General features: G+C 73.4%; 81 protein-coding genes, 1 rRNA gene and 1 pseudogene (1 of these 83 running past the window's edge). 20 read left to right on the top strand and 63 right to left on the bottom strand.

Annotated elements, in window-relative coordinates:
* On the bottom strand, nt 1-269 hold the 5' portion of the coding sequence (locus tag AB0J08_RS10520; RefSeq protein ID WP_360630143.1) for an ABC transporter ATP-binding protein. It extends 565 nt beyond the left edge of the window; 269 of the gene's 834 nt are visible here — the first part of the coding sequence; its start codon is at nt 267-269; its stop codon lies beyond the left edge, outside the window.
* 399 nt (nt 270-668) lie between these two features.
* On the opposite strand from AB0J08_RS10520, the gene AB0J08_RS10515 reads away from it, so the two are divergent.
* Both AB0J08_RS10515 and AB0J08_RS10510 read left to right on the top strand, forming a co-directional pair.
* Nucleotides 669-2,324: a sensor histidine kinase gene (locus tag AB0J08_RS10515; RefSeq protein WP_360630140.1), complete on the top strand. Its 1,656-nt coding sequence runs from the start codon at nt 669-671 to the stop codon at nt 2,322-2,324.
* Nucleotides 2,321-3,010, top strand: a complete 690-nt coding sequence (locus AB0J08_RS10510; RefSeq protein ID WP_360630137.1) for a response regulator — start codon at nt 2,321-2,323, stop codon at nt 3,008-3,010. The genes AB0J08_RS10515 and AB0J08_RS10510 overlap by 4 nt, the downstream gene beginning before the upstream one ends.
* A gap of 111 nt (nt 3,011-3,121) precedes the next feature.
* Here the strand turns inward: AB0J08_RS10510 and AB0J08_RS10505 are convergent, their stop codons facing one another.
* From AB0J08_RS10505 to AB0J08_RS10480, 6 genes are all read right to left on the bottom strand, one after another.
* The gene (locus AB0J08_RS10505; protein WP_360630134.1) at nt 3,122-4,789 is read right to left on the bottom strand and encodes a cation acetate symporter; all 1,668 of its coding nucleotides are present in this window, start codon (nt 4,787-4,789) and stop codon (nt 3,122-3,124) included.
* On the bottom strand, nt 4,786-5,133 hold the full coding sequence (locus tag AB0J08_RS10500; protein ID WP_360630131.1) for a DUF485 domain-containing protein: 348 nt from the start codon (nt 5,131-5,133) through the stop codon (nt 4,786-4,788). Before AB0J08_RS10500 ends, AB0J08_RS10505 begins: the two co-directional genes overlap by 4 nt.
* A gap of 328 nt (nt 5,134-5,461) precedes the next feature.
* Nucleotides 5,462-6,193 (bottom strand): response regulator transcription factor, encoded by a 732-nt coding sequence (locus tag AB0J08_RS10495; RefSeq protein WP_360630128.1) that lies wholly within the window; start codon nt 6,191-6,193, stop codon nt 5,462-5,464.
* On the bottom strand, nt 6,190-7,350 hold the full coding sequence (locus AB0J08_RS10490) for a histidine kinase (protein WP_360630125.1): 1,161 nt from the start codon (nt 7,348-7,350) through the stop codon (nt 6,190-6,192). Before AB0J08_RS10490 ends, AB0J08_RS10495 begins: the two co-directional genes overlap by 4 nt.
* 41 nt (nt 7,351-7,391) lie before the next feature.
* On the bottom strand, nt 7,392-7,877 hold the full coding sequence (locus AB0J08_RS10485) for a DUF1453 domain-containing protein (protein WP_360630122.1): 486 nt from the start codon (nt 7,875-7,877) through the stop codon (nt 7,392-7,394).
* A gap of 153 nt (nt 7,878-8,030) precedes the next feature.
* Nucleotides 8,031-10,142, bottom strand: coding sequence for a DNA topoisomerase IV subunit B (locus tag AB0J08_RS10480; RefSeq protein WP_360630119.1), 2,112 nt, complete (start codon nt 10,140-10,142; stop codon nt 8,031-8,033).
* A 539-nt stretch (nt 10,143-10,681) separates the two neighbouring features.
* Between AB0J08_RS10480 and AB0J08_RS10475 the strand changes: the two genes are divergently transcribed.
* On the top strand, nt 10,682-10,915 hold the full coding sequence (locus AB0J08_RS10475; RefSeq protein ID WP_360630116.1) for a hypothetical protein: 234 nt from the start codon (nt 10,682-10,684) through the stop codon (nt 10,913-10,915).
* A gap of 234 nt (nt 10,916-11,149) precedes the next feature.
* Here AB0J08_RS10475 and AB0J08_RS10470 read toward each other — a convergent pair whose 3' ends face one another.
* From AB0J08_RS10470 to AB0J08_RS10440, 7 genes and pseudogenes are all read right to left on the bottom strand, one after another.
* Nucleotides 11,150-11,980, bottom strand: a complete 831-nt coding sequence (locus AB0J08_RS10470; protein ID WP_360630113.1) for a serine protease — start codon at nt 11,978-11,980, stop codon at nt 11,150-11,152.
* 325 nt (nt 11,981-12,305) lie between these two features.
* Nucleotides 12,306-13,949, bottom strand: a complete 1,644-nt coding sequence (locus AB0J08_RS10465; RefSeq protein ID WP_360630110.1) for an RNA polymerase sigma factor — start codon at nt 13,947-13,949, stop codon at nt 12,306-12,308.
* Nucleotides 13,950-14,587: 638 nt separating this feature from the next.
* Nucleotides 14,588-15,466, bottom strand: coding sequence for a FadR/GntR family transcriptional regulator (locus tag AB0J08_RS10460; protein ID WP_360630107.1), 879 nt, complete (start codon nt 15,464-15,466; stop codon nt 14,588-14,590).
* A 274-nt stretch (nt 15,467-15,740) separates the two neighbouring features.
* Nucleotides 15,741-16,646 (bottom strand): hypothetical protein, encoded by a 906-nt coding sequence (locus tag AB0J08_RS10455; RefSeq protein WP_360630104.1) that lies wholly within the window; start codon nt 16,644-16,646, stop codon nt 15,741-15,743.
* A gap of 3 nt (nt 16,647-16,649) precedes the next feature.
* Complete coding sequence (locus AB0J08_RS10450) at nt 16,650-18,281, bottom strand: ATP-binding cassette domain-containing protein (protein WP_360630101.1); 1,632 nt, start codon at nt 18,279-18,281, stop codon at nt 16,650-16,652.
* A 364-nt stretch (nt 18,282-18,645) separates the two neighbouring features.
* A pseudogene (locus AB0J08_RS10445) lies at nt 18,646-19,404 on the bottom strand (NUDIX domain-containing protein); the annotation flags it as partial.
* Nucleotides 19,405-19,536: 132 nt separating this feature from the next.
* On the bottom strand, nt 19,537-21,699 hold the full coding sequence (locus AB0J08_RS10440) for a glycogen debranching N-terminal domain-containing protein (protein WP_360630098.1): 2,163 nt from the start codon (nt 21,697-21,699) through the stop codon (nt 19,537-19,539).
* 765 nt (nt 21,700-22,464) lie between these two features.
* Between AB0J08_RS10440 and AB0J08_RS10435 the strand changes: the two genes are divergently transcribed.
* On the top strand, nt 22,465-23,778 hold the full coding sequence (locus AB0J08_RS10435) for an alpha/beta fold hydrolase (RefSeq protein WP_360630095.1): 1,314 nt from the start codon (nt 22,465-22,467) through the stop codon (nt 23,776-23,778).
* A gap of 118 nt (nt 23,779-23,896) precedes the next feature.
* Here AB0J08_RS10435 and AB0J08_RS10430 read toward each other — a convergent pair whose 3' ends face one another.
* Nucleotides 23,897-25,456, bottom strand: coding sequence for a DUF4192 family protein (locus AB0J08_RS10430; RefSeq protein WP_360630092.1), 1,560 nt, complete (start codon nt 25,454-25,456; stop codon nt 23,897-23,899).
* A 228-nt stretch (nt 25,457-25,684) separates the two neighbouring features.
* Between AB0J08_RS10430 and AB0J08_RS10425 the strand changes: the two genes are divergently transcribed.
* On the top strand, nt 25,685-27,904 hold the full coding sequence (locus AB0J08_RS10425; protein ID WP_360630089.1) for a DEAD/DEAH box helicase: 2,220 nt from the start codon (nt 25,685-25,687) through the stop codon (nt 27,902-27,904).
* Nucleotides 27,905-28,389: 485 nt separating this feature from the next.
* A complete protein-coding gene (locus AB0J08_RS10420) occupies nt 28,390-28,989 on the top strand; it encodes a hypothetical protein (protein WP_360630224.1) in 600 nt (199 codons plus the stop codon).
* Nucleotides 28,990-29,149: 160 nt separating this feature from the next.
* On the opposite strand, the gene AB0J08_RS10415 is transcribed toward AB0J08_RS10420, so the two are convergent.
* The 3 genes from AB0J08_RS10415 to AB0J08_RS10405 all read right to left on the bottom strand — a co-directional run bounded on the left by AB0J08_RS10415 (nt 29,150) and on the right by AB0J08_RS10405 (nt 31,673).
* Nucleotides 29,150-29,800, bottom strand: a complete 651-nt coding sequence (locus tag AB0J08_RS10415; RefSeq protein WP_360630086.1) for a hypothetical protein — start codon at nt 29,798-29,800, stop codon at nt 29,150-29,152.
* Nucleotides 29,801-29,934: 134 nt separating this feature from the next.
* Nucleotides 29,935-30,645, bottom strand: a complete 711-nt coding sequence (locus AB0J08_RS10410; protein ID WP_360630083.1) for a ribonuclease HII — start codon at nt 30,643-30,645, stop codon at nt 29,935-29,937.
* Nucleotides 30,646-30,848: 203 nt separating this feature from the next.
* Entirely contained in the window at nt 30,849-31,673 is an 825-nt protein-coding gene (locus tag AB0J08_RS10405) for a TetR/AcrR family transcriptional regulator (protein ID WP_360630080.1), read from the bottom strand.
* Between the two features lie 238 nt (nt 31,674-31,911).
* Here AB0J08_RS10405 and AB0J08_RS10400 point away from each other — a divergent pair, with 238 nt between their 5' ends.
* Entirely contained in the window at nt 31,912-33,393 is a 1,482-nt protein-coding gene (locus AB0J08_RS10400; RefSeq protein WP_360630221.1) for an MFS transporter, read from the top strand.
* Between the two features lie 217 nt (nt 33,394-33,610).
* On the opposite strand, the gene AB0J08_RS10395 is transcribed toward AB0J08_RS10400, so the two are convergent.
* From AB0J08_RS10395 to nrdR, 15 genes are all read right to left on the bottom strand, one after another.
* On the bottom strand, nt 33,611-35,290 hold the full coding sequence (locus AB0J08_RS10395; RefSeq protein ID WP_360630077.1) for a DUF4153 domain-containing protein: 1,680 nt from the start codon (nt 35,288-35,290) through the stop codon (nt 33,611-33,613).
* A gap of 207 nt (nt 35,291-35,497) precedes the next feature.
* A complete protein-coding gene (locus AB0J08_RS10390) occupies nt 35,498-38,668 on the bottom strand; it encodes an Ig-like domain-containing protein (protein ID WP_360630074.1) in 3,171 nt (1,056 codons plus the stop codon).
* Between the two features lie 97 nt (nt 38,669-38,765).
* Nucleotides 38,766-39,791, bottom strand: a complete 1,026-nt coding sequence (locus AB0J08_RS10385) for a carbohydrate ABC transporter permease (protein ID WP_360630071.1) — start codon at nt 39,789-39,791, stop codon at nt 38,766-38,768.
* Complete coding sequence (locus tag AB0J08_RS10380; RefSeq protein WP_360630068.1) at nt 39,788-40,795, bottom strand: sugar ABC transporter permease; 1,008 nt, start codon at nt 40,793-40,795, stop codon at nt 39,788-39,790. The genes AB0J08_RS10385 and AB0J08_RS10380 overlap by 4 nt, the downstream gene beginning before the upstream one ends.
* 102 nt (nt 40,796-40,897) lie before the next feature.
* A complete protein-coding gene (locus AB0J08_RS10375) occupies nt 40,898-42,280 on the bottom strand; it encodes an ABC transporter substrate-binding protein (protein WP_360630065.1) in 1,383 nt (460 codons plus the stop codon).
* 270 nt (nt 42,281-42,550) lie between these two features.
* Complete coding sequence (locus tag AB0J08_RS10370; RefSeq protein ID WP_360630062.1) at nt 42,551-43,756, bottom strand: cytochrome P450; 1,206 nt, start codon at nt 43,754-43,756, stop codon at nt 42,551-42,553.
* Nucleotides 43,757-43,826: 70 nt separating this feature from the next.
* Complete coding sequence (locus AB0J08_RS10365; protein ID WP_360630059.1) at nt 43,827-45,071, bottom strand: cytochrome P450; 1,245 nt, start codon at nt 45,069-45,071, stop codon at nt 43,827-43,829.
* On the bottom strand, nt 45,068-45,769 hold the full coding sequence (locus AB0J08_RS10360; RefSeq protein WP_360630218.1) for an ATP/GTP-binding protein: 702 nt from the start codon (nt 45,767-45,769) through the stop codon (nt 45,068-45,070). The genes AB0J08_RS10365 and AB0J08_RS10360 overlap by 4 nt, the downstream gene beginning before the upstream one ends.
* Nucleotides 45,770-45,854: 85 nt before the next feature.
* Complete coding sequence (locus AB0J08_RS10355; RefSeq protein ID WP_360630056.1) at nt 45,855-46,223, bottom strand: DUF742 domain-containing protein; 369 nt, start codon at nt 46,221-46,223, stop codon at nt 45,855-45,857.
* Entirely contained in the window at nt 46,220-46,672 is a 453-nt protein-coding gene (locus AB0J08_RS10350; protein ID WP_360630053.1) for a roadblock/LC7 domain-containing protein, read from the bottom strand. The genes AB0J08_RS10355 and AB0J08_RS10350 overlap by 4 nt, the downstream gene beginning before the upstream one ends.
* A complete protein-coding gene (locus AB0J08_RS10345; RefSeq protein ID WP_360630050.1) occupies nt 46,672-48,348 on the bottom strand; it encodes an ATP-binding protein in 1,677 nt (558 codons plus the stop codon). Before AB0J08_RS10345 ends, AB0J08_RS10350 begins: the two co-directional genes overlap by 1 nt.
* A 229-nt stretch (nt 48,349-48,577) precedes the next feature.
* Nucleotides 48,578-49,141: a Clp protease N-terminal domain-containing protein gene (locus tag AB0J08_RS10340; RefSeq protein WP_360630047.1), complete on the bottom strand. Its 564-nt coding sequence runs from the start codon at nt 49,139-49,141 to the stop codon at nt 48,578-48,580.
* A 3-nt stretch (nt 49,142-49,144) separates the two neighbouring features.
* Nucleotides 49,145-49,390, bottom strand: coding sequence for an RNA polymerase subunit sigma-70 (locus tag AB0J08_RS10335; RefSeq protein WP_360630044.1), 246 nt, complete (start codon nt 49,388-49,390; stop codon nt 49,145-49,147).
* Between the two features lie 180 nt (nt 49,391-49,570).
* Nucleotides 49,571-52,468, bottom strand: coding sequence for a vitamin B12-dependent ribonucleotide reductase (locus AB0J08_RS10330; RefSeq protein WP_360630041.1), 2,898 nt, complete (start codon nt 52,466-52,468; stop codon nt 49,571-49,573).
* A gap of 238 nt (nt 52,469-52,706) precedes the next feature.
* Nucleotides 52,707-53,204, bottom strand: a complete 498-nt coding sequence (gene nrdR, locus AB0J08_RS10325; RefSeq protein ID WP_360630038.1) for a transcriptional regulator NrdR — start codon at nt 53,202-53,204, stop codon at nt 52,707-52,709.
* A gap of 562 nt (nt 53,205-53,766) precedes the next feature.
* Here nrdR and lexA point away from each other — a divergent pair.
* The gene (gene lexA, locus AB0J08_RS10320) at nt 53,767-54,429 is read left to right on the top strand and encodes a transcriptional repressor LexA (RefSeq protein ID WP_224281048.1); all 663 of its coding nucleotides are present in this window, start codon (nt 53,767-53,769) and stop codon (nt 54,427-54,429) included.
* 93 nt (nt 54,430-54,522) lie between these two features.
* Here the strand turns inward: lexA and AB0J08_RS10315 are convergent, their stop codons facing one another.
* From AB0J08_RS10315 to AB0J08_RS10295, 5 genes are all read right to left on the bottom strand, one after another.
* Entirely contained in the window at nt 54,523-56,643 is a 2,121-nt protein-coding gene (locus AB0J08_RS10315; RefSeq protein ID WP_360630035.1) for an ATP-dependent DNA helicase, read from the bottom strand.
* Between the two features lie 12 nt (nt 56,644-56,655).
* Nucleotides 56,656-58,479 (bottom strand): IucA/IucC family siderophore biosynthesis protein, encoded by a 1,824-nt coding sequence (locus AB0J08_RS10310; protein ID WP_360630032.1) that lies wholly within the window; start codon nt 58,477-58,479, stop codon nt 56,656-56,658.
* Nucleotides 58,457-59,914 (bottom strand): SidA/IucD/PvdA family monooxygenase, encoded by a 1,458-nt coding sequence (locus AB0J08_RS10305; RefSeq protein ID WP_360630029.1) that lies wholly within the window; start codon nt 59,912-59,914, stop codon nt 58,457-58,459. Before AB0J08_RS10305 ends, AB0J08_RS10310 begins: the two co-directional genes overlap by 23 nt.
* Nucleotides 59,915-59,994: 80 nt before the next feature.
* A complete protein-coding gene (locus AB0J08_RS10300; RefSeq protein ID WP_360630026.1) occupies nt 59,995-60,633 on the bottom strand; it encodes a GNAT family N-acetyltransferase in 639 nt (212 codons plus the stop codon).
* Nucleotides 60,630-62,459, bottom strand: coding sequence for an IucA/IucC family protein (locus AB0J08_RS10295; protein ID WP_360630215.1), 1,830 nt, complete (start codon nt 62,457-62,459; stop codon nt 60,630-60,632). The genes AB0J08_RS10300 and AB0J08_RS10295 overlap by 4 nt, the downstream gene beginning before the upstream one ends.
* 369 nt (nt 62,460-62,828) lie before the next feature.
* Here AB0J08_RS10295 and AB0J08_RS10290 point away from each other — a divergent pair, with 369 nt between their 5' ends.
* Both AB0J08_RS10290 and AB0J08_RS10285 read left to right on the top strand, forming a co-directional pair.
* Entirely contained in the window at nt 62,829-64,010 is a 1,182-nt protein-coding gene (locus tag AB0J08_RS10290; RefSeq protein WP_360630023.1) for a hypothetical protein, read from the top strand.
* 38 nt (nt 64,011-64,048) lie between these two features.
* Nucleotides 64,049-65,209, top strand: coding sequence for a hypothetical protein (locus AB0J08_RS10285; RefSeq protein WP_360630020.1), 1,161 nt, complete (start codon nt 64,049-64,051; stop codon nt 65,207-65,209).
* Between the two features lie 81 nt (nt 65,210-65,290).
* Here the strand turns inward: AB0J08_RS10285 and hflX are convergent, their stop codons facing one another.
* The 5 genes from hflX to miaA all read right to left on the bottom strand — a co-directional run bounded on the left by hflX (nt 65,291) and on the right by miaA (nt 72,203).
* Nucleotides 65,291-66,799, bottom strand: coding sequence for a GTPase HflX (hflX, locus tag AB0J08_RS10280; protein WP_360630017.1), 1,509 nt, complete (start codon nt 66,797-66,799; stop codon nt 65,291-65,293).
* A gap of 149 nt (nt 66,800-66,948) precedes the next feature.
* Nucleotides 66,949-69,315, bottom strand: coding sequence for an HD domain-containing protein (locus AB0J08_RS10275; RefSeq protein WP_360630014.1), 2,367 nt, complete (start codon nt 69,313-69,315; stop codon nt 66,949-66,951).
* A gap of 159 nt (nt 69,316-69,474) precedes the next feature.
* Nucleotides 69,475-70,386, bottom strand: a complete 912-nt coding sequence (dapF, locus tag AB0J08_RS10270) for a diaminopimelate epimerase (protein WP_360630011.1) — start codon at nt 70,384-70,386, stop codon at nt 69,475-69,477.
* A 98-nt stretch (nt 70,387-70,484) separates the two neighbouring features.
* Complete coding sequence (locus AB0J08_RS10265) at nt 70,485-71,009, bottom strand: hypothetical protein (protein WP_360630008.1); 525 nt, start codon at nt 71,007-71,009, stop codon at nt 70,485-70,487.
* 243 nt (nt 71,010-71,252) lie between these two features.
* Nucleotides 71,253-72,203, bottom strand: a complete 951-nt coding sequence (miaA, locus tag AB0J08_RS10260; protein ID WP_360630005.1) for a tRNA (adenosine(37)-N6)-dimethylallyltransferase MiaA — start codon at nt 72,201-72,203, stop codon at nt 71,253-71,255.
* Nucleotides 72,204-72,372: 169 nt separating this feature from the next.
* On the opposite strand from miaA, the gene AB0J08_RS10255 reads away from it, so the two are divergent.
* Nucleotides 72,373-72,621, top strand: coding sequence for an antitoxin (locus AB0J08_RS10255; RefSeq protein ID WP_360630002.1), 249 nt, complete (start codon nt 72,373-72,375; stop codon nt 72,619-72,621).
* Nucleotides 72,622-72,713: 92 nt separating this feature from the next.
* Here the strand turns inward: AB0J08_RS10255 and AB0J08_RS10250 are convergent, their stop codons facing one another.
* Complete coding sequence (locus AB0J08_RS10250) at nt 72,714-73,412, bottom strand: class III extradiol dioxygenase subunit B-like domain-containing protein (protein ID WP_360629999.1); 699 nt, start codon at nt 73,410-73,412, stop codon at nt 72,714-72,716.
* Nucleotides 73,413-73,508: 96 nt separating this feature from the next.
* On the bottom strand, nt 73,509-75,041 hold the full coding sequence (gene miaB / locus AB0J08_RS10245; protein ID WP_360629996.1) for a tRNA (N6-isopentenyl adenosine(37)-C2)-methylthiotransferase MiaB: 1,533 nt from the start codon (nt 75,039-75,041) through the stop codon (nt 73,509-73,511).
* A gap of 149 nt (nt 75,042-75,190) precedes the next feature.
* On the opposite strand from miaB, the gene AB0J08_RS10240 reads away from it, so the two are divergent.
* Entirely contained in the window at nt 75,191-76,210 is a 1,020-nt protein-coding gene (locus tag AB0J08_RS10240) for a TAXI family TRAP transporter solute-binding subunit (RefSeq protein WP_360629993.1), read from the top strand.
* A 105-nt stretch (nt 76,211-76,315) separates the two neighbouring features.
* Here the strand turns inward: AB0J08_RS10240 and AB0J08_RS10235 are convergent, their stop codons facing one another.
* Nucleotides 76,316-77,752, bottom strand: a complete 1,437-nt coding sequence (locus tag AB0J08_RS10235) for a HAMP domain-containing sensor histidine kinase (protein WP_360629990.1) — start codon at nt 77,750-77,752, stop codon at nt 76,316-76,318.
* Between the two features lie 6 nt (nt 77,753-77,758).
* Nucleotides 77,759-78,526 (bottom strand): response regulator transcription factor, encoded by a 768-nt coding sequence (locus tag AB0J08_RS10230; RefSeq protein WP_360629987.1) that lies wholly within the window; start codon nt 78,524-78,526, stop codon nt 77,759-77,761.
* Between the two features lie 383 nt (nt 78,527-78,909).
* Here AB0J08_RS10230 and AB0J08_RS10225 point away from each other — a divergent pair, with 383 nt between their 5' ends.
* From AB0J08_RS10225 to AB0J08_RS10205, 5 genes are all read left to right on the top strand, one after another.
* Nucleotides 78,910-79,683 (top strand): amino acid ABC transporter ATP-binding protein, encoded by a 774-nt coding sequence (locus AB0J08_RS10225; protein WP_360629984.1) that lies wholly within the window; start codon nt 78,910-78,912, stop codon nt 79,681-79,683.
* A gap of 125 nt (nt 79,684-79,808) precedes the next feature.
* On the top strand, nt 79,809-80,714 hold the full coding sequence (locus tag AB0J08_RS10220; protein WP_360629981.1) for a glutamate ABC transporter substrate-binding protein: 906 nt from the start codon (nt 79,809-79,811) through the stop codon (nt 80,712-80,714).
* 58 nt (nt 80,715-80,772) lie between these two features.
* Nucleotides 80,773-81,423, top strand: coding sequence for an amino acid ABC transporter permease (locus tag AB0J08_RS10215; protein ID WP_360629978.1), 651 nt, complete (start codon nt 80,773-80,775; stop codon nt 81,421-81,423).
* Between the two features lie 73 nt (nt 81,424-81,496).
* The gene (locus AB0J08_RS10210) at nt 81,497-82,348 is read left to right on the top strand and encodes an amino acid ABC transporter permease (protein WP_360629975.1); all 852 of its coding nucleotides are present in this window, start codon (nt 81,497-81,499) and stop codon (nt 82,346-82,348) included.
* A 146-nt stretch (nt 82,349-82,494) separates the two neighbouring features.
* Nucleotides 82,495-84,282, top strand: coding sequence for an FAD-dependent monooxygenase (locus AB0J08_RS10205; protein WP_360629972.1), 1,788 nt, complete (start codon nt 82,495-82,497; stop codon nt 84,280-84,282).
* On the opposite strand, the gene rny is transcribed toward AB0J08_RS10205, so the two are convergent.
* The 6 genes from rny to AB0J08_RS10175 form a co-directional block, all read right to left on the bottom strand.
* The gene (gene rny / locus AB0J08_RS10200; RefSeq protein ID WP_360629968.1) at nt 84,263-85,717 is read right to left on the bottom strand and encodes a ribonuclease Y; all 1,455 of its coding nucleotides are present in this window, start codon (nt 85,715-85,717) and stop codon (nt 84,263-84,265) included. The genes AB0J08_RS10205 and rny overlap by 20 nt on opposite strands.
* A gap of 186 nt (nt 85,718-85,903) precedes the next feature.
* On the bottom strand, nt 85,904-86,902 hold the full coding sequence (locus AB0J08_RS10195) for a regulatory protein RecX (protein ID WP_360629965.1): 999 nt from the start codon (nt 86,900-86,902) through the stop codon (nt 85,904-85,906).
* A gap of 4 nt (nt 86,903-86,906) precedes the next feature.
* Nucleotides 86,907-88,025 (bottom strand): recombinase RecA, encoded by a 1,119-nt coding sequence (gene recA, locus AB0J08_RS10190; RefSeq protein ID WP_360629962.1) that lies wholly within the window; start codon nt 88,023-88,025, stop codon nt 86,907-86,909.
* A gap of 220 nt (nt 88,026-88,245) precedes the next feature.
* Nucleotides 88,246-89,484 (bottom strand): AI-2E family transporter, encoded by a 1,239-nt coding sequence (locus AB0J08_RS10185; protein ID WP_360630212.1) that lies wholly within the window; start codon nt 89,482-89,484, stop codon nt 88,246-88,248.
* 196 nt (nt 89,485-89,680) lie between these two features.
* A complete protein-coding gene (locus AB0J08_RS10180) occupies nt 89,681-89,875 on the bottom strand; it encodes a DUF3046 domain-containing protein (protein ID WP_360629959.1) in 195 nt (64 codons plus the stop codon).
* Nucleotides 89,876-90,076: 201 nt separating this feature from the next.
* Nucleotides 90,077-91,612, bottom strand: coding sequence for a S8 family serine peptidase (locus AB0J08_RS10175; RefSeq protein WP_360629956.1), 1,536 nt, complete (start codon nt 91,610-91,612; stop codon nt 90,077-90,079).
* 261 nt (nt 91,613-91,873) lie between these two features.
* Between AB0J08_RS10175 and AB0J08_RS10170 the strand changes: the two genes are divergently transcribed.
* Complete coding sequence (locus tag AB0J08_RS10170; protein ID WP_360629953.1) at nt 91,874-96,634, top strand: ATP-dependent helicase; 4,761 nt, start codon at nt 91,874-91,876, stop codon at nt 96,632-96,634.
* A 514-nt stretch (nt 96,635-97,148) separates the two neighbouring features.
* Here AB0J08_RS10170 and AB0J08_RS10165 read toward each other — a convergent pair.
* From AB0J08_RS10165 to AB0J08_RS10130, 8 genes are all read right to left on the bottom strand, one after another.
* On the bottom strand, nt 97,149-97,517 hold the full coding sequence (locus tag AB0J08_RS10165) for a helix-turn-helix transcriptional regulator (RefSeq protein WP_329489809.1): 369 nt from the start codon (nt 97,515-97,517) through the stop codon (nt 97,149-97,151).
* 412 nt (nt 97,518-97,929) lie between these two features.
* Nucleotides 97,930-98,430, bottom strand: coding sequence for a CinA family protein (locus tag AB0J08_RS10160; RefSeq protein ID WP_360629950.1), 501 nt, complete (start codon nt 98,428-98,430; stop codon nt 97,930-97,932).
* 14 nt (nt 98,431-98,444) lie between these two features.
* On the bottom strand, nt 98,445-99,083 hold the full coding sequence (pgsA, locus tag AB0J08_RS10155; protein ID WP_360629947.1) for a CDP-diacylglycerol--glycerol-3-phosphate 3-phosphatidyltransferase: 639 nt from the start codon (nt 99,081-99,083) through the stop codon (nt 98,445-98,447).
* The gene (gene rimO / locus AB0J08_RS10150; protein ID WP_360629944.1) at nt 99,080-100,552 is read right to left on the bottom strand and encodes a 30S ribosomal protein S12 methylthiotransferase RimO; all 1,473 of its coding nucleotides are present in this window, start codon (nt 100,550-100,552) and stop codon (nt 99,080-99,082) included. Before rimO ends, pgsA begins: the two co-directional genes overlap by 4 nt.
* 96 nt (nt 100,553-100,648) lie before the next feature.
* Nucleotides 100,649-101,512, bottom strand: a complete 864-nt coding sequence (locus AB0J08_RS10145) for a RodZ domain-containing protein (protein WP_360629941.1) — start codon at nt 101,510-101,512, stop codon at nt 100,649-100,651.
* A 277-nt stretch (nt 101,513-101,789) separates the two neighbouring features.
* Nucleotides 101,790-104,492, bottom strand: coding sequence for a DNA translocase FtsK (locus AB0J08_RS10140; protein WP_360629938.1), 2,703 nt, complete (start codon nt 104,490-104,492; stop codon nt 101,790-101,792).
* A gap of 122 nt (nt 104,493-104,614) precedes the next feature.
* Nucleotides 104,615-105,250: a response regulator gene (locus tag AB0J08_RS10135; RefSeq protein WP_360629935.1), complete on the bottom strand. Its 636-nt coding sequence runs from the start codon at nt 105,248-105,250 to the stop codon at nt 104,615-104,617.
* A 394-nt stretch (nt 105,251-105,644) separates the two neighbouring features.
* Complete coding sequence (locus tag AB0J08_RS10130) at nt 105,645-110,177, bottom strand: HAMP domain-containing protein (protein WP_360630209.1); 4,533 nt, start codon at nt 110,175-110,177, stop codon at nt 105,645-105,647.
* 541 nt (nt 110,178-110,718) lie between these two features.
* On the opposite strand from AB0J08_RS10130, the gene AB0J08_RS10125 reads away from it, so the two are divergent.
* Together AB0J08_RS10125 and AB0J08_RS10120 are read left to right on the top strand one after the other, a co-directional pair.
* A complete protein-coding gene (locus AB0J08_RS10125) occupies nt 110,719-113,280 on the top strand; it encodes a SpoIIE family protein phosphatase (protein WP_360629932.1) in 2,562 nt (853 codons plus the stop codon).
* 354 nt (nt 113,281-113,634) lie between these two features.
* Entirely contained in the window at nt 113,635-114,198 is a 564-nt protein-coding gene (locus AB0J08_RS10120) for an acetate uptake transporter (RefSeq protein ID WP_360629929.1), read from the top strand.
* A 111-nt stretch (nt 114,199-114,309) separates the two neighbouring features.
* Here the strand turns inward: AB0J08_RS10120 and AB0J08_RS10115 are convergent, their stop codons facing one another.
* Complete coding sequence (locus AB0J08_RS10115) at nt 114,310-115,179, bottom strand: phosphatase PAP2 family protein (RefSeq protein ID WP_360629926.1); 870 nt, start codon at nt 115,177-115,179, stop codon at nt 114,310-114,312.
* A gap of 77 nt (nt 115,180-115,256) precedes the next feature.
* Nucleotides 115,257-115,343 (bottom strand): 5S ribosomal RNA (rrf, locus tag AB0J08_RS10110); the annotation flags it as partial.

Raw genomic sequence — 115,343 nt, 5'->3', positions numbered from 1 at the left:
ACCTGCGGGTCGATCCCGTCGACCGGCTCGCCGTACACCCGGACCTCGCCCTCGGTGGGCTCCTCCAGACCGCTGACCAGCGTCAGCGTGGTGGACTTCCCGCAGCCCGTGGGCCCGACGACGGCGACGAACTCGCCCTCCGCGACGGTCAGGTCGAGGTCGCGGACGGCGGTGTGCAGGGCGCCGGACGGGGTGCGGAAGCGCTTGGTGGCGCCGGTCAACTCGATCGCCGGGGCCGGCGCCGGCCCGGTCGCCGGGGTTGTGCTCATGAGACCTCCCGGGTTTCGTCTGTGCTTGCCCCGGGAGGCTAGGAGCGGCGGGGGCGGCGGCGGGAGGCTTCTCGGCGAACTGCGGGTTCTCCGCGTTGAGGGGTGTTCTGCTCGTTTTGCTTCCGCTACAACAGCGGGGGCACGGCTGACAGAAACACCTCGGAAACATAGGGTGTGCCGACCACTGCCCCGCCACCCCGTCCGATTCCACCCGAGCCGACCCGATCCCCGACCCCCGCCCTGGTCCCCGACCCCTTCATCGTCCACTTCATCGTCCAGCCCGACCCCTGCGCCGCCCGGCCGGTCCCCGCCCGTGCCCGTCGGCCCCGGCCGGCAGTACCGGCCGGCAGCCCCACCCGTCGGCCCCGGCCGGTCGGCCGCTCCCGAGAGGAGGCCCGGATGAAGCACCCCCACTGGCCCCGCCGGGTCTTCGCCCAGCTGCTGCTGAGCCAGACCGTGGTGACCGTCGGCGTCACCGTCGTCACCGCCGGCCTGTTCCTGGCACCGGTCAGCTCCGAGCTGGACCACGACGCGATGCAGCGCGCGCTGTCCATCGCCCAGGCCACCGCCAGCGACGAGGTGATCGCCCGGGCCGCCGACGCCCGCGACACCGCCACCGCGCAGCGCAACGCCGAGCAGATCCGGACGGCCACCGGCGCCAGCTTCGTCGTGGTCACCGACCTGGACGGCATCCGGCTCTCGCACACCGATCCGGGCCGGATCGGCCAGCGGGTCTCCACCGACCCCGAACCGGCCCTCAGCGGGCGCAGCGTCACCGCCATCCAGGAGGGCACTCTCGGCCGCACCGCGCGCGGCAAGGTGCCGCTGCGGGTCGCCGGCGGACGGATCGTCGGCGAGGTCTCGGTGGGCATCAGCGACGACTCGATCCGGCGGCGGCTGTTGAAGATGCTCACCGGCATCCTGCTCTGTGCGGGCGCCGGCCTGACCGCGGGCACCGTCGCCACGCTGGTGCTGGCCCGCCGGCTGAAGCGTCGCACCCACAACATCGCGCTGGCCGACATCTCGGCGCTGCTGGTGGAGCGGGAGGCGATGCTGCACGGAATCCGCGAAGGCATGGTGGCCCTGGACGAACGGGGCCGGATCCGGCTGGCCAACGACGAGGCGGTGCGGCTGCTCGGCCTGCCCGAGGAGTGCGCCGGCCGGCCGATCGACGAGGTGCTGCCGCCGGGCCGGCTGGCCGACGTACTGGCCGGGCGGATCACCGGCACCGACCTGCCGGCCGTCCGGGACGACCGGGTGTTGGTGGTGAACCGGATGGCGACGGCCGAGGGCGGCGCGGTGGTGACCCTGCGCGACCGCACCGAGCTGGAGTCCCTGGTCCGCGAACTCGACACCACCCGCAGCCTCACCGAGGCCCTGCGGGCCCAGGACCACGAGCACGCCAACCGGCTGCACACCCTGCTCGGGCTGTTGGAGCTCGGGCGGCACGAGCAGGCGGTGGCGTTCATCTCCGAACAGTCGGGTTCGCACGCGGCGGTCGCGGCCCGGATCGCCGAGCAGGTACAGGACCCGCATGTCGCGGCGCTCCTGGCCGGCAAGGCCGCGGTGGCCGGCGAGCGCGGCGTCCGGCTGGCGGTCGCCCCGGCGGCGCACCTGCCGGACGCGGTGGTGGACGCCCGCACGCTGGTCACCGTGCTCGGCAACCTGATCGACAACGCCGTCGACGCGGTGGCCCCGGGCGGCGGCCAGGTGGCGGTGACCCTGGCGGCGGCCGGTTCGACCCTGCTGGTCGAGGTCGCGGACAGCGGCCCGGGCGTGCCGGCGGGCCTGCGCGCGCAGGTCTTCGAGGAGGGGTGGACCAGCAAGGAGGCGCCCGCGCACCGGCCGCGCGGGCTGGGGCTGGCGATGGTGCGGCGGCTGGTCGAACGGACCGGCGGCCGGATCGTGCTGGACACCGGGCCGCTCGGCGGTGCCCGGTTCACCGTCGAGCTGCCCGAAGCGCTGCACGGGGACGCCCAGGCCGCGCCCGAGCCGCCCGCCCCGGCTCCGCCCATCGCCGCACCGCCCGCCGCACCACTCGTGGAGGCCTCATGATCGACGTACTCGTGGTGGACGACGACTTCCGGGTCGCCGACGTGCACGCCGCGTACGTGGCCAAGGTGCCCGGCTTCCGGGTCACCGGCACCGCGCACTCGGCCGGCGAGGCGCTGGCGGCGCTGGAGCGTCGCCCGGTGGACCTCCTGCTGCTCGACCAGCACCTGCCGGACGAGACCGGACTCGCCCTGGTGCGGCGCCTGCGCGAACGGCAGGTGGCCTGCGACGTGATGATGGTGACGGCCGCCCGGGACGTCTCCACGGTGCACGCCGCGATGCAGCACGGCGCCCTGCAGTACCTGGTCAAGCCGTTCACCTTCGCGGGGCTGCGGGAGAAGCTGGTCGCGTACGCGCAGCTGCGCCACGCGCTGGCCGGACCGGCCGCCCGCGAGGCCGGCCAGGACGAGGTGGACCGGCTCTTCGCCACCCTGCGCAGCACGGCGGCCCCGGCCCTCGCCCTGCCCAAGGGCCACTCGGCGCCCACCACCGACCTGGTGCTCGGGGTGCTGCGCCGTGCCGGACGGCCGCTCTCCGCCCAGGAGGTGGCGGACGCCACCGGGCTGAGCCGCTCCACCGCGCAGCGCTACCTCAAGCAGCTGGAGCGGGACAGCCGGCTGCGGCTCACCCTCCGGTACGGCGACACCGGTCGGCCCGAACACCGCTACGTCCTGGCCGTGCGGGCCTGAGGGCGGCCCCGGCCGGCGCCGGAACCTCCGGCGGCCGGGCCGGGCGGACGTGGCGGAACCCCGGCGGGTCCCAGGCCCGTCGGGGTTCCGTCTGCGGCGCGGGGCCGCGGCTCAGGCCGCGCCGGCGCCGGTGAGGGAGCGCACCTCCAGCTCGGCGTAGCGGTCCGGGTCGGCCTGCTCGGGCGAGGTGAGGGTGCCGATCCAGCCGGCCAGGAAGCCCAGCGGGATGGAGATGATGCCCGGGTTCTCCAGCGGGAACCAGTGGAAGTCCATCCCCGGGAAGAGCGCCACCTTGCTGCCGGAGACCACCGGCGAGAACGTCACCAGCAGAATCGCCGGAATCAGCCCGCCGTACACCGAGCAGACCGCGCCGCGCGCGGTGAACCGCCGCCAGAACAGCGTGTAGAGCAGCACCGGCAGATTGGCCGAGGCGGCGACGGCGAAGGCCAGGCCGACCAGGAAGGCGACGTTCAGCTGCTGGGCGAAGAGACTGAGCGCGATCGCGAGCGTCCCGATCCCCACCGCCGCGATCCGCGCGACGCCGACCTCCTGGCGCTCGGAGGCCTCCCGTCGGGCCCGCCGGGAGGCCGGGACACCGCCCCGACGGCGCGGGCGGCCCCGCCAGGCGCCCGCCCAGATGTCGTGGGCGAAGGCGGCCGAGGAGGCGAGCGTCAGCCCGGCCACCACGGCAAGGATGGTGGCGAAGGCGATCGCCGAGATCAGCGCGAACAGCACCACCCCGCCGGTGCTGCCGTTGCCGCCGCCGAGGACGAGGGCCAGCAGCGGCACGGCGGTGTTGCCGGCCGCGTTGGCGTGCCGGACCTCGGCCGAGCCGACCAGCGCGGTGGCACCCAGGCCGAGCGCGATGGCCATCAGGTAGAAGCCGCCGACCAGCCCGATCGCCCACATCGTGGAGCGGCGGGCGGCGCGCGCGGTGGGCACGGTGTAGAAGCGGGAGAGGATGTGCGGCAGCCCTGCCGTGCCCAGCACCAGCGCGAGACCGAGGCTGAAGAAGTCCAGCCGACTGGTGAAGCTCGCCCCGTACTTGAGCCCCGGCTCCAGGTACCGCTGCCCGGCGCCGCTGTGCTGGGCGGCCTGCCGCATCAGCTCGGCGACGTCCCCGTGGAAGCGGACCATCAGCAGCACGGTGAGCAGCACCGAGCCCGCGATCAGCAGGAAGGCCTTGACGATCTGGATCCAGGTGGTGGCCCGCATTCCGCCGACCGTGACATAGACGATCATCAGACCACCCACCGCCACAATGGTCCAGGTCCGGGCCTGGCCGCTGCTGGTGCCCAGCAGCAGGGCGACCAGGCTGCCCGCGCCGACCATCTGGGCGACCAGGTAGAGCAGGGTGACGACGACGCTGGCGCCGCCGGCCGCCGCCCGGACCTTGCGCCGCCGCAGCCGCAGCGCCAGCACGTCGGCGAGGGTGTACCGGCCGGCGTTGCGGACCAGCTCGGCGACCAGCATCAGCACCACCAGCCAGGCGACCAGGAAGCCGATGCTGTAGAGCACGCCGTCGTAGCCGTACAGCGCGATCAGCCCGGCGACACCGAGGAAGGAGGCGGCGGAGAGGTAGTCGCCGGAGAGCGCGAAGCCGTTCTGCAACGGGGTGAAGTCACGGCCGCCGGCGTAGAAGTCCTCGGCGGCGCTGCCCCGGCGGCCCACCCAGAGGGTGATGCCCAGGGTGACCAGGACGATGACGGCGAAGAGCACGATGGCCAGGTCGTGGTGGTCGCCGGCGGGGGCGACGGGAGGCGGGGTGGCGGTCCTCATCGCAGCTGGTCCTGGGTGTCCCAGCGGAGGCCCAGCGCGGCCCGGTCCCGCTTGGTCCGGGCGTTGCGGGCGTAGAGCCAGGTGAGCACGAAGGTCGAGACGAACTGCAGCAGGCCCAGCACCCAGGCCACGTTGACCGGGCCCGCGACCGGGCTGCGCATCACCCCCGGCGCGGCGGCCTGGGCAGCGACGTACAGCAGGTACCAGCCGAGGAACGCCCCGCTGACGGGGAGGACGAAGGCCCGGTAGCTGCGCTTGATCTCCTGGAACGCCTCGCTGCCCTGGACGGCGCGGTACACCTCGCTGCTGGTGTCGACGGCCGGCGGGGCCCCGACCGACGGCATGGGCACCGACTGGACAGGCATCGGCTGGACCGGCGCCGGTGGCGCGGGCACCGGCGGGAGCGGCCGGGCCGGCGGCTCGACCTCCGTCCGGGCCGACGGCGGCGGCGGGGGCGCGGGCCGCCCGGGTTGGGGGGCCGCGGCGGGAGCGGCCCACCAGTCGAATCCCTGCCCCTGTCCGGGTCTGCTCGTCTGCTGCTGTGGCACTGCTGCTCCTGAACCGGCGGGGCTCTGACGGAACCCATGATGGAGGCCCGCGGAGCCCGCCAACTCCCATTGCAGATACGTTCACTCGATGAGGTGATCGATCATCAGACAGACGCTCATCCCACTACTGCTGCGTACCGGTGATCCCGTGGCGGAAGGCGTACGCGACCGCCTGGGCCCGGTCCCGCACCGCGGTTTTGGCGAACAGATTGTTGATGTGCGTCTTCACGGTGGCCGGGCTGACGAACAGCCGCCGGGCGATCTCGGTGTTGGAGAGCCCCTCCGCGATCAGGGCCAGTACCTCGGCCTCGCGGGCGGTCAGCCCGTCCGGCAGCTCCCCCGACCCACCCGCTCCGGGCCCGGTCGCACCCGGCCGGCCCGTGCCGCCGGGGGCCGCGCCCGGCGGGCCGGCCTGCGCCGCACCGTCCGCCAGCCGCTCCAGCAGGCGCAGTTGCACCTGCGGCGAGAGCCCGGCCGCACCCGAGCGGACGTCCGCGACGGCCCGGGCGATCTCCTCGCCGCCCGCGTCCTTGGTGAGGTAGCCCCGCGCCCCGGCCCGCAGCGCGGGGAAGAGCGAGTCGTCGTCGGCGTAGGTGGTGAGCACGACCACCTCGGTCTCCGGGTACGCCGCCCGGATCCGGCGGGTGGCCTCGACGCCGTCGCAGCGCGGCATCCGCAGGTCCATCAGGACGACGTCCGGGCGGTGCCGCTCGACCAGCGCGACGGCCTCCTCACCGTCGGCGGCGGCACCGACCACCTCGATGCCGGGCAGCAGGCCGAGCAGCATCACGATGCCCTCGCGCACCACCGTCTGGTCGTCCGCCACCAGCACCCTGGTCGGACTCGCCCCGTTCACGCCGGCACCCGCAGCAGCACGCGCCACCCTCCTTCGTCCGGACCCGCCAGCAGGGTGCCGCCGAGCAGTTCCGCGCGTTCGCGCATCCCCAGCAGACCGTACCCGCTGCCGGTGGCGGCCAGCCCGCCCGCCGGCTCACCACGGCCCGGGCGGGCGTTGCGCACCTCCAGCTCCACCACGTCGGGCAGGTAGCGCAGTTCGAGCGTGCAGCGCGCGCCGGGGGCGTGTTTGCGCACGTTGGTCAGTGCCTCCTGCGCTGTGCGCCGTACCGCGAGCCCCGCCTCGGCAGGGAGCGGACGCGGCGTCCCGGTGACGGAGAGCACCGCCCGCTCACGCCCGGTCAGCTCCACCAGGAACTCGCCGACCGGGGTGAACTCCCCGCGCAGGGCGGAGAGCGCCTGCCGGGTCTCGCCCAGACCGTCCAGCGCCATCCGCCGCGCGGCCACCACCCGTTCGCGGACCTGCTCCCGGTCGGTGCCCGCGTCCAGCATCAGCCGGGCCGCCTCCAGGTGGACGAGTTGCGCGGACAGGCTGTGCGCCAGGACGTCGTGGATCTCCCGGGCGATCCTGGCCCGTTCGGCGAGCGCCGCGCTCTCCGCCTCGGCGGCCCGCGCGGCCCGCTCCTGGGTCAGCAGCAACCGGGCGGTGCCACGTGCCTCGGTGTCCAGTCGCAGCAGGTAACCGAGCAGGGCGAGCCCGCCGACCGTGGCCGCGATCGCCAGCCGGCTCTCCCAGCTGGCCGCCGTGTAGCAGCCGAAGGCGGCCGCCGCCGTGGCCAGCGCGGGCACGGCCGGCAGCCGGACCAGCGCGGTCACCGCCAGCCCGCCCCAGACGAAGTCGGCCAGCATGTACGCCCGCCCCCACTCGGCGAGCCACGCGCCGCAGATCAGGGCGGCAGCGAGGAGGAGGGCGGGCCGCAGCAGCTGCGCCCGGCTGACCCGCAGGAAGGCCGCCGCCGACAGGACCGCCGCGGCCAGCCCGGCGGCCGCCGCCACCAGGCCCCAGCCGGCGTACCCGCCGCGCGAGTACGTCCCCCAGCCCACGGTGACGAGCAGCACCGTCCGGCCGATCAGCGTCAGGGCCCGCCGGGCCGGGCTCTCCGCGTCCCGCTCCAGTCCCTCGCGGGACGGCCAGCTGGTCCAGCTCGACCCGGACACGGGCGTCCCCCTCCTCGGTGTGGTCACGTACGGCCGGCCGCTCAGCCGGCCACGCCGGCGCGGTAAGGGCTCTCCAGGCTTCGTGCCCTCCAGTTCACCACGGCGGTCCGGACCACCAGCAGCGCGGCGAGGCCGAGCATGAGCCCGCTGCCGCTCTGGCGGACGTGCAGCGCCGCACCGAGGCCGTACAGGCCGATCCGGACGGCGATCATGCCGGCCCAGGCCGCCGCGGTCGCCCGGGTGCCCCGGGTCCAGAGCGCGCCGTCCGCGCCGCGCCAGATCCGGACGGTCCAGCCCCAGACGCAGCCCATCGCCAGTACCACCAGCAGCGAGGTGGCGGTCAGCCCGATCGAGAGCGCCCGGTGGGCCCCGTCGACCAGGCCCGGATCACGCAGCGCGAGCACGGCGAGGATCAGCGGCAGCACCCAGAACCGGCGCTCGGTGTCGAGTCGCTGCGGGCGCAGTTGGCGGCGCAGCACCAGGGCGACCACCGCGATGATCACGAGGATGTTGACGAGGCCGGTCATCGGACTCTCCGTCCCGACGGGGGTTCTGCTGACCTCACCGACGCTACGGATCCGGCGCCGCCCGGTGATCGGCGCCGGGGTGGACCGGGGGTGGAGCGGCACGGCGCGGGCCCTCCACCCGAGGGTGGAGGGCCCGGCGGCGCAGCGGTGTGCTCAGGCGTCGATGCGGGAACGGTCCAGGGTGGCCGCCGAGTCGACGATGAACTCCTTGCGGGGGGCGACGTCGTTGCCCATCAGCAGGTCGAAGATCTTCTCGGCCTGCTCCAGGTCGCCCAGGTTGATCCGGCGCAGCGTGCGGTGGCGCGGGTCCATGGTGGTCTCGGCCAGCTGGTCGGCGTCCATCTCGCCGAGGCCCTTGTAGCGCTGGACCGGGTCCTTCCAGCGCATGCCCTTGCGCTGGAACTCCAGCAGGGTGGAGCGCAGCTCGGCGTCGGAGTAGGTGTAGTGGTACTTCTCCTGGCCGCGCTTGGGGCTGGTGAGCTCGATCCGGTGCAGCGGCGGCACGGCAGCGAAGACCCGGCCCTGCTCGACCATGGGCCGCATGTACCGCTGAAAGAGCGTCAGCAGCAGGCACCGGATGTGCGAGCCGTCGACGTCGGCGTCGGCCATGAAGATGACCCGGCCGTAGCGGGCCTGGTCGATGTCGAAGGTGCGGCCCGAACCGGCCCCTATCACCTGGATGATCGCGGCGCACTCGGTGTTCTTGAGCATGTCGCTCACGGACGCCTTCTGCACGTTGAGGATCTTGCCGCGGATCGGCAGCAGCGCCTGGAACTCGGAGTTGCGGGCCAGCTTGGCGGTGCCGAGGGCGGAGTCCCCCTCGACGATGAAGAGTTCGCTGCGCTCGACGTCGTCGCTGCGGCAGTCGGCCAGCTTGGCCGGCAGCGAGCTGGTCTCCAGCGCGGTCTTCCGGCGCTGGGCCTCCTTGTGCTGGCGGGCGGCGACCCGGGTGCGGGCGGCTGCGACGACCTTGTCCAGGACAGCCCTGGCCTGGACCTTCTCGTCCTTCTTGGCGGAGGTCAGGAAGGCCTTGAGCTCCTTGGCGACCACCGCGGCGACGATCCGGTTGGCGGCCGAGGTGCCCAGCACCTCCTTGGTCTGGCCCTCGAACTGCGGCTCCGCGAGCCGGACGGTGACCACGGCGGTGAGGCCCTCCGTGGCGTCGTCCTTGGTGATGTCGTCCTCGGCGACGCGCAGGACCTTGGCGGCGCGCAGCGCCTCGTTGACGGTCTTGGCGAGCGAGCGCTCGAAGCCGGTGACGTGGGTGCCGCCCTTGGGGGTGGCGATGATGTTGACGAAGGAGCGCAGGGTGGTGTCGTAGCCGGCGCCCCAGCGCAGCGCGATGTCCACCCCGAGGGTGCGGGTGACCTCGGTGGGCGTCATGTGGCCGACCTCGTCCAGGACGGGGACGGTCTCCTTGAAGGTGCCCTCGCCGTGCAGCCGCAGGACGTCGCAGACCGGCTTGTCCGGCGCGAGGAACTCGCAGAACTCGGCGATGCCGCCGTCGTAGCGGAACGTCGACTCCTCGACCCCGTCGCTCTCGGTCAGCCGCTCGTCACGGACGACGATGGTCAGGCCGGGGACGAGGAAGGCGGTCTGCCGGGCCCGGTTGTGCAGGTGCTCCAGGGAGAGCCGGGCGTCCTTGAGGAAGATCTGCCGGTCGGCCCAGTAGCGGATCCGGGTGCCGGTGCGGGTCTTCGGCACCTTGCGGGTCTTGGTCAGACCGTTGGCGGGCTCGAAGGGGGAGTCCGGGCCTCCCTCGGTGAAGATGCCGGGGGTGCCCCGGCGGAAGCTGATCGCATGGGTGTGGCCGCTGCGGTCGACCTCCACGTCCAGCCGGGCCGAGAGGGCGTTGACGACGGACGCGCCGACGCCGTGCAGACCGCCGGAGGCCGCGTAGGAGCCGCCGCCGAACTTGCCACCGGCGTGCAGCTTGGTCATCACGACCTCGACACCGGAGAGCCCGGTCTTGGGCTCGACGTCCACCGGGATGCCACGGCCGTTGTCGCGCACCTCCACCGAGGAGTCGTCGTGCAGGACGACGTCGATGCGGTCGCAGTAGCCGCCGAGGGCCTCGTCGACCGAGTTGTCGATGATCTCCCAGAGGCAGTGCATCAGGCCCCGGCTGTCGGTGGAGCCGATGTACATGCCGGGGCGCTTGCGGACCGCCTCCAGGCCCTCCAGGACGAGCAGGTGCCGAGCGGTGTAGTTGGAGCCGTCGTCCCCGGCCAGCAGTGCGGACGGCACGGTCGTTTCGGCACTCACGCGGCACTCTCCTCGGTGAAGTTCTGTCTCATCGGTCACATCCGGGCACGAGCCGGAACGTCCGCCAGTGCAGCACACCGCACCGACAGCCGTTGCCACCGCGTGTGCAGGTCGCTCCGCTGGGTGCGCAGCACGGCGAGCCGGTCCCGCGCAGCTTGTACGCGCTGCGCGAACAAGTACCGCGCCGGATTCCGCGCACGGGAGCGCCATCTCCTCCCGGTACCAGCGGTCCTGGCGGATCGTGGGACCGGGCGCAGGCTCCGGAACTGCCGTTATGCAGGCTACCGGGGCCCAGGACGGGGCTTATGCTCCAACCCAGCAGAGGATTATGCTACGCGGACCTCGCACCCCGTCCCGATCGGGCGTTCGAGCGACAGGCGGATCCTGGGATTCGGTACGCATGAACCACCGGCCCCCGGGGCACGTCCTCATCAACACAGCAGAATCCTCAAAGAAGAAAAGCCACGAGCGGGAACGTTTTCGGCCTGGTTGGATGTTGACCCTGGTACGACAGCTCGTCGAGCTAGAGAAGAGGCGACGTGACTACTGTTCTGACCCCTGCGAGCCCGCTCACCGCGGCTGACCGCTGCGACCGCTGCGGCGCCCAGGCCTACCTGCGCGTCGTACTCGCCAGCGGCGGAGAGCTGCTCTTCTGCGCCCACCACGGCCGGAAGTTCGAGCCCGAGCTCAAGAAGATCGCCGTGGAGATACAGGACGAGAGCGGCCGGCTCAGCAACACCACCAACGCCGCAGCCGCGGACGAAGAGCGCTGATACCGGGCGCCACAGCAGCAGCAGGCCACGAGCTGTGTCCGGCCGCGCACCGCGCGCGACCGGTGAGCCGGGCGACAGGTCCCCCTCGGGGGGCCGGTCGCCCGGCTCTGCTGTTTCGGCCGCGATCGCCGTGACCGCCGCGTCCGGGCCGGACCGGTCCGCACCGCCACCGCCCGGTCCGGCCCGACGCGCTGCCGCCGGCGGGCGACACCGCGTCAGAACGTGACCACCCGACTACAGGACGGAGCGTACCGCGCCGGAGACCGCGCCGATGCGGGTGTAGACGCCCGGGTGGGCCGCCTCCGCGCAGCCCGTCCCCCAGGAGACCAGTCCGGCGAGGCGACCGCCGACGACCAGCGGCCCGCCGCTGTCCCCCTGGCAGGCGTCCTTCCCGCCCTTCTCCTCACCGGCGCAGACCATGCCGCGGGCGTCGAAGCGCCCGTCCGATCCCCCCGGGTAGGCCTGCGCACAGGTCTGGTCCGGGGTGATCGACACATCGACGCCACGGAGCGTGGGCGAGTAGTTGCCCGTGCCCGAGGTGTCCCCCCAGCCGTAGACCTGCGCCCGGTTGCCCGCGAGGTACGGTTCGGTCTCCCCCTGGCCGACCAGGTCGATCACGGGCCGGACGCCCTGGGACTCGGTGAGGGTGAGCACCGCCACGTCGTTCATGTTGGCGGCGAAGGCGTAGTCGGGGTGGATCCAGACCGCCTGGACGGGCACCTCACGCCCGGCCGAGCCGCGCAGGTCATCCCTGCCGACCACGACCTTCAGCCCCGGCCGCTCCACCCGCTGACCCTTGGACTCGTCGTAGAAGCAGTGTGCGGCCGTCACCACCTTGGTCGGGGTGACGAGCGCGCCGCCGCAGAACTGCCCCGAGCGGCCGTTGCCGAACTGCTGGCGGCTGGCGACCGCCACCATCCACGGGTGGTCGGCGGTGCTCGCACCGACGCCGCCGATGATCCGCCGCTGGGCCTGGGCCGGTGCGGCCGCCGGGCCGAACGCGACCAGCGTCGCCGGCAGCGCCGCGAGCAGGCCCAGGACGGCGGCCCGGTGGCGGAGGCGCACCGGCCGGGTGGTGATGGGCGCTCGTCCGGGTGGCGAGGCGACAGTTGGCAGGTCCGCGCGATCCGGGTTGGGCAGCACCGTGTCTCCAGTTGGCTCGGCAGCAGGCAACCGGCACAGCGTAGGTGATCGACTACGGTCTGCGACCGCTTCCCGCCGCACTGCCACCCGGACGAGCGACAACCGCCACCCGGACGCTGACGCGCCGACCGCCGAGCGGCCGGCCGAACACGTGAGAAGGCCCGGAGCACGGGGCTCCGGGCCTTCTCACGATGCGGATCGCCGGACCGACCGGATCAGATCCGGCACAGGTCCCGCTGGTCGCGGATCAGTCCAGGTAGTCGCGCAGCACCTGGGAGCGCGACGGGTGGCGCAGCTTCGACATGGTCTTGGACTCGATCTGGCGGATGCGCTCACGGGTGACCCCGTACACCTTGCCGATCTCGTCCAGCGTCTTCGGCTGACCGTCCGTCAGGCCGAAGCGCATCGAGACGACGCCGGCCTCACGCTCGGACAGGGTGTCCAGCACCGAGTGCAGCTGCTCCTGGAGCAGGGTGAAGGAGACCGCGTCGGCCGGCACGACCGCCTCGGAGTCCTCGATCAGGTCACCGAACTCGCTGTCGCCGTCCTCACCCAGCGGGGTGTGCAGCGAGATGGGCTCGCGGCCGTACTTCTGGACCTCGATGACCTTCTCCGGGGTCATGTCGAGTTCCTTGGCCAGCTCCTCCGGGGTGGGCTCGCGGCCCAGGTCCTGGAGCATCTGACGCTGGACGCGGGCCAGCTTGTTGATGACCTCGACCATGTGCACCGGGATACGGATGGTGCGGGCCTGGTCGGCCATCGCGCGGGTGATCGCCTGACGGATCCACCACGTGGCGTACGTGGAGAACTTGTAGCCCTTGGTGTAGTCGAACTTCTCGACCGCACGGATCAGACCGAGGTTGCCCTCCTGGATCAGGTCCAGGAAGAGCATGCCGCGGCCGGTGTAGCGCTTGGCCAGCGAGACGACCAGGCGGAGGTTGGCCTCCAGCAGGTGGTTCTTGGCGCGGCGGCCGTCCTCGGCGATGATCTCCAGCTCGCGCTTGAGCTTCGGAGCCAGCTTGTCGGCGGCCGAGAGCTTGTCCTCGGCGAACAGACCGGCCTCGATGCGCTTGGCGAGCTCGACCTCCTGCTCGGCGTTGAGCAGCGGGACCTTGCCGATCTGCTTCAGGTAGTCCTTGACCGGGTCGGCGGTCGCGCCGGCGACGGCGACCTGCTGGGCCGGAGCGTCGTCCTCGTCGTCGTCGGAGAGGACGAACCCCTGCGACTCCTCCTCGGGCTCCGCCTCCTCGGCCGCCTTGTCGCCGGGCAGCGCGGCATCCTCGAGCAGCTCGTCCTCGCCGCCGAGCTCCTCGTCGCCCTTGCCCGTCTTGCTGGCGGCGGTCTTCTTGGCGGCGGTCTTCTTGGCCGGGGCGGCGGTCTTCTTGGCGGCCGCCTTCTTCGCCGGGGCGGCCTTCTTCGCCGCAGGCGCCTTCGCCTCGGCGGAGAGCGTGCCCGTCCCCTCGGTGGTGATCTCGGCGGACACCGTGCCGAGCGGGGCAGCGGCAGCCGCGACCGCCGGAGCGGAGATGGTGGCACCGGGCGCGATGCGCACGGGGGGCTTGGTCGGGGCCGCCGGAGCGGCCGGGTTCCGGGTGGTGACCGCCTTGGTGGCAGTGCGCTTGGTGGGGCTCTTGGCAGCGACGCTCTTGCGCTTGGCACCGGCCGGCTCGGCCGCGCTGACCATAAGGTCCACCCCCTCCTCAATCAGAACCTGGTTGAGGCTGCGCATGACGTTCTTCCACTTGGTGACCGGGATCTGGTCCGCCTCGAACGCCTGGCGCACGTCGTCACCGGCGATCTGCCCCTGGGCCTTGCCCCGCTCGATGAGCGCCAGCAGAGCCGCGGACTCGGCGATCTCGGGGGGAAGCGAACGGGATGTGCTGGCCGACACGAACAACCTCTCGGACGATGAGTGGACTCGAACCCGTACCGGCCGCCCGAGCGGGCGGGGAAGGAAATCGCGCATCGGACGCGCGGTGTCGATTCCGACCGACTCGGGCTTGAGGACTGGGTTTGCAGGACGGCAGCAGCGCCGCAGACCAACACAGCATTCTGACATGTTGGGGTATTCCGGAGCTGCTTCCGCTCAGGACACATCGCTGCTACTCGTCAAGTGTTACGCATGGCCTTCGTGTCGCGGGTCACACCACTCGGCGGCCGCGGCCCGGGGCCGGCTTCCATCATCCCTCACTCGCGGGAAAGCTCTTGGCATGGGCCGGACATTGTCGGGGCGTGGCCTCCGTGGCGTGACGATCCGGAAAGTCACGGCGGGTCGGCGGCGGGGCTGCGGAGGTCGGGGGCGGCCGGTGGTCGGGGCGGCCGGCAGTCAGGGCAGGGCGGCCGGGAGCGGTCGGGCGGCCGGTGGCCGGTGGCCGGTGGCCGGTGGCCGGTGGCCGGTGGCCGGGCTCGCGGCTGCCCGCTCGCGGGACGGCGGGGCCCGGCGGGCGCGAAGAAGCCCTCCGGCCGCGCCGTGCGGTGCAGCCGGAGGGCCGGGTGATTCGCGGGCCGCTCGGTCGCCGGGTGGGCGACTCAGTGCTCCCGAGGGGCGGGGACGGACGGCTCGATCTCGGGGTGAACGGTGAGCAGCGCCCGCACGGCGGCCTCTCCGGCGGTGCCGTCTCCCGTGCCGAGGGCGTCCACCAGCCGGGCGTGCAGGCTGACCGAGGCCTCCGAGGGCCGCTCGCAGGCGGTGGACGGGCCACCGGACACCTGCAGCGCGCAGGAGACGATCCCGGAGAGGTGCTCCAGCATCCGGTTCCCCGCCATCTGCAGGATCAGGGCGTGCAGCTCGGCATCGGCCCGCGAGAAGGTGGAGAGGTCGGCCTGGGCGGAGGCGTGGCCCATGATCTCGATCAGCTCGACCAGCCGCTGCTGGACGTCCTCCCGGCCGTGGCCAGCGGCGAGCCGGGCGGCCAGCGGCTCGATCGCCCAGCGGAGCTCGAACAGCTCCCGGCGCTGCTCGTCGCGCTGGGGGCCGAAGGCCCGCCACTCGATGATGTCCGGGTCGAGCAGGTTCCAGTCGCCGACCGGGCGGACCCGGGTGCCGACGTTCGGCCGGGCGCTGACCAGGCCCTTGGCCTCCAGCACCCGCAGCGACTCGCGGACGACGGTGCGGGAGACCTCGAAACGCTGGCCGATCTCCTCCGGGACGAGCGGGCGGTCGGCGCCGAGGTCGCCCGAGACGATCATCTGACCGAGCTGCTGCACGAGCTGGCCGTGCAGGCCTCGGCCGCGACTGCTGGTGGTCTTGCGGCCGACCCGGGCCAGATCCGACTCGGCGCCCTCCCAGCGGGGCGCCGGCGGGGTCGGCCGGTCGGCGTACGAGAAGCGGTCCAGATCGCCGGCGCCGGGGGTGGCACCTTCGGCGGAACGGGCGGGGGTCATGGTGGGGTGCGCAAGGGTACTCACAGGTCCTTTGTCGGCGATCGGCGGGCGCAGCTTGAGAATTCTCGTGAAAAGCACACGAAAGGGTGATCGACCGTGACTGGATAATTGACTTCTTATCAGGAAGAACCGCACATTGCGGCCACTGCTGGTCGATCTTGGCAGACCGTCAGCGAAGGCCCGGGGCTCACAAGGGCCTTCCCGGGGGCCTTCCGGCCTTCGACGAGTCTCTCGAGGGCCTCCCGCGGGAGCCCCGCCGGCGTGCGCCGAGGGCGGCTCCGGGCACCCGTCCGTGGCCTCAGAGCGCCCGGCGCCGGGCCTGAACCAGCAGGGAGGCGAGCAGCAGTACGAACACGGGCGCCGTCACCGCCGCCAGCAGCGCGGGGTCGGTCAGCGCCGAACCGCTCTCCGCAACCCGGCGGTCCCCGCCGTACACCCATCCGTACGCCCACTCGACGCCGGACTGGAACGGCAGCAACTCCGTCGCGCGAGCCGGCCAGGCCGTACCCGTCTGCCGCAGCAGCAGCGCCACTCCGGACTCCAGCAGCGGCGGCAGCGCGCAGAGCAGCAGCACCCCGGCGGCGGCACTGCGGGTCAGCGAGGCCGTCAGCACCCCGGTCCAGCCCGCCACGACCACCAGCAGGACGAAGGCCAGCAGGGCGGCCGGCGCCCCGTGACCGACCACGAGCGCCGCCGGGGAGAACACCCCCGGCAGGTCGGCGAGCCCGGTGAGACCGGCCGAGGACAGCGCCTCGGACACCTGACCCGACAGGGCGGCCGGATCCGACCAGGCGGCCGCCTCCACGCCGTCCGGGAGCGCGAAGTGCACGGCCACCGTGTCGACCAGCAGGGTGGCCAGCGCCGACAGCCCGGCCACCGGGCCGATCACCACCAGCTTGGCGAGCAGCAGCCGCACCCGGCGCGGGTACGACACCTGCGAGGCGGCCAGCCCCGGGTGCCGCACCTCGTGGCCGTAGGAGAGCGCGCCCAGCACGCCGGCGCCGAGCGCCGCGAACGGCAGCGGGATCAGCGGCACGGTCGCCGTCAGCAGCCGCACTCCCGCCGGCCCGGCCAGCGGGCCGACGGGAGTCTGGGCAGCCAGCACCGCGGCCACCACGGCGTCGCAGAGCAGCACGGCGGCGAGGAGCAGCCAGGTGGAGCGGAGGCCGCGCAGCCGGCGCAGCTCGTAGGCCAGTACACGCACGGTTCACTCGCTCCGGTGGTCGGGGACAGCGGGAGTGGCAGGGGTTGCAGGGGTGGCCGTCGGAGCCGAGCGGGCGGGCGGCGCACCGGCGGCCGTCGCCGGGTCCAGCCGGCCGAGGCGGACGGTGTCAGCGGTCAGCAGGTCACCGGCGGCCGCCTCCTCGTGCCGGGCACGGGGCTCGGGGGCCGGGCCGCCGCCGGACCGGACGAGTCCGCGCAGGCCGTCCCGGAACAGGCGGTCCACGGCGACGGTCGGAGAGGTGTCCGCGGACTCGAGGTCCCCGCCGGTGGCGGTGGCCTCGGTGCCGCCGGTGGTCCCGGCGGCTTCCGGTTCGGGCCGGCGGGACGAATTGGGCTGCCGGGCCGGGCGGGGCGCGTTGGGCTGCCGGGGTGCTGGCCGGGCGGCGCGGGCCGTGACCGCCGACAGCGCCGTCGCGGCGGCGACGGTGCCGGCACCCGTGACGGACGAGGAAGGCAGCGCGAGAACCGGCAGAGCGCCCGCGCCCGGTGCGGCCGCGGCCGGCCGGGGCTCCGCCGCCGGCTCGGCCTCCGGTGCACCCGTCGCCGGCTCCGAGCCCGCCGAGCCGGCGACCCTCTCCGGCTGCGGCTTCGGCTTCGGCTTCGGCTTCACGGAACCGGCCGGGCGGGGCTCGGCCACCCGAGCGGACATGGGGCCGGCCGGGCGGGGTTCGCCCGGCGTCGACGTGACGTGGAACTGCCCCGAACGCCCCGAGGCCGTGGGCAGGGTGGCTCGGGGCGCGGGCTGCTCGACCACCCGGTCGGCGAGCTCGTGCAGCAGGATGCCGTGGCGGTAGGCGAGTTCACCGATCTCGGTGCGGTCGATCCCCGACACCGCCAGGCCGGCCCCGCCGTCGCGGCGCACCGCCGCGCCCTGGCCCGACAACAGGTCGGCCAGCCGGGCCATCTGCGGCCCGCGCACGGCGACCTCCGGGCTGAGCCGGGTACGGCAGAACTCCGCCACCGGTTGATCGGCCACCAGGCGGCCCTGGTCGAGCGTGATCACCCGGTCCGCGAGCAGGGCGGCCTCCTGCGGCGTACGGGTGGTCACCAGGACGGTTCCGCCCGCGACCCCGAACGAGCGCAGGAAGGAGTGGAACCACTCCACGTTGCGCGGTGACAGCCCCTCGGTGGGTGCGTCGAGGATCAGGGTGCCCGGGTCCCCGAGCAGTGCCGCGGCGAGGGCCAGCCGCCGGTGCATGCCGGGCGAGAAGGTGCGCAGCCGCTGCCCGGCCACGGCGGCCAGCCGGGTCTGCTCCAGCAGTTCGTCGGCCCGGCGGGCGGGGACTCCGGCGGCCGCCGCCAGCATCCTGAGATGGCCGACAGCCTTTCGACCGGGGTGCCCCGCGATCGCTCCACCGGCTCCACCGGCGCCGGGCAGCAGAACGCCGACCTCGCGCTCCGGGCGCCGGAGCCGACGGTAGGTGCGGCCGTCGAAGAGCGTGACGCCCTGGCCGCGTTCGAGCTCGAGCATCAGCCGCAGCGCGGTGGACTTGCCCGCCTCCTCGGGGCCCAACAGGACCGTCACCGCGCCCGGGCGGGCGTCGAAGGTCAGGTCGAGCACCGCCGGCGGACCGCCCCTGCGGTAGACCTTGGTCAGTCCGGTGATCTGGATCATCGCTGGCTGCTCCCGTGCCCTCGGCCGACCTGGTCTGCGCGGCGCGGACCGTGCCCGCACGGCCCCGCGCCAGCACATTAGGGGGCCGGAGCGGCGATTCCGGGCATTGCGGAAGCGGCGCGGGCCCACCGCCCGCGCACCTCACCCGATCAGGGGACAATCCGATCCTGCGACGGAGCCACGGGGGGCCGATCGGGCGCGGGACTTCGGGCACCGGGGGGTTCCGGTGCCGGGGGTGCCGATGCCGGGGGTGCCGATGCCGGGCGCTCAGGTGCCGGGCGCTCAGGCACCGGGAGTTCGGCACACGGGCGCGGACCCGCTGCTCCCGGCGCGGGACGGGCGGTGGCCGGGCGGGCGCGGCGTCTCAGGACTCCGGGCGCAGCATCGGCGGGTTGAGCACGGTGGCCCCGCCGGGGGTGAACAGCTGTGCCGGACGGCCGCCCTGGCGGGTGGTCGTGCCGCCGGAGGGCAGCAGGAATCCGGGCGTGCCGGTGACCTTGCGGTGGAAGTTCCTCGGGTCGAGCACCACGCCCCACACCGCCTCGTAGACCCGGCGCAACTCACCGACGGTGAACTCGGTGGGGCAGAAGGCCGTCGCCAGCGAGGAGTATTCGATCTTGGAGCGGGCGCGCTCGACGCCGTCGGCCAGGATCAGCCCGTGGTCGAAGGCGAGCGGGACGCCGTCGACCGGGCTCTGCCCGAGCAGTTCGGCGACCGGGGCCCAGCGGGCACCGCTGGCGTCGCCACCGGCCCGGGGGGTCGGCAGGTCCGGTGCCAGGACGAGGTAGGCCACGCTGACCACCCGCATCCGGGGATCACGCTGCGGGTGACCGTAGGTCGCGAGCTGCTCCAGGTGCGCGCCGGCCGTACCGGAACTCGCCGCGTCGTGCCCCGGAGCGGAGTAGGCGCGCAGGCCGGTCTCCTCGGCCAGCTCCCGGGAGGCCGCCTCGGCCAGGCCCTCGTCCGGACGGACGAAGCCGCCGGGCAGGGCCCAGTAGCCCTGGAAGGGAGGCTCGCCCCGCCGGACCAGCAGGGCGCACAGCGCGTGGTCCCGCACCGTCAGCACCACCAGGTCAACCGTGACAGCGAACGGGGGGAAGGCCGACGGGTCATAACGCGACATGGCGACGATCATAGTCGTCTCTCTGACGATAAGCACAGGCCCGCGCACCAAGCGTGCCGTGACCGTACGCGGCCCGAAGGCCGGTCGGGCAGAGCGGGCGGCCCCGCCCGACCGGGGCACGGTTCGGGCACCTCAGCGGGCGACCAGCTGGAGCTCCGCGGACGCCTCCTCGACCATCGCGACGCCGATCCGGCTCACCCGCACCGAGAACGGTTCGCCCGCGACCCGCAGCCCGGTCAGCTGCAGTTCCCCGAGCGGCGCCGTACTGGCCGGCCGGACCAGCACCCGCCCGCCCGGGACATCGGGGCGGACCCCGGCGAGAGCGAACACCGCGTGCACGGCTCCGGCCGCCGAGACCGCTGCCGGGTGGCAGGCGGCCGGGTGCGGCACAGGCGGGCAACCGGGGGCGCGCTGCTCCCCCGCGTACATCTCGGGCAGTCGGCCCTCGAAGTGGGCGGCCGCGCCGAGCAGGCCCTCCAACAGCGCACCGGCCTCGTTCTCGTGGCCGGCCTCGGCCAGCCCGGCGATCGCCAGGGCGGTCTCATGGACGCGCACCGCCCCGCTGCGGTGGCCCAGCGGATTGAACCGGGGCGACTTGGCGCTGAGCGTTCGCAGCCCCCAGCCGCTGTCCAGCTCGGGCGCGGCCAGGCGCTGGGCGAGCAACCTGGTCTGTTCGCGGTCGAGCAGGCTCTCGTGCCGGCCGCCGTCGGCGCAGAGACCCGGGTCGAGGAGGTGGACGAAGGAGGAGGCGACGGCGGGCAGCGGCTGGCCGCCCGGCACGAGGCCCGCCGCCGGGCGCCCGCCGGAGAGGTCGTCGATCCAGAACCGCTCGCGGAAGCGCCCCCGCAGCGCGGCCGCCCAGCCGCGCCACTCGTCGGCGCCGGGGCGGCCGAAGGCCTCCAACAGCTCGGCGCCGTGCAGTGCGGCCCGGTGCGCCTGGGCCTGGACCTCGGCCCGGGCCGCCACCGGATGGGCGGCGCGCTCCTCCACCGGACGGCTCAGGTCGGTGACGAAGCCGTCGACCAGGCCCTCCCGGAGCGCCCCGAGCGCGCGCTCGGCGGCCGGCAGCAGCTCGGCGACCTCGTGCCGGGGCAGGCCCCAGCGCCAGGCCTCGGCCAGCACCGTGACGAACAGCAGCGTCGCCTCGGTGGCCGTGCAGGTGGGCGGCAGCTCCGGGCCGCCGTGCCGCAGCGCCCCGGGCAGCAGCCCCTCGGGGTGACGGCCGGGCTGACCGGGCGCCTGCCGGCCCGGGCCGCCCTGGCCGGCGGCCCGCCCGAGCTGCTGACGGCGGGCCAGCGCGCGCAGGGTGCCAGCCGCCAGTCGGGTGCCCAGCGGGAGCGTCAGGCGGGCCGCCCAGAGCGCGTCCGCCGGGGCGAGACCGAAGCGCCAGGGCGCCCCGGAGGCCGGGTAGAGGTCGGTCGGGCGGTCCGGGTCGGCGAACAGCAGACCGCCGAGGGCGTCCAGCGCGCGCGGCACCAGCAGCTCGACCCGGTGGTCGTCGCTGCGGACCTCCGGCTCCGCCCAGGGCAGCGGCACTCCGGTGCCCCGGCCACCCGGCGGCCGCGGGCCGGGGGCGGTGCTCTCCAGCTCGGTGCGCAGCTCGACCGACCAGCGGGCGCCGGGCTGCACCTCCAGGTCCCAGCGCAGCACGCCGGCACCGGCCAGGACGGCGTGCGGCGACGGCTTGGCGCTGACGACGGCACTGTGGGTGGGACCGGCCCAGCGCAGCCCGGCGGACTGCACCTGTCCGGGCAGGTCCGGAGGCCGGTGTCCGGCGGCGATCTCGGCGACCGGGCCGAGGTCGGTGCCGAGGGCGATCTCCAGCGGCAGCCGGGCGGGCCGGCTGCCGGTGTTCCGGACGGTGACGGTCTCGACCCCGTCGGCGTGGCGCAGGCGCTCGACGGTGAGCGCCGGATCGGGATCGAGGTCGCCGGGGATCCGTACAGCGCCGAGGAAGCGGGCCTGCGCCGCTGTGGTCAGGGTGCCCTGGAGCGGCAGTGGCTCCATGCCGCCGATCCGCAGCTCCATCCGGGCCAGTACCCGGACGCCGGATCGGTAGAAGCCGTGGAGGCCGTGACCGCGCAGCTGCCCGTCCGGCCCGGAGGCGGCCATGGCGGGGGCGTTGACGCAGAGCACCGCGTGGTGGACGGCGGCGGGCTGCGGGCGCGGCGGCACCGTCGACCGGGCCGGGCCGCCGGGCACGCCCGCGGGTACCTGGTCGGGGCGGCCGACCGGTCTCGGCGCACCGACCACGCTCTCGGCCGGCATGGCCTGTGGTGGCCTTATGGCGGTCACCGGACTCTCCTCCCCTCGGCGGTCCGGTGGCCGGTGGGGCCGGTGGGCCGCGAGCATGCTCGATCGCGTGCTGATGATGTCTGGCCGGTGGGGGTTCCCGCCGGCGTTTCTGCCGTGTCTGGCCGTACCCGTCCCCGGGCCGTGCCATGCGACGCCCGGTGCCGCTGAGGCACCGCGCCGCCTGCTCCGGGCGCTCCGTGGCGCCCGGCGCTTCGTCATGACCCTCGTTCGGTCGCGCCGGTGACGCCGTGTCCCGATCGGCGCCCCGAACCCGCCGTCGACGGGTGCGAGGCGGCCGCAGCCCGTCCGCCGCCCGTCGGCCGGGCGGTGCGCCGGTCGTCTCGCCGTCCGGTCTCCCGGCCGCCGCCGTGCCGCGGCTCGGGTCTCGGCGCGCCAGGGCGCCGTCCGCCTCCGGGAGCCCGGTGCCCGTCCGGGCACAGTGCCCCCGGGGTGAACGCCGCCGACCGGCCACAGGTAACGCTCGATCTGTCGCTTCGGCCTGCCGCGCCGGAGTACCGGGCAGTCGTGCCGCCGCCACCGCCGGGCAGGCGGTGCTCCGGGCCGGTGGTGCTCCGGGCCGAACCGCGTGTGGCGCGGCCGTCGTACAGCCTCGCGCGGCTCCTCGGGCGGACGGTCGTGAACGGCAACCGTCGAACCCGTGTCCGACCGCCGCCAGGATACGGTGCGGGGGTTGCGGCGCCCGCACCGGCAACACCGTGAGCGGCGACGTGACCGCTGTGAACCAGACACATACCGAGGAGTTGCATGTCCACCGCCAGCCGGCTGCCCGGGATTGTCACGACCGACCACGTCTTCCGCCTGCCTCTCGACCACACCGCCTCCCAGGGCGAACAGATCGAGGTGTACGCCCGCGAGGTGGTGGCCGCGCGCCGTGAGAAGGACGACCTGCCCTGGCTGCTCTTCCTCCAGGGCGGGCCGGGCGGCAAGGCGAGTCGCCCGCTCGGCCGGGACGGCTGGCTGGAGCGCGCCCTCGACGACTACCGGGTGCTCCTGCTCGACCAGCGCGGCACCGGGCGGTCCACGCCCGCGACCCGGCAGACCCTCGCCCGGCGCGGCGGCGCCCGGGAACAGGCGGACTACCTGGCGTACTTCCGCGCGGACTCGATCGTGCGCGACGCCGAGCTGATCCGCCGCCGGCTGCTCGGCGAGGACAGGCGCTGGAGCGTGCTCGGACAGAGCTTCGGTGGCTTCTGCCTCCTCACCTACCTCTCGATCGCGCCCGAGGGGCTGCACGAGGCCTTCATCACCGGTGGCCTCGCGGGTCTGCGCAGCTCGGCCGACGATGTCTACCGGGCGGCCTACCCCCGGGTCGTCCGCAAGAACGAGGAGCACTACGCCCGCTTCCCGCAGGGCGTCGAGGCCGTCCGGCGGATCGCCGCTCACCTGGCGGAATCGCCCGCGACCCTGCCCGGCGGCGGACTGCTCACCGTCCAGGCGTTCCAGGCCCTGGGCCTGATGCTCGGCGGCGGCAGCGGCTCCTACAGCCTGCACTACCTCCTGGAGGAGGCCTGGGTGGAGGGCCCCGACGGGCCCGAGCTGTCCGACACCTTCCTGGCCGGTGTCCAGGCGAAGGTCTCCTTCGCCGAAGGGCCGCTGTACGCCGTACTGCACGAGCCGATCTACGGCCAGCAGTCGGTGGACCGGGCGGGCACCGCCTGGTCGGCCGAGCGCGTCCGCCGGGAGTTCCCCGAGTTCGACGCACGGGCGGCGTTGGAGTCCGGGGCTCCGGTGCTGTTCACCGGAGAGATGATCTACCCCTGGATGTTCGACACCGACCCGGCACTTCGCCCGCTGAAGGAGACGGCGGAGCTGCTCGCCGCCCGCACCGACTGGTCCGACCTGTACGACCCGGCCCGGCTGGCCGCCAACTCGGTGCCCGTGGTGGCGGCGGTCTACCACGACGACATGTACGTCGACACCGCCGACTCGCTGGAGACCGCCCGGGCGGTTCGCGGTCTGCGGACGTGGGTCACCAACGAGTGGGAGCACGACGGTCTTCGGGTGAGCGGTGGCAAGGTGCTCGACCGCCTGATCGCGATGGCGCGCGGCGAGGCGTAGCAGGTTCCGGCCGCCGGCTCGGTACGGCGGCGCGACCGGCGCCGGTCGGCCCGGACGGCCCGGACGACCCGGGCCGACCCGCGGACGGCCGAGCCGGGGGCCCGGGCCGCCGGGGCCGTCACTGCGCATACCGGGACCGGCCCGCCGAACCACGGGCGCCGCGACACCGGCTGCGCCCGTCCGCCGCGGCCTCCGCCGACGCCCAGGGCGAGGCCCGACCCAGCCGCAGCCTCCGGGCGGAGCGCACCCGGGCGGACGGACGGCCCGCGCCGCGGTCGGACGTCCGCAGCGGCGGCCCACCGCTCGGGCCGTCGTCGGACCGACCGGACTCGCCGGACTTCGGCCTGGCCCCGGCCGGGCGATCGGGGATCCGCCCGGCGGTACCGGCCGCGTCCGCTGCGGCCGCCGGGCCGGCGACGTCCGAGACGGTCGGAGCATCGGCCTCGGCCGCCCCCTTCCGGGCCCGTCGGCGGCGCGGCTTGGCCGGCGTCGGGCCCGACGGCCCCTCCGGCGCATGCTCCGGGTCACTGCCCGGGCTCCTCTCCGGGGTGCCGTCGGGGCTGTCCGCCGGCTCTCCCCGCGCCTCGCCGGAGCGACGGCTGCGCTCGGCCGCCACGCTCGCCAGCAACTCCTCCGGCGAGAGCCCACCGTTCAGCGACTCGTAGAGCAGCTGGGCCAGCAGGTAGGAGGGGGCGAGCCGGAGCGTGTGGGCCAGCACGACACGCGCCGTCGCGGTGTCCCCCGCGACCCAGGACGCCCAGGCCAGCAGGGTGAGCGGCGGCGGGGCACAACCGGTGTAGGGCGGCACGCAGCGCCTGGCCAGGAAGCGCCAGAGTCGCTGGGTGGGCGCGAGCTCCTCGGGCCGGACGTATTCGGCGGCCTGGTCCCGGATCCGCCGGTCCTGGAGGGCGATGAGCAACCGCGCCGCCCGGTGCTCGTCGAGCGCGCGCGAGCCGGCCATGAACTCGGCCACGGCCTGGTCGAGCAGCGCACTGCCCTGCTCCCGGGAGAGCGCGGGCGCATGCCCGGCTCGCTCGTCGGCCACGGCCCGCGCCAGCGCCAGGCGCTGCGCATCCGCACCGGGCGGGCCGATCGGAGCCAGCCCCGCAACGAGCGCCTTGCGACTCCCCCGTGGCGCGAGGCCGGCGAACGTGGCCGCCGCGGCCACCGGGCCCGGGCCCGGGCTGTGCCGGACCGGGTGGCCGGCCGGGTCGCAGCACCCCTCCCGGCGGCAGAGGAAGGACCACCAGCGGCCGGACGAGACGCAGAGCGACTCCTTCACCGCCACTCCCCTGGCCTCGAAAGCCGCCCGTAGCTCCTCCGCGAGCGGTCCGAGCCGGTCGAGCACCGGCGGGCCGTGCTCCCGGTCGGGATCCTGACAGAGGTAGAGCAGGACCTGGACCGGTCGGCGGTCCCGCCGCTCGGAGAGGCCGACGAGCAGCGAGGCCGTCTCGCCGGCGGCCGCCGGCCACTGCTGCGGCGACTCGGGGATGTCCAGTCGGATCACCCCGCCCTGGTGGAGATCCGGGCCCTGGAGCCCGACGGCGACGATGCTGTCGTCGGGGAAGAAGCCCAGCAGGTAGGGCAGCAGCTCGGCCATGTCGGCCGGGCCCCGCATGGTGACCGGCCGCCCGGTGGAGGCCGGGCCGAAGGGGGGTGCGATGCGTTCGTTGTTCATGACCGGAAGACTGCCGCAATTCGCGGGCGGCCCCGGAATTTCCCTTTTCCCTGTGGATAAAGCCCGCCTGTGGATAAAACGTCCCTCGTTCGGGGCATTCGGAGCCACTCTTCCGGGGGACATTCGGCCGCCGTTCAGCGGAAGAGCCGATGAAATGCACCCCCGAGCCACCCGCTCATGACCACCGCCGTTCGCCCTTTGTCGGCGGCTCGGGGTTACATGGACGGCATGCAGCAGCCGCAGAACCACACCACCGCGACGGCCGGCACCGGCAGCGCGACAGCCGCCGACCGCGCCGAGGTCCGGGCGCGGGCCGAGGCCGTCCTGCGCGAACTCGCCGGGCCCGCCGCCACCCTCCGCGACGACCAGTGGACGGCCATCGAGGCCCTGGTGGTCGACCACCGCCGGGCCCTCGTGGTGCAGCGCACCGGCTGGGGCAAGTCGGCCGTCTACTTCATCGCCACCGCCCTGCTGCGGGCCCGCGGCGCCGGTCCGACGGTGATCGTCTCCCCGCTGCTCGCCCTGATGCGAAACCAGGTCGAGTCGGCCGCCCGGGCCGGCATCAACGCCCGCACCATCAACTCGGCCAACACCGACGAGTGGGACGCGATCCAGGCCGAGGTCGCGGCGGGTGCGGTGGACATCCTGCTGGTCAGCCCCGAGCGGTTGAACAACCCCGACTTCCGCGACCAGGTGCTCCCCAAGCTGGCCGCCTCCACCGGCCTGCTGGTGGTGGACGAGGCCCACTGCATCTCCGACTGGGGCCACGACTTCCGCCCCGACTACCGCCGGCTGCGCACCATGCTCGCCGACCTCTCCCCGGGTGTCCCGGTACTGGCCACTACCGCCACGGCCAACGCCCGGGTCACCGCCGACGTCGCCGAGCAGCTCGGCACCGGCTCCACCGACGAACACGCCCTCGTGCTGCGCGGCCCGCTGGACCGCAAGAGCCTCACCCTCGGGGTGCTCCCCCTGCCCGACCCGGCGCACCGGCTGGCCTGGCTGGCCGACCACCTCGACCGGCTGCCCGGCTCCGGCATCGTCTACACCCTGACCGTCGCCGCCGCCGACGAGGTGACGGCCTTCCTGCGCGAGCGGGGCTTCCCGGTGGCCTCGTACTCCGGGCGCACCGAGGACGCCGAGCGCCGTACCGCCGAGGCGGACCTGCTGGCCAACCGGGTCAAGGCCCTCGTCGCCACCTCCGCCCTCGGCATGGGCTTCGACAAGCCCGACCTCGGCTTCGTGGTGCACCTGGGCTCGCCCAGTTCGCCGATCGCCTACTACCAGCAGGTCGGCCGGGCGGGCCGCGGCGTCGACCGGGCCGAGGTGCTGCTGCTGCCCGGTCGCGAGGACGAGGCGATCTGGCGGTACTTCGCCTCACTGGCCTTCCCGCCCGAGGAGCAGGTCCGCCGCACCATCGACGCCCTCGCCGAGGCGGGCCGGCCGCTCTCCACCGCCGCGCTGGAGCCCCGGGTGGACCTTCGCCGCGCCCGGTTGGAGACCATGCTCAAGGTCCTCGACGTGGACGGCGCGGTGCGGCGGGTCAAGGGCGGCTGGACGGCCACCGGGCAGAGCTGGGCCTACGACACCGCCCGGTACGCCAAGGTCGCCGCCTCACGCGAGGCCGAGCAGGCGGCGATGCGCGCGTACGCGGCGGCGACCGGCTGCCGGATGGAGTTCCTGCGGCGGCAGCTGGACGACGAGCAGGCCGAGCCGTGCGGCCGCTGTGACAACTGCGCCGGGCCGCTGCACACTCCGGAGATCTCCACCGCGGCGCTGGACGCGGCGCGGGCCGCCCTCGGCCGGCCCGGCGTCGGCTTCGAGCCGCGCCGGCTCTGGCCGACCGGCATGGACGCGTTGGGCGTGCCGCTCAAGGGCCGCATCCCGGCGGGCGAGCAGGCCGAGACCGGGCGGGCCCTCGGCCGGCTCTCCGACATCGGCTGGGGCAACCGGCTGCGGACGCTGCTGGCCGACCAGGCACCCGACGTGCCCGTGCCCGGCGAGGCGGTGGACGCCCTGGTGACGGTCCTGAGCGACTGGGCGCGCGGCCCCGGCGGCTGGGCCGGGCCCGCGACGACCGAGGGCGTCCGGCTCGACCGGCCGGTGGGTGTGGTGACCATGGCCTCGTCGACCAGGCCGCAGCTGGTCGGCAGCCTCGGTGCCCGGATCGCCGAGATCGGCCGGCTGCCCCTGCTCGGCCGGATCGAGTACGCGGCCGGCCGGCCGCCGCACGGCGCGCGCAGCAACAGTGCCCAGCGGCTGCACGCGCTGGCGGGCGCGCTCACCCTGCCGCCGGACGTCGCGGCCGCGGTCGCCGCGGCCGGCGGCCCGGTGCTGCTGGTGGACGACCTGGTCGACTCCGGCTGGACGGTCACCGTCGCGGCCCGGCTACTGCGCAAGGCCGGGGCGAGCGCCGTCCTGCCGCTGGTGCTGGCCGTGCAGGGCTGAGACGGGGGCCGGGACGAGCAAGGAGGAGGCGACGGGGCCGCGACATCGGGCGGACGGCGGCGGAGCGGGAGGTTCCAGGACCGATGTGCACCCGAATGGAGTAATGCCGGCGCGGACCGGAAGATCCACGGGCGCCAGCGGCACCGATCGGGGAAAGAGAGGGGTGACCTTGCGAAAAGTACTCCGCACCGGCCTTCGGGCGCGCTGGATCACGGCCCGACACGCCCTGAGTGGCGCTCGCACCGCCGTGGAATATATCCGGCAGAACGTTGGCTTTCGGGCGGCGTTCATCATTTCATCGTTGCCGCTCCACCCCATCTGCCCTGAGAATTGGACCGTACCCGGAACCCGGTCCGCTGGACCAGGCCTTCGGCGTACACACGTACCCGCGCGCCCGTGGGTCGGGAAGGAGGATCGTGATCAACGGTATCGGCCGAGGTCAGCATCCCCTCGTCCGGAGTTCGGCGCCCAGACGGGTATGCGACCTGGAGACGTGGGCTGCCTCGGGGATCCCGTTGCTGCACGACCCGCGCGAGTTCGTCCTGGAGCTGCACCAACGCCACCTGCCGCAGCCCGGCACGGTCGTGATCGCCGTGCTGGACGCGTCGCACAGGCTGAACGCCTCGGCCTCCTTCGCCCCCCGGCCGCGCCACACCGATGGCTGGCAGCACCGCAACGCGCTCCTGACGCACCTGCGCCAGGTCACCCCGCACGACCTGCGCCGGGCCATCCCGAACCGGACGGCCGTGCTCCTGCGGTGCCGGGAGGGCGCGGCGGGCTGGACGGCACAGGACGGTGCCTGGATGTGGGCACTGCAGGACGCGGCCGCCCTGCACGGACTGCGCTGCGGTTCGTACATCACGCTGGCCCCGGCGGGCTGGCAGATCCTCGGGGACGGCCGGAACGGCCGCACCCCGCACGCGGGTTCATGGGCCGACGGGCCGGTCCACACCGTGACCGAACTGCCGCCTCGCTCCGCGCTGGACGGTACGCGCGGACAGCGCCCCCTGCGCCAGGCCGAGCGCCAGTGGGCCCCCGCGCGGGTCGCGGCGATCGAACCGGGCCGGCGCACCGGCACCGCCTGAGGCGAGCACCCGGGACCTCGGGCCGCTGTCGCGAGGCAGCGGGCGGCGGGACGGCGGGCGGCGGAGTCGCAGACTGCGGGCGGCAAGGGGGGCGCCAAGGCGGGGGCGGCATGGGTCGGGCCCGGCACCAGGTGGCGCCGGGCCCGGAGGTCGACAGGTGTCAGACGGTCGCCGGACGGCCGGCCGGTGCACCGGCGGCCTCGGCGGCGGGGCCGGCGTTTCCGCAGACCACCAGGAGTTCGGCCGCCCGGCCGCGCGCCTCGGCGAACGCCGCGGCGGCACGGTCGGCCGTGCCGCCGTTGACGACCAGCACGACCACCTCGCGACGGGCCGGGCGGGTCAGCGCGGCGTCCGCGTAGAACACGTCACCGCCTTCGGCGAGTTGCGCCCAGTAGCGCTCCTCGCCGAAGGAGAGTTCGTGCCGCTGCCAGGGGTGCGGCTCGCCGACTGTGAGTACCAGGACGGCGCCCGGGTTGCGGCCGGAGTCCAGCAGCCGGTCGACCGCCTCGTCGGCGCGCTCCACCGCCTGTGCGGCGGTGGCGGCGAGGTGTTGGACCGCGATCTGCGGTGCGGCGGGCTCCGGGCGGCGCGGACCGGGCTTGGGGATCCCGGCCGGCCGGGGCTTCGGCCCCGGGCGCTCGGCACCCGGTGGCGCCGGCCGCGGAGGTGCGGGGCGTTGACCCGGCACCGGGGCCGGGGCGGCGGTGAGGGTCGACGGTGCGGCAGAGGTCGCGCTGCCGGAGGCAGGCGTACGGGGGGCTTGTGCGTCCGACTCGCGGGGGAAGGGAACGCCGGGGCCCGGGAGGCTCACGTGAATCTCCGGCTCCTCGGGGAAGACAGGCATACCCGGATATCTATCAAATGCCGGTCGAGCGCGCACGGGCGCCCCACCCATTGGGCACCCCGAACCTTCCGCCCCCACCCGGAGGACCGGCCGACGAAACGTCAGAAACCGAGCGTCAACTGCTCGTCGGCGGGTCCCGCCGCGCCCGGTCCGCCGGCACCGACCACGACCCGGGTCCGCTTCAGGTGGCGCCACTTGGGCAGCCCGTCCAGGTAGGCCCAGGAGAGCCGGTGCTGCTCGGTCGGGCCGAACTCCTCCAAGGCGGTGCGGTGCACCGGGGACGGGTAGCCGGCGTTGTCGGCGAAGCCGTACTCGGGGCACGCCTCGCCCAGTTCGGCCATCAGGCCGTCACGGTGCACCTTGGCGAGCACCGAGGCCGCCGACACGCAGATGCAGGACTGATCGCCCTTGATGACCGTGCGCACCCGCCATGGGCCGCCCAGGTAGTCGTGCTTGCCGTCCAGGATCACCGCGTCGGGCTCCACCGGCAGCGCCTCCAGGGCGCGCACGGCGGCCAGTCGCAGCGCCGCGGTCATCCCCAGCTCGTCGCACTCCAGTGCCGAGGCGTGACCGAGCGCGTACGCGGTGACCCAGTCGGCGAGGACCGGGGCGAGCGCCTCCCGGCGCAGCTCGGTGAGCAGCTTGGAGTCGGTCAGGCCCTCCGGCGGCTTGCGCAGTCCGGTGACGGCCGCACCCACGGTGACCGGGCCGGCCCAGGCACCGCGCCCGACCTCGTCGAGACCGACAACGATCTTGGCGCCGGCCCGGCGCAGCGAGCGCTCGACGGAGTGCGTCGGCGGGACGATGGGCATCGCGGAGTCCTTCGGCTGGGGCAACCTCCAGCCTAAGCCCCACCCGGAACCGCCCCCGACCACCCCGCACCCGGCCACCACGACCCGCTGCACCGCGACCGCCGACCACCGGCCACCGCCCCCGACCACCCCGGCCCCTCCCCCGCGCCCGCAGGGCCTCAGCGCCGCCGGGCCTCAGCGCCGCAGGGCCGCAGAAGCACGCGTCAGGTGCGGATCAGCGGCAGCAGGACCTCGTCCACCAGCTCGACCGCGAACTCGGACCCGATCTGCCGGCCGCAGACCTTGACCCGGTACATCAGCATCGCGGGCGCCACGTCGGCGACCAGCGGGGTGACCGCGCCGGGCCGGACATCGCCGCGCTCGGCTCCCCGCCGCAGGATCTCCAGGATGGTGGCCTTGGTCGGCTCGATCACCCGCTGGACGATGAATCCCTTGAACAGCTCGGCCTGCTCGTGATCCAGCTCGGCCATCAGTGCCTGCATGGCACCGCCCGACCGGGAGTTCATCGCCTCGGTGAAACCCTGGATGAGCAGCAGCAATTCATTGCGGGCGGACCCGAGGTCGGGGGCGTCGGAGGGCCGTGGCAGAGTGGAGTCCAGGGCGTCGACGACGAGTTCGACCTTGGACGCCCAGCGCCGGTACAGCGCGGCCTTCCCGGTCCGCGCCGCCCCGGCGATGCCTTCCATCGTCAGCCGTGCGAATCCGCCGGAGGTGAGCTGGTCGAGCGCGGCCGCGAAGATCGCCTGTTCCAGCTCCTTGCCCCGGCGGCGCATCGGTCGGGACAGGACCTCGGCGGCCGCCTTCACCGGGCAGAACGACGCCGGCCCGGGCATCGGGGCGACAGCCTTCGGCGCCGGAGCGGGCACGGGCGGGCGGCCCGCCGCCCGCTCCTCCACCGGCCTCGTGAGCTGCTCGTCCGCCCGGTCCCCGGCCCGGCCGTTCGTCCGCTCGGTCAGCTGCTCGGTCAGCTGCTCCGTCGGGCGCTCGACCGCCCGACCCCCCGACCGGTTCGCTGCCTGGCGTCGCACCAACTGATCCATCATCACCAACCTTAGAGAACGCTTGCGTTCACAATCTTGTCCAGGATATCGTCCAGATTAGTGAACGATCCCGTTCCTTCATAGCCTGCGGGACGCCGCAGGGCCGCACCGGACCTCGGGTCCACAGCATACGAAGCAGTAGCCAGCAGGGGGCACTAACTTGGCTATCTCCGACACGCTCAGCAAGAACTCTCCACCGCAAGGCAGCCAGGGCAGGAACAAGAGCATCACCCTGACCGTCATCGCCGCCACGCAGCTGATGGTCGTCCTCGACGCCACCATCGTGAACATCGCGCTGCCGCAGATCAGGGACGCGCTGAACTTCTCCACCACCAACCTGTCGTGGGTGATCAACGCCTACACGCTGACCTTCGGTGGCTTGCTGCTGCTCGGCGGCCGCGCGGGCGACATCCTCGGCCGTCGCCGGGTGTTCATCGCCGGCACGCTGCTGTTCGGGCTGGCCTCGCTGCTCGGCGGCTTCGCGCAGGACGGCGGCATGCTGCTGGCCGCCCGCGCGCTCCAGGGCATCGGCGGGGCGATATGCTCGCCCACCGCTTTCGCCCTGATCGCCACCAACTTCGACGAGGGCCCCGAACGCAACAAGGCCTTCGGCGTCTTCTCGGCGGTGGCCGGCTCGGGTGCGGCCATCGGCCTGCTGGCCGGTGGCGTGCTCACCGAGTACCTCGACTGGCGCTGGGTCTTCTTCGTCAACGTGCCGATCGCGGTCCTGATCGCGATCGCCGCACCGCGCTACATCGCCGAGTCGGAGCGCCGCGAGGGCCGTTTCGACCTGCCCGGCGCGCTCACCTCCACGCTGGGCCTGGTCGGCCTGGTCTACGGGTTCATCCGGGCCGCCTCGGACGGCTGGACGGACAGCGTGACGCTCGGCTCGTTCGCGGCCGGCGTGCTGCTGATGGCCGCGTTCCTGGTGATCGAGAACCGCACCGCGCAGCCGATCACCCCGCTGCACCTGTTCGCCAACCGCAACCGCACCGGCGGCCTGGTGATGATGCTCTGCCTGGCCGCGGCCATGTTCGGCATCTTCTTCTACATCACGCTCTTCGTGCAGGGGCCGCTCGGCTACAGCCCGTTGAAGGCCGGCGTCGCCTTCCTGCCGATCAGCGTGTCGATCATCATCGCCGCACAGGTCGCCTCCACCCTCCAGGCCAAGTACGGCCCGAAGCCGTTCATGGCCGGAGGTGCGCTGTTCGTCACCATCGGGCTCACCTGGCTGACCCAGATGGACGCGGACAGCGGCTACCTCGACGGGGTGCTCGGCCCCACGGTGGTGTTCGGCTTCGGCATGGGTCTGACCTTCGTCCCGGTCATGCTGCTCGCGGTCGCGGGCGTCGCCGGCGAGGACACCGGTGCGGCTTCCGGCCTGCTCAACTCGATGCAGCAGATCGGTGGTTCCCTCGGTCTGTCGATCCTCACCACGGTGTTCGCGCACTACGCGACCGCGGAGGCCAAGCTCCAGCTGCCCGGCTTCATGGCCACGGCCACGCCGGAGCAGAAGGCGGCGCTCCTGGAGAAGAAGGAGTTCCCCAAGGGCACCGCAGCGGCCAACGAGGTGCTCGCCCAGGGCATTTCGCACGGATTCATCGTGGGTGCGGTGCTCGCCGGGCTCGCCCTGGTGGTCGCGGTCGTCGTCATCAAGGCCAAGGCGGACGACCTGCCGTCGAACAGCGCCGGCGTAGCGATGCACTGACGCGGTACAGGTCGGGGCGGCCCGGGACGGCGGAGACCGACCCCGCCCCGACCGCGGAACGCGTGAGGGCCGGCCGGGAGCAGCGAGCTCCCGGCCGGCCCTCATCCGTCTGGGCACATCAGTGCACTTCACAGCAGATCACGGCGGATCACGGCGGATCGCCGCCGGTCGCCCAGGTCGGCCTGGATCAGAGCCAACCGACTCATGGCCCACCGACTCAGGGCCGCTCGATGCTGCCACCCTTCCAGAGCCCCGCCCGGTCACAGGCGTTGCCCTCCGACGACACCGCGTCCACCAGCGGACGCTCGGCGAAGATGCTCCGCGCCCGGGAGCCGGCGAGGCTGGCCGCGTACCAGGGCTTGGGCTCGCCGGCGGCGTCGATCCGCATCAGCTCCAGCGCGCAGGTCCGGTAGTCCTTCGGCAGGCGGTCCAGGGCCGGGACGGCGTCGAGCGAGAGGTCCCGGACGTTGCGCAGGTCGATCTGGTGGGTCCGCTCGTAGCGGGCCACGTTCTGTTCGGCGACGATCGCGTCCGGGCCCATCAGCCCGTACACCGCGGCGGTCAGCATGCCGCTGAGCACCACGGCACGCGGGAGCCACCCGGCCGAGCGGACCAGCCCGGCCGTGATCACCAGCAGGAACACGACGCCCAGCCAGACCTCGACCACCAGCACCCAGAGCCGGAGCCTGGTCAGCCCGGAGGCGTCGACGTAGAACCACATCCGGCCGAGGGCCGACGCGACCACCACGAGGGTGAGCAGGCAGAGCACGCCAAGCAGGACGCGGGCCAGCCTGCGGTCGCCCTCGGTGCCGCGCGGCGCCCAGCGCTTGGCCACGCCGACCACGACCAGGGTCAGGACGGTGACGGCCGTCAGCTGCCAGAAGCCCTGCCGGGCGTACTCGGAGCGGCTCATCCCGGTGTTGCGGATGATGGCGTCCCGGCCGCCGAGCACCACCACGGCCTGGACCACCGCGAAGGCGCCGAACATCAGGTTGAGCGCGACCAGCGGCAGCGCCCACTCCAGCCGGCCGCGCTCGCGGCCCGGCCGGATCACCGTACGGTCCCAGCGGCGCGGGCCCGCCGCGATGTGGGCGAAGCCCAGTGCGACGACCGTTCCGAGGACGAACAGCACGGCGCGCAGCGGGAACTCACCGAGGTCCAGGCTGGGGATGAGCCCCTCCAGGACGTCGGCCATGGCGGCGTCGGCGCTGGCGAACAGCGAGCCGAAGACGGCCAGCAGCACCCCGGCCACCACGACCGCCTTGAGGACCGGAGCCACCCGGCCGCGGCCGGGCGGACCGAGGACGCGCAGAGCGGCGCCGGCCCAGCGCAGGCCGGGCACGAACTGCCAGAGGATCCCCGGCAGGGCGAGCAGCACGCCCGCCCAACGGCGTCCGCCGTGCAGCGCGAGCGAGGCCAGGCCCAGCGCGCAGAGCGTCGAGAGCATCGTCGGCCAGCCGGCGTCGGAGAGCGCCGGGACGGTGAGCAGCGCGAGCGCGAGCACGCTCCAGAGCACCGTCCAGCCGCGCACCCGGCGACCGGCCGAACGGGCGGCCAGACCGGCGCCGACCGCGGCGGCCGCGCCGCAGATCAGCAGGTTGACGCCGAGTCCGCGGTTCAGCAGCCAGGAGACCAGGAGGCCGGTCACCAGCGCGGCCGCGAGCGTCCGTGGCGTGGCCGGGGCCTTGGGTCCGGGGTCGCTGGGGCGCAGCCACGCGAAGGGCTGCGGGCCCGGCTGGCCCGGCGCGCGGTAGGGGTTCGGGCCCTGGGCCGCTCCCGGTCCGGGCCGACCGGGAGCGGCCGGTCCGGGCTGCTGCCTCCCCTGGTCTCCGGGAGCGCCGTACGGGTCGGATCCGGACGGTCCGCCGGCCGGGGCGGGTGTGGAGTGGCCGGACATGGGTTCCCCCTCGAATGGTCTGCGGGCATGCGGAAGCCGCCCTTGGTGCAGTCCGCCGACAGGCGCCGGGGCGCCGCGACTGACGCCGACTGTAGACCATTCTGAACAAGTTCAAAAACATCGGGGCGCCCCTGTCACAGGGCTGTGACAGAGGCACCCCGGGGCCGGCCACCACCGTGGGGGCCAGGACCTCGACGGCCCGGGACCTCAGTAGGAGCCGTAGAGCGAGTACAGCAGCGTGTCCTTCACCGCCGGCCCGAAAGCCGCGGGCCAGGTGCCGAACGGCACCACCGCGTTGCTGTAGGCGCCCGAGCCGGTCGGGCCGGTCGAGTAGTTCATGTTGTTCACCGAGGCCCCGGTGCCGTTGCTGTTGTAGACCAGCCAGTACGCGGTGCCGGCGCTCAGCGTGAGGTCGGCCGGCAGCGTGTTCCAGGCGTTGGCGGTCAGCGTGCCGCTGCCGGTCGCCGCGACCAGCGCGCCCGGCGCGCCGCCCTCGTCGGTGTAGACGGCCAGCTGGTACCGGTTGTTCGGCGCCGCGCTGACCGGTCCGACGTGCACGCTCAGCGCGGTGAGCGGCACCGGCGACGACCCGGTCGTGATCCGGCTGCCGTTGAGGTGGTTCGAGTCGGTGTCGTCGATCAGCGAACCCACCACCGTGTTGCCGAGCGTCCTCGGCGCCGCTCCCCCGGTGGTGAAGGAGATCGCGTACGGGCTCGCCAGCGCGTTGCCGGAGGTGTCCCGCACGCCCTGGACGCTCGCGGTGTAGCCGGTGGTCAGCGCCAGGGGGGCGCTCGGCGTGAAGACCACGCCGTTGGCGGCGTCGTCGTACGCCACCGAGCCCGCGACGGCGGCGCCGCCGGCGGTGCGCAGGGTCACGGCCGAGGCGGTCACGCTCGCCCGGTCCAGCGGCTCGCCGAACGAGAAGCGCACCGCCGTACCCGGCGTCACCCCGGTGGCGCCGCCGGCCGGACTGCTCCCGGTCACGGCCGGCGGGGTGGTGTCGCGCCCGTACGAGGCGGTGTAGGAGCCCACCGCGCCGTCGAAGAACGCGTACGCCACGCCCTTGACCGTCTCGATCCGGTACGGAACGGCCCGGCCGCCCGAGGTGATGCCGGTCAGCGTGCCGGAGGCGGCGGAGACGGGCAGCATCGCGCGCAGCCCGTTGGCCCCGCCGGTGATGTCGAAGGTCAGCGCGCCGCCGCTCCAGGCGAGCTTGGTGAAGGCCGAGCCGTTGCGCCCGTCCAGCCAGGTGAGCATCTGCCGGCCGGAGACCACGGGGACGCCGCGCGCCTTCGCGGCGGTGATGATCGCGTCCGAGGCGGCCGAGGCGGCGAAGTCGGTGTGGATGTTGGCGGTCAGCGCCGCGTAGTAGCCCTTGCTGCCGTAGGCGGCGTCGAGCAGCGTGCCGATGGTGCCGGGGTAGGACTGGCCGGACTCGTCGGTCAGCTGGGTGGTGGCCTGGTACTCGTCGACCACGCTGCCGTCGGTGTCGGCGAAGCGCATGATCTGGGCGGTGCCGTTGAAGTAACCGGGGCGGTCCTTGGTGAAGTTGGAGGGGTAGAAGTAGTAGTCGGTGTCCAGCCGGATGCCGTTGGACAGCTTGGTCTTCGCCTGGGTCGCCCAGTCGTCCCACTCCACGCAGTGCGTGCGGCTGCTGGAAGGGCCGGGCAGCGCCGGGTACTTGGCCCGCCAGCGGGACAACTGGTCGCCGTAGTAGCCCTGCAGGGCGGAGGTGGTGCCCCACGGGCGGCAGTTGGTGGTGACGTGGACGCCCACCTCGAAGCCCTGGTCGGTGTAGGCCTGAGCCTGCGCCGGGGTCAGCGGGCCGTCGGTGTAGATGTACGAGGAGCCGCGCACGCACTCCCAGGCGGCGACGTTGCAACCGGGCGGGCTCTGCGCGATGTAGCCGTCCCAGCGGCCGGCCGTACCGCCGACGCCGTGGTCGTCGCCGGTCATCACCACCACGGCCTTGACGTCGCGCGGGAAGTACCAGAAGCGCGGCAGCGGCTTGCGGGCGGAGTCGATCAGGGTGATCAGGTTGGCCAGCAGCCGCTGCTGCTCGTCGGCGATCGGGATCAGCGCCTTGTCCAGGTCGTTCCAGTCCGGTTGGCCGCCGGAGCCGAAGAACATCTCGGAGGCCTCGTAGCCGTCCGTGCCGTCGCGCTGCTGGCCGGCCCACGCGGCGTTGCCCTGGCGGGTCTGCACCACCGACCTGGCCAGGTCGTAGCTGAAGGCGGCGGCCCGCCCGCTGCCGGCCGTCCGCAGGGTGACGGCCGGGTTGGCGGTCGCGGTGGCGGCGTCGCTGTACAGGGCGGCGACCGCGGTGGCGCCGCTGAGCGTGTAGAGGTCGGCGGCGCCGTGGTAGCCCATGGTGTCGCCGGTGATCCCGGCGCCGGGGGCGGCGGAGGTGTCGACCTTGAGGTAGGCGTCCGCGCGGGTGCCGGTGGCCGGGGTGAGGCCGAACAGCGGCGCGAGCTGCTTGTCGGGGCGCATCGCGACCAGTCGGCCGCCGTCGTTGGTCCAGGTGGTGAACAGGGCCGCCTGCGCCGCGGTGAGTGGCGTCTCGCCCAGCAGCGCCACGTCGGAGGCGGCCAGCAGTGAGCTGGTCACCGCCGAGATGTCGACCGTGCGGTAGTGGTTGAGACCCTCGGCCTTGAGGATCTCGGCCAGGTAGCGGGTGTACGGATTGGCCTGGCTGGTGACCAGCAGGATCGGGCCCTCACCGCCGGGGCCGGCACCCGGCGACGGGGGTGGCGGGGCCTGCTCCGCGGTGTAGGTCGCGTAGATCGAGAAGCTGAGACCGCTGGACGTGACCGCTCCGAAGTCGGCGGGCCAACTGCCGTAGGTGTGACCGCCGTTGCCGTACACACTGGTACCGCCGGGGCTGTAGCGCAGGTTGTTGACGGCCGCGCCGGTGCCGTTGCTGTTGTAGGCCAGCCAGTACGCGGTGTTGGCGGCGAGGGTCGCGGTCAGCGGCACCGTGTTCCAGCTGCCGGCGGTGAGCGTCGCCGCGGCGCTGCTCGCCAGCAGGGCGCCCGGACTGCCCCCGTTGTCGCGGTAGATCGCCGCCTGGAACCGGTTGTTCGGCGCCGCGTCCACCGCGTCCACGTAGACGCTGATGCCGTCGACCGTGCCGCCGGCCGCGCCGGTGACGTACCGGGACGCGTTCAGGTGGTTCGAGTCGCCCGAGTCGGTGGACGGACCGACCGCCGTACTGCCCAGCGTCGCCGTGGCGGCCGCCGGCGCCGGAGCGGCCGCCGGTGCCGGAGCGGCCGCCGGTGCCGGAGCGGCCGCCGCCGCCGCCGTGATGAGGGCCGCCAGCAGGCCCCCGACCCTGCCGCGCCGTCCGACGCCCGCACGCCTGCCTGCACCTGCCATGACCGCCCCCCAAGCGCTTCGGCCAACTGCCCCTATCGGTGTACCGGTTCGGCGCCGACCGTGTCCACGGAACCGTCACATCCCGTGTCGATCGGGACTATCCCTTGACCGAACCGGCCAGCAGACCGCGGACGAAGTACCGCTGGAGAGCGAAGAAGACCGCCAGGGGCACGACGATCGACAGGAACGCCCCGGCGGTGAGCAGCTCCCAGCGCCCGCCGAAGGAGCCGGAGAGCTGCGCCAGCCGGACGGTCATCGGCGCCACCTCGGGGGTGCCGCCGGCGAAGGTCAGCGCGACCAGCAGGTCGTTCCAGACCCAGAGGAACTGAAAGATGGCGAACGAGGCCAGCGCCGGCGTGCAGAGCGGGAGCACGATCGAGCGGAAGATCTTGAAGTGCGAGGCGCCGTCCACCACCGCCGCCTCCATCAGGTCCCGCGGCAGTTGGGCGATGAAGTTGTGCAGCAGGAAGATCGCCAGTGGCAGCGCGAACATGGTGTGCGCCAGCCAGACCGGCGCGTAGGTGCCCTTGAGGTCCACCGCCGGGACCACCGTCATCGAGCCCAGGTGCGCGCCGCCGGAGAACAGCCGCAGCAGCGGGATCAGCGCCATCTGGATCGGCACCACCTGGAGCGCGAACACCACGAAGAACAGCGTGTCGCTGCCCCGGAACCGCACCCAGGCGAGGCCGTACGCGGCCATCGCCGCCAGCACCAGCGGGAAGAGCGTCGCCGGGACGCTGATCGCCAGCGAGTTGACCAGGAAGGGCATCAGGCCGGTGGAAACGCCGGACCCGCCCTCGAACAGCACGGTGTGGTAGTTGGAGAGGCCGAGGTCCGGGTGGAGGAAGACGTTCCACCAGCCGTCGGCGGTGACGTCCTGCTTGGGGCGCAGCGAGGTGGCGAGCAGCCCGAGGGTGGGGAGGGTCCACAGGACGGTCACCGCGATCACGAAGACCGAGGCGAGCGGGTTGGTGAAGGCCTGCCGGACCGGACCGCGGCGCTCGCCCAGCGACGGGCGCCCAGCCGGTGCCCGGCGCTCGCGCCACGGACGCCGGGGGGCGGGGATCGCACGCCGGTCGGCGGCGGCCGGACGCCGGCCGGACGTCGGACGGTGCTCGCTCATCGGACTCCGCGCTCCTTCCGCAGCTGGACGATGTTGTAGGCCACCAGCGGCAGTACCGCGAGGAAGAGGATCACCGCGAGCGCGCTGCCCCGCCCGGTGTTGAACTGCACGAAGGACTGCGAGTACATCTCGTTGGCCAGCACCTGGGTGCCGAAGTTCCCGCCGGTCATGGTGCGGACGATGTCGAAGGCCTTGAGCGTGGTGATCATGACCGTGGTGAGCACGACCACCACCGTGGTGCGGATCATCGGCACCGTGACGTACCAGAACAGCCGCACCCCGCCCGCGCCGTCCAGGCGGGCGGCCTCGGTGACCTCGTCCGGGATCGCCTTGATGGCCGCCGAGAGGACGACCATCGCGAAACCGGTCTGCACCCAGACCATCACCGCCATCAGCAGGAAGGTGTTGAGCGGCTGGGAGAGCATCCAGTTCGGCGGATGCTCCCAGCCCAGCGTGATGGCGAGCTGGCTGAGCAGGCCGATCTGCGACTGGGCTGCGTCGCGCGACTCGTAGACGAACTTGAAGATGATCGAGGCTCCGACCAGCGATATGGCCATCGGCATGAAGATCAGCGACTTGTACACCGCCTGGCCGCGCATCCGGTCCACCAGCAGTGCCAGCACCAGCCCGAGGCCGGTGGCGGCGAGCGGCGCCACCACGAGCCAGAGCAGGGTGGTGACCAGCACCTTCTGCACCGAATCGGTGGTGAACGCCCAGCCGAAGTTCTCGCCGCCGACGAAACGGCTGCTGTCGTCGTCGTAGAGGCTCAGGTAGACGGTGCGCATCAGCGGGGCGACCAGGCCGACGAGCAGCAGCAGCACCGCCGGGCCGAGGAAGACCGCGACGGCCAGCGGACGGGCGATCCGGCCCGAGGCCCGCCCGGCGACCAGGAAGACCAGCAGCAGGATGCCCAGGAACCCGGCGACGGCGCCGAAGCTGTTGCCGAACTTGACTGCGGCGTCGCCCCAGGCGCCGTCGGCGAGCGCGGTGGCGGTGAGGGACATGGCTGCGCGTCCTTTCCCTGCCGTGGGCAGAGAGGAGGGGCGGGCGGTGCGGGTGGGTGGCCCCGCACCGCCCTCGACAGGTGGTCCTGGCGGTCGGAACCGCTACTGCGGCCAGGCCGCGTCGATGTCGGCGGCGGTCTTCTGGACGGACTGGCCCTCGGCGAACCAGGCGGTCAGCGACTTCCACTCCTGCCCGGCGCCGACCGCGGCCGGCATCAGGTCCGAGCCGTCGAAGCGGAAGGTGGCCGCCGGGTCGGTGAGCGCGTCGGCGGAGAGCCGGTCGATCGGATCGGTGTACAGGGCCTTGTCCACGCCCTGGTTGGCGGAGACCCAGCCGGAGGCGGTCCTCACCCGGCTGCTCGCCCAGTCCGAGCTGGACAGGTAGTTCTGCACCGCCTGCACCTCGGGCCGGCTCGCGAACGCCGTCAGGAACTCCCCACCGCCCTCGACCGGGCTGGCCACCTGCGGGTTCACGGCCGGCAGGCGGAAGGCGAAGATGTCGCCGTCCGGGCCGACCTTGGTGTCCTTGGGCCACTGCGCCTTGTAGAAGGACGCCTGCTGGAGCAGGAAGCACTTGCCGGTGAGGATCGGGGCGCCCGCGTCCTGGAAGGTCGTGGTGGCGATCGACTTCACGTCACCGTAGCCGCCGTTGACCCAGGCCGGGTTCTGCATCCAGTCCGCCACGGTCCGCATCGCGGTGATGATCTTCTCGTCGGAGAACTTCACCTGGTGGCTCACCCACTGGTCGTACACCTCGCCGCCGTGCGTGCCCAGCACGACCTCCTCCAGCCAGTCGGTGGCCGGCCAGCCGGTGGCCGTCCCGGAGGCGATCCCGCCGCACCAGGGCTTTCCGGCACCCGCCTTGGCGATCCGGTCGCTGAGCGCCATCAGGTCGGCCCAGGACTGCGGCACCTCATAACCGGCCTGCTTGAACGCCTTGGGCGAGTACCAGACCAGCGACTTCATGTTGGCGCTCATCGGCGCCGCGTAGAAGGTGCCGTTGACCGAGCCGTAGGTCTTCCAGACCGGGCTCCACTTCTCCTGGTTGGCGACGGTCTGCGCGGGGGGCTTGGCCACCTTGCCGCTCCTGACCATCTGGGCCAGCAGGCCGGGCTGCGGGATGATCGCGAAGTCCGGGGCGTTGCCGCCGCTCACCCGGACCGGCAGCTGGGACTCGAAGTCGTTGGAGCCCTCGTAACTGATCTTGATGCCGGTGCACTTGGCGAACTCGGCCCAGGACTTCTCCAGATTGTCCGACTCCGGGCTGAGGATCGAGGCGAAGACCGTCACCGTGCTGCCGGAATGCCCGGCGTAGGGCTGGTACTTGGCGCAGTCACCGGCCAGGGTCCCGCCCCCGCCGCCCGAACCGCCGTCGGAACTCGAACTGTTGGAGCAGGCCGCGGTCAGCGCCAGCGCCGCCAGTACGGCGGGCACGGCGGCCAGGCGACGGGACCTCGCGGACGGCGCGGACGGGGTGGGGGTCAATGCGGTCCTCCTCGCCAGGGCGCACTAGCGCCGGCAGTACGACAGAACGACATTGCGCTGTACCGGAGATCGACATGGACGCGGCGGGCGGCCGGTTTGACGACGTTAACGCAGCAGCCACCCTCCGCCAAGGTCCGCGTTCGACCTTCATTCGGCACGTGCCCCAGTTGTGACCCGGGCGCACCGGACCCGACCGGCCCGTCGGAGCCTGTCGGAGCCCGTCAGAGCCCGTCAGAGCCGGTCGGAGCCGGGCCGGGCTGCGGTGAGCTCTCAGTGCAGCCGGACCGGCAGCTCCCGCAGCGAGTTCACCACCAACGAGGGGCTCGGCCGCAGCTCCTCGTCCGGCACCGCCAGGGCCAGCTCCGGGAACCGCTCGAACAGCGCCGGCAACGCGACCCCCGCCTCCAGCCGGGCCAGCGGCGATCCCGGGCAGACGTGCGGACCGTGACCGAAGGACAGGTGCCGGCTCGGATCCCTGGTGACGTCGAACAGCTCGGCGGTCACCCCGTGCTGCGCGGGATCCCGGCCGATCGCGTTGTACGAGATCAGCACCGGCTCGCCGTGGGGGATCACCACCTCACCCACCTCGACGTCCTCGGTGGTGAAGCGGAACAGGAAGTTGCTGGTCGGCGGCGTCCAGCGGAGCGACTCCTCGACCACCGCGTCCCAGGAGACCGTGCCCGCGCGGACCAGCTCCAGCTGGTCCGGGTGAGCGAGCAATGCCCGGACGGCGTTGCCGATCAGATTGACCGTGGTCTCGTGGCCCGCCGCGATGATCACCCGCAGGGTGGCCGCCGCCTCCGCGTCGCTCAGCGCCCCGCCCTCGGCGTCCGCCGCCAGCAGCACGCTGGCCAGGTCGTCACCGGGCTCCGAACGGCGCTTCGCCACCAGGTCGTTGACGAAGGCGTTCAGTCCGGCGATGGTCGCCTGGATGCCGTCCGGGTTGGGCCGGATGCCGAAGAACTGCTCGTAGAGGTCCCGCAGCAGGGCGTGGTCGGACTCCGGGACGCCCAGCAGCGAGCAGATCACCGTCATCGGCAGCGGAAAGGCGAAGACCGACTTGAGGTCCACCACCCGCTCCCCGGCCGCCAGCGCGTCCAGGAGGCCGTGGGTGATCTCCTCCACCCGTGGCCGCATCAGCTCCACCCGGCGCGGCGTGAACGCCTGCGCCACCAGCGTCCGCAGCCGCCGGTGCTCGGCGCCGTCGGTGGTCACCATGCTGGGGCCGGGCACCGCCAGGCCGATCAGCGGCCACGTCCTCGGCACCTCGCCGCGCTGGTAGGCCGCCCAGTGCGCGGCGTCCTTCACCAGCCGGGCGTCGGTCAGCAGCTCACGCGCGGCCGCGTGCTGGGTCACCGCCCAGGCGGCGACGCCGCCGGGCAGCTCCACCGCCACCGCCGGGCCGGCGGCGCGCAGCAGGGCGCCCTCGGCGGCGTTGTCGCGCGCCAGCGGGTCGAGGGCTATCGGGGCGGTCATGGGCACGACTCTCCTTGGTTTCCTGGCACTTCTCCGGCCGGGCGCGACGTGGTGGGGTCGCGGTCCGGGCTCAGACCGCGTATCCCGGGGTGAACGACACCGGCAGGGCCATCAGCCCGCGCACCCACGCCGACGGCCGCCACACCAGCGCGTGCTCGGCCACCGCCAGCCGCAGGTCCGGAAGCCGGTCCAGCAGCACCTCGATCGCGGTGGTGGCGATCACCTCGGCCGCCTCCTGCGCCGGGAACGGGCAGCCGTGCTCGCCGTAGGAGTAGCTCATGTGCGCCCGGTTGCCCTCCGCCGGGCTGCCGTCGGGCTGGCGCACCGACGGGTCCGCGTTCGCCCCCGCGAAGCCGAGCAGGATCATGTCCCCCGCGGCGATCCGCTGTCCGCCGAGCAGGGTGTCCCGGACCGCCCAGCGCCCGGCGAAGATCTGCGTCGGGGTGTCCTCCCAGAGCGCCTCGTTCAACGCCTGGTTGATGCTGCGCCGGCCGCCGGAGAGGGAGGCGGCGAACCGCTCGTCGGTGAGCATCAGCCGCAGCGCGTTGGACATCCAGTACGAGCAGGGCTGGTGGCCGGCGATCAGCAGGACGCGCAGGTCGCGCATGACCTCGTCGTGGTCCAGGCCCGCCTCGTGCAGCAGCATCCGGGAGGCCAGGTCGTCGGACGGGTGCTCGGCCTTCTCCCGGACCAGGTCGAGCATCACGCCGAGCAGCCGCTGCGCACCGGCCGGGGCGTCCGGTCCGCCGTCCAGCATCGCCAGCAGCCCGTCGATCAGGACGGGCGCCTGCTCCTCGCTCAGTCCGAGCAGCCGGCAGAGCACCAGCAGCGGCATCCGGTGCGCGTACTCGGCGACCAGGTCCGCCTCGCCGCGCCCGGCGAACCCGTCGATCAGCCGGTCGGCGATCTCCTCACAGTGCTTGCGCAGCTCGTACGGGTCGACCGCGGCCAGCGCGTCCGTGACGGCCCGGGAGCGGCGCACGTGCTCCTCGCCCTCGGCATACAGGATCGACGGCACCGGCGCCATCATCGGCCGCAGCGGCCAGTCCTCGGGGATGCTCTCCCAGGCGTTCCAGCGGGCGGAGTCCCGGCCGAACAACTGCGGCTGGCCGGTCACCAGTTGCAGCTCGCGGTAACCGATCACCAGCCAGGCCGGGACCCCGCCGGCCAGCTCGACCGGGGCCACCGGACCGTGGGCGGCCCGCAGTTCGCGGTAGAGCTGGGACGGGTCGGTCTGGAAGCGCGGCCCGTACAGGGGGGTGGCGCCGGCGTGCGCCGGGCAGCCCGGCGGCGGGGTGGCGGCGGGCTCGGTCACGGGGTGCTCTCCTCGTACGGGAACGGGTCGGTGGGACCGGCGGCGGACCGGGCGAACGGCGGTGCGGCGTCCGGCCGGGCGGGCGGGCGCCCGGCGTCCGGCTCGGCCGGGTCGTCCTCGGCCCCGACCGGCACTGCGGTGCTCGCGGCCTCCACCCGGGCGGCCAGGTGGCGGACCAGCTCGATCAGTACCTGCTTGCTCGACTCCCGGTCGCGCGCGTCGCAGTCCACCAGCGGCACCTCGGCGGGCAGGTCGAGCGCCGCGCGGACCTGCTCCAGGGAGTGACTCGGCTCGCCGAAGTTGTTGCGGGCCACGATGAACGGCGTGCCGTGGTGCTCCAGCCGGTCGATGGCGTACCAGGACTCCTCCAGCCGCCGGGTGTCCACCAGGACGACCGCGCCGAGCGCGCCGCTGAACAGCCGGTCCCAGAGGAACCAGAAACGTTCCTGTCCCGGCGCACCGAACAGGTACAGCACCTGGCTCGCGGAGAGCGTGATCCGGCCGAAGTCGAACGCGACCGTGGTGGAGCGCTTGCCCCAGGCGCCCGAAGGGTCGTCGATGCCCTCGCCCGCCTTGGTCATGGTCTCCTCGGTGTTCAGCGGACGGATCTCGCTGACCGCACCGACCAGGGTGGTCTTGCCGACGCCGAACCCGCCGACCACGACGATCTTCAGCGCGTTGTCGGCGGTACCGCGCAGCGGGGTGCGCCGAGCCGCGGGCGCCGCGGAACCGGCGGCGGGGGAACCGGTGCCAGCGGGGGAACCGGCCCGGGCCGTGGGGTTCTCAGAGCTGTTGGAGTCCATGCAACACCTGCTTCAGCGTGTCGAGATCGGGCAGCCGGGCCTTGTGGGGGGCGAACCTGGGGTGCCGGGCGGTGACCGCCCCCGTCTCCAGCAGGTCGCCGAGCAGGATCTTCACCACCGAGACCGGCAGCGCCAGCTCCGCGGCGACCTCCACGACGGCCGTCGGGGCCTCGCACATCCGCAGGATCCGGGCGTGCTCCGACTGCATGCCCGGGGCCGGCTCCCGCTCGGCGACGATCAGGGTGACCAGGTCGAAGGCGTTCTCCGGGGAACGGCTGCGGCCGCGGGTGATGGTGTAGAGGCGGTCCGGGTCGTCGTCACGGCCCGGCAGGACCGGCCGCCCGTTCATACCCGGGCGCTCTCTTGTGCCACCGCGCCCGCATCCGCCCCGACTCCCGCGTCGTCGCGGGCCGGGGCACTGAGGTGGACGCCGATCTGCTCGATCAGACCGTGCATGTTGTGGCCGACCACGCCCACGTCCGCCTCGTCATCGGTGACCACGGCGAGGTGGGCGCCCTCACCCGCAGCCACGATGCAGAGGATGCCGCCGTGGAACTCGGTCATCGACTGCCGCACACCGCCGCTGCCGTCGCCGAACTCGATCGAGGCGCCGTGCGCCAGGCTCTGCATCCCGGAGGCGATCGCGGCCAGCTGGTCGGCCTGATCGGCGCTCAGCCCGGCGGTGTGGCAGAGCCGGAGGCCGTCGGCCGAGAGCACCAGGGCGTGCCGGGCACCGGGGGTGGCGGTCAGCAGGTTCTCCAACAGCCAGTCGAGGTCACGGTCGATAACGCTGCTCATCAGGAGTCCTTCTCGGTGACGGGGGAGGCGTCGGGCGTGGTGTCCGTGGTCGGCGTGGTGTCCGTGGTCGGTGCGGGCTCGGCGGCCGGTGTTCCGCCGTTCCCGGCCTGCTGGGCGGCGCGCCGGAAGGCGCCGAACCGGGCGGCGGCGCTCACCGCGTCGGTGCGTCCGGGCTTGGCGGCGGGGGCCGCCGAGGTGGTGGCGGTGGCGAGCGTCTGCCCGCGGCGGCGCTGCGGCAGACCGCTGTCGGTGATCTGCGCGGGGGCGGCGGCAGGGGCCGGAGCGGAGGCAGGCGCAGGGGCCGGAGCCGAGGCGGCCGGGGCAGGCGTGAGCGCCGGGCGGGACGGCGTCGCCGCCCGGGCGGACGCCTCTACCGGCCCCGGCACGGGGGCCGGAGCGGGGTGCGTCACCAACTGCTGCGGGATGAGCATCACCACCCCCGTGCCACCGCGCGCCGACGGCCGGAAGGAGATCTGCAACCCGTACTTGCGGGCCAGCGCGCCGACCACCGCGAGACCGAGCCGGGTCCCCGCCGTGAGCGTGGTGAGGTCCAGGGGCTCGGCGGAGACGGCCCGCTCGGCCCGGCGCAGCCAGCTCTCGCTCAGCCCGAGGCCACTGTCCTCGACGGTGACCGCCAGCCCGGCCGGCACCTCCTCGACGTAGACGTGCACCTCGGCGGGCGGCGCGGAGAAGTTGGTGGCGTTGTCGAGCAGTTCGGCGAGCGCGTGCATCACGCCCTCGGCGGCGAACCCGGCCACGGCGGCCGTGCTGGCGTTGTGCAGCCGGACGCGCTGGTAGGCGCCGATCCGGCCGAGCGCACCGCGCAGCACCGACTCCACCGCGATCGGCTTGGCCCAGCGCCGCCCGGAGCGGGCGCCGGTGAGCACCGCGATGCTGTCCGCCATCCGGCCGGCCTGCGCCGTGGAGTGGTCCAGCCGCAGCAGGTCGCCGAGGACCTCCTCGTCGTGCCGGTGCTGCATCTCGCGCAGTTCGGCGTGCATGCTCGTGGCGAGTGCCTGGACGCGCCCGGCGGCGGTGGCGCAGACCGCGAGGGCGGCCGCCCGCAGCCGTTCGCCCCGGCCGATCTCCTCGGCGAGCGCCCGCAGCAGCGCGTACTGGGGGTGCGTGCGGTGCGCCGCGAGCGCGCTGTCCACGGACGCGCCGTCCCGGAGCTTCTTCACCACCTCGGGCAGGACGGACCCGGCCAGCCGGTCCAGCACGGCACGCGCGGCCTGCTCGGTCTCCAGCTCGGCCGCCAGCCGGACCAGCTCGGTCTGCGCGGCCTCGACCTCGGCCTCGGCGCCCGCCCGCTCGGCCCGGGCCGCCTCCCGGGCGGCCTCGGCGGCGGTGGCCCGCTCCCTGGCCGTCGCCTCGGCGGCCTCGGCGGCGGTGACCCTGCCGAGCGCCGTCCTGGTCTCGTCCTGCTGCGAAGCGAGTTCCCGCGCCAGCCGGCGGGAGCGCTCTGTGGCGGTGGCCGCCAGTCCGACCGCGATCAGCCAGAGCGCCGCGACCGCGCAGACCGCGGCGACGGTGAGCGGCTGATGCGCCGCCACGGCCCGGCCCACCGCGACCGGAGCGGCGACGCCCGCCAGCAGGACGGCCGCCGCGGTGAGGGCCGCGGTACGCGGGTCCGGGCGCCGGTGCGCCCTGCCGTCGGGGCTGGTGCGTTCTCTCATCGATGCGGTCCTCGGCAGCGGCGGGCGTCGACGGGCGGACGCCGACAGCGGGGGCGGGCGAACGCGCGACCGCCCGGCCGACGTAGTGAAACGTCTCCGGGCGGCTGATCGGTTCACACTTTCGGCCGATCATATCCATTCAGCTACTGCCCGCAACCGGCGAGTTGACGGACAGTCCCGTTCATTCACGCCTCGTGCACCGATTGGCGACCAGGTCGCCGCACCTCGATCAACTCAAGGTGGCATCCACCGCCCGGCGCAGCGCGGCGAAGTCCAGCCCGTGATCGGCGATGACCCTGGCGCCGAGCCCGTCACCTTCCCGGATCACCCCGAGCAGCAGGTGTCCGACGGCGATGTGGCCGGACTTCAGCCGCAGCGACTCGCGCAGTGACAGCTCCAGCACCTTCTTCGCCCGGGGCGTGAACGGCACCCGCCCACCCTTCGAGTCGCGGAACCAGCCCCGCCGCCTCGGCTCCGCACCCTCCGCCGGGGCGTCCAGCGCACCCTCCCCGAACGCCGACTCGACGGCCTCCCTGACGGCGTCCAGATCCACCCCGATCGCCGCCAGCGCCTCCGCGTCGTCGGCCCCGCCGAGCAGGCGGCGCACCGCCCGCTGCACAGTGGAGTGGTCCAGCCCCGCCTTGACCAGCACGGCCGCCGCCGGATCCTGCGGCATCGCCACGACGGCCAGCAGCAGGTGTTCCGTCCCGATCTGCCCGTGCCTGAGCTGCGCCGCCTCCTGGCCCGCCTGGCCCACCACGCGCCGCGCATCGTCGGTGAAGCGCTCGAACATCGCTCAGTCTCCGTCCTTCTCGCTCCCGGTACTCCCGGAACCCCGCCGGGCGTACTTCTTGTGCACCGCCTGCCTGGTCACCCCGAGGCAGACCGCGATGTCCTGCCAGGACCACCCCTGTGTGCGGGCGTTCCCGACCTGCAGGCCCTCCAGGCGATCGGCCAGGTCACGCAGCGCCCGGACCGCCCGGAGCCCCACGGCGGGGTCGCGACTGCTCGCGGCCGCCGCGAGCTCTCCGTTCTCGCTCATATTGTCAACCTAGGTTGACGCCCGGGGAATGTCAACCCTGGTTGACATCATCGGCTCGCACCCGACGGCACCTCGCACCGGGTCGTCCCCCAACGCGAAGAGGCGGGGCGAGGACCGTGAAGGTCCTCGCCCCGCCTCGGATGTCAACCGTCAGCGGTCGTCAACCCGTGCCGATGTCGGTCAGCTGCAGCCGCTGGTGGAGCCGCAGCCCTCGCAGAGGTAGCAGCTGCCGGCGCGGCGCATCTTGGTGCCGCAGGAGAAGCAGAGCGGCGCGTCGGCGTTGAGGCCGAGCTGGATCTCCAGCAGCTCCGTCGAGTTGTGGGCCTGGGCCGGGGTGGCCCGGGGAGCCTCGACGGCCGGCGCGGGCTTGGCCACCGGGGTGACCGGAGCCGCCGGGGCCACCGGCGCGGACTGGGCCAGGGTCTCGGTGTCCAGCTCCTCGGCCTCCAGCGGCTCGTAGGAACCCGTCTCCAGGTGGCGCTGGCGCTCCTCGACGGAGTGGATGCCGAGCGCGGAACGGGTCTCGAACGGCAGGAAGTCCAGCGCCAGGCGGCGGAAGATGTAGTCGACGATCGACTGCGCCATCCGCACGTCCGGGTCGTCGGTCAGACCCGCCGGCTCGAAGCGCATGTTGGTGAACTTCGAGACGTAGGTCTCCAGCGGCACGCCGTACTGCAGGCCGACCGAGACGGCGATCGAGAAGGCGTCCATCATGCCCGCGAGGGTCGAACCCTGCTTGGACATCTTCAGGAAGACCTCACCGAGGCCGTCGTCCGGGTAGGAGTTGGCGGTCATGTAGCCCTCGGCGCCACCGACCGTGAAGGAGGTGGTGATGCCCGGGCGGCCCTTGGGCAGACGCTTGCGGACCGGGCGGTACTCGACGACCTTCTCGACCGCGGCGACGGGAGCCGCCTCGGCCTTGGCCTTCTCGTCCTTCTTCTTGGCCGAGAGCGGCTGGCCGACCTTCGAGTTCTCGCGGTAGATGGCGAGCGCCTTGACGCCCATCTTCCACGCCTCGAAGTAGATCTCCTCGACGTCCTCGACGGTCGCGGAGGCCGGCATGTTGACCGTCTTGGAGATGGCGCCGGAGATCCACGGCTGGATCGCCGCCATCATCCGGACGTGCCCCATCGGGGAGATGGAACGCTCACCCATCGCGCAGTCGAAGACCTCGTAGTGCTCGGTCTTCAGGCCGGGCGCGTCCACCACGTTGCCGTGCTCGGCGATGTGGGCGACGATCGCCTCGATCCGCTCGTCCTGGTAGCCGAGCCGCTTGAGGGCCCGCGGCACGGTGCCGTTGACGATCTGCATGGAGCCGCCGCCGACGAGCTTCTTGAACTTGACCAGCGCCAGGTCGGGCTCGACGCCGGTGGTGTCGCAGTCCATCATCAGGCCGATGGTGCCGGTCGGGGCGAGCACCGACGCCTGGGCGTTGCGGAAGCCGTTCTGCTCGCCGAGGCGCAGCACGTCCTGCCACGTCTCGGTGGCGGCGGCCCAGACCGGGGCGTCCAGCTCGTCGACCGCGACGGCGGCGACCGAGGCGTCCGCGTGCTGCTTCATGACCTTGCGGTGCGGGGCGGCGTTGCGGGCGTAGCCGTCGTACGGGCCGACCACGCCGGCGAGTTCGGCGCCGCGGCGGTAGGCGGTGCCGGTCATCAGCGAGGTGATGGCGCCGGCCAGGGCGCGGCCGCCCTCGCTGTCGTACGCGTGGCCGGTGGCCATCAGCAGGGCGCCGAGGTTGGCGTAGCCGATGCCCAGCTGGCGGAAGGCGCGGGTGGTCTCGCCGATCTTCTCGGTCGGGAAGTCGGCGAAGCAGATGGAGATGTCCATCGCGGTGATGACCAGCTCGACGACCTTGGCGAAGCGCTCGGCGTCGAAGGAGTCGTCGTCGCGCAGGAACTTCATCAGGTTGAGCGAGGCGAGGTTGCAGCTGGAGTTGTCCAAGTGCATGTACTCGGAGCAGGGGTTGGACGCGTTGATGCGGCCCGACTCCGGGCAGGTGTGCCAGCGGTTGATGGTGGTGTCGTACTGGATGCCGGGGTCGGCGCAGGCCCAGGCGGCCTCGGCCATCTTGCGGAAGAGCTTCTTCGCGTCGACGGTCTCGATGACCTCGCCGGTCATCCGGGCGCGCAGGCCGAATTCGGTGCCGTTCTCGACGGCGGTCATGAATTCGTCGTTGACGCGGACCGAGTTGTTGGCGTTCTGGTACTGGACGGAGGCGATGTCGTCGCCGCCGAGGTCCATGTCGAAGCCCGCGTCGCGCAGGGCGCGGATCTTCTCCTCCTCCTTCACCTTGGTCTCGATGAAGGCCTCGACGTCCGGGTGGTCGACGTCCAGCACGACCATCTTGGCCGCCCGGCGGGTGGCGCCGCCGGACTTGATGGTGCCGGCGGAGGCGTCGGCACCGCGCATGAACGAGACCGGGCCGGAGGCGTTGCCACCGGAGGAGAGCAGCTCCTTGGAGGAGCGGATCCGGGAGAGGTTGAGGCCGGCGCCGGAGCCGCCCTTGAAGATCATGCCCTCTTCCTTGTACCAGTCGAGGATCGACTCCATGGAGTCGTCGACGGCCAGGATGAAGCAGGCGCTGACCTGCTGGGGCTGCTTGGTGCCGACGTTGAACCAGACCGGCGAGTTGAAGCTGAACACCTGGTGGAGGAGGGCGTAGGTCAGCTCGTGCTCGAAGGTCTCGGCGTCACCGGGGGTGGTGAAGTAGCCGTTCTTCTCACCGGCGGCGCGGTAGGTGAGCACCACGCGGTCGATGATCTGCTTGAGGCTCCACTCGCGCTGCGGGGTGCCGACGGCGCCGCGGAAGTACTTGGACGTCACGATGTTGACGGCGTTGACCGACCAGAAGTCGGGGAACTCCACACCGTGCTGCTCGAAGTTGATCGAGCCGTCGCGCCAGTTGGTCATGACGACGTCGCGCCGCTCCCAGCGGACCTCGTCGTACGGGTGGACGCCAGGGGTGGTGTGGATGCGCTCGATCCGCAGACCGCCCTTGGGGGCCTTGCCGGCGCCCTTGGTCGCGGTCTTGTCGGACTTCGACCCGCGTGCGGAACCGCTCGTGGTGTCTGTCACTTCTCGCTCCTCCTCCTGGGCAAACGCCCAAAGTGCCCCGAAAAGTCCGGGCACCGCTGGTTCGTCTTCCGGTGTGCGGACAGGCGACGACCTGCCTGTTTCCACACGGTTTGTGGTGTTCTGTGCACCGTTTCCGGGCACACGTCGGCCCCGGAGGGCCGGTGCGACCGGTGCGGTTGGTGGCCCCGGAGGGCCGGTGTGGCGGGCGGTCCCGCAGGACCGCCGGTGCCGCGGCCTCCTAGGGCGCGGCGGCGGGGACGGGCACGCAGGCGCCGTCCGCCTCGGGGACGGGCCGCTCGGCGCGGAGTTCCGCGATGGCGGCCTCGAAGTCTTCCAGTCCGTCGTACGCCTGGTAGACGCTGGCGAAGCGCAGGAAGGCGACGACGTCGAGCTGCTTGAGCGGTCCGAGTATGGCCAGGCCCACGTCGTGGGTGGTGAGCTCGGACTTGCCGGTGGCCCGCACGCACTCCTCGACCTTCTGGCCGAGCTGGGCGAGGGCGTCCTCGGTGACCGGGCGGCCCTGACAGGCCTTGCGGACTCCGGAGATGACCTTCTCCCGGGAGAACGGCTCGGTGACGCCGCTGCGCTTGATGACCATCAGTGCGGCCGTTTCCACCGTGGTGAAGCGGCGGCCGCAGTCCGGGCACTGCCGGCGGCGGCGGATCGAGCTGCCGTCTTCGGTGGTCCGGCTGTCGACGACGCGGCTGTCGGAGTGCCGGCAGAAGGGGCAGTGCACCTGAAGATCCCTCCCGGGCAGGACGTGCGGACAGGTCGAGTCTATGCGATGAGCACCCGGCACCGCCAAGCCGATCACCCGACCGTGACCACTAGTACTGGGCACGGAGAGGACTGTAGCCACTACATGTAGGCCTTCCGGGGGAAGCGGCACCCCTGGCGTGTCGGCGCCGATTACACTGCCGGAGTCGACTTCGAGTCGAACATTTAATCGATGTACAACAAAGCCTTGATCGAGTCAGCCAACTCCCGAATAATTCACTCGAACGTGTGTTTGGCGCAACCTTTCGATAGGAGGTGCCGTTGGGCTGGAAAAGGGGAGAGGACAGCCGTCGAGAGGGGCCTCCGTGAACACGATCGAAAGCAACACCATCCCGGTGCAGGAACACTCCCAGCTCAAGGTGGGGCAGCGCACCACGAATCAGCAGAGTGTGGACAGCATGGACCGCAGCGAAGAACACCGCCTCTCCGGCCAGGCCATTTCCAACACGAGCCGCGTCCCCGACCAACCGATCGAGCACGCATCCGTGTTGGAGGACACCCACCCGGTCCCCACCCGCTCGATGCCCGGCCGCCCCCCGGGCATCCGGACCGACGAGGCCGGGCTGACCGAGCGCCAGCGGCGGGTGATCGAGGTCATCCGGGACTCGGTCCAGCGCCGCGGCTACCCGCCGTCGATGCGGGAGATCGGCCAGGCCGTCGGCCTGTCCAGCACCTCCTCGGTCGCCCACCAGCTGATGGCCCTGGAGCGCAAGGGCTTCCTGCGCCGGGATCCGCACCGCCCGCGCGCCTACGAGGTCCGCGGGGTCGAGGTGGCCCGCCCCAACACCGCCGAGACGGCCGGGCGGCCGTCCACCTCGTACGTGCCGCTGGTCGGGCGGATCGCCGCCGGCGGGCCGATCCTGGCCGAGCAGACGGTCGAGGACGTCTTCCCGCTGCCGCGCCAGCTGGTCGGCGAGGGCGAGCTGTTCGCACTCACGGTGCGCGGGGACTCGATGATCGAGGCCGCCATCTGCGACGGCGACTGGGTGACCGTCCGCCGCCAGCCGGTCGCCGAGAACGGCGACATCGTGGCCGCGATGATCGACGGCGAGGCCACCGTGAAGCGTCTCAAGCGCGAGGACGGCCGGATCTGGCTGATGCCGCACAACCCGGCGTACGAGCCGATCAACGGCGACAACGCGACCATCCTGGGCAAGGTCGTCGCCGTCCTGCGCCGTCTCTGAGCGCCCGGTACGGCGCACACCGGGAAGGGGCTCCACCGCACGGTGCGGGGAGCCCCTCCGGCGCGCCCGGGCGCCGCAGGGCGGCGGGCCGGCTCAGCCCCGCTTGACCACCGGCCGGACCGGCGCCGCCGAGGCGTCGATCGCCGCCAGCGAGCGGCGCACCTGGTTGCGGTCGGTGGTGTACCAGAACTCCGGCATCGAGGAGCGGAAGAAGCTCCCGTACCGCTTGGTCTCCACCCGCGGGTCCAGCACCGCCACCACACCGCGGTCGTCGGCCGCGCGCACCAGCCGGCCCGCGCCCTGCGCCATCAGCAGCGCCGCATGGGTGGCCGCGACGGCCATGAAGCCGTTCCCGCCGCGCTGTTCGACGTCCCGCTGCCGGGCGCTCATCAGCGGATCGTCGGGACGCGGGAACGGGACCCGGTCCATCACCACCAGCTGGCAGGCCGAGCCGGGCACGTCCACGCCCTGCCAGAGCGAGAGGGTGCCGAACAGGCAGGTGGCCGCGTCCGAGGCGAACTCGCGGATCAACTCGCCCAGGGTGTCCTCCCCCTGGAGCAGGATCCGGTTGTCCAGCCTCTCGCGCATCGCCTCGGCGGCGGCCTGCGCGCCGCGCATCGAGGAGAACAGGCCGAGCGTCCGCCCGCCGGCCGCGCCGATCAGCTCGGCCAGCTCGTCCAGCATGTCGGGGCGCTCCGGGTCCCGCCCCGGCTCGGCCAGGTGCCGGGCGACGTAGAGAATGCCCTGCTTGGGGTACTTGAACGGCGAGCCGACGTCGATGCCGCGCCAGTGCGGCACCGGGTCCTCGCCGAAGGCGGCCTCGGGGGTGTCGCCCGCGGCGCGCTCGTCCGGCAACCGGGCCTCCGGCGGCAGGCCCACCGAGGCGGCGACACCGGTGAAGTCCCCGCCGAGCTTCAGCGTGGCCGAGGTGAGCACCACCGAGCGCTCCTTGTAGAGGCCCTCCCGCAGCAGCCCGGAGACGCTCAGCGGGGCGACCCGCAGCGAGGCGGTGCCCAGCCCGTACCGGTCGCTGCGCTCGATCCAGACCACGTCGTACTCGGAGTCCGCCAGCAGCCGCTCGGCAGTCTCGTGCAGCGCCTCGACGGAGGCCATCGCCTGCTTGCGCACGGCGTCCTCGTCGGTGAGCGCCTTGTCCCGCGTCTCGCCGAGCGAGGTGATCACCTGCCGGCTGGCGTCCCGGATCGCGGTGACCGCGTACGCCAGGTACTCGGGCAGCTCCTCGACCCGGCCCGGCTGAGCCGTCTCCATCAGGCCGTGGTAGTTCTCCGCGGCCCCCTGGAGGGCGTCCACCGCCTTCTCGTTGGCCAGCCTGGCGGCGCGCTTCACCGCCCGGTTGACCGCGCCGACGGTCAGCTCCGCGGTGGCCGCGCCGGTGACCCGGTTGACCAGCTCGTGCGCCTCGTCCACGATCAGCAGCTCGTGCTCGGGCAGCACCGGGGCGCCCTCGATGGCGTCGATCGCCAGCATCGCGTGGTTGGTCACCACGACGTCCGCCAGCTTGGCCCGCTCGCGCGCCTTCTCGGCGAAGCACTCCTGCCCGTACGCGCAGCGGGTGGCGCCCAGACACTCCTTGGAGGTGACCGCGAGCTGGGCCCAGGCCTTGTCCGAGACGCCGGGGCTGAGGTCGTCCCGGTCGCCGGTCTCCGTCTCGTCCGCCCATTCGCGCAGCCGCAGAACGTCCTGGCCGAGCTTGCCGGTGGGCCCGCCCAGGGCGTCCACCGGGTCGAACAGGCCCTCGCCCTCCTCGCTCGGAGTGCCCTCGTTCGCCCGGTGCAGGCAGAGGTAGTTGGAGCGGCCCTTGAGCATCGCGAACAGCGGGCGGCGGCGCAGCACCGGGTGCAGCGCCTCCACCGTCCGCGGCAAGTCCCGCTCGACCAGCTGGCGTTGGAGCGCCAGGGTGGCCGTGGCGACCACCACGCGGTCCCCGTGGGCGAGGGCCGGCACCAGGTAGGCGAGGGACTTGCCGGTGCCGGTGCCGGCCTGCACCAGCAGGTGCTCGCCGTGGTCGACGGCGTCGGCGACGGCCTCGGCCATCCGGACCTGGCCGGGGCGCTCGACGCCGCCGACGGCGGCCACGGCAGCGTGCAGCAGCTCGGGGAGCTGGGCCCGCGGGACGGCCTCGACCGCACCGTCGGCGGCCGACTCGTCGGCGTCGTCGTCGGCGGGGAGCTGGGATTCGGAGTCGTTCGTCATGACCCACCCAGCCTACGGGGCGGGGGTGACAATCCGGTCCCGCCGGCCGTGCGGCGCCGCGGCCCCGGCGGCGGCCAGCACGTTGGCAACGGTGCCGTGCCGGGCCGCGTGCGGGCGGTGCGGGCGGTCCCCGTAGCCGTCGAGCAGCAGCCGGTTCCGGTTGAGGCAGAGCCGGTCGATCCGCGGACGGAACAGGTCGAAGAGCTCGAACCGCTCGCGCAGCTCGGGGAAGCGCTCCTGGTAGCGGAGGATCTCGGCCCGCAACAGCGCCCAGAACTCGGCCTCCGGCAGCCCGGTCTGCGCCTCCAGCAGCGGAGCGAGGTAGCGGTAGACGCCGATGAACAGGCCGGAGTGGAGGAACTGGCAGAGGCCCTGCGGGTCCTCCCGCAGCAGCACCTGCGCCACCTCGGCGGGCAGGTCGCGCAGCTCGGGCAGCTCCTGGTCGCTGAGGTTGACGTCGTCGACGAAGTCCTTGACCGCGAGCCGGGCCGGGGCCTCCCGCTCGTCGAAGACCACGATGGCGTTCTCGCCGTGCGGGGAGAAGACCAGGCCGTACCGGTAGAGGAAGTGCAGCAGCGGCGGCAGCATCGCGGCGAACAGCCTGGCCGTCCACTCGGCGGGGGTGAGGCCGGAGCGGACGATCAGCTCGGCGGCCAGCGCACGGCCGTCGGATCCGGTCTGCAGCACCGCCGCCAGGGTGCGGGCGCGCTCGCCGCCGTCCAGACAGGGGCCGAGCGGTTCGCGCCAGATCGCGCCCAGCAGCTCCTTGTACTGGTAGGGCGCCTCCGGCAGCTCGCGGTAGAGCGGGTGGTCGACGGTGACGGAGGCGATCTCGCCGAGCAGGACGATCCGGCACTCGTCCCGCAGGAACGGATCGGCCTGCCGGAGCCCGTGGATCCAGGCGGTCACGGCGGGCGCGGCCAGCGTGCGCTCGGTCGGCAGACCGCGCCAGACCAGGGTGTTGAGGATGGCGAGCGGCAGCTTGACGGTGCAGCGGTCGGGCCGGCTCCGGTTGAAGAAGGAGCGGATGGACTGCTGCGGCAACCGCAGGTCGCCGTCGGTGGGCAGCGGGACGATCTCACCGCTCGCGATCCACGGGGCGAACAGCGGGACGACGGTCTCGTCCCACTGCCAGGGGTGCACCGGCAGCAGCAGGTAGTCATCGGCGTCCGGGCCGAGGGCCGCGCGCAGGGCGCCGGGATCGTCGAGCTCGCGCGCGTACAACTGCTCGGGATCGGCGAGGCCGGGGACGCCGCGGTACTGCGCCAGCCGGCGGTGGACGGCGATCCAGGGCAGCGGCTGCGGGGTGCGCGCCTCCGGGGCCCAGCGGGCGGCGTCGGTGGCGGAGAAGCCGAGCCGGCCCTTGTTGGGGACGATCCAGGGGTGGCCGCTCTGCCGGCCCTCCAGCTCGGGGTGGTCGAGGTCGGCGAGTTCGGCGGCGGTGAGCGCGGTGGCGAGCTGGTGGGCGTCGGAGATCAGCGTGGCGGTGAGCTCGCGGATCAGGTGGCCGGTGGTGTCGCCGCGCAGACCGAGGGTGTGCCGGGCGTACGGGAGGAAGCGCAGCGGGTCCAGGCCGTCCGCCCGTGAGCAGCACACCGAGTCCGGGACGACCTGCCAGCTGCCGTACGCGCCGCGGCCGGCGGTGAAGCGGTACTCGGCCTCGGGCAGCCGGAGCAGGTAGCTGCCGGGGCCGTCGGGGACGGGGGTGATCAGCTCCTCGTAGGCGAACTCGCCGAGCATCTTGGCCAGCAGCGCGCGGCCGGCCCGCTGCCAGTGCCCGGCGGTGAGCTGCGGGGGCAGGTACAGCGGGGGTTCAGCGGCCGGCGGTTGCGGCACGGGTCCACTCCTGGGGTCGCGGAACGGCGGGGACGTCCGCGGTGGCGGCGACGTCGCCCATGGCGGGGGCGGTGAGGGCGGTGGAGGCTGCGGCAGGATCGACGGGGGTGGCGGCCGCGCCGGGTGGTGCGAAGCCGGTCCACGCGGTGCGTTCGGGCAGCCGGTGGACGGTCCGGCCGGCGACGGCGTTGAGGATCACGGCGGCCCGGTGGGCGCCGAGCCCCAGATCGGGGGTGCCGACGCCATGAGTGTGCAGCTCGGCGTTCTGTACGTACAGCCCGCCGGCGAGGTCCGGGAGCGTCGCGACCCGGTGGTCGAGGTCGACCCGGTAGCGACCGGCCTCGTCCCAGTCGATCAGGTGGGCGAGCGGATCCAGTGCGGCCGGACGGGCGGCGCGGTAGCCGGTGGCGAGCACCACGGCGTCGGTGCGCAGCACGTGCTCGGCGCCGGAGTCGGTGTGCCGGCAGCGGAGTTCGAGGCCGCCGCACGGGCCCGGCCGGGCGTCGGTGACGGCGGTGCCGGGGGTGATCTCGACGGGGGCGTCGTCGATCGGCCGGCCGATGGTCCGCTCGTACAGGTGGTCGTGGATCTCGGCGAGCGTCTCGGCGCTGGCGGCCTTGTGCAGTTGCCACTGGGCCTCGACCAGGGTGTCCCGGACCGCCCCGGGCAGACCGTGGAAGTAGCGGGTGTAGTCGGGCGTGAAGTGCTCCAGTCCGAGCTTGGAGTACTCCATCGGCGCGAGCGCCCTGGTCCGGGTGAGCCAGCGCAGCCGGACGCCCTCCCCCGCACGCCGCAGCAGGTCGAGGAAGACCTCCGCGCCGGACTGCCCGCTGCCGACCACGGTGATGTCGCGGGCCTCGTCCAGGGCGCCCCGGCGGTCCAGGTAGTCGGCGGAGTGGAAGGCCCGGGGGTGGCCGTCGAGGGCGGTGAAGGCCCCGGGCAGGACCGGCCGGGTGCCGACACCGAGCGCGAGGTTGCGGGCGTGCACCTCGCTGCGCCGGCCGGTGGCGGTGTCGCGCAGCTCGGCCCGGTAGAGCGCGCCGTCCCGGTGCAGCGCGGTCACCTCGGTGCCGAAGCGGCAGTTGCCGAGCCGCTCGGCGGCCCAGCGGCAGTAGTGGTCGTACTCGCGGCGGGGCAGCTGGAAGCGCTCGGCGAAGTAGAACGGGAAGAGCCGGTCCTGCTCGCGCAGGTAGTTGAGGAAGGACCAGCGGTTGGTCGGGTCGACCAGGGAGACCAGGTCGGCCAGGAACGGCACCTGCATCCGGGCCCCGTCGACCAGCATCCCGGGGTGCCAGCGGAACTCCGGGCGCTGGTCGCAGAAGAGCGTGCGCAGGCCCGGTACGGGCTCGGCGAGTGCGGCGAGCGAGAGGTTGAACGGGCCGATGCCGACGCCGAGCAGGTCGTACGGCGCGGGTCGGGCTGCTGGGGTGTCCATGGGGTCGGAGGTGTCCTCGGCGGGGTCGGTCGCGGGCGGGCGGGGTCGGTCACGGACGGGGTGAGGGCGGGCGGGGTCGGTCAGGCGGTCGTGGGCCGTGGTCGGGTGACGGGGCCCGGGCCGACGGACCGCCGGTCGGGGCGCCGGTCGCGGTCGCGGTCGCGGACCATCAGCGCCGCGCGCTTGTCGGGCAGGTCGAGTTCGGCGGCCCGGGAGAACCCGGCCCGCTCGAAGGCGCGGACCGAGCGCACGTTCCGGACGTCGGGTTCGGCGACCACCCGCCCGCAGCGCGGCCGCACCCGCAGGATGCGGTCGGCCAGCGCGGCGAGCAGGGCGGCGCCCAGACCGCGCCCCCGGCTGTCGGCGGGGCCGAGCAGCAGGTGGAGGCCGGTGTCATGGGGCCGGGCGGGGTAGTGCGCGGCGAGCGGGTCGAGGTCGGCGCGGTAGATCTCCCAGTAGCTCATCGGGGTGCCGTCCAGCAGCCCCAGACAGGGCAGGCTGCGGCCGTCGCCGTCGAGTTGGGCGCGCACGTGCCGTTCGGTGGTGGCCGCCGGCCCGGCGAGTTCCCAGAAGGCGGCGGTCTCGGGGTCGTTCATCCACCCGGCGAGCCGCTCCAGGTCGGCGGGCAGCCGGACGGGGCGGAGCCGGAACTCACCGGCTCCGGTGGGCATCGCGCCCCACCCGGCCACACCGTCGGGACCGCTCGCGCGCGACGTCACGCGCCGGCCACCGGGTTGGGGATGTCGACGTAGACGGACTGCGTGGCCACCGGCCCGACCAGTTCGTCCAGGCCGTTGATCCGGGTGAGCAGGTTGGCCTTGCAGGGCAGCGTGGCGGCGTCCAGCAGGAGTGCGGGCAGCGCGGAGCCGGTGGCCGCGACGCGCGGTCCGGACAGGAAACCGCGCAGGGCGGCCAGCAGCACCGACTCGTCGGCCAGCCGCTGCGAGCCGAAGGCGCCGATCAGGCCGAGGACGTGATTGATGCCGAGGTAGTAGGCGAAGTGATGGTCGATCACCTCGTCGGCGAGGAAGGTGTCGCTGCGCGAACCGAGCCCGGGCAGCCGGGCGGTGAGCCGGTCGGCGGCGCTCTCCCGGTAGTAGAAACCCTGGTTGTCGCGGTAGCGCCCGCCCTGCGGCCAGCCGTCGGCGTCGAGCAGGACGAGACTGTTCTGCTGGTGGGCCTCCAGCGCGATGCTGGCCTGGCCGTCCAGCCAGAGGACGGGCAGGACGACGGCGTCCAGGTAGCGCAGGAACCATTCGGCAGCCACGGTGGGCAGCGGGCGGCCGCAGCGCGCGGCGAGCGCACGCAGGGTGTCACCGAGCCGCGACGGCACGGTGTCGCCGGTGCCGAGCGGCTGTTCGGCGACCAGACCGGCCACGCAGAGCGCGCGGTCGCCGGGGGCGAAGGGCTGGGCGCGCAGCACGGTGTCCAGACCGCCCGGGTCGCCGAGCGCGGGGTGGTCGACACCGATCCAGGCCGGGTCGCGGACGATGTCGAAGCCGGGGTGGGCGGCCCGCCACTCGGCGGCCAGGCCGCTCTCCAGCAGGCGGTGCATCTCCAGACCGCGGTGGAGTTCCTTGCGGAGGTTCTCCCGGCGGGAGTTGGTGATCCGCAGGCCGAGCGAGAGCTTCAGCATCCAGGGAGTGCCGGGCTGATAGACGGTGCGCACCGAGGAGGTCGGGTACCAGGATTCGCCGGCCGGGCCGAGGTCGCGCAGCCGCCCGTCGGCGAGCAGTTCGGCCACGGCCGGGCGCAGCGCGAGCTCGCGGGCCTGCCACGGGTGCAGCGGCAGGGCGGCCGTGCCGGCCGGCAGCAGGGAGCGGTCGCCGAGGAGTTGGGCGGTGATCCGGTCGGCGCTCTCGGTCAGCGCCGAGCCGGCCGCGAGAAGGTCCCGGTCGACGGCGTACCAGTGGAGCCGGAAGGAGCCGTGGAGTTCCGGGGAGTACGCGGCGCTCTGCGCGGGCCCGAGGCCGTCGCGGCTCTTGGGGGTGGGGTGCAGCGGGTGGCCGAGCAGCAGGGACTGTTCGGCGGCGAGGAAGTGCGAGCCCTCCGGCCCGCCGGGGGCGGCGGCGGTGCGGCGGTGGGCGAGGATGTCGGCGGTGCGGACCACCGAGTCGGCGACCCGGGCGGCGAGGTCGGCGACCTGCCCGGGGTCGGGGCGGACGGCGGCCGCGGCGGCGAGCAGGGCGGCGGCGGTGACGGGGTCCACCGGGGCGGCGGCACCGTCCTCGCCGACCGCGAGGGCGGCCGGGCCGAAGCGGTGCCAGCCGGCCGGCGACCAGTAGCGGACCGGGGCCAGCAGCCGGGCGGCGCCGCCCAGAACGGCGATCCGCAGCAGCCCGTCCGCCCCGGGAACGGCCCCGGTCTCCCGGGCCCAGCAGCGCAACAGGGCCTCCAGGGTGGCCTGTTCGGCGGCGACGGCCGGGTCCGGGTGGAGCAGCGGGTCGGGCAGCGGGTCGGGCTGCACCGGGCGGACCGCGGCAGTACGGACCGGGGCGGGCTGGACCGCGGCCGGTACGGGCTGAGCCGGGGCGGGGTGGCGCATCGGGGCTTCGGGCGGGGCTCCGGTGAGGGCGGTGCTCAAGGTTGCTCCTTGGGGCGCGTGGGGTGCGGACGCGCGCGGGTGGTGGAGAGGGTGTGGCGGGCGCTCGCACCGTCGCGTCAGGTAAGGGTTACCTATCCCTGACGGGTGATCACAAGGGCCGCTCACTCGTCCGGGTGAAGAGCGGTGATAGTTCAACACTCAAGAGGGAGCACCTGTCGTGCCAACGAGACAGCCGGGCGTTCGTCACAGATCGGTGACCTCCGGCCGGCGTCGCAACCCGGGGGTCGACCGGGGCCGTCCTGATGGCCAGTGGGAGACTCCAAGGCGGCCGGCGCCGCCGCACAGGACCATCAGGGGGAAGCGAACACCATGCCATCGATCCACCGGTCAGCCATGGCCGCGGCCCTCGCCGCCGGCACACTGCTCGCCGTGACCGCCTGCGGGCCGGACGGCCCCTCCGGCGGGGGCACCGCCGCACCGCCGCCGGCCTCGGCGAGCAGCACTGCCGGCACCAGTACCGGCGGCGGCGTGATCGGCGGCCTCACCCTGCCCTCGGGCATCCCGACCAGCCTGCTGGAGGGCCTGCCGAAGAACTGGGACGACCTGAAGAAGTGGAAGTTCGAGGACTGGGACAAGTGGGCCTCCCAGCACGTCTTCAACAACCCCGTGGTGAAGGACTTCTGGAACCCGGACAAGATGGGCGACTCCAAGCCCGCCGACCCGGCCCCGCCCACCGCGAAGCCGACAGGCGACGCCGGGGTCACCGACCCGGAGCCGGCACCGGTCAAGGCCACGCCGGTGGCCCGCCCGTACACCAAGCAGCCGTCCGGCAAGGTGTTCTTCAGCGCCGACGGCGGCCGCGGCAACTGCTCGGCCACCGTGATCGCCGACCCGGCGCACCCCGGCAGGAGCAACCTGGTCTGGACGGCCGGGCACTGCGTCCACCCGGGCAAGGGCGGCGCGTTCTACAAGGACCTCGTCTTCGTCCCCGCGTACAACAACTCCGGTGCCTCCAGTGGCGGCAAGAAGGCCCCGCTCGCCGAACTGGCACCGCTGGGCACCTGGTGGGCCAAGGACGTGGTGACCTCGCCGCAGTGGACGGTCGAGGGCGGCGGCACCGGTGACGCCGCCAGTCAGTACGACTTCGCCGTCATGCGGGTGCAGAACCAGAACGACACCGGCAAGTCGCTGGAGGAGGCGATGGGCGGCGCCGTGCCGGTCTGGTTCGACGCCCCGCGCGACCAGATCTCCGCCTCGGCCTGGGGCTACCCGCTCTACAAGCCCTTCGACGGGCAGGAGTTGTACAAGTGCGACGGCGGCAGGCCCACCCGGCTCTCCTTCGACCCCCAGCGCCCGGCGATGCTCACCATCGGCTGCACCATGACCCAGGGCTCCAGCGGCGGCGGCTGGTTCGCCCCGATGCCGGACGGCAGGCTCGCGCTGGTCAGCAACACCTCCATCGGCACCCAGGACCACACCTCACTGAGCGGCCCTTACCTGGAGACGGTCGCCAAGCAGGCCCTGGACTACATCTCCAGGAAGCAGAAGTAACCGACACCGCGACGAAGACCACACGGGGACCGATCACCATGCCGAAGACCAGGGGCCGCGTCGCGCCGGCCGCCGTAATCGCCGTACTCGCGCTCGCCGCGGCCGCCTGCGGACCGGACGTCGCGGACAGCACCGACGCCGCGACCACCCCGGCCGTGACCGCCACGACCGCCGCCGCCTCCGCCTCCGCCTCCGCCGCGGCCTCCGGCAAGCCGGGCGCCGGGCTGCCCGGCAGCCTGCAGGACCTCGCCGGCTGGAAGCTCGACGACTGGGCGAGGTTCATCAGCGAGAACGCCTTCACCAATGAGGTCGTCCAGGGCTTCTGGTCGATCGCCAAGATGGAGAACGCCAAGGGCCGGGCCACCCCGGAGTACTCGCACAAGACGGCGGGCAGCACGGTCCAGCGGGACGACCCGCCGGCGGCCATCGCGGCCAAGCCGCAACAGCACCCGTACAGCCCCGCGACGGCGGTGGTCGGCAAGATCTTCATGTCCACGCCGGAGGGCGACTCGATGTGCTCGGGCACCGTGGTCTCCGACCCGGCCAACCCGGGCCGGAGCAACCTCGTCTACACCGCCGCGCACTGCCTGCACGACGGCAAGGGCGGCTCCTGGCTGAAGAACATCGTGTTCGTCCCCGGCTACAACCGCGACGGCCAGGCCAGCCGGGGCAAGCAGTACACCGAACAGCAGGTGTCCCCGTACGGGCGGTGGACCGCGGTGCGCGCCCTGGTCTCGCCGACCTGGGTGCAGGAGACCGGTGTCGGCCCCAACTCCCAGTTCGACTACGGAATCATCCGGGTCCGCAACGAGAACGGCTCCGGGAAGTCGCTGGAAGAGACGGTCGGCGGCGCCATCCCGATCTGGTTCAACGCCCCGCGCGAGCAGATCACCTCGGCCTTCTCCTACGGGTACCCGGCCGAGCGGCCGTTCGACGGCATGGAGCTCAACCACTGTGACTCCACCATCCGGCCGGTCAAGCTCTCCTTCGACCCGGCCCGCCCGCCGATGTACGTGATCGGCTGCACCATGACCGGTGGGTCCAGCGGCGGCGGCTGGTTCATCACCAAGGACGGCAAGCCGAACCTGATCAGCGTCAACTCGATCGGCAACCGCAACCCGTCCGAGTACATGGCCGGCCCCTCGCTCCAGGACCAGGCGAAGCAGGCATTCGACTACTTCTCCAAGAACGCCAAGTAGCACGCGCCGGGGACCCCGGCGAACGCCGACGGGCCCCGGCCCTCCCGCGAAGGGAGGGCCGGGGCCCGTCGGCTGCCGGCCTCAGGCCTGCGAGCTCAGCGCCACCGTGTAGCGCTCCAGCTCGGCGGCCAGCTCGGCCGGCACCTTGGCGTGCAGCAGGGTGCCCTCGGCGGTGTGCTCGGTGGAGAGCAGCTCGCCCTCGGCGTGCACCCGGGAGACCAGGCCGCCCTGGGTGTACGGGACCAGCACCTGCACCTCGATCGCCGGGCGCGGCAGCTCGTCGTCGATGAGCTTCAGCAGCTCCTCGATGCCCTGACCGCTGCGGGCCGACACCACGATGGCGTGCGGCTCGCGGCGCAGCAGGCGCTGCAGCACGAGCGGGTCGGCGGCGTCGGCCTTGTTGATCACCACGATCTCCGGCACGTTCTGTGCGTCGACCGAGACGATCACCTCGCGGACGGCGGCCAGCTGCGTCTCCGGCTCGGGGTGCGAACCGTCCACCACGTGCAGGATGAGGTCCGCGTCGGCGACCTCCTCCATGGTCGAGCGGAACGCCTCGACCAGGTGGTGCGGCAGGTGCCGGACGAAGCCGACGGTGTCGGCCAGGGTGTAGAGCCGGCCACTCGGGGTCTGCGCCCGGCGTACCGTCGGGTCGAGGGTGGCGAACAGCGAGTTCTCCACCAGCACGCCCGCGCCGGTGAGCCGGTTGAGCAGCGAGGACTTGCCGGCGTTGGTGTAACCGGCGATGGCCACGGACGGCACCTGGTGACGCTTGCGCTCCTGGCGCTTGGTGTCGCGGCCCTTCTTCATGTCGGCGATCTCCCGGCGGAGCTTCGCCATCTTCTCGCGGATCCGGCGCCGGTCGGTCTCGATCTTCGTCTCACCGGGACCACGGGTGGCCATGCCACCGCCGGACGAACCGGAGCCGCCGCCACCCATCTGCCGGGAGAGCGACTGACCCCAGCCTCGCAGCCGCGGCAGCATGTACTGCATCTGCGCGAGCGAGACCTGCGCCTTTCCCTCCCGGGACTTGGCGTGCTGGGCGAAGATGTCCAGGATCAGGGCCGTCCGGTCGACGACCTTGACCTTGACCACGTCCTCCAGGTGGATCAGCTGGCCCGGGGTGAGCTCACCGTCGCAGACCACGGTGTCGGCGCCGGTCACCGCGACGATGTCGCGGAGCTCCTTCGCCTTGCCGGAGCCGATGTAGGTGGCCGCGTCGGGCTTGTCCCGGCGCTGGATGACACCGTCCAGCACCTCGGAACCGGCGGTCTCGGCGAGCGCGGCGAGCTCGGCCAGCGAGTTCTCCGCCTCCTCGACGGTGCCGTCGGTCCAGACACCGACGAGCACCACGCGCTCCAGACGGAGCTGGCGGTACTCGACCTCGGTGACGTCCTGGAGTTCGGTGGAGAGTCCGGCGACACGACGCAGGGCGGCTCGCTCGCTGCGGTCGTACTGGTCGCCGTCGTAGTGGTGGTCGAGGTCCTCGTCGATGGCCGCGAGGTCCTCGTCCATGAGGGCTTCCGCCCGCAGACCGTCGAAGCGGCGCGGGGCGTCGGCGTGGTCGCGGGTGTCGGACGTGGAGGTCATTCTGTCCTTTGGCTGCAGGAGTGGGACGGCCTGTGGGCGCGACCGCGCGGAACGGTCACACCCGGAGTCTGCCCAGCTGCCGCCCCGTCTACCGCTCGGGCGAAATGTGAGCTACCCCTGGCCGCGGAGCCCACTGGGGACTCTTCTGTTCAGTGTCCAGTGAACGCCGCGGACCGGCCGTGAATTCCCCATGATGGTCGCACGCCGGGCGCGGACGGGTCATCCCCATTTCCCGCGCCGGGCCCGGGAGCGGGCGCGGCGGTGCCCGGCCCCGGAGCGGGTGCCCCGCCGCGCTCCGCGTCCGCCGCCGGGCCGGCCGGCACGGCCGGGGTGCGGGCGCCGCCGCCCGCCGGGGCGTGCGGCCGGCTCACGTCGTACACCCCGGAGACCCGCAGCATCGCCCGCAGCACGGCGGACAGCACGCCCGGCTCGGGCAGTTCGACGGTGTAGGTGTGCCGGACCCGCAGCTCCTGCGGCGGCTCCACCTCCGCCGAGACGATCCCGACGCCCTCCCCCGAGATCGCCGCGGTGAGGTCCGCCAGCAGCCGGGGCCGGTTGAGCGCCTCGGCCCGCAGGGTGGCCCGGTAGCCGGACGGCGGCGCGCCGCCGGGCAGCCAGTGGATCTCGGGCGTGCCGCGCCCGTCCGCCCGCATCCGCTCCCCCGCCGGACAGCCGGTGCGGTGCACGGCGACCGCGCCGCCGCGGATCGCGAAGCCGCTGACCTCGTCCGGCGGCACCGGGGTGCAGCAGCGGGCCAGCCGGACCGGCGCCCCGGGCCGGCCGACCACCGCGACCGGGGCGGCGCCGCGCTCGGCGGCCCGGTGCGCGGGCGGCGCCGGCTGGCCGACCGAGGGCCCGGTGCGGACCACCGGGACGCGCGGCGGGTGGTCCGCCAGCCACCGTTCGATGGCCAGCCGGGCGGCCGGTGTACGGGCGTGCGCCAGCCACTCGGGCGCCGGGCCGGACGGCCGGGCGGCCGGATCGCCCTGCTCGGTGAGGATGGCCACCCGGTCGCCGTCCTGGAGGACGGTGGAGAGCGCGGTGAGCCGGCCGTTGACCCGGGCGCCGATACATCGGTGGCCGGTCTCCTCGCCGAGCAGGTAGGCCGCGTCGACGCAGCTGGCACCCGCTCGCAGCTGAAGCGTCTCGCCTCCCTCGGTGACGACGGTGATCTCGCGGTCCCCGGCGAGGTCGGCGGTCAGCGCGGACCAGAAGGCGTCGGGATCGGGTGTCTCCTGCTGCCACTCCAGCAGCCGGCTGAGCCAGCCGGGCCGGGCCGGGTCGGTGCGGTCCAGCTCGTCCGCGCCCTGGTCGCCGCCGGGCTGGCGGGGATCGCCCAGCGCCACCACCCCGGTCTCGGCGACCTCGTGCATCCGCCGGGTGCGGACCAGCACCTCGACCACCTCGCCGCCCTCCAGCGCCACCGCGGTGTGCAGCGACTGGTAGAGGTTGAACTTGGGGGCGGCCACGAAGTCCTTGAACTCGCCGGGCAGCGGGGTCCAGCAGGTGTGCAGCTCGCCGAGCACGGCGTAGCAGTCCGCGTTCTCCTCGACCACCACCAGCAGCCGGCCGAAGTCGGCGGGCTGGGGCCCCTGCGGCCGCCCGTCCGGGCCCGCGGCGGCGTCCCGCTTGAGCAGGACCCGGTGCAGCGAGACGCAGTGCCGCGGTCGGACGCTGACCTCGGCGGCCACTCCGGCCTCGGCGAGCTGGCGGGCCAGCGCCCGGGCGAACGGTGCGAGCAGCGCGTCCGGGTGGTCCTCGCGGCCGGCCAGCTGGGCCCTCGTCCGGGCGTACTCCTCCGGGTGCAGGGTGGCGAAGACGATGTCCTCCAGCTCGGCCTTGAGCACCTGGATGCCCAGCCGCTCGGCCAGCGGGATCAGCACGTCGCGGGTGACCTTGGCGATCCGGATCCGGCTGGCCGGCTTCATGTGCCGGATGGTGCGCATGTTGTGCAGCCGGTCGGCGAGCTTGATGACCATCACCCGGACGTCGTCCCCGGTGGCGACCAGCATCTTGCGGAAGGTCTCCGCCTCGGCCGCCGCGCCGAAGTCGACCTTCTCCAGCTTCGTCACCCCGTCGACCAGGTAGGCGACTTCGGGCCCGAAGCCGGCGCTCACCTGCTCCAGCGTCAACTCGGTGTCCTCCACGGTGTCGTGAAGGAGCGAGGCGACCAACGTGGTCGTCCCCGCGCCGAGTTGGGCCAGGATCATGGTGACGGCCAGCGGGTGGGTGATGTACGGCTCGCCGCTCTTGCGCTTCTGCCCGCGGTGGCTGGCCTCGGCGAGCCGGTAGGCCCGGCCGAGCAGGCCGAGGTCGGCCTGCGGATGGTGGCGGCGGTGGGCCTGCACCAGTGGTTCGAGCGCGTCGGGCACCGGCGTGCGGCCGGTGGCCAGCACCGCGGCGCGGCCGGCCCGGCCGAGGGCGGCCCGGCCGAGGCCTCCCAGGGGGCGCTTTGGCCCGGCCTGCCGTGCGGACGTCGGCTGCCCCGCCAGGGGCTGCCCGGCTTCGATGGTCATCGGCACCTCCGGCAGCGGTCACCGGGAGCATTGGCCGACCCGGTGGTCCATGCTACCGAGCAGAGCACGTTCCGCGACGCCCTGCTCCCCGTCCGTCATCGGGATCACCCGAACGGGGGGATTCGCAGCCGTACGAAATGGGCAAACCGGCCGCGCCTGTTATCGGTCGGCGGCGGCGAGCCACTGCGGGTCGAGCTCCCCGCGGGCCACGATGACCGCCGGACCGGTCTTCTCCACCCGTCCGTCCGGGTACTCGGTGATCATCAGCCGGCCTCCCAGCACGTCCACGGTGTAGGTGACGGCCTCGCCGGTGACGGCCGGGTCGACGCCGTCCCGGCGGGCGGCGGCCACCGCGACGGCGCAGGCGCCGGTGCCGCAGGAGCGGGTCTCGCCGGAGCCGCGCTCGTGCACCCGCATCGCGACGTGCCGCGGCCCGCGGTCCACCACGAACTCGACGTTGACGCCCTCCGGGTAGACGCCCGCGGGGCTGGTGAGCGGCGCGCTCAGCAGGTCGCCGGCCTGGTCGAGGCCGTCCACGAAGGCGACCGCGTGCGGGTTGCCCATGTTCACGTTGCGGGCCGGCCAGCGCCGCTCGCCGACCGCCACCTCGATCCCGTCCGGACCGGGCAGCATCGCGCGGCCCATGTCCACGGTCACCAGGCCGGGCGTGCCGTCCTCGGCGTCCTCGGCCACCCGCACCCGCCGCACCCCGGCCCGCGTGGCCACCGCGAGCTCACCGCGCTCGGCGAGCCCGGCCTCGACCAGGTAACGGGCGAAGACCCGCACGCCGTTGCCGCACATCTCGCCGATCGAGCCGTCGGAGTTGCGGTAGTCCATGAACCACTCGGCCCGGTCGGCCTGGTCGGCCGCGACCGGGTCGGCGGCCGAGCGCACCACGCGCAGCAGCCCGTCCCCGCCGATGCCGGCCCGGCGGTCGCAGAGCGCGGCGACGGCCTCGGGGCCGATCGTCAGCAGGCCGTCCGGGTCGGGCACGATGACGAAGTCGTTCTGGGTGCCGTGCCCCTTCAGGAAGGGCAGGCCGACGGGGGTCGTCACGGAGGATTCGCTCACCCTGCCGATCATACTGAGCGGGCCCGCACCGCCGCGCCGCGGACCAGCCGGCGGACCGCGCTCCCCCGCAGGGCGGCCGGGCGGCGGCCGCCGGGCGATCAGCGCAGGTGGACGACCCGCCAGAGCGCGAGCGCGCAGGCGGCCAGTGCGACCAGGGTGTAGATCACGATCGCCTTCCACCCGGCCCGCCGGCCCGAACCGCGGCGCGGCAGGCCCGGCCACTTGTAACCGGCGTGCCGGGCGGCCATCGCGCCCCAGCCGACCGAGGCCGCGGTGAGCAGCAGGCCGAGCATGCCGACCATCGCGGAGCCGGCCCCGGCCGAACCGAAGGCGAGCGGGAAGGCGAACATCAGCGAGCCGGCGGTGGCCAGCAGCGCGATCGGCAGGGTCTGCCACCAACGGAGCCGGCGGCGCGGTCGGATCTCCCGCTCGTGCACCGCACCGGCCGGGGCGCTGGTGTCCAGGCCCGGCAGCGCGAGCGCGTAGGAGGTGGGGCCGTCGAGGCCGGGCAGCACGGGCAGGTCCGCCAGGGCCGAGGCGTCGGGGCCGTCGGCCTGGGCGGTGGCCCCGCCACTCATCGGTCTGGCGCTCTGGCCGGTTTCGGGGCCGGTACCCGTCGACACGCGGCCTCCCCTGACAGTTCGACACGAGTGCGACTCGCGGCCGGGCACGGTCGACCCGCCCGGGCCGACCCTTATGGCATCGATGATGGCATGTTCAGGGAGGCGTTCCGGGCCTGACCGGGGCCATCGGGTGATCCGTGGCCATCACGTGATCGGGCCGTAACCGTCGGTTCTTCCTGCACGCCCACCTGCGCGCGCAGGTGCACCGCCGAAATGGCCGGATACCGTCTACGCCCGGCTCGATCACTGACGGCCGATCAGCTCCAGCGAGCGGGAGAGGAGCTCGGCGGGGTCGGCGCCGACCGGCCGCGAGAGCCAGTGGATCCGGTCGTCGCGACGGAACCAGGACTCCTGACGGCGGGCGAACCGCTTGGTCGCCCGGACGGTCTCGGCGCGGGCCTCCTCCTCGGTGCACTCACCGGCGAAGTGGTCCAGCACCTGCTGGTAGCCGAGCGCGCGGGAGGCCGTCCGGCCCTCGCGCAGGCCGAGCTTCTCCAGCTCCCGCACCTCGTCCAGGAGGCCGGCCCGCCACATCCGGTCGACCCGCAGGGTGATCCGCTCGTCCAGCTCGGGCCGGGGCACCGCGACACCGATCTGGACCGCGTCGTAGACGGCGGTGTTGCTCGGCAGGTTGGCGGTGAACGGCCGGCCGGTGATCTCGATGACCTCCAGCGCCCGGACGATCCGCCGGCCGTTGCCGGTCAGGATCGCCTCGGCGGCGGCCGGGTCCAGCTCCGCCAGCCGCCGGTGCAGCGCGTACGGGCCGGCCTCGGCCAGCTCGGCCTCCAGCCGGGCCCGGACCGCCGGGTCGGTGCCGGGGAACTCCATCTCGTCGATCGCCGCCCGGACGTACAGCCCGGAGCCCCCGACCAGGACCGGGGTGCGGCCGGCCACGAGCAGCCGGTCGATCTCGGCCCGGGCGAGCCGCTGGTACTCGGCCACGCTGGCGGCCTCGGTGACGTCCCAGACGTCCAGCAGGTGGTGCGGGATGCCCTCGCGCTCCGGCACGGTGAGCTTGGCGGTGCCGATGTCCATGCCCCGGTAGAGCTGCATCGAGTCGGTGTTGATCACTTCGCCGCCCAGGCTGCGGGCGATGGCGACGGCGAGGTCGGACTTGCCGGCGGCGGTGGCACCCACCACCGAGACGACACGGGGCGGGACGGCGTGGGGCGGGGCGGTACGGGAGCTGCTCACCGGACCAGTCTCGCAAAACCGTCGCCGCGCCGGTGACCTCCCCGCCCGGCTGGTCCCGCCGGGCGACGATATGAGCGATTCCGGACGTTTGCGCCGGACCGCGAACGGTTCGGCCACGACGGACGTTGAGCAGGAGACAGAGAGGAACGGTGAGACCACCATGGGTCTGATGGACAACCTCAAGGGCAAGGCCGGGGAGCTCAAGGAGAAGGCGAGCGAACTGGCCGGCAAGCACAGCGAGCAGATCGAGCACGTGGTGGACAAGGCCGGCGGCGCGATCGACAAGGCGACCAAGGGCAAGTACAGCGAGAAGATCGAGCACGGCGCCAGCAAGGCCAAGGGAGCGGTGGACGACTTCGCCCACAAGCCCGGCGACCACGGCGCGGGCGGCACCCCCGGCCAGGGCCCGACCGTCTGATCCCGGCCCCGTCCCGCAGACCCGGCCCCGGGCGGACCGCGGCACCGAGCGAGCGACCGCGGCCCCCGGCGGTCCGGTCGCGGCCCCGGGCGTCAGCTCCAGGACGCGACGACGTACCCGACCCCGTACGGCGCGTCCCGGTAGCCCAGCCGCGCGGTGAGGCCGGCGCCCTCGGCGGCGCCGGCCAGCACCTGCCAGGGAGCCCGGCCCTCGGCCAGCAGTTCGGCGGCCAGCCCCCGGTCCACGGCGGCCAGCGCCGCCACGTCCGCCGAGCCCAGCGCGTCCGCGATCACCGCGTCGAAGCCCTCGGCCCGCTCGTCCAGGTAGCCCGGCGCCTTCAGCGAGCGGCAGGCGCTGCCGTCGCCCATCACCAGCAGCCCCACCCGGTCGGCCAGCCCGGCCAGACCCTGGCCCAGCCCGAGCATCCGGTCGACGGGCGCGTCGGCGGGCACCGCGCAGGCGTGCGTCGGCAGGGTCGCCCCGGCCCGCTCCAGGAGCCAGGCGCCGACGGTCAGCGAGGGGGAGAGTTCCGGCCCCTCGACCCGGCCGGACGGCAGCTTGGCCACCAGCGGCACCCCGTACCGGTGGAACGAACCCGCCCCGCCCTCGGTCCACACCTCGGGCTCGGGCCCGGTGCCGACCACCACGACCAGCTCCGGCCCGGTCGCGAGCAGCGCGGCGAGCGCCTCGTCACAGGCCGCGCGCAGCGGCTCCAGCTCGGCGGCGGCGCCGGCGGCGACCTCCGGGACGAGCAGCGGCGGACAGGGGCAGACGGCGGCGGCAACCAGCATGTGGATCACTCTAACCAAGAAGGAAAGCGGTTCGGCGGCCGACGAGAGCGGCCCGGCGGGATCCGAGATCCCACCGGGCCGCCGAACGGTCGACGGTCAGTCGCCGCAGCAGCCGCCCGACGCGGGGGCGGCCGACGGTGCCGGCGCACCGATGGTGGGCAGGCCGAGCATCACGCCGGCCGGCTTGGCCGCCGTGGCCGCCTGGCGCTTCTCCCAGGCGTCGCCGGCCCGGGTACGGCGCACCGCGAGGGTCGGGCCCTCGGCCAGCAGGTGGTGCGGGGCGGCGTAGGTGATCTCGACGGTCACCATGTCGCCCGGGCGCACCGGCTCGGTGGGCCGGCTGCCGTGCTCGTCGTTCTCCCCTCGCAGGCTCGGGTTGAAGTGCACCAGCCGGTTGTCGGGGGCGCGGCCGGAGAGCCGGTCGGTCCTGCCGTCCTTCTTGCCCTCGCCCTCGGCGACCAGGATCTCCAGCGTGCGGCCGACCTGCTTCTTGTTCTCCTCCCAGGAGATCTCCTCCTGGAGCGCGATCAGCCGGTCGTAGCGGGCCTGCACGACGGCCTTCGGCACCTGGTCCGCCATCTCGGCCGCCGGGGTACCGGGGCGCTTGGAGTACTGGAAGGTGAAGGCGTTGGTGAAACGGGCCTCGCGCACGGTGTGCATGGTCTGCTCGAAGTCCTCCTCGGTCTCGCCGGGGAAGCCCACGATGATGTCGGTGGAGATGGCCGCGTCCGGCATCGCCTCGCGCACCTTGCGGATGATGCCGAGGAAACGCTCCTGCCGGTACGAGCGGCGCATCGCCTTGAGCACGGTGTCCGAGCCGGACTGCAGCGGCATGTGCAGCTGGTGCATCACGTTCGGGGTCTCGGCCATCGCGGCGATCACGTCGTCGGTGAAGTCGCGCGGGTGCGGGGAGGTGAAGCGGATCCGCTCCAGGCCCTCGATCTGACCGGCGGCGCGCAGCAGCTTGGAGAAGGCCTCGCGGTCGCCCAGGTCGGAGCCGTAGGCGTTGACGTTCTGGCCCAGCAGGGTGACCTCGATGACGCCCTCGCCGACCAGCGCCTCGATCTCGGCGAGGATGTCGCCCGGACGGCGGTCCTCCTCCTTGCCGCGCAGTGCGGGCACGATGCAGAAGGTGCAGGTGTTGTTGCAGCCGACCGAGATGGCCACCCACGCGGCGTACGCGGACTCGCGGCGGGTGGGCAGCGTGGAGGGGAAGGTCTCCAGCGATTCCAGGATCTCGACCTGGGCCTTGCGCTCGACCGCGGCCCGCTCCAGGAGCGCGGGCAGGTGCCCGATGTTGTGGGTGCCGAACACCACGTCGACCCAGGGGGCCTTGCGGACGATGGTGTCGCGGTCCTTCTGGGCCAGGCAGCCGCCGACGGCGATCTGCATGCCCCGGTGGCGGCTCTTCACCGGCGCCAGCTGCCCGAGGTTGCCGTACAGCTTGTTGTCGGCGTTCTCGCGCACCGCGCAGGTGTTGAACACGACCAGGTCCGGGTCGCCGTCCTGCCCAGCCTTCACGTACCCGGCGTCCTCCAGCAGCCCCGACAGGCGCTCGGAGTCGTGGACGTTCATCTGGCAGCCGTACGTGACGACCTTGTAGCTCTTCAATCCGCTCTCACCGCTCACCCGACCAGGGTACGGGCACCCGCGAAGGGCTTTTCCCCGGACCGTCCGCCCGTCCGCCCCCTCGCCCGACCCCTCGGCCGACCCCGGCCGCCCCCCTCGCCGACCGTCCACCCCTCCCGTTCGCCGCGCGAGCCTGGCACTATCCCTGCATGGCTCCCTCCCCCGCGGCCCGACCCGGCACCGCCCTCCGCGCGGCCACCCGCAGCCCGCTGTGGCGGACGCTGCTGGCCCTGGTGCTGGTGCTGGCCGGGTTCGGCGGCTGGTGGGTCTCGGCGGGCCGCTCACCCGGCTACCCGCGCGGCGAGACCGGTTTCGCCACCGGGGTGCAGCGCGGGGTGTACGACCGGTACGGGCAGCTGCTGGAGACCCACGTCGCCAGGGCGATGCCGGGGGTGCGCCTGCGACTGGACAACTCACAGGGCTCGATCGACAACCTGGCCCGGGTCACCAGCGGCCAGGACGACTTCGCGATCGCGACCGCCGACGCCGTCGCCCAGTACTCCGGCCCCGGCAAGGACCGGTTGCGGGCCATCGCCCGGCTCTACGACGACTACCTCCAGCTGATCGTCCCGGCCTCCTCCCCGGTGCGCCGGACCGCCGACCTCAAGGGCAAGCGGGTCGGCGTCGGGCAGTCGCTGTCCGGGGTCAACCTGGTGACCAGGCGGCTGCTCTCCTCGGCCGGCCTAGACCCGGACCACGACATCACGCCGGTCATGCTGGGCGTCGGCGACGCGGCCGACCAGCTGCGGGCCGGCAAGCTGGACGCCTTCTTCTGGTCCGGCGGGCTGCCGACCAACGCGCTGACCGACCTGTCGGACCACGTCGCGATCAGGATCGTGCCGCTCGGCGACCTCGCCGAAGCCGTGCACAAGGTCGAGGGCGGCGGCACCGACGCCTACCGGGCCGCCACCATGCCGAAGGGCACCTACCCCGACGCCGAGCCCAAGGACGCCGTGGCCACCGTGGCCGTGCCCAACCTGCTGATCACCCGGGAGGACGTCGACACCGACCTGGTCCAGGGCATGACCCGGGCGGTGATAGACAGCCGCGACCAGATCGGCTCCCAGGTGCACGCCGCCCAGCTGGTGGACCTGCGCACCGCCGTCTACACCGACCCGCTCGCGCTGCACGAGGGCGCGATGCGCTACTACCGCTCGGTGAAGCCGTGACGCGGTAGCTCCCGACACCGCGGAGCCGAGACGCGGTGGCTCCGGACACCGCAGGGCCGTGACGCCGTCGAGCCGTGACGGCCGCAGGGCCGCGAGACGCCGGCCTCAGAGCCCCTTCCCCGCCCGCGGCACCGCCAGCGTCACCGCGAGACCGGTCGGCCGCACCGGGGCGAAGGTGAGCGAGCCGCCGGCCGCCAGCAACAGGGTGCGGGCGATCGAGAGCCCGAGGCCCGAGCCGTCCACGTTCTGGTGGCGCGCACTGCGCCAGAACCGGTCGCCGGCCCGCGCCAGCTCCTCCTCGGTGAGGCCTGGCCCGGCGTCCGAGACGGTCACCGCGACCTCCTCGCGCCGCACCGCGACCAGCAGCCGCACCCGGCTGCCGGCCGGGCCGAACTTGAGCGCGTTGTCGAGCACCGCGTCCAGCGCGCTGCCGAAGCCGATCGGGTCGGCCATGCCGAGCGCGAGCGCCGGGCCCTCCCAGCCGAGCTCGATCCCGCGCTGCTGGGCCACCGGGCGCCAGGCGTCCGCCCGGGCCAGGGTGAGCGCCGCCAGGTCGGTCGGCTCGGGCTCGGGACGGGCGTGCTCGGCGGTGGCCAGCCCGAGCAGGTCGTCCAGCACCCGGGCGAGCCGCACGCCCTCCTCCCGGACCCGGCCGAGCTCCTCGTCGTGCCCCTCGGGCAGCTCCAGGCCCAGGACCTCGACCCGCAGCAGCAGCGCCGCCAGCGGGTTGCGCAGCTGGTGGGAGGCGTCCGCGACGAAGGCCTTCTGCTGGTCCAGGGCGAGCACCACGTGGTCGGCCATCTCGTTGAACGAGCGGGCCAGGCGTTGCAGCTCGGGTGGCCCGCCGCCGGGCGCCACCCGGGCGTTCATCCGGCCGGTGGCGATGTCGTGGGTGGCCCGGTCCAGGGTCCGCACCGGGCGCAGCACCCACTCCGTGAGCCGGGCGGCCAGCAGCACCGCGACGATCATCGCGGCCGCCTCGCCGGCCCCGATCACCAGCCAGCGGTGCAGGACCCGGGTGCGCATCCCACCGGTCGGGGACTCGCTGAGCACCACCGCGACCACGTCACCGTCCCGGACCACCGGGGTCGCGATGGTCAGGGTCCGGTCGGGGGTCCACGGCCAGACCTGCGGCGGGTTGTGGCTGCGCCGCCCGTCCAGCGCCTCCTGGAAGGCCTGCTCGCCCCAGCCGCCCGCGGGTACCCGCCAGTTCTCCGGAGCGGTGGCGATCGGCAGGCCGTCGCGCTGGAAGATGCCGAGCCGCACGCCGTAGAGGTCGTGGTAGCGCGCCACCTCGGCGTCCAGCGCGTGCCGGCGGCTGAGGTCGCCGGGGGCGGGCTGCGGGTCGCCCTTGACGGCGGACTCCAGCCCGGAGACGCCGGAGGTGGGCAGGTCCTGGGCGAACCGGGCGGCGTCGTCGAGCCGGTCGACGACCACCCGGCTCTGCTCGGCGGCCGCGACCGCCGCGGCGAGCGGCAGCCCGAGCGCGGCCAGTACACAGAGCATCAGGGCAAGCAGGATGCCGAGCAGGCGGGTGCGCACGTGCGGTCAGTGCTCCGCGCGGGCCTGAGGGGCTTCCGCGGCGGCCGGGGCGGCCGGGGCGGCCGGGCAGTCGGGGATCAGCCGGTAGCCGACGCCCCGGACGGCCTCGACCAGCCCGGGCAGGGCGAGCTTGGTGCGCAGCGAGCCGATGTGCACCTCCAGGGTGCGGCCGTTGCCCTCCCAGCCGCTGCGCCAGACCTCGCTGAAGATCTGCTCGCGGCGGTAGACCACGCCGGGGCTCTGCGCGAGCAGCGCCAGCAGATCGAACTCCTTGCGGGTGAGCGGGACGTCCCGGCCGTCCACGCTGACCCGGCGGCGCTCGCGGTCGATCTGGATGCCGCGGGACTCCAGCGGCCCGCGCTGCTGCGGTACGACGTCGGGCGCGGGTGCCGCCGCTGCGGCGGGCGCCGCGCCGCGCCGGGCCACGGCGTGGATCCGGGCGAGCAGCTCGCCCATGTCGTAGGGCTTGGTGACGTAGTCGTCGGCGCCGAGGTTGAGGCCGTGGATCCGGGAGCGGATGTCGGCGCGCGCCGTCACCATGATCACGGGCACGCCGCTGCCGGCCCGGATCCGGCTGCAGACCTCGAAGCCGTCGCGGTCGGGCAGGCCGAGGTCGAGCAGGACCACCCGGTACGGGTCGTTGCCGTCCGGCACCAGCGCGTCCAGCGCCTCGTGGCCGCTGCGGGCGTGCCGGACCTGGAAGCCGTGCCGGCCCAGGACCGCGACCAGCGCGGCGGCCACACGTTCGTCGTCCTCGACGAGCAGCAGTCGCATCGTTCCTCCTCCCCCCGACGTTCCCCGGGGTGTCGCGTGATGTTCACGGGCCCCACCGGGCAGGTCCCGGTCCTGCGCAGTATGGGCCAGCGGAGCGCCGGACGCCAGGGTCGGCCACGCCCCGGGACCGCCGGGGACGGCGCGCGGCGGGTCGGCTGCCCGCTGTCACGGTGCCCCCGATTTCCCGGTGTGAACGGTGCTTGCCCGGCGTGTGGCCGGATCGTGATCCTCAAGTTCCGCTCAGATCGGCTGACGTGACATCGTCATGGCTCCTATGGTCACCCCACCGGGGGCCGAGGCTCCGCCGGCCGAGGCCCCCGGTTCCCACCATCACTGCTGCCCAGGGGAGTTCGAATCCCGGGCTGACACGAGGAGCAGGCGCGATGACCGAGAGCCTGATCAAGGACTCCAGCGCCGCGACCGCTCCGCTGGTGGTGCTGAGCGGAGTGAACAAGCACTTCGGCGCTCTGCACGTCCTCCAGGACATCGATCTGGAGATCGCCGAGGGCGAGGTGGTGGTGCTGATCGGCCCCTCCGGCTCGGGTAAGTCCACGCTCTGCCGGACGATCAACCGGCTGGAGACCGTCGACTCCGGCACGATCACCATCGACGGCCGCCCGCTGCCCGCCGAGGGCCGGGAACTGGCCAGGCTCCGGGCCGAGGTCGGCATGGTGTTCCAGAGCTTCAACCTCTTCGCGCACAAGACCGTGCTGGAGAACGTGGTGCTCGGCCAGGTCAAGGTGCGCGGCATCGCCCGCGAGCAGGCCGTGCGGACCGCCAAGGAACTGCTGGAGCGGGTGGGGGTCGGCGCGCAGGCGGCGAAGTTCCCGGCCCAGCTCTCCGGCGGCCAGCAGCAGCGCGTCGCGATCGCCCGGGCACTGGCGATGAACCCCAAGGTGATGCTCTTCGACGAGCCCACCTCGGCGCTCGACCCGGAGATGATCAACGAGGTGCTGGAGGTCATGCGACAGCTGGCCGCCGACGGCATGACGATGGTCGTCGTCACCCACGAGATGGGCTTCGCCCGCTCCGCGGCCAACCGCGTGCTGTTCATGGCGGACGGCCGGATCGTCGAACAGAACACCCCCGAGGCCTTCTTCACCGCGCCGCGCAGCGACCGCGCGAAGGACTTCCTCTCGAAGATCCTGCACCACTGAGTTTTCCGGGCCGGACCACCGGTCGGCGACGGCGATCGCGCCGCCGCCGATCCCGTCCGCCCGGCCACCTTCCTGCCGCCAGAGCCCGGTTGAACCGTGGCCCAGCCCCGAGGAGAAGCACCCTCATGAGGACTCGTCGCACCTTCGCCGTCGCGCTCTGTGCCATCGCGCTCACCGCCACCGCCGCCTGCGGCAAGGACGGCACGCCCGGCGATGCCGCCGCCGCCGGCGGCAGCAGCGCCCCCAAGCTGCCCACCTACACCGTCAAGACCGACGCGAAGGTGGACTCCGCGATCTTCGCCGAGGCCAAGAAGCGCGGTCAGCTGATCATCGGCGCCAAGTCCGACCAGCCGTTCCTCGGTTTCGAGGACCTCGCCAGCGGCGACCGCAGCGGCTTCGACATCGAGATCGCCAAGATGATCGCCGCGGACCTCGGCTTCACCCCGCAGCAGATCAAGTGGCAGACCCTGGTCTCCTCGCAGCGCGAGCCCGCGATCTCCAAGGGCCAGATCGACTTCTACGTCGGCACCTACAGCATCAACGACGAGCGCAAGAAGACGGTCTCCTTCGCCGGCCCGTACTTCATCGCCGGCCAGGACTTCCTGGTGAAGTCGGACAACACCTCGATCACCGGCCCGGAGTCGGTGAACGGCAAGAACATCTGCACCGCCACCGGCTCCACCTCGATCAAGAACATCCAGCAGTACTCGCCGAAGATCACCCAGTTCGACACCTACTCGGCCTGCGTCGAGAAGCTGATGTCCGGCGAGGTCGACGCGGTCACCACCGACGACGCCATCCTCAAGGGCTACGCCTCCAAGTACGCAGGCAAGCTCAAGGTGGTCGGCAAGCCGTTCACCAAGGAGAACTACGGCGTCGGCCTGAACAAGGACGACGCCGCGCTGCGGGGCGCCATCAGCGACGCCCTCAAGGCCCACCAGGACAACGGCGACTGGAAGAAGGCGTACGACGCCACCCTCGGCCTCTCCGGCGCCCCGGCCCCGCAGCCGCCGGCCCTGGAGCGGTACTGATCTCCCGGCCGAACCGCTGCTGACCAACTCTGACCAACTCTGAGAGGAGGGCCGCCGGATGGGTTTCCTGTTCGAGGACGGCAACTTCGCGCTGTTCCGCGACGGCTTCCTGCAGACGATCGAGCTGAGCGCGCTCAGCGCACTGCTCGCCCTGCTGCTGGGCACCCTGCTGGCGGCCTTCCGGGTCTCCCCCATACCGGCGCTGCGCGGCTTCGGCACCGCCTGGGTGACGATCTTCCGCAACACCCCGCTGACCGTGCTGTTCTTCGCCGTGACGTTCGGGCTCCCGCCGCTCGGCGTGCACTTCAGCCACCTCACCTTCGCGGTGCTGGCGCTCGGCAGCTACACCGCGTCGTTCGTCTGCGAGGTGCTGCGCTCGGGCATCAACACCGTGCCGCTCGGCCAGGCCGAGGCCGCCCGCAGCATCGGCATGACCTTCGGTCAGACCCTCACCACGATCATCCTGCCGCAGGCGGCCAGGACGGTGCTGGCACCGATGAGCAGCGTCTTCATCGCCCTGCCGAGGAACTCGGCGATCGCCGGCGCGTTCAGCGTCAGCGAGCTGTACAGCGTCCAGCAGGGCTTCTCCGAGGACGGCTACTCGATCTTCGCGATCTTCTTCTGGGTGGCCTGCGCCTACCTGACGATCAGCGCCGTCGTCGCCCTGCTGTTCCGCTTCCTGGAAGACCGACTGGCGGTGGCCCGATGAGAGAGCGAAGCGAACGAATCATGGAAAGGCGCGCGTTGGCGAACGCCTTCGCCGAGCGAAGCGAGGTGGGCGCATGAGCTCCCTCTTCACCCGCGCCTCCACGGCCGGCGTCCTCTACGACGCCCCCGGCCCGCGCGCCCGCGCACGGTACCGGCTGTTCGGCCTGCTGTCGCTGCTCGCGATCGCCGGCCTGCTCTGGTACGCCGTCGCCAGCCTGGCCTCCAACGGCCAGTTCGACGCCGAGCTCTGGGACGCCTTCCAGTACACCAACATCCAGCAGCGGATCGTCGACGGCCTGCTGGCCACCCTGGAGGCCTTCGGGCTGGCCGCGGTCTTCTCGCTGGGCCTGGGCGCGCTGCTGGCGGCCGGGCAGCTCTCCGACCACAAGCCGGTGCGCTGGGCGGCCGTCTCCTTCGTCCAGTTCTTCCGGGCGATGCCGCTGCTCATCCTGATCGTCGCGCTCTACTACGCCTTCTTCGCCAAGAACCCGATGTGGGCCCTGGTGCTCGGGCTCACCCTCTACAACGGGTCCGTGCAGGCGGAGATCATCCGCAGCGGCGTCAACGCGGTGCCGCGCGGTCAGGGTGAGGCCGCGTTCGCGCTCGGCCTGCGCAAGACCCAGGTGATGACGACCATCCTGGTGCCGCAGGCGGTCCGCTCGATGCTGCCCTCGATGATCGGCCAGCTGGTCGTCACCCTGAAGGACACCTCGCTCGGCTTCATCATCACCTACCACGAGCTGCTGTTCGTCGGTAAGGCGATCGCCAGTCAGCCGATCAACGCCGCGGGCTTCCCCTACATCCCGGTGGTCCTGGTGATCGGGCCCATCTACATCCTGATGTGCCTCCTGCTCACCGCGCTCGCCCGGTGGATCGAGGCACGCGGCCGCCGTGGCGCGAACCGGCGCACATCAGCTGCTGCTTGACGGACACGCAGGCGAACTGTTGCATTGCTCTTCGTGACACCATCCGGGACCATCCTCGCGGCATATGACGCCCCCTCGTCGGCCTGCCCGGCCCCGGAGGTCTGCGGCTCCACCCGGCCGGCCGGCCGCTGCCCGGAGGGTCCGGCATGGACCCGGTGATCGTGGTCGGGGCCGGACCGGTCGGTCTGGCCCTGGCCCTCGCCCTCGCCCGGCACGAGGTGCCGACCGTCGTCCTGGACGAGGGTTCCGGGCTCTGCCCCGAGGGTCCGCGCAGCGTCGTGCTCGGCGCCGACACCGCCGCCTTCCTGACCCGGATCGGCTACCCCCGGGCCGTCTCGGACGCCGCCCAGTGGGACGCCTTCACCATCTGGCGCCGCCGCCAGGAGGTGCTGCGGATCGACCTGACCGGGACCCTCGCCCTGCACCTGCCCCAGCACCGCCTCCAGCGCGGCCTGCGCGACGCCCTGACCGGCACCCCGCTGGTGCGGCTCGTACCGCTCAGCCGCGTCACCGAACTCGCCCAGGACCGCGACGGCGTCAGCGTCCGCACCCGCAACCCGCAGGACGGCACCGAGACCTGGTGGCGCGGCAGCCACCTGGTCGGCTGCGACGGCGCCCGCTCCGCCGTCCGGAAGCTGCTGAAGATCCGCTTCCCCGGCCGGCCGGCCGTCGACCGCAACGCCATCGCCACCGTCCGGGTCGACCTGCCCTTCACCGAGGCCCGGCTGCACCGCGAGCCCCCGTGGCGCGGCGACCGCGAGGCCTCCGCCCGCCCGCTGCCGGACGGCGTCTGGCGCCTCGACTGGCGACTGCCCCCCGGCCGGCCCGCCCCCACCGAGCCGGTCGATCCGCACGCCACCTGGCCCGGCATCGTCACCGGCGACACCCTGCTCACCCGGGTCACCGCGACCCTCACCGGCTGGTGCGGCGAACTCCCCCGGTACGAGCTGCTCGCCGCCGCGGACCACACCGCCCAGCAGCGCCTGGCCGCCCGCTTCCGCAGCGGCCGCTGCTTCCTCGCCGGCGACGCCGCCCACCTGCACGGCGCCCTCGGCATGCAGAACCTCGCCGACGGCCTGCGCGACGCCGACAACCTCGCCTGGCGGCTCGCCCTCGCCTGGCACCTCCACACCGGCGGCCCCCAGCCCGGCGGCTCGCTGCTCGACGGCTACGAGGCCGAGCGGCGCGGCGCGGTCGGCGCCCGGCTGCGCGCCGTCGACCAGGCCATGCCACTGCTGCGCCCGCTGCGCGGGTGGCAGGCCACCCGGCGCTCGCTGCTCTCCGGCTCGTTCCGCAAGCACGCACCGCTGCTCGCCGACGGCCAGCTCGGCACCGGCCGCTTCGGCGGGGCCCCCGCCTACCCGGCGGCGCCCAGCGGCGTCCCCGGGCGGGTCCCGGTGCAGCGCGGCCAGCGCGGCGCGACCTCGCTCAGCGAACTGCTGCCCGCCACCTCGCCCGGCGTGCTCGTCCCGGACCTGCCGGTGCTCACCACCGACGGCACGCCGGACCAGCTGCACGCCCGGCTCGGCGCCACCTTCCTGCTGCTGCTGGTCGCCCCCGGAACCGCGGTCTGGTCCGCCGAGCACTGGCTCGGCGCGGGCCTGATGCCCCGGCTGGCCGAGGTCGCCGGGGCCCTGCCGGTGCCGGCCGAGGTGCTGGTCACCGAGGAGTACCCGGGAGCCGGACCGCACACCGTGCTGCTGATCCGGCCCGACGGCCACCTGGTCGGAGTCACCCAGGGCGCCGCGGCCGAGGACCTCCAGGCGCTGGCCGACCGGGCCCGGGGCGGGCCGCCGCCGCTGGCCGGCACCGCCGAACCCGACCGGGCGGACGGCACCGCGCCCGATCCCGGGCCGGGATCGGGCGCGGTGCCCGGACCGGTCTCCGGCGCGGCGCCGCACCCGGCGGACTCGCCTAGCGGGCCACCTCGGTGACCCGGCTCTCCCGCACCACCGTGACCCGGATCTGGCCCGGGTAGGTCAGCTCCTCCGCCACCTGCTTGGCGACCTCGCGGGCGATCACCTGCGCACCGAGGTCGTCCACCACCTCCGGCCGCACCATCACCCGCACCTCGCGGCCGGCCTGCATCGCGTACACCTTGGCCACCCCGTCGTGGGCCCGGGCGATCTCCTCCAGCCGCTCCAGGCGGCGGACGTAGACCTCCAGCGACTCCTTGCGCGCCCCCGGACGGCCGCCCGAGCAGGCGTCGGCGGCCTGGATCAGCACCGCCTCGACCGTCCTCGGCTCCACCTCGCCGTGGTGCGCCGCGATCGCGTGCACCACGTCCGCCGACTCGCCGTGCCGGCGGGCGAAGTCCGCCCCGATCGCCGCATGGCTGCCCTCGACCTCGTGCGTCATCGCCTTGCCGATGTCGTGCAGCAGGGCCGAACGACGCACCGGCTCCGGGTCCACCCCGAGCTCGGCGGCCATCATCCCGGCCAGGTGCGCCGACTCCACCAGGTGACCGAGGACGTTCTGCCCGTACGAGGCGCGGTAGCGCAAGGTGCCCAGGGTGCGCACCAGCTCCGGATGCATCCCGCCGAGCCTGGCCGACAGCAGCGCGTCCTCACCCGCCCGGAAGCAGCGCCGCTCGACCTCGTCGCGGCTGCGCTCGTGGACGTCCTCGATCCGCATCGGGTGGATCCGGCCGTCCTCGACCAGTTGCTCCAGGGTGAGCCGGGCGGTCTCCCGACGGACGGGGTCGAAGCAGGACAGCTGCACCGAGGCCGGGGTGTCGTCGATGATCAGATTGACACCGGTGACCGCCTCGAAGGTGCGGATGTTACGGCCCTCCCGGCCGATGATCCGCCCTTTCATCTCCTCGTTCGGCAGCCGGAAGACCGACACCGCCGTCTCGGCGGTCTGCTCGCTCGCCAGCCGCTGGATCGCCCCGGCGACGATCTCCCGGGCCCGCTGCTCGCCCTCCTCCTTGGCCGCCCGCTCGATCTCGCGGACGGCGACGGCCGACTCGCGCCGTGCCTCGGCCGCGGCCTCCCGGACGAGTTGGGCGCGGGCCTCGGCGGCCGAGAGCCCGGCGGCCCGCTCCAGCTCCGCCGCCCGCCGCCGCACCAGCTCGTCGGCCTCGGCCCGGGACCGCTCCAAGGCGGTCGACCGGTCGTCGAGTTCACCCTCCCGGAGGCGGAGCCGGCGCAGCTCCTCGGTCAGACGTTCCTCGCGCCGGTCGAGTTCGGCCCGCATCCGCGCGGCTTGCTCCTCGGCCCGGCGCCGGATCCGCTCGGTCTCGGCGGTGGCCCGTCGCTGCGCGGTCCGCAGGCGGCCGACCATCAGCCAGGCCGCCGCCAGGACGGCGACCAGTACCACCGCCGCCAGCAGGGGGACGACCGGTCCGGCGCTCAGCGCGATCCTCATCCTGCCCACTCCCCGTCCTGCGCGGTACGCCGCCCGGGACCAACCGCGACCGGGCCCGGGCATGCCTGCCCGAGGCGTGGCCGGGGAGTGATCGACGCGCTCCCGCACTGAGTGCGAGGCTAAGTGCAGGTTACGAAACGGTCAAGACTGGCCTGGGAGTTGACCGACTCCCACACAGGAGGGCCGTCATTCCCACCCGGAAGCGGATCCTCCGTCCACGTCCTCTCCATCCGCCCCGGCGTCGGCCGCCTCCGCGTCCAGGGCCTCCCGGACCACCCGGAAGGCCAGACCCTCGGAGTAGCCGCGCCGGGCCAGCACGCCGACCAGCCGGCGCATCCGGGCCTGCCGCTCCAGCCCGCCGGTCGCCCGCAGCTTGCGCTCGACCAGGGCCCGGGCCGCCTCGGTCTCGTCGTCGTGGTCCAGTTGCGCGACGGCCCGCTCGACCAGCTCGCCGGCCACCCCCTTGGTCCGCAACTCCTGGGCCAATGCCCGCCGGGAGAGACCGCGAACGGCGTGCCGGGACTCCACCCAGGCCTGAGCGAAGGCCGCGTCGTCGATCAGCCCGACCTCCTCCAGTCGGGTCAGCACCCCTTCGGCGACCTCGTCGGGGATCTCCCGCCTGCGCAGGGCGTCGGCCAGCTGCTTGCGGGTCTTGGCGGCGCCGGTGAGCAACCGCAGGCAGATGTCCCGCGCCAGGGCCTGCGGGTCGGCCGGCTCCGCCGCCTTCGCCCCCCGGGCCGCACGGGCTTCCTCGCGCCCTTCGCCCTCGGTGCGCTCCCGCGCGCGTGCCCGGGTACGACGGGTGCTCGCGCCCCGCCCGGCGCGCCGGCCGCCCTCGGCCGCGTCGGGCTCCCCGTACGGGTCGGCGATGGAGGCGGGGGCGGCCACACCCCCGTGACCGGCCGCCCCTGCCCCGCCCCGGAGGTCGGGGGTCGCCTCCTCCACCAGCGCCGAACGGCGTCGGCGCCGACCTGTGGGCAGCTCGGACGCGGACACCAGCCCGAGCCCGCCGTCCAGGGCCTCCGGACCGCTCGCGCCGCCGGGGCCGCCTCGACCGCCGACCCGGCCCGGCTCCGGCTTCGACCTCGGCTTCGGCTCCGGCTCCGCCACCGCGGCGAACCAGTCCGGCGGGCCGTGGTCGTCGTCATCCGGGCCGCCGGCCCCCGCCCTGCTGTGCTGCGTCATCGGCTCAGGCCTTGGCGGCCGCCGTCGTCTTCTTCGCCGCGGCCGTCTTGGCGGCGGTCGCGGTGATCGGCTTGACGCCGCCCTCGGCAGCGGCCGCAGGCGCCTCGCCCTCGGCCGGCTCCTCCGTCTTCGGGCCGATGCCGAGCTTGCTCTTGATCTTCCGCTCGATCTCGTCGGCGAGCTGCGGGTTGTCCCGCAGGAAGTTGCGGGCGTTCTCCTTGCCCTGGCCGAGCTGGTCGCCCTCGTAGGTGTACCAGGCGCCCGACTTGCGGATGAAGCCGTGCTCGACACCCATGTCGATCAGGCCGCCCTCACGGCTGATGCCCACGCCGTAGAGGATGTCGAACTCGGCCTGCTTGAACGGCGCGGCCACCTTGTTCTTGACGACCTTCACCCGGGTGCGGTTGCCGACCGCCTCGGTGCCGTCCTTCAGGGTCTCGATCCGGCGGATGTCGAGCCGGACGGAGGCGTAGAACTTCAGCGCGCGGCCACCGGTCGTGGTCTCCGGCGAGCCGAACATGACGCCGATCTTCTCGCGGAGCTGGTTGATGAACACCGCGGTGGTGTTCGACTGGTTCAGCGCACCGGCGATCTTGCGCAGCGCCTGGCTCATCAGACGGGCCTGCAGACCGACGTGCGAGTCGCCCATCTCGCCCTCGATCTCCGCGCGCGGGACGAGCGCCGCGACGGAGTCGATGATGATCAGGTCGACCGCGCCGGAGCGGATCAGCATGTCGGTGATCTCCAGCGCTTGCTCACCGGTGTCCGGCTGGCTGACCAGCAGGGCATCGGTGTCCACGCCGAGCTTCTTCGCGTACTCGGGGTCGAGCGCGTGCTCCGCGTCGACGAACGCGACCGTGCCGCCGGCCCGCTGCGCGTTGGCCGCCAGGTGCAGGGTCAGCGTGGTCTTGCCCGAGGACTCGGGGCCGTAGATCTCGACCACCCGGCCACGCGGGATGCCGCCGACGCCGAGGGCGACGTCCAGGGCGGTGGAACCGGTGGGGATCACCTCGATCGGCTCGTTGGCCTTCTCGCCCAGGCGCATCACCGAGCCCTTGCCGAACTGCCGCTCGATCTGGGCGAGTGCGTTCTCAAGGGCCTTCTCGCGGTCCGTACCTGCCATGACTTCCACCCTCGGGTTCTGTGCTGTGCGCTTCATCGTCCTCGACGCTAGCGCGTCCCACTGACAATCGGCCCGGGCCGGGCTCGGCCTGTGGAGAACTCTTGGCCGGAGAGTACAAAGAACATCTGTTCGATTCAAGCTCCGGCCGTTCGCACGGCCCGGCGGACACCGGTCGGCCGACCCACGGCGGCGCCCCGCCGGCCGGCCTCGCCCCGCCGAACTACTCCTTGTCGCCCCCGCCGTCCCCGCCCCGCCCGCCGCCGTGCCCGCCGTCGCGCCCCTCGCCGCGACCTGCCGCGTCGTCCCGCCCCGTGGCGCCGTCCTGACCCGGCCCCGCACCGCCGACCATCCGCCGCAGCCGGCGCACCGCCTTCCGGCGCAGCTCCCGCCGGGCCCGCCGCTGGGCGCCCCGGTCGATCCGCGGATCGGTGGCCACCTCGTACCGGCGCACGTAGGTGCCGACGAAGCCCTGCAGGGTGGCGGCCGCCGGGATGGCGATCAGCGCGCCCACCGCGCCGAGCAGCGCCGCGCCCGCGATCACCGAGCCGAAGGCCACCGCCGGGTGCACGTCCACCGTCTTCGCGGTGATCCGCGGGTGCAGCAGGTAGTTCTCGATCTGCTGGTAGACGACCACGAACGCCAGCACCCAGAGCGCGTCCACCGGCTCCACGGTGAGCGCGACCAGTACCGGCAGCGCGCCGGCCAGGTACGTCCCGATCGTGGGCACGAACTGCGACATGACGCCCACCCAGACCGCCAGCGCCGCCGCGTACGGCAGGTCCAGCAGCGCGAACATCACCCAGTGGGCGAGCGCCGAGGCGACGGCGAGCAGCGCCCGCGAGTAGAGGTAGCCGCCGGTCTTGGCCAGCGCGATCTCCCAGGCCCGCAGGACCTCGGCCTGCTTGGCGGGCGGCAGCACCGAGCAGACGGTTCGGCGCACCCGGGGGCCGTCCGCCGTGAAGTAGAAGGTGAAGAGGCCGACCGTGAACGCCTGGAAGAGCCCGCCGATCAGGGTCGAGGAGACGCCCCACACGTTGTCGGCCGCCTGCTGGGCGTAGTTCTCGATCGCCCCGGAGTCCTTGAGCAGCTTCTTCTGCAGCTCGTCCAGCGAGAGGTCCTGATGGAAGGTCCGGTTGATCCAGTTGATCAGATTGTCGAGCAGGTGCGGCAGGTCCCCCGCGATCTTCGCCACCTGGTCGACCAGCAGGGTGCCGAGCGCCGTCAGGAAGCCGACCACCGCGACCACCACCGCGACGAAGACCAGGAAGGTGCCGACGCCCCGGCGCACCCCGCGGGCCGCCATCCGGTCGACGGCCGGCTCCAGCGCGAGCGAGAGGAAGAACGAGACCAGCAGCATCACGAAGAGGTCGATCAGCTGGTGGAAGGCCCAGTCGGCGAGCTGGAACAGCCCGACCATGACGAGCGCCAGCACCATGGCCCGGGGCAGCCAGCGCGGCATGCCCGCTCCCCGGAGCCCGTCGGCCGGGGCGGGGTCGCGGGCGAGGACCTGGTCGGATCCGCTCCGGTGTTCGGGCGGCGAGCCCGCGGCCTCGTCGGCGGCCTGCGCCGACCTGTCCGAATTCTGCGGTTCTGCACTGCTTGTCACTCGGACAGTCTGTCCCATGCCCGGTCCCCCTCCGAGCACGGGGCACGGTTCAGCGGAGCAGTGCGGACACGCCCTGGCTCGCGCAGACCACCCGCCAGACGTCCTTCGCCTCCCAGCCCGCGTCCAGTGCCTGCCGCACCGTCCGCCCGCCCAGCTCGCTCATCACGTGATCGGTGGCGAAGGACTCCGCGTACGCCTCTCCGAAGTGCGCGTACATCCGTCGCCAGAAGTCGGTCAGCCTCATGCCCACCAGTATCCCGGACCGGACGGAAAGGGCTCCAGGGCTTCCGGTCGGCCGCCCCCGGCCCCACCGGGCGGTCCACGTCGTCGGCGGTGAAGCGGCGCGGCACCGGCCGCTCGGCGGCGAGACGGACGGTCATCCCCCGATCGTCTCCCGCGGCGCGCCGACCGTCACCGGGTTTTCCGGGTGCCCCGGCGCCGCCGCTCAGTGCGGCAGCGCCAGCGTCCCCGCGCCGTAGTACTGGCGGTCGCCGCAGGAGTACGGGCCGGGCGGGCAGGCGGCGGCCGCGGTGGTGGCCAGCAGGGCGGCGAGCCGGTCCGCGTCCCAGTCCGGGTGGAGCGCGGCGGCCACCGCGACCGCGCCGGTGACGTGGGCCGCGGCCATCGAGGTGCCGGCCAGCGCGGCGAACTGGCCGGCGGGCCAGTCGGAGACGACCGCGCCCTGCGGGCCGCCGTCCGGGTCCCCACCGGGGGCGGCCAGCGAAACCCTTCCGCGCCCGTAGTTGGAGTAGGCGGAGGGGTGGCCGTCCCGGTTGACGGCGGTCACCGTGACCACCCCTGGCAGTTCTCCGGGCAGCCGGACGCACTCGGTGCCGACGTAGCGGGTCCGGGCCGGACCGGAGGTGCGGTCGTTGGGACTGCGGTCGTCGGTGCGGGCGGCCCCGAGGTCCTGCCCGTCGTTGCCGGCCGAGGCCACCACCACCGCGCCCTTGCGCCGGGCGTAGTCGACGGCCCGGGCGACGGCGGCGGTCAGTGCCGCCTGGTCGGCGTCCTCGGGGCAGTTGTACTTCCAGGGATCGGCGAAGTAGCTGTTGTTGATCGCCCTGGCGCCGTGGTCGGCGGCCCAGAGCATGCCGCAGACGATGTTCTCCGCGTAGTACTGCCCCAGCGGGCCGAGCAGCCGGACGGCGGCGATCCGGGCCCCGGGGGCGACCCCGCTGACGCCGTGGCCGTCCCGGGCGGCGCCGACGATCCCGGCGACGTGCGTACCGTGGCCGCTCTCGCCGACCCCGGGGTCCGGCCGCCAGGCGCCGGTCCGGGCGTCCGGGCGGCCGTCCGCGCAGGAGGCGGAGCTCTTCGGGTCCACGGCGGCGCGCAGGTCCGGATGGGTGTCGTCGACGCCCGAGTCGAGCACCGCGACCAGCACCTTCCGCAACGCGTCGGCGGAGGGCGTGCCCGCGTCGGTGCCGGGGCCGCGCAGCAGGGTGGGCGTGGAGTCGCCGGACGGGCCGCCGACCGCGCCGAGCATCGTGAGGTTCCAGGCGTCGCGCTCGCCCGGGTCGGCCACGGTGACGGTGGCGTCGTCCGCGCCGTCGGCGCCCGCCCGGTCGCCACCGGCTCCCGTCCCGAAGTTCCCGGCGCCGTCCAGCGGCCGGGGCGGGCTCGGTACCGGAGCCGTCCGGGTCGCGCCCACCGCGGCCACCCCGGGCCGGGCCCGGACCTTCTCGGCGAAGCCGCCGGCGGCGTACGCGAGGACGGCTCCGATCTGCGGGTACTCCTGGACGACCTGCCCGCCGGCGGAGCGCGCCTCGGTCCCGGCCCGGGCGGTGCCGGCCGCGTCCTCCTGCTCGGCCAGCACCAGATAGCTGAGGTAGGCCCGCCCCGGTCCGGCCACGTAGGGGACGGCGCCGCCGACCACCAGCGCGGTGAGCAGCATCGCGAGCAGGGCCCGGACGGGGCCCCGGGTCCGGCGCGGAGAGACCGGCACGGGACCGCTGCCGGCCGGGGGCGCCTGCGCCATCGCACGGTCTCCGCTCGTCGGTCCCGGTGGCCGCGGGAGGTCCGGCGATCACCGGAGGTCCGATGGCCACGGGAGGATCAAGTGTCTGGAACATCACCATATGAGCGGATTATCCTTTCTGCCTTCCCGGCGGCCCGCGCGCCCTTCCCGGCGGCCCGCTCGCCCTTCCCAGCGGCCCGGGCCGCGCCTCCCACCCGTCCCCTCACCCGGGCCCCGCCGCGCACCCGTCCCTTTGTCAGTGCCACCCGGCACCATGGGGGCATGGCGCCGCAGACCCAGCCCCAGCCGCCCACCGACCCGCTGGCCGGATTCGCCCCGGCCACCCGGGCCTGGTTCACGGGCGCCTTCCGCGCGCCCACCACCGCCCAGGCCGAGGCGTGGCACGCCATCGCCCGGGGGACGGACGTCCTGGTGGTCGCCCCCACCGGCTCCGGCAAGACGCTCGCCGCCTTCCTCTCCGCGCTGGACCACCTCAGCAGCACGCCGCCCCCCGCCGAGCCGAAGCGCCGCTGCCGGGTGCTCTACATCTCGCCGCTCAAGGCCCTCGCGGTCGACGTCGAGCGGAACCTGCGCGCCCCACTGGCCGGCCTGCGCCAGGCCGCCGTCCGGCTCGGCCTGCCCGAGCCCGAGGTCCAGGTCGGCATCCGCTCCGGCGACACCCCCGCCGCCGACCGGCGCCGCTTCACCACTCACCCGCCGGACATCCTGATCACCACCCCCGAGTCGCTCTTCCTGCTGCTCACCTCCGCGGCCCGGGAGGCGCTGCGCGGCATCGACACGGTGATCCTGGACGAAGTGCACGCCGTGGCCGGCACCAAGCGCGGCGCCCACCTCGCGCTCTCCCTGGAGCGGCTGGACGAGCTGCTGGAGCGCCCGGCCCGCCGGATCGGCCTTTCCGCCACGGTCCGCCCGGTCGAGGAGGTGGCCCGCTACCTCAGCCCGCGGCGCGGGGCCACCGTCGTCCAGCCCGCCAGCACCAAGGAGTTCGACCTCTCGGTGGTCGTCCCCGTCCCCGACCTGGACGATCTGCCGCCCGCCCCCACCTCCGGCGGCGGCGCCGACGGCGAACGCCAGGCCGGCGGCGCCTCGATCTGGCCGCACGTCGAGGAGCGGATCGTCGACCTCGTCCAGGCCCACCGCTCGACCATCGTCTTCGCCAACTCCCGCCGGCTCGCCGAGCGCCTCTGCAACCGGCTCAACGAGATCGCCTACGAACGCACCGCCGGCGTGCCACTGCCGGAGGCGCACGCACCCGCCCAGCTGATGGCCGAGTCCGGCGTCGCCAAGGGCGCCCCGCCGGTCATCGCCCGCGCCCACCACGGCTCGGTCTCCAAGGAGCAGCGCGCCCTGGTCGAGGAGGAGCTGAAGGCCGGCCGGCTGCCCGCCGTCGTCGCCACCTCCAGTCTGGAGCTCGGCATCGACATGGGCACCGTCGAGCTGGTCGTCCAGGTCGAGTCACCGCCCTCGGTCGCCTCCGGCCTCCAGCGGGTCGGCCGGGCCGGCCACCAGGTCGGCGCCGTCTCCACCGGCGTCTTCTTCCCCAAGTACCGGGGTGACCTGGTGCAGTCCGCCGTGGTCACCGAGCGGATGCGGGCCGGCCGGATCGAGGCGCTGCGCATCCCGCGCAACCCGCTGGACGTACTCGCCCAGCAGCTCGTCGCCATGACGGCGCTCGACACCTGGCCGGTGGACGACCTGCTCGCCCTGGTCCGCCGGGCCGCGCCGTTCGCCACCCTGCCGCAGTCCGCCTTCGACGCCGTGCTCGACATGCTGGCCGGCCGTTACCCCTCGGACGCCTTCGCCGAGCTCCGCCCCCGCCTGGTCTGGGACCGCGTGGCCGGCACCGTCACCGGCCGCCCCGGCGCCCAGCGGCTCGCCGTCACCTCCGGCGGCACGATCCCCGACCGCGGCCTGTTCGGCGTCTTCATCGCCGGCTCCGAGGCGGCCGACGCCGAAGCGGGCAAGAAGGGCGGCGGCGGCCGCCGGGTGGGAGAGCTCGACGAGGAGATGGTCTACGAGTCCCGCGTCGGCGACGTCTTCACCCTCGGCACCACCTCGTGGCGGATCGAGGAGATCACCCACGACAAGGTGCTGGTGACCCCCGCGCCGGGGGTGCCCGGCCGCCTCCCGTTCTGGAAGGGCGACACCCTCGGCCGCCCTCTCGAACTCGGTCGCGCGCTCGGCGCGTTCACCCGCGAGCTCGGCGCCCTGGAGCCCGCGGCCGCCACCACCCGGCTCCGGCAGGCCGGCCTGGACGACTGGGCCGCGGGGAACCTGCTCGGCTACCTCGCCGAACAGCGCACCGCCTGCGGCCACCTCCCGGACGACCGCACCATCGTGGTCGAGCGCTTCCGCGACGAGCTCGGCGACTGGCGGATCGTCATCCACTCCCCCTTCGGGGCCCAGGTGCACGCCCCCTGGGCCCTCGCGATCGGCGCCCGGCTGCGGGAGAAGCACGGCCTGGACCCGCAGGTCATGCACGCCGACGACGGCATCGTGCTCCGCCTCCCCGACGCCGACCTGCTCGACTTCCCCGTGGAACAGGCGGTGCCCGACGACGCCCCGGTCGGCGCCGACGCCGCCCTGTTCGACTCCGGCGAGATCGAGCAGCTCGTCACCGACCAGGTCGGCGGCTCGGCCCTGTTCGCCTCCCGGTTCCGCGAGTGCGCCGGCCGCGCCCTGCTGCTCCCCCGGCGCAGCCCCGGCCGGCGCACCCCGCTCTGGCAGCAGCGCCAGCGCTCCGCGCAGCTCCTGGAGGTCGCCGCCGAGTACGGCTCCTTCCCGATCGTCCTGGAAGCCGTCCGGGAGTGCCTCCAGGACGTCTTCGACGTCCCCGGTCTGGTCGAGCTGATGCGGGACCTCGAATCCCGTGCCGTCCGCCTGGTCGAGGTGACCACGCCCGAGCCCTCCCCGTTCGCCCGCTCGCTGCTCTTCGGCTACGTCGCCCAGTTCCTCTACGAAGGCGACTCCCCGCTCGCCGAGCGCCGGGCCGCCGCCCTGTCGCTCGACTCCCGGCTGCTCTCCGAGCTCCTCGGCCAGGCCGAGCTGCGCGAACTGCTGGACCCGCAGGTCCTCGCCGAGCTGGAGGCGGAGCTCCAGCGCCTCACCCCCGAGCGGCGGGTCAAGGACGCCGAGGGCGTCGCCGACGCCCTGCGGCTGCTCGGCCCGCTCACCGAGGCCGAGCTGACCGCCCGCGGCGCCGAACCGCTCTGGGCCCTGGAGCTCGAAGCCGCCCGCCGGGTGATCGCGGTCCGGATCGCCGGCGAGCAGTGCTGGGCCGCCGTCGAGGACGCGGGCCGGCTGCGCGACGCCCTGGGCACGCCCCTGCCGGTCGGCGTCCCCGAGGCCTTCACCGAGCCGGTCAAGGACCCTCTGGGCGATCTCCTCGCCCGGTACGCCCGCACCCACGGCCCGTTCACCGCCGTCGAGGCCGCCGCCCGCTTCGGTCTCGGCAGCGCGGTGGTCGCCGGCACCCTCCAGCGGCTCACCGCCGCCGGCCGCCTGGTGCAGGGCGAGTTCCGCCCGCCCGACGCCCGCCACCCCGCGTCGCAGGCGTCCCCCTCCCCCGACGGCCATCTCGCCACCGTCGAGTGGTGTGACGCCGAAGTGCTGCGCCGGCTGCGCCGCCGCTCGCTGGCCGCGCTGCGCCAGGAGGTCGAGGCCGTCCCACCGCGCGCCCTGGCCGCCTTCCTCCCGCAGTGGCAGCACCTGGCCGGCCACCGGCTGCGCGGCCCCGACGGCCTGCTCCGCGTGGTCGAGCAGCTCCAGGGCACCGCCCTGCCCGCCTCCGCCCTGGAGAAACTGATCCTCCCGGCCCGACTCGCCGACTACTCCCCCGGCCTGCTGGACGAGCTGATGGCAGCCGGTGAGATCGGCTGGTCCGGCGCCGGCGCGCTGCCCGGCAAGGACGGCTGGATCAGCCTGCACCTCGCCGAGAACGCCCACCTGCTGCGTCCCGAGCCCGTCCCGCCCGCCGTCACGCCCGTGCACTCCGCGCTGATGGAGTCGCTGGCCGGCGGCTACGGGCTCTTCTTCCGCCAGCTCGTCGCGCAGCTCCCCGACACCGCCGAGGCCGAGCTCGTCGAGGCCCTCTGGGACTTGGTCTGGGCCGGGTACGTCAGCAACGACACCCTCGCCCCGCTGCGGGCCCTGCTCGGTTCCGGCCGGACGGCCGGAGCCACCGCGCACCGGGCGCCCCGGGCCACCCCGCGCGGGCGCTACGGCGGGGCGGGCCGCGCCTTCGGCCGGGCCGGCGGAGCCCTGCGCAGCGGGCCGCCGACGGTGGCCGGGCGCTGGTCGCTGCTGCCGGCCTTCGACGCCGACCCGACGGTCCGGGCCACCACGCAGGCCCAGAGCCTGCTGGACCGGCACGGTCTGCTCACCCGGGGCGCGGTGGCGGCCGAGCGGGTCCCGGGCGGCTTCGCCGGGGTCTACCGGGTGCTGGCCGCGATGGAGGAGCGCGGCCGGGCCCGCCGGGGGTACTTCGTGGAGGGCCTGGGCGGTGCCCAGTTCGCCATGGACGGCGCCGCGGACCGGCTGAGGTCGGTCAACGGGCGGCTGGAGCGGGCCCGGGCCACCGAATGGCCGGCCGGGCCGGCGGCCGAGCCGCCGCAGGTGCTGGTGCTGGCCGCCGCCGACCCGGCGAACGCCTACGGCGCGGCTCTGCCCTGGCCCGATCCGCCGGCCGCGCCGGGTGCCAAGGAGACCGGGGCGGGCAAGGAGACCAAGGAGGCTCGGGCGCACCGGCCCGGGCGCAAGGCCGGCGCCCTGGTGGTCCTGGTCGACGGCGAGCTGAGCCTCTACGTCGAGCGGGGCGGCAAGTCCCTGCTGGCCTGGCCGGAGGACGAGGGCACGCTCGCCGCGGCGACGGCCGCGCTGGCCTCGGCGGTTCGCGCGGGAGCGCTCGGCAGCGTCACCGTCGAACGGGCCAACGGCGTGCCCGCCCTCGGCTCCGTACTCGGCGCCGCACTGGAGGAGGCCGGTTTCCACGCCACCCCACGGGGCCTGCGGCTGCGGCCCTGACACACCCGGGCCGCGGGCCGCGGCCCCGACCGGTCCGGAATCCACATCCGCCGGACACCCCTCCCGACGGACACCCGGCCCGATGAAGACCCGGCCCGGCCGGTGCAGGCCGGCCGGACACGGCGAAGGCCGGGAGCCGGGAACCCCGTCTCGCGGCCTTCGCACCGCATCGCTCGTGTCACCCGATCGGAGGCTCCGCCTCCGGACGGGCCCTCGCCTCACCCGTTCGGCACCGAACCGGTCCGGTCGACCGCCAGTCGGCATGGACCGGAATCAGGCCGAGCCCCCACCCGCCGGCCGCGAGGAGCCCCAGCACGGCTCCGTCCGCGGGCTGTCCCCGGAACACCAGCCAGCCGCCGAGCCCGGCCACCAGCGCCGGCAGAAGCCGACGAAAAGGCCGGGGCACCAGCTGCCCCAGCCGTATTCGGGCCTCGGTGAACGCCGTTGCTGCCTTCCGCACGACCGGCCTCCTTCGCTCGCCCCGGGCACCAGGCGCCCGGGCGTCGAGGCCAGGTCAGGCGGCGACCACGTCCATCGCGGCGGCCTTGGGCGAGAGGTTCGCCCGGTCGTTGCCGGGGGCGGGCAGCGGTACCGGTTCGAGCACCGGCCTCAGCAGTTCACCTTCGGAGAGGCTGGACATCGCCGCAAGTTCGGCGAGCGAGAGTTCATCGCTGACCTCGCGCATGACCTCGGACATTCGAACGTCCAGTGCGTCGCAGATCGCGGAGAGCAGCTCCGAGGAGGCCTCCTTCTGTCCCCGCTCGACCTCGGAGAGGTAACCGAGCGAAACCCTGGCTGCTGCCGACACCTCGCGAAGTGTGCGGCCCTGGCGCTGGCGCTGCCGACGCAGTACATCGCCCAGTAGGCGACGGAGCAGGATCATCGGTGCCTCCCTCCTCGGACTGCGGATCGAGATGTCACGCCCCCACCGTACCGCCTTGCCCGCTTCGCGTGCGGGGACCATGGTCGTGTTCACTCTGGGCTGCAAGGCTGTCCCCTCCCCTGTTTCGGTGTCGCACCCGGGCTCGCGCGCACCTCGTCGTACCCTCTGTGCGGCACCCGGGCCACCGCCACGCCACTCGTTCGCCACCCGGTTTCTGCCCAACCAGGACCTCCGATGTAACACGATCCTCCAGCCGGCTCATCCCCGTACGCCGGTTCGCCAGGTCTCGGTTCGGTGGAGATCCGCCCGGAGGTGTCCGCCCGGCGGCCGGAACGGGGTCGGGACGACGCCGTCGGCGGCGGGCGGTGCACGGCGGCGAGCGGCGCGGCGGGCACGGTGAGTGGGCGGCGGGTCAGTGCGTGGGCGCACCGGACGGAAGCCGCCCGACGAGCAGTTCCAGGGCGGCGGTCACCGCCCCGTGACGGATTGTGGCACGGTCCCCCGACAGCCGCGGCGAACTGACCAGAGTTCCCCCCGGGCCGGCCACCGCGAGGTGTACCGTGCCCACCGGCTGCCCGTCCTGGGGCTCCGGCCCGGCCACCCCGGTGGTCGCGAGCCCGTACGTGGCACCCAGCAGCCGCCGCACGCCCTCGGCCATCTGCCGGGCCACCAGCGGGTGGACCGGCCCGTGCACGGCCAGCAGGCCCTCGTCGACGCCGAGCACCGAGGCCTTCAGCCCGGTCGCGTACGCGGTGACCGACCCCCGGAAGGTCGCCGACGCCCCCGGGACGTCGACCAGCGCGGCCGCCAGCAGCCCACCGGTGAGCGACTCGGCGACCGCCACCGTGCTGCCCTCCCCGCGCAGCACGGCGTGCGCCTTCAGCGCCAGCTCGTAGTCCACTCCGGACCCCACCCCGTTCGCCTCCTTCACCGGCCCGCGCGCTCCGCGGCCAGCCCCTCACGGCGCAGGCGCAGCGCCTGCCCGACGTAGTCCAGCGCGGTCGCGACGGTCAGCAGCACCGCCAGCGTCATCAGCACGGCCCGGGCGGTGGCCAGCCAGCCGGTCAGCTCCAGCACGTACATGCCGACCGCGATGCCCTGGGTGAGCGTCTTCAGCTTGCCGCCCCGGCTGGCCGGGATGACCCCGTAGCGGATCACCCAGAACCGCATCAGGGTGATGCCCAGCTCGCGGGCCAGGATGACGATCGTGACCCACCACGGCAGGTCGCCCAGCACCGAGAGGCCGATCAGCGCCGAGCCCATGATCGCCTTGTCGGCGATCGGGTCGGCGATCTTCCCGAAGTCGGTGACCAGGCCCTTGCGACGGGCCAGCTCGCCGTCGAACAGATCGGTGATCATCGCGACGGCGAACGAGGCCCAGGCCACCGCGCGCCACTTGGGGTCGTGGCCGCCGTCGGCGAAGAGCAGCGCCACGAAGACCGGCACCAGCAGCAGCCGGAGCATCGTGAGCATGTTCGCGATGTTCCAGATTCCGGGTGCCGGCGGCACCGCGGCCGCCGGTCTGCCCGGGTGAGCCGCGGCCGGGGCGCCGGGCCCCTTGGTCATTCCCCGGCTCCCACGGCCTGGCGGACCCGGACCTGCTCCAGCGCCTCGGCGACCAGGTCGACGCCCTCGCTGGCGACCACGCGGGCCCGGTAGAACCGGCCGACCTCCGGGTCCTCCACGCCGGTGAGCGTGGTGAGACCGTCCGTCTCGGGGGCCTGGTGGGCGGCGCGGCCCTCGACCAGGTCGCCGTCGACCGATTCGATCAGCACCTCGATCTCGGTGCCGATCCGCTGCTCGGCCCGCTGGGCGGTCATCTCCTCGGCGAGCCTGGAGAGCCGGTTCAGCCGGTCCGCCACCACGTCCTCGGGCAGCTTGCCCTCATAGGTCGCGGCCTCGGTGCCGTCCTCGTCGGAGTAGCCGAAGACGCCGATCGCGTCGAGGCCGGCGTGCGTGACGAACCGCTCCAGCTCGGCGAAGTCCTCCTCGGTCTCCCCGGGGAAGCCGACGATGAAGTTGGAGCGGGCGCCGGCCTGCGGGGCCTTGCCGCGGATGGTCCCGAGCAGCTCCAGGAACTGGTCGGTGGACCCGAACCGCCGCATCCGGCGCAGCACCGCGGGCGCCGAGTGCTGGAACGAGAGGTCGAAGTAGGGCACCACGTCGGTGGTGCCGGTCATCGCGTCGATCAGCCCGGGCCGCATCTCGGCCGGCTGCAGGTAGGAGACCCGGACCCGCTCGACGCCCTCGATCGCGGAGATCTCGCCGAGCAGCGTCTCCAGCAGCCGGATGTCGCCGAGGTCCTTGCCGTAGGAGGTGTTGTTCTCGCTGACCAGCACCACCTCACGGACGCCCTGGGCGGCCAGCCACTGGGCCTCCTGCAGCACGTCGGAGGGGCGGCGCGAGATGAACGAGCCGCGGAAGGCCGGGATGGCGCAGAAGGAGCACCGGCGGTCGCAGCCCGAGGCGAGCTTCACCGAGGCGACCGGGTTGTCGTCCAGCCGCTTGCGCAGGGTGCGTGGCCCGGAGGCCGGGGCGACGCCCTCGGGCAGGTCCTCGGGGGCCCCGTGGCCCGGGAGGGCGACCTCGGCGGCTGCGGCCTGGCGCTCGACCGGGCTCAGCGGCAGCAGCTTGCGGCGGTCGCGCGGGATGTGCGGGGCGTGGTGGCCGCCGGAGAGGATGGTCTGCAGGCGGTCGGAGATGTCGGAGTAGTCGTCGAAGCCGAGCACACCGTCCGTCTCGGGCAGCGCGTCGGCCAGCTCCTTGCCGTACCGCTCGGCCATGCAGCCGACCGCGACGACGGCCTGGGTTCGGCCGTGCCCCTTGAGGTCGTTGGCCTCCAGCAGGGCGTCGACGGAGTCCTTCTTGGCGGCTTCGACGAAGCCGCAGGTGTTGACGACGGCGACGTCGGCTTCGGCGGCGTCGTCGACCAGCAACCAGCCGTCGGCCTCCAGTCGCCCGGCGAGTTCCTCGGAGTCCACCTCGTTGCGGGCGCATCCGAGCGTGACAAGGGCGACAGTACGGCGTTCAGGCATAGGGCCAAGATTAACGCGCGGCCTCCGGTGCCGTTCGCCCCGGAGGCCGCGCGCCTCGGATTACCAGATCTTCGCCGGGCCGTACGGCCCCTGCTATCAGCCCGCCTGCGGGTCGCCGGGGGTGTACGTGACGTGCACCACCTGGCCGTTCTTCCCCGCCGGACCGAGGTCCTTGCCGTTGACGTACACGTGCACGGCACCCGCGTTGCCGATCACCAACTTGATCTGCTTGGGGTCGGTGAAGGTCTGGTCCTGGCCTTCGGCGATGTTGTTCTGGAACAGCGACTTGCCGCTGCCGTCCAGCGCCGAGACCCAGCTGGTGTCCTTCTCGGCGACCAGCTTCACGGTGACCTTGTCGGCCGGTGCGGCCGCGATCGCCGCGGCGCTGGGCGCCGGGGCGGGCGGCTGGACGCTCGGCGAGGCGGCGGGGGCGACCGAGCCGGTGCCGGAGCCGCTGGGCAGCGGTGCGCTGGCGGAGCCGGTGGTCGAACCGCCGGTCTTGCCGCTCACCAGGTTGAAGCCGATCAGGGCGACCACCGCGAAGATCGCGGCCACCATGGCGGCCGTCCAGTTCGGCCGGCCTCGGCCGGGCACCTTGATCGGCCCGCTGTCGATCAGCTGGGTGGGCCGCTTGCCCGCGGGGGCGCCGCCGTGCGCGGCGTCGTACCGCGCCACCAGCGCCTCGCCGTCCACGCCGACCGCCCGGGCGATGGCGCGGATGTGGCCACGGGCGTAGAAATCGCCACCGCATCGGGCGAAGTCGTCCTCCTCGATGGCATGCACGATCGGCACCCGGACCCGGGTGGCGGTACTCACCTGATCGACCGTGAGGCCGGCGTCGATCCGGGCGACGGACAGCACCCGGCCGATGCTCGGGGCATCGGCCGCGTGCTCCGCGGCGCCGGACAGCTCGGCGGACGAGGGAGCGTTCTCGCGATCGGGGGACTTGCCGATGGTCACGGGGCACGCCTTTCGAGCGGATGGCCACCTGCTGGAGAACAGTCTAGGGGCGGGGGTGGATCGTTTCTCAAGCGGGACAGGACCGAATGCGCACACCCGCCCGGGTCTGGTTCCGATCGGCCACTGAACGGCCGTCAGGGCGGGGCCGCCGTTTCCGGAGGCCGTTCCTTCCGCCCTGTGACGCGGTGCACGTCGGATCGGTTCCGCGCACCGCGCCTACCCTCCTCCGAACGAGTGAACACCCCCTCAGGGGCACGCTGAGTCCGGTGCGCGGCGGTCAGCCGCGGATGCCGACGATGACCCCGTCCAGCTCGTCCGGTTTCACCAGGACGTCGCGGGCCTTGGAGCCCTCGCTCGGGCCGACGATCCCGCGCGACTCCATCAGGTCCATCAGCCGGCCGGCCTTGGCGAAGCCGACCCGCAGCTTGCGCTGGAGCATGGAGGTGGAGCCGAACTGGGTGGAGACGACCAGCTCGGCAGCCTGGATCAGCAGGTCCAGATCGTCGCCGATCTCCTCGTCGATCTCCTTCTTCGGCCCGCCGCCGACCGTCACGTCGTCCCGGTAGACCGCCGTCAGCTGGTCCTTGCAGTGCTGGACCACGGCGGCGATCTCCGCCTCGGTGACGAACGCGCCCTGCATGCGGATCGCCTTGCTCGCTCCCATCGGGAGGAAGAGCGCGTCACCCTTGCCGATCAGCTTCTCCGCACCGGGCTGGTCCAGGATGACCCGGGAGTCGGCCATCGCCGAGGTGGCGAACGCCAGCCGGGACGGCACATTGGCCTTGATCAGTCCGGTGACCACGTCCACCGAGGGCCGCTGGGTGGCCAGCACGAGGTGGATGCCGGCCGCCCGGGCCAGCTGGGTGATCCGGACCACCGAGTCCTCGACGTCGCGCGGGGCGACCATCATCAGGTCGGCCAGCTCGTCGACGATCACCAGCAGGTACGGGTACGGGGTCAGCTCGCGCTCGCTGCCCAGCGGCGCGGTCACCTTGCCGGCCTTCACGGCCGCGTTGAAGTCGTCCACGTGCCGGAAGCCGAACGCGGCGAGGTCGTCGTAGCGCAGGTCCATCTCGCGCACCACCCACTGGAGGGCCTCGGCGGCCTTCTTGGGGTTGGTGATGATCGGCGTGATCAGGTGCGGGATGCCCTCGTACGCGGTCAGCTCGACCCGCTTGGGGTCGACCAGCACCATCCGCACCTCGTCCGGAGTGGCCCGGGCCAGTACCGAGGTGATCAGGCAGTTGATGCACGACGACTTGCCGGCGCCGGTCGCGCCGGCCACCAGGATGTGCGGCATCTTGGCGAGGTTGGCCATCACGGTGTGGCCCTCGACGTCCTTGCCCATGCCGACCACCATCGGATGGGTGTCCTCGGCGGCCGTGCGCGAGCGCAGCAGGTCCCCGAGGTTGACCATCTCGCGGTCCCGGTTGGGGATCTCGATGCCGACCGCGGACTTCCCCGGGATCGGGCTGATGATCCGCACGTCCGGGCTGGCCACCGCGTACGCGATGTTCTTGCCGAGCGCGGTGATCCGCTCCACCTTGACGGCCGGCCCCAGCTCGACCTCGTACCGGGTGACCGTCGGCCCCCGGGTGAAGCCGGTGACCTTGGCGTCCACCTTGAACTCGGAGAAGGTGCTGGTGAGCTGGGCCACCACCTCGTCGTTGAGGGCACTGCGGGCCTTCGCCGGGCCACCGCGCTCCAGCAGGTCGAGCGGGGGGAGCGCGTAGGTGATGTCACCGGAGAGCTGGAGCTGCTCCATCCGTGCCGGCGCCGGGCCGTGCTCCTCGGGGGCCGGCTGGCCGCCGCTGCGGGCGGGCGGCACCGCGGCCTCCTCCGGCGGGGCGGTGCGGTCCTGCACCTGGTGCATCATGTCCGCCACCGCCGAGGAGGCGGGCACCCCGTAGACCAGCGCGCCGTCCAGGTCGGCGGCGGCGCCGGCGGCGAGGTCCCGGGTGGCGTACGGGTCCTCCGGCTCCTTGCCGAACGGGTCCTTGGCGAGCAGGTCGGGGACGCTGGAGGACAGCTCCGGGTCGTCCAGCTGCTTGCGCCGGCGGCGGCGCCGACGGGCGGCGATCTCGTCCTGCGGGGTGCCGGTGTCCACGGTGAACGGCAGCGCCGAGGGATCCGCGTCCTCCGGCGGCTCGGTGGAGAGCTCGCGCTCCGGCGTACGCCCCTCGGCGAACGCCTCCTGCGGACCGGCCTCGACCACGCCGAGCCGCACTCCGGCGGCGCGCAGCCGCTCGGGAATCCGGTTGACCGGGGTGGCGGTGGTCACCAGCAGGCCGAAGAAGGCCAGCAGCAGGAGCAGCGGCACCGCCAGCGGCGGTCCGGCGGCGGCCATCATCGGGGTGGAGACGGCCCAGCCGACGATGCCGCCGGCGGCCCTTATCCGGGTCGCACCGCTGCCCATCATGGGCGCGCCGCACCCGATGTGGACGAGACCGAGCACGCCGACCACCAGCGCGCTCAGACCGATCATGATCCGCCCGTTGGCCTCCGGCAGCTCCGGGTGACGCATCAGCCGGACCGCGACGGCCGCCAGCAGGAACGGCACCAGCACGTCCAGGCGGCCGAAGAGCCCGGAGACCACGTTGGTGGCGGCCTCGCCGAGCCAGCCCTGCGGGCTGAACCAGGTACCGGCCGCGGTGACCAGCGCGAGCGCGAACAGCAGCAGGCCGATGCCGTCCTTGCGGTGCGCCGGGTCCAGGTTCTTGGCGCCGTCGCCGAAGCCGCGGAAGACCGCGCCGACCCCGTGCGCCAGGCCGAGCCAGACGGCCCGGACGGCCCGGAAGAGTATCGGCCTCGGAGCCGGCGGGGCGGGCGGCGCGGGCTTGGCCGCCGCCTTCTTCGCCGGGGCGGCCTTCTTGGCGGCCGGCTGCTTCGCGGCCGGCTTGGCCGGAGCCTTCGCCGCGGCCTTCTTGGACGGTCCCGGACTCGAGTTGCGCGCCGCGCTTCCGGGCGTACGTGTGGCCATGGCTCAGCAGCCTACCGGGGCCGACCACCTGTGCCCATGCGCCGAGCCGGGGTGCCCCGCCGTGTCGCAGACACACCGTCACACCGGTCCGGTTTCACCCGGACGGGTGATCCCGACCGCTGCTACTCCACCCCTGGGCGCAACGCGTCCAACGCCCGCCGCAGACCCGCCAGCTTGCGCTCCAGGTGCACCGCGGTGGCCGCGACCCCGCCGTCCTCGGTGCCGTCCAGCTGCTTGACGAGCGCCTCGGCCTGCTCCTCCACCGACGCCAGCCGCGCCGACAGCTCGCCGAGCAGCGCACCGCCGATGGCCGACTGTTCGCCGCCCGCCTCCAGTTGCAGCCGCAGCAGCGCGGCCTGCTCCTTGAGCTGGCAGTTCTTCATGTAGAGGTCGACGAAAACGGAGACCTTGGCGCGCAGCACCCACGGGTCGAAGGGCTTGGAGATGTAGTCCACCGCGCCCGCCGCGTAGCCGCGGAAGGTGTGGTGCGGCCCGTGGTTGATCGCGGTCAGGAAGATGATCGGGATGTCCCGGGTGCGCTCGCGGCGCTTGATGTGGGCGGCCGTCTCGAAGCCGTCCATCCCTGGCATCTGGACATCCAGCAGGATCACCGCGAAGTCGTCGGTGAGCAGCGCCTTGAGCGCCTCCTCACCGGAGACCGCGCGCACCAGCGTCTGGTCCAGCGCCGAGAGGATCGCCTCCAGCGCCAGCAGGTTCTCCGGCCGGTCGTCGACCAGGAGGATCTTCGCCTTCTGCATTAGGACCCGCCCTCCTGTCGCCTGCCTGCCTGGGGAAGGCACTCGCACACTGCCCACCATTACCCCGGTCATGCTAGCCGCACCCCCTCGCCCGGCACATCGCCCCGTCGCAACCTGATCCGGGACAACGCGCACCCAGTGCCCCGGCGCACGCTCACCAGCGAGTTGCCATCCGGTCACTGTTCGCAACGATCGGTGACCCTACCGGGTTCCCGGCCCTCCCCGCCAGCAAACCGCGCCCCGAAAGGCGCGAACCCCGGAGCGGGCTCCGGGGTTCGCGCCCCCACGGTTCGGCGACCCGGCGACCCGGCGCCTCACAGCTCGGCGGCTCGACGGCTCGGCGGCTCGACGGCTCGGCGGTTCGGCGACCCGGCGGCTCGGCGGTGAAGGGACGCTAGGACTTCCGCGCCGCCAGCCACTCGTGCATCACCGTCAGCAGGTGGTCGGTCTCCACCGGCTTGGTGATGTGGTCGGTGGCACCGGCCTCCAGGGACTTCTCCCGGTCGCCCTTCATCGCCTTGGCCGTCAGTGCGATGATCGGCAGCCCGGCGAACTGCGGCATCCGGCGGATCGCCTCGGTCGTCGCGTACCCGTCCATCTCCGGCATCATGATGTCCATCAGGACCAGCGCGACGTTCTCGTGCTGCTCCAGCATCTCGATGCCCTCGCGGCCGTTCTCGGCGTACAGGACGGTCAGGCCGTGCTGCTCCAGGACGCTGGTGAGCGCGAAGACGTTGCGGACGTCGTCGTCCACGATCAGCACCTGCTCGCCGTCGAAGCGGGTGTCCACCCGGGAGGGCTGGCGGGCCACCTGGCCGCCGACCGGCAGCCGGCCCTCGGCCGGCCCCTCCAGGGCGGCGCGACGGCGCTCGACGGCACCGCGGCGGCGCTCCTCGGCGAGTTCGCGGACCTCCTGGGCCCAGTGGTCGGCCGGGTTCTCGCCGACCGGGACGGGCGTACCGGCCGGAGTGACCCCGACCGAGGCCCGGATCGCCGGGACGTTCGGAGCGGACTGCGGCGCGACGTCCCCGCCCTCGGTGCGCAGCGGCAGGTAGAGGGTGAACGTGGAGCCCTTGCCCAGCTCGCTCTCGGCGTGGATCTCACCGCCGAGCAACCGGGCGATCTCCCGGCTGATCGAGAGCCCGAGACCGGTGCCGCCGTACTTGCGGCTGGTGGTGCCGTCGGCCTGCTTGAAGGCCTCGAAGATCTCCCGCAGCTTGTTCCCCGGGATGCCGATGCCCGTGTCGGAGACCGAGAAGGCGATCAGCGGGTCGTCCGGGCCCTGGATCGCGCCGGCCTCCAGCAGCCGCTCCCGGACGTGCTGCGGGACGTCGTGGCCGGCCGGACTGATCGAGAAGTCCACCGCGCCGGAGTCCGTGAACTTGACGGCGTTGGAGATCAGGTTGCGCAGCACCTGCTGGAGCCGCTGCTCGTCGGTGTGCAGGGTGACCGGCAGCGCCGACGAGACCCGCACCGAGAAGTCCAGGTTCTTGTCCAGCGCGACCGGCTGGAAGGTGGCCTCGACGTAGTCGACCAGCTGGACCAGGGCGATCCGGGCCGGACGGACGTCCATCTTGCCGGCCTCGACCTTGGAGAGGTCCAGGATGTCGTTGATCAACTGGAGCAGGTCGGACCCGGCGCCGTGGATGGTGTCGGCGAACTCGACCTGCTTGGGCGAGAGGTTGCCCTCGTTGTTGTCGGAGAGCAGCTTGGCCAGGATCAACAGCGAGTTGAGCGGGGTGCGCAGCTCGTGGGACATGTTGGCGAGGAACTCGCTCTTGTAGCGGGAGGCCAGGGCGAGCTGCTCGGCGCGCTCCTCCAGGACCTGCCGGGCCTCCTCGATCTCACTGTTCTTGATCTCGATGTCGCGGTTCTGCTGCGCCAGTTGCTCGGCCTTCTCCTGCAACTCCTCGTTGGTCCGCTCCAGTTCCTCCTGGCGCGCCTCCAACTCGGCCGATCGCATCGAGAGTTCGGCGGTGAGCCGCTGGGACTCCAGCAGCAGGCCCTCGGTCTTGGTGTTGACGCTGATGGTGTTGACCGTGACGCCGATCAGATCGGCGATCTGGTTGAGGAAGTCCAGCGCGACGGTGGTGAAGGAGCTGAAGGTGGCCAGCTCGATCACGCCCAGCAGCCGGCCCTCGAACAGCACCGGCAGCACCACGATGTGGGCCGGCGAAGCCTCGCCGAGGCCCGAGGCGATCTTCAGGTACCCGGGCGGGGCCTCCTTGAGGATGATCGAGCGCTTCTCCACCGCCGCCTGGCCGATCAGCGACTCGCCGGGCCGGAAGGTGGTCGGCATCGCCCGCCGCTGGTAGCCGTAGCTGCCGATCAGCCGCAGCACGGTGTCGTTCTCGTCGTCGTCCTCGGTGATCAGTTCGGCGGTGCGGCCGGCCGGCTGGGCCAGGAAGAAGGCGCCGTGCTGGGCCGAGACCACCGGGGTCAGCTCGGTCATGATCAGCGAGGCGACCGCCTCCAGGTCCCGGCGGCCCTGGAGCAGACCGGAGATCCGGGCCAGGTTGGTCTTCAACCAGTCCTGCTCCTGGTTGGTCCGGGTGGTCTCGCGCAGGTTGGCGATCATCTGGTTGATGTTGTCCTTGAGCTCGTCGAGCTCACCGGACGCGTCCACGTCGATCCGCAGCGAGAGATCGCCCCTGGTCACCGCGGTGGCGACCTGGGCGATCGCGCGCACCTGCCGGGTCAGGTTGTTGGCCAGCTCGTTCACCGACTCGGTGAGGTCCTGCCAGGTGCCGTCGACCCCCGGCACCCGGGCCTGTCCGCCGAGCCGCCCGTCGGTGCCGACCTCGCGGGCCACCCGGGTCACCTCGTCGGCGAACGACCCCAGCTGGTCGACCATGATGTTGATGCTGGTCTTGAGCTCCAGGATCTCGCCGCGCGCGTCCACGTCGATCTTCTGCGAGAGGTCGCCGCGCGCCACCGCCGTGATCACCAGCGCGATGTTGCGGACCTGGCCGGTCAGGTTGTTCGCCATCAGGTTGACGTTGTCGGTCAGGTCCTTCCAGATGCCGGCCACACCCGGCACCCCCGCCTGGCCGCCCAGGATGCCGTCGGTGCCCACCTCGCGGGCCACCCGGGTCACCTCCACCGCGAAGGCGGACAGCTGGTCGACCATGGTGTTCAGGGTGCCGGCCAGCGCCGCCACCTCGCCCTGCGCCTCGATGGTGATCTTCTTGGAGAGGTCACCGCTGGCCACCGCGGTGGCGACCTCGGCGATGTTGCGCACCTGACTGGTCAGGTTGGACGCCATGAAGTTGACGTTGTCGGTCAGGTCCTTCCAGATGCCCGACACCCCGCGCACCCGGGCCTGACCACCCAGGATCCCCTCGGTACCCACCTCGCGCGCCACCCTGGTCACCTCGTCGGCGAACGCCGAGAGCTGGTCGACCATGGTGTTGACGGTGGTGACCAGCTCCAGGATCTCGCCACGGGCGTCGACGGTGATCTTCTTGGAGACGTCCCCGCGCGCGACCGCCGTGGTCACCTCCGCGATGTTGCGGACCTGGCTGGTCAGGTTGTTCGCCATCAGGTTGACGCTGTTGGTCAGGTCCTTCCAAGTGCCGGAGACCCCCGGCACGCTCGCCTGACCGCCGAGGATGCCCTCGGTCCCGACGTCCCGGGCGACCCTGGTCACCTCGTCCGCGAAGGCCCCCAGCTGGTCCACCATCGTGTTGATGGTGTTCTTCAGCTCCAGGATCTCGCCCCGCGCGTCCACCTGGATCTTCTGCGAGAGGTCGCCCTTGGCCACCGCCGTCGTCACCTGCGCGATGTTGCGCACCTGATCGGTGAGGTTGTTCGCCATGAAGTTGACGTTGTCGGTGAGGTCCCGCCAGACCCCGGCCGCGCCCGGCACCTGCGCCTGACCACCCAGACGGCCCTCGGTACCCACCTGGCGGGCCACCCGGGTCACCTGCTCGGCGAAGCCGGAGAGCTGGTCCACCATCGTGTTGATGGTGTTCTTCAGCTCCTGGATCTCGCCCCGGGCGTCCACCTCGATCTTCTGCGAGAGGTCCCCGCGCGCCACCGCCGTCGTCACCTGCGCGATGTTGCGCACCTGGCCGGTCAGGTTGTCGGCCATGAAGTTCACCGAGTCGGTGAGGTCCCGCCAGACCCCCGCGACACCGGGCACCTGCGCCTGACCGCCGAGGCGGCCCTCCGTCCCCACGTCCCTGGCGACGCGGGTGACCTGCGCGGCGAAGCCGTTGAGCTGGTCCACCATGGTGTTCACGGTGTTCTTCAGCTCAAGCATCTCACCGGCCACCTCGACCGTGACCTTGCGCGACAGGTCGCCCTTGGCCACCGCCGTCGTCACCTGCGCGATGTTGCGCACCTGCGCGGTCAGCCGGCCGGCCATGGTGTTGACCGAGTCCGCCAGGTCCTTCCAACTGCCCGAGACGCTGCGCACCTTGGCCTGGCCGCCCAGCTTGCCCTCGGTGCCGACCTCGCGCGCCACCCGGGTCACCTCGTCGGTGAACTCCGACAGCTGGTCCACCAGTCCGTTGACCGTCCGGCCGATCTTCAGGTACTCACCGCGCAGCGGGTGGCTCACCCCGTTGCTGTGCAGCGAGCGCAGCTCCATCTTCTGGTCCAGGTCGCCCTCGGCGATCGAGGCCAGCACCCGGCCCACCTCGGCCATCGGCCGGGCCAGGTCGTCGATCAGCGCGTTGCAGTTGTCGACCGCCGCCATCCAGGCGCCCTCGCCGGCGCCCGTCTCCAGCCGCTCGTTCAGCCGGCCCTCACGGCCCACCGCGCGCCGGACCCTGGCCAGTTCACCGGTCAGGTGCTGGTTCCGCTCGGCGACCTCGTTGAACACCGCGGCGATCTCGGCCAGCGGACCGTCGCCGGGCACGGTCAGCCGGCGCCGGAAGTTGCCGTCGCGCATCGCGGTCAGCGCGGCCAGCAGCTTGCGCAGCTCGGCCGGCTCCGCCCCGCGGCTGTGGTTCGCTCGCCGGCCGGCCGCGCTCCGCGGCGCGGCCCCGGACCGCACACCACGCTGGGCGGGCGGCGTCGTACCGGTTGCGTCCTTGGTGGCCGAACTCAACGGGCCCCTCCCAGATCGTGAACTGTCCGGTGACCTCCGGGCCCCGTTTTCGGGGCGCGAAGCGGCACCGGCCGGCGCAAACAGCGTCCTGGTGACCTCGCGGCTCACCGGAACCCGCATCGACCGTACTGCTCCCACGGGCGTCACGGACCCCCCAGTCTGGCAGCACTGGCGCCGGGTATACGGCCGGTTGCGCTCGGTTGGTACCGCCCCGAGCGAAACAGGTGGGCAGAATCACCCTCAGGTGCCTGTTTCGGCGCCCCGCCCCCACGGGGAACCAACCGGAAAGTAGGGTGGAGCGCTGCACCGGGCCACGACCCGACCCAGCGCCGCCGCTCACCCCGCCGGCGCGTACGGGGACATCGGCGCCGCACCCGGACAGCCAGCGCCAGAGCAGAGGAGAAGTGGCAACGTGGTCACCGCGCGCGCAGCCGCCACCTTCGAACCCGTCGGCCGGTCGGCCTCGGCCGCCCGCTCCTTCGTCCGGGACGCGCTGCTGGGCTGGGGACTGCCCGAAATCGTCGACGACGCCGTGGTGCTGGTCAGCGAACTCGTCACCAACGCCGTCGTGCACGCCGGCACCGCCGCCGAGGTCTGCTGCCTGCGCGAGGAGGAGACCGTCCGGATCGAGGTCACCGACCACCACCCCGAACGCGGCCTGCCGGCCTTCGCCGACGTCCCCGTCACCGCCTCCGACCGCTACGCCGACCCCGACGGCGAGGGCGGCCGCGGCCTGTTGATGTGCTCCGCCCTCGCCGAATGCTGGGGCGTCGAGTACTCCGCCGGCCGCAAGACCGTCTGGTTCCGCCTCGCCCTGCCCGCGCACGTCACCGGCACCCGCTACGCCGTCCCCGCCACCCCGGGCAGCGAACTGCCCAGCAGCGCCGGCCCGGTCCACGTCGCCGTCGTCCAGCTCGACGACGACGGCCGCGTCCTCGCCTGGAACCCGGACGCCGAGGCGCTCTTCCAGCACCCGGCCGACACCGTGCTCGGCCGTCCCTGGGCCGACCTGACCGTCTGGCCGCAGGGCCCCGGCACCGGGCTCGGCCTGTCCGCCACGCTGCGGCTGGCCCGCTGGGAGGGGAGCTACGGCCTGCGCCACGCCGACGGCCGGACCGTCGAGGTCTACGGCCTGCAGGTCCGCATCCGCGACACCGAGGGCATCCCGTCCACGCTCTGCCTGCTCGTCCTCGAACCCGACCGCGCGGTGCTCCGCTCCCCCGCCCGGGCCCTGCCCGGCGACAAGCCCGACCCGACCGGCTCCCGGCTCGACCTGCTCGCCGGCCCCGCCGCCACCGACGACCTGGACAGCCTGCTCCAGCGCACCGTCGAACGCGCCCGCGACCTGCTCGACGGGGACGCCGCCTACCTGCTGCTCACCACCGAGGACGAGACCGAGTTCGAGGTCCGCGCCGCCACCGGCCTCACCTCCGGACACCGCCGCCACACCCGCTTCCCCGTCGACACCGGGAACCGCTACGACTCCGCCCGCCTGCCGTCCGTCCACGAGGACCTCGCCACGCGGCCCACCGGCCTGCCGGTGCTCAGCGGCAGCGGCATGCGCTCGCTGCTCACCGTCCCGCTCAAGGTCGAGGGCCGGCTGATCGGCTCACTGGGCATCGCCACCGCCGTGCCCGGCCGCTACGACAACGAGGACGCGCTGCGCCTGCAGTTCGCCGCCGACCGGGTCGCCCTGGCCATCGAGAGCACCCGGCTCACCGAGCTCGAACGGCTGCGCCGCGGCTCGCTCTCCTTCCTGGTCGAGGCCTCCGACCTGCTGGCCGGCACCCTGGAGCACGAGCAGACGCTCGCCCTGATGGCCCAGATGGCCGTCCCCACCCTCGCCTCCTGGTGCGCCGTCTACACCAACGGCGACCATGGCGCCCCGGCCTCCCTCGCCTTCGTGCTGCACGAGGACGAGGACCGCATCGACCCGCTGCGCGACCTGCTCGACAAGACCGCCGCCCCGGACTCCGGACCCACCCACGGCGCCCGCTTCTGGGCGGCCCCGGCCGAGACCGCCCGGGCGAGCGGGCTGACCGAGAACCCCGAACTCTCCGGCCTGCTCGGCGAGACGGTCGTCCTGCCGCTGGTCGCCCGCAACCGGGTCATCGGCCTGCTCGCCCTCGGTGTCCCGGCCGGTGTGAGGTTCCGCCAGGAGATCCTGGAACTGGCCGAGGACCTCTCCCGCCGCGCCGCCCTCGCGCTCGACAACTCCCGCCTCTACTCCGAGCGCACCGCCACCAGTCAGGCGCTGCAACGCAGCCTGCTCCCGCCGGACCTGCCCGAGATCCCGGGCGTCGAGGTGGACGTCTACTACCAGGCCGCCGGCGAGGGCAACGAGGTCGGCGGCGACTTCTACGACCTCTTCACCATCCGCGAGGGCACCTACGGCTTCGCCATCGGCGACGTCTGCGGCACCGGCCCCGAGGCCGCCTCCGTCACCGGTCTGGCCCGGCACTCGCTGCGCCTGCTCGCCCGCGAGGGCCTGGACGCCCCACAGGTCCTCAGCCGGCTCAACGCGGCCATCCTGGACGAGGGTTCGCGCAGCCGCTTCCTCACCCTGCTCTACGGCGAGCTCACGCCCCGGCCGGACGGCAGCACCGAGCTGTCACTGGTCTGTGCCGGTCACCCGCTGCCGCTGCGGCTGCGCACCGACGGCCAGGTCGACCGCGCCGCCACTCCGCAGCCGCTGCTCGGGGTGATGGAGGAACTCGACCTGACCGCCGAGCACTTGGTCCTCTCCCCCGGCGAGGTTCTGCTCTGCGTCACGGACGGGGTGACCGAACGCCGCGAGGGGCGGCGGATGCTGGGCGACGACGGCCTGGCCGAGGTCCTCACCGGCTGCACCGGGCTGACCGCCGGCGCGGTCGCCCTGCGGGTGCAGCGGGCCGTCGAACGGTTCGCCCCGGAGCCGCCGTCCGACGACATGGCGATCCTCACGCTGCGCGTACCCACCCAGCGCCCGGGCTGACCGGGGTCCCGCCGGCTGCGGGCCACCCGCCGCGGCCGTCGATCCGCCGCACGGCCGAGCGGCTCCGTCCGCCGGGCGTCCACAGCTGGCCGACCGTGAGCGTTCCACAGCTGACGACGCCACAAATTGTGCGATTCACAAGGGTACAAGCCAGTTCGGCCGGGTACACCGATCTCACCGGGGAATCCCCCGGCGGGGACACGACCAGCAGTTCTTCCGCTGGCCCATCATTCTGACCGCAGCCGTCGCACGCTCCTGTCGTGCGCCCTCGGCGCGGTCGCGCGCATCCACCTCATCGAACATCCTCAGCGGTTCACAGCGCCCTGCGCGCGCCCAGAGTGAAAGGAGCCTCCGGTGAGCAACGACGCTACCGGGGCACAGAACGCCCGCTCCACCGGAGCCGACGCGGGGAACCTCGGTTACCTCGCCCTCGGCCTGACCCTCCTCGCCTACGGTCTCCTCTCCACTGGCATCCTCAGTGGCACCGGGGTCGGGGACTCCGCCCACCTCGCCCACCTTCTCGGCGGCCTCACCCTGTTCATCGCAGGCATCTGGCAGCTCCGCAACGGCGAGGGCTTCACCGGAACGGCGTTCACCAGCCTCGGTGCCTTCTGGGCCACCTGGTCGGCCGCCGGCGGGGCCGGCAAGAACGCGGCCGGCCTGTTCCTGCTCCTCTGGGCCCTGCTCGCTCTCACCCTCACCGCCGCCGGCTGGAACGCCGGCTTGTTCAGCCGCGCGGTGTACGGCCTGCTGACCGTCTCCCTGGTGCTCTCCGCCATCGCGACCTTCAGCACCTCCGGCGGTCTCGCCAAGTTCGCCGGCTGGGTCGCCGCGGCCTCCGGGCTGGTCGCCTGGTACTGGGCCACCGCGGCACTGACCAACAGCGCGTGGGGCCGGGCCGCGCTGCCGGTCAAGTAACGCCCGACGCCGCAACACCGGTGGGCCGGAGCTCCCCACTCGGGGAGCTCCGGCCCACCGGCCTGTCGTCCTTCGGGTGGCCGGGCGGTCGGGCGGTTCGCACCGCGCCGGTCACCCGCCGGTGCCGACGTGCTCCCCCGCCCGGGCGTCGGCCACCGCGGCATCCGGCCGCCCGGCCGCCCGGCCGCCACGCCACCCGCCGTAGCCCGCCTGGACGGCGTACGCGAAGAGCAGGATCACCACAGCGACCAGGCCGTCCGCCCAGAAGTGGTTGGCCGTGACCACCACGACCGCGACGGTCACCACCGGGTGCAGCACCACCAGCCAGCGCAAGGAGCTCGGCGACACCTTGATCACCGCCACCGCCGCCAGCACGCACCAGGCCACGTGCACCGAGGGCATCGCCGACAACTGGGCGACCTTGACCATCCCACCGACCGTGCCCCCGTACACCGACTGCCCGTACTCCGCCGCGACGTCCACGAACCCCTCCTGCGGCAGCATCCGGGGCGGCGCCACCGGGATGAACTGCACCGCCAGGCAGATCGCCGTCGTGATCACGACCGTGTTCCGCACCCACGCGTAGCGGGCCCGGTGACGTACGAAGACCCACAGCAGAACCGCGATCATCACCGTGAAGTGCATGGCGGCGTAGTAGTAGTTGGCCGCCTTCACCACCGCCGGGCAGGACGTCACGGCTGCCTGCCACGACGCCTCGTCCGGCAACCCGATGGCGAGCTCCGTCCGATGGATCCAGCTCGCCCGGTCCAGCGCGTGCTCGGCACTCATCAGGGAGAGGTGCCCGACCAGCTGCCAGAGCGCGAACAGCGCCAGCAGGGTGCCTGCCTCCCGCAGCAGCGCCGACAGCGGCGCACGCCGCACCCGGGAGGCCGCGTACGCGCCCCCGTAGAGAGCGACCGCGGCGCCCCCGGCGGACTGCCAGGTAAGGGTCAGGTTCTGCAACGGTTCGCGCCTCTCCACCGAGCGGGTTGTGCTGGCAGAGACGTTAACGCAAAAAGACCCCCTCCCGATCGGGAGGGGGTCTTTTTGGAATGATTGTTCGGCGGCGTCCTACTCTCCCACAGGGTCCCCCCTGCAGTACCATCGGCGCTGTGAGGCTTAGCTTCCGGGTTCGGAATGTAACC

Origin of the sequence: Kitasatospora sp. NPDC050463 (genome assembly GCF_040655255.1) — a bacterium.
In the GTDB taxonomy this organism is placed as follows: domain Bacteria; phylum Actinomycetota; class Actinomycetes; order Streptomycetales; family Streptomycetaceae; genus Kitasatospora.
Note: the sequence above shows the minus strand (reverse complement) of the source record. Positions and strands in the feature narration are given on the sequence as shown.

What these genes read in the sequence shown, in the direction of transcription:
- AB0J08_RS10515 (WP_360630140.1), top strand. Translation starts at nt 669, where the DNA reads ATGAAGCACCCCCACTGGCCCCGCCGGGTCTTCGCCCAGCTGCTGCTG.
- AB0J08_RS10510 (WP_360630137.1), top strand. Translation starts at nt 2,321, where the DNA reads ATGATCGACGTACTCGTGGTGGACGACGACTTCCGGGTCGCCGACGTG.
- AB0J08_RS10505 (WP_360630134.1), bottom strand. Translation starts at nt 4,789, where the DNA reads ATGAGGACCGCCACCCCGCCTCCCGTCGCCCCCGCCGGCGACCACCAC.
- AB0J08_RS10500 (WP_360630131.1), bottom strand. Translation starts at nt 5,133, where the DNA reads ATGCCGTCGGTCGGGGCCCCGCCGGCCGTCGACACCAGCAGCGAGGTG.
- AB0J08_RS10485 (WP_360630122.1), bottom strand. Translation starts at nt 7,877, where the DNA reads ATGACCGGCCTCGTCAACATCCTCGTGATCATCGCGGTGGTCGCCCTG.
- AB0J08_RS10450 (WP_360630101.1), bottom strand. Translation starts at nt 18,281, where the DNA reads ATGATCCAGATCACCGGACTGACCAAGGTCTACCGCAGGGGCGGTCCG.
- AB0J08_RS10435 (WP_360630095.1), top strand. Translation starts at nt 22,465, where the DNA reads ATGTCCACCGCCAGCCGGCTGCCCGGGATTGTCACGACCGACCACGTC.
- AB0J08_RS10430 (WP_360630092.1), bottom strand. Translation starts at nt 25,456, where the DNA reads ATGAACAACGAACGCATCGCACCCCCCTTCGGCCCGGCCTCCACCGGG.
- AB0J08_RS10425 (WP_360630089.1), top strand. Translation starts at nt 25,685, where the DNA reads ATGCAGCAGCCGCAGAACCACACCACCGCGACGGCCGGCACCGGCAGC.
- AB0J08_RS10410 (WP_360630083.1), bottom strand. Translation starts at nt 30,645, where the DNA reads ATGCCCATCGTCCCGCCGACGCACTCCGTCGAGCGCTCGCTGCGCCGG.
- AB0J08_RS10395 (WP_360630077.1), bottom strand. Translation starts at nt 35,290, where the DNA reads ATGTCCGGCCACTCCACACCCGCCCCGGCCGGCGGACCGTCCGGATCC.
- AB0J08_RS10390 (WP_360630074.1), bottom strand. Translation starts at nt 38,668, where the DNA reads ATGGCAGGTGCAGGCAGGCGTGCGGGCGTCGGACGGCGCGGCAGGGTC.
- AB0J08_RS10385 (WP_360630071.1), bottom strand. Translation starts at nt 39,791, where the DNA reads ATGAGCGAGCACCGTCCGACGTCCGGCCGGCGTCCGGCCGCCGCCGAC.
- AB0J08_RS10380 (WP_360630068.1), bottom strand. Translation starts at nt 40,795, where the DNA reads ATGTCCCTCACCGCCACCGCGCTCGCCGACGGCGCCTGGGGCGACGCC.
- AB0J08_RS10370 (WP_360630062.1), bottom strand. Translation starts at nt 43,756, where the DNA reads ATGACCGCCCCGATAGCCCTCGACCCGCTGGCGCGCGACAACGCCGCC.
- AB0J08_RS10355 (WP_360630056.1), bottom strand. Translation starts at nt 46,223, where the DNA reads ATGAACGGGCGGCCGGTCCTGCCGGGCCGTGACGACGACCCGGACCGC.
- AB0J08_RS10350 (WP_360630053.1), bottom strand. Translation starts at nt 46,672, where the DNA reads ATGAGCAGCGTTATCGACCGTGACCTCGACTGGCTGTTGGAGAACCTG.
- AB0J08_RS10345 (WP_360630050.1), bottom strand. Translation starts at nt 48,348, where the DNA reads ATGAGAGAACGCACCAGCCCCGACGGCAGGGCGCACCGGCGCCCGGAC.
- AB0J08_RS10340 (WP_360630047.1), bottom strand. Translation starts at nt 49,141, where the DNA reads ATGTTCGAGCGCTTCACCGACGATGCGCGGCGCGTGGTGGGCCAGGCG.
- AB0J08_RS10335 (WP_360630044.1), bottom strand. Translation starts at nt 49,390, where the DNA reads ATGAGCGAGAACGGAGAGCTCGCGGCGGCCGCGAGCAGTCGCGACCCC.
- lexA (WP_224281048.1), top strand. Translation starts at nt 53,767, where the DNA reads ATGCCCGGCCGCCCCCCGGGCATCCGGACCGACGAGGCCGGGCTGACC.
- AB0J08_RS10315 (WP_360630035.1), bottom strand. Translation starts at nt 56,643, where the DNA reads ATGACGAACGACTCCGAATCCCAGCTCCCCGCCGACGACGACGCCGAC.
- AB0J08_RS10305 (WP_360630029.1), bottom strand. Translation starts at nt 59,914, where the DNA reads ATGGACACCCCAGCAGCCCGACCCGCGCCGTACGACCTGCTCGGCGTC.
- AB0J08_RS10295 (WP_360630215.1), bottom strand. Translation starts at nt 62,459, where the DNA reads ATGCGCCACCCCGCCCCGGCTCAGCCCGTACCGGCCGCGGTCCAGCCC.
- AB0J08_RS10290 (WP_360630023.1), top strand. Translation starts at nt 62,829, where the DNA reads ATGCCATCGATCCACCGGTCAGCCATGGCCGCGGCCCTCGCCGCCGGC.
- AB0J08_RS10285 (WP_360630020.1), top strand. Translation starts at nt 64,049, where the DNA reads ATGCCGAAGACCAGGGGCCGCGTCGCGCCGGCCGCCGTAATCGCCGTA.
- hflX (WP_360630017.1), bottom strand. Translation starts at nt 66,799, where the DNA reads ATGACCTCCACGTCCGACACCCGCGACCACGCCGACGCCCCGCGCCGC.
- AB0J08_RS10275 (WP_360630014.1), bottom strand. Translation starts at nt 69,315, where the DNA reads ATGACCATCGAAGCCGGGCAGCCCCTGGCGGGGCAGCCGACGTCCGCA.
- AB0J08_RS10255 (WP_360630002.1), top strand. Translation starts at nt 72,373, where the DNA reads ATGGACAACCTCAAGGGCAAGGCCGGGGAGCTCAAGGAGAAGGCGAGC.
- AB0J08_RS10250 (WP_360629999.1), bottom strand. Translation starts at nt 73,412, where the DNA reads ATGCTGGTTGCCGCCGCCGTCTGCCCCTGTCCGCCGCTGCTCGTCCCG.
- AB0J08_RS10240 (WP_360629993.1), top strand. Translation starts at nt 75,191, where the DNA reads ATGGCTCCCTCCCCCGCGGCCCGACCCGGCACCGCCCTCCGCGCGGCC.
- AB0J08_RS10230 (WP_360629987.1), bottom strand. Translation starts at nt 78,526, where the DNA reads ATGCGACTGCTGCTCGTCGAGGACGACGAACGTGTGGCCGCCGCGCTG.
- AB0J08_RS10225 (WP_360629984.1), top strand. Translation starts at nt 78,910, where the DNA reads ATGACCGAGAGCCTGATCAAGGACTCCAGCGCCGCGACCGCTCCGCTG.
- AB0J08_RS10220 (WP_360629981.1), top strand. Translation starts at nt 79,809, where the DNA reads ATGAGGACTCGTCGCACCTTCGCCGTCGCGCTCTGTGCCATCGCGCTC.
- AB0J08_RS10215 (WP_360629978.1), top strand. Translation starts at nt 80,773, where the DNA reads ATGGGTTTCCTGTTCGAGGACGGCAACTTCGCGCTGTTCCGCGACGGC.
- AB0J08_RS10210 (WP_360629975.1), top strand. Translation starts at nt 81,497, where the DNA reads ATGAGCTCCCTCTTCACCCGCGCCTCCACGGCCGGCGTCCTCTACGAC.
- AB0J08_RS10205 (WP_360629972.1), top strand. Translation starts at nt 82,495, where the DNA reads ATGGACCCGGTGATCGTGGTCGGGGCCGGACCGGTCGGTCTGGCCCTG.
- rny (WP_360629968.1), bottom strand. Translation starts at nt 85,717, where the DNA reads ATGAGGATCGCGCTGAGCGCCGGACCGGTCGTCCCCCTGCTGGCGGCG.
- AB0J08_RS10195 (WP_360629965.1), bottom strand. Translation starts at nt 86,902, where the DNA reads ATGACGCAGCACAGCAGGGCGGGGGCCGGCGGCCCGGATGACGACGAC.
- recA (WP_360629962.1), bottom strand. Translation starts at nt 88,025, where the DNA reads ATGGCAGGTACGGACCGCGAGAAGGCCCTTGAGAACGCACTCGCCCAG.
- AB0J08_RS10185 (WP_360630212.1), bottom strand. Translation starts at nt 89,484, where the DNA reads ATGCCGCGCTGGCTGCCCCGGGCCATGGTGCTGGCGCTCGTCATGGTC.
- AB0J08_RS10180 (WP_360629959.1), bottom strand. Translation starts at nt 89,875, where the DNA reads ATGAGGCTGACCGACTTCTGGCGACGGATGTACGCGCACTTCGGAGAG.
- AB0J08_RS10175 (WP_360629956.1), bottom strand. Translation starts at nt 91,612, where the DNA reads ATGGCGCAGGCGCCCCCGGCCGGCAGCGGTCCCGTGCCGGTCTCTCCG.
- AB0J08_RS10170 (WP_360629953.1), top strand. Translation starts at nt 91,874, where the DNA reads ATGGCGCCGCAGACCCAGCCCCAGCCGCCCACCGACCCGCTGGCCGGA.
- AB0J08_RS10165 (WP_329489809.1), bottom strand. Translation starts at nt 97,517, where the DNA reads ATGATCCTGCTCCGTCGCCTACTGGGCGATGTACTGCGTCGGCAGCGC.
- pgsA (WP_360629947.1), bottom strand. Translation starts at nt 99,083, where the DNA reads ATGACCAAGGGGCCCGGCGCCCCGGCCGCGGCTCACCCGGGCAGACCG.
- rimO (WP_360629944.1), bottom strand. Translation starts at nt 100,552, where the DNA reads ATGCCTGAACGCCGTACTGTCGCCCTTGTCACGCTCGGATGCGCCCGC.
- AB0J08_RS10140 (WP_360629938.1), bottom strand. Translation starts at nt 104,492, where the DNA reads ATGGCCACACGTACGCCCGGAAGCGCGGCGCGCAACTCGAGTCCGGGA.
- AB0J08_RS10135 (WP_360629935.1), bottom strand. Translation starts at nt 105,250, where the DNA reads ATGCAGAAGGCGAAGATCCTCCTGGTCGACGACCGGCCGGAGAACCTG.